The 113,912-nt window shown below is 58.5% G+C and carries 107 protein-coding genes and 1 tRNA gene (2 of these 108 cut by a window edge); 51 read left to right on the top strand and 57 right to left on the bottom strand.

Annotation, left to right across the window (positions count from 1 at the left end; all coding sequences use genetic code 11):
- The 7 genes from QC816_RS07825 to QC816_RS07855 form a co-directional block, all read right to left on the bottom strand.
- On the bottom strand, positions 1–1,444 hold the beginning of the coding sequence (locus tag QC816_RS07825) for an HsdM family class I SAM-dependent methyltransferase (RefSeq protein WP_309781542.1). The gene continues 1,547 nt to the left of window position 1, outside the view; only the first 1,444 of its 2,991 coding nucleotides appear in the window; its start codon is at positions 1,442–1,444; its stop codon lies beyond the left edge, outside the window.
- Between the two features lie 8 nt (positions 1,445–1,452).
- A complete protein-coding gene (locus QC816_RS07830; RefSeq protein WP_309781543.1) occupies positions 1,453–1,908 on the bottom strand; it encodes a hypothetical protein in 456 nt (151 codons plus the stop codon).
- Between the two features lie 92 nt (positions 1,909–2,000).
- Positions 2,001–3,509, bottom strand: coding sequence for a YifB family Mg chelatase-like AAA ATPase (locus QC816_RS07835; protein WP_309781544.1), 1,509 nt, complete (start codon positions 3,507–3,509; stop codon positions 2,001–2,003).
- 99 nt (positions 3,510–3,608) lie between these two features.
- Positions 3,609–4,493 carry an ABC transporter substrate-binding protein gene (locus QC816_RS07840; RefSeq protein ID WP_309781545.1) on the bottom strand — a complete coding sequence of 295 codons (885 nt, stop codon included), beginning with the start codon at positions 4,491–4,493 and terminating at the stop codon, positions 3,609–3,611.
- Between the two features lie 136 nt (positions 4,494–4,629).
- Positions 4,630–6,738 (bottom strand): TonB-dependent siderophore receptor, encoded by a 2,109-nt coding sequence (locus tag QC816_RS07845; RefSeq protein ID WP_309781546.1) that lies wholly within the window; start codon positions 6,736–6,738, stop codon positions 4,630–4,632.
- 99 nt (positions 6,739–6,837) lie between these two features.
- On the bottom strand, positions 6,838–7,797 hold the full coding sequence (locus QC816_RS07850) for a helix-turn-helix domain-containing protein (RefSeq protein ID WP_309781547.1): 960 nt from the start codon (positions 7,795–7,797) through the stop codon (positions 6,838–6,840).
- Between the two features lie 154 nt (positions 7,798–7,951).
- Positions 7,952–8,314 carry an accessory factor UbiK family protein gene (locus tag QC816_RS07855; RefSeq protein WP_309781548.1) on the bottom strand — a complete coding sequence of 121 codons (363 nt, stop codon included), beginning with the start codon at positions 8,312–8,314 and terminating at the stop codon, positions 7,952–7,954.
- 333 nt (positions 8,315–8,647) lie between these two features.
- On the opposite strand from QC816_RS07855, the gene QC816_RS07860 reads away from it, so the two are divergent.
- From QC816_RS07860 to glnK, 3 genes are all read left to right on the top strand, one after another.
- Complete coding sequence (locus tag QC816_RS07860) at positions 8,648–8,986, top strand: P-II family nitrogen regulator (RefSeq protein WP_027337181.1); 339 nt, start codon at positions 8,648–8,650, stop codon at positions 8,984–8,986.
- A 45-nt stretch (positions 8,987–9,031) separates the two neighbouring features.
- Positions 9,032–10,279: an ammonium transporter gene (locus QC816_RS07865; protein WP_085919460.1), complete on the top strand. Its 1,248-nt coding sequence runs from the start codon at positions 9,032–9,034 to the stop codon at positions 10,277–10,279.
- A 190-nt stretch (positions 10,280–10,469) separates the two neighbouring features.
- Positions 10,470–10,808, top strand: a complete 339-nt coding sequence (gene glnK, locus QC816_RS07870; protein ID WP_066320813.1) for a P-II family nitrogen regulator — start codon at positions 10,470–10,472, stop codon at positions 10,806–10,808.
- A 142-nt stretch (positions 10,809–10,950) separates the two neighbouring features.
- Here glnK and QC816_RS07875 read toward each other — a convergent pair whose 3' ends face one another.
- Positions 10,951–11,727: a ferredoxin--NADP reductase gene (locus tag QC816_RS07875; RefSeq protein WP_199284231.1), complete on the bottom strand. Its 777-nt coding sequence runs from the start codon at positions 11,725–11,727 to the stop codon at positions 10,951–10,953.
- 175 nt (positions 11,728–11,902) lie between these two features.
- Here QC816_RS07875 and QC816_RS07880 point away from each other — a divergent pair, with 175 nt between their 5' ends.
- A complete protein-coding gene (locus QC816_RS07880; RefSeq protein WP_085919458.1) occupies positions 11,903–12,829 on the top strand; it encodes a LysR family transcriptional regulator in 927 nt (308 codons plus the stop codon).
- Between the two features lie 14 nt (positions 12,830–12,843).
- On the opposite strand, the gene QC816_RS07885 is transcribed toward QC816_RS07880, so the two are convergent.
- The 7 genes from QC816_RS07885 to phnD all read right to left on the bottom strand — a co-directional run bounded on the left by QC816_RS07885 (position 12,844) and on the right by phnD (position 20,934).
- Positions 12,844–14,946: a methyl-accepting chemotaxis protein gene (locus QC816_RS07885; RefSeq protein ID WP_309781549.1), complete on the bottom strand. Its 2,103-nt coding sequence runs from the start codon at positions 14,944–14,946 to the stop codon at positions 12,844–12,846.
- A 5-nt stretch (positions 14,947–14,951) separates the two neighbouring features.
- Positions 14,952–16,838 carry a methyl-accepting chemotaxis protein gene (locus QC816_RS07890; RefSeq protein WP_309781550.1) on the bottom strand — a complete coding sequence of 629 codons (1,887 nt, stop codon included), beginning with the start codon at positions 16,836–16,838 and terminating at the stop codon, positions 14,952–14,954.
- 123 nt (positions 16,839–16,961) lie between these two features.
- Positions 16,962–17,393 carry a host attachment protein gene (locus tag QC816_RS07895; protein ID WP_309781551.1) on the bottom strand — a complete coding sequence of 144 codons (432 nt, stop codon included), beginning with the start codon at positions 17,391–17,393 and terminating at the stop codon, positions 16,962–16,964.
- 92 nt (positions 17,394–17,485) lie between these two features.
- Positions 17,486–18,295 carry a phosphonate ABC transporter, permease protein PhnE gene (gene phnE, locus QC816_RS07900; RefSeq protein WP_085919454.1) on the bottom strand — a complete coding sequence of 270 codons (810 nt, stop codon included), beginning with the start codon at positions 18,293–18,295 and terminating at the stop codon, positions 17,486–17,488.
- Positions 18,289–19,101, bottom strand: coding sequence for a phosphonate ABC transporter, permease protein PhnE (phnE, locus tag QC816_RS07905; RefSeq protein ID WP_085919453.1), 813 nt, complete (start codon positions 19,099–19,101; stop codon positions 18,289–18,291). Before phnE (QC816_RS07905) ends, phnE (QC816_RS07900) begins: the two co-directional genes overlap by 7 nt.
- Entirely contained in the window at positions 19,088–19,885 is a 798-nt protein-coding gene (gene phnC / locus QC816_RS07910) for a phosphonate ABC transporter ATP-binding protein (RefSeq protein WP_085919452.1), read from the bottom strand. The genes phnE (QC816_RS07905) and phnC overlap by 14 nt, the downstream gene beginning before the upstream one ends.
- 56 nt (positions 19,886–19,941) lie before the next feature.
- Complete coding sequence (phnD, locus tag QC816_RS07915) at positions 19,942–20,934, bottom strand: phosphate/phosphite/phosphonate ABC transporter substrate-binding protein (RefSeq protein WP_199284228.1); 993 nt, start codon at positions 20,932–20,934, stop codon at positions 19,942–19,944.
- A gap of 155 nt (positions 20,935–21,089) precedes the next feature.
- On the opposite strand from phnD, the gene QC816_RS07920 reads away from it, so the two are divergent.
- Positions 21,090–21,683, top strand: a complete 594-nt coding sequence (locus QC816_RS07920) for a histidine phosphatase family protein (protein ID WP_309781552.1) — start codon at positions 21,090–21,092, stop codon at positions 21,681–21,683.
- Here the strand turns inward: QC816_RS07920 and QC816_RS07925 are convergent.
- The 7 genes from QC816_RS07925 to hemE all read right to left on the bottom strand — a co-directional run bounded on the left by QC816_RS07925 (position 21,680) and on the right by hemE (position 28,648).
- Positions 21,680–22,075: a RidA family protein gene (locus tag QC816_RS07925; RefSeq protein ID WP_264824906.1), complete on the bottom strand. Its 396-nt coding sequence runs from the start codon at positions 22,073–22,075 to the stop codon at positions 21,680–21,682. The genes QC816_RS07920 and QC816_RS07925 overlap by 4 nt on opposite strands.
- A 125-nt stretch (positions 22,076–22,200) precedes the next feature.
- A complete protein-coding gene (locus QC816_RS07930; RefSeq protein WP_303393819.1) occupies positions 22,201–22,962 on the bottom strand; it encodes an amino acid ABC transporter ATP-binding protein in 762 nt (253 codons plus the stop codon).
- 54 nt (positions 22,963–23,016) lie between these two features.
- Positions 23,017–24,117, bottom strand: coding sequence for an amino acid ABC transporter permease (locus tag QC816_RS07935; RefSeq protein ID WP_085919448.1), 1,101 nt, complete (start codon positions 24,115–24,117; stop codon positions 23,017–23,019).
- A gap of 16 nt (positions 24,118–24,133) precedes the next feature.
- The gene (locus QC816_RS07940) at positions 24,134–25,324 is read right to left on the bottom strand and encodes an amino acid ABC transporter permease (RefSeq protein WP_085919447.1); all 1,191 of its coding nucleotides are present in this window, start codon (positions 25,322–25,324) and stop codon (positions 24,134–24,136) included.
- 91 nt (positions 25,325–25,415) lie between these two features.
- A complete protein-coding gene (locus tag QC816_RS07945; RefSeq protein WP_085919504.1) occupies positions 25,416–26,441 on the bottom strand; it encodes an amino acid ABC transporter substrate-binding protein in 1,026 nt (341 codons plus the stop codon).
- Positions 26,442–26,669: 228 nt separating this feature from the next.
- Positions 26,670–27,536 (bottom strand): polyamine aminopropyltransferase, encoded by an 867-nt coding sequence (speE, locus tag QC816_RS07950; protein WP_085919446.1) that lies wholly within the window; start codon positions 27,534–27,536, stop codon positions 26,670–26,672.
- The gene (hemE, locus tag QC816_RS07955; RefSeq protein WP_199284227.1) at positions 27,533–28,648 is read right to left on the bottom strand and encodes a uroporphyrinogen decarboxylase; all 1,116 of its coding nucleotides are present in this window, start codon (positions 28,646–28,648) and stop codon (positions 27,533–27,535) included. Before hemE ends, speE begins: the two co-directional genes overlap by 4 nt.
- 227 nt (positions 28,649–28,875) lie before the next feature.
- Here hemE and ribA point away from each other — a divergent pair, with 227 nt between their 5' ends.
- Together ribA and trhA are read left to right on the top strand one after the other, a co-directional pair.
- Entirely contained in the window at positions 28,876–29,511 is a 636-nt protein-coding gene (ribA, locus tag QC816_RS07960) for a GTP cyclohydrolase II (RefSeq protein WP_085919444.1), read from the top strand.
- Positions 29,512–29,534: 23 nt separating this feature from the next.
- On the top strand, positions 29,535–30,233 hold the full coding sequence (trhA, locus tag QC816_RS07965; protein WP_309781553.1) for a PAQR family membrane homeostasis protein TrhA: 699 nt from the start codon (positions 29,535–29,537) through the stop codon (positions 30,231–30,233).
- Between the two features lie 4 nt (positions 30,234–30,237).
- Here the strand turns inward: trhA and QC816_RS07970 are convergent, their stop codons facing one another.
- From QC816_RS07970 to QC816_RS07990, 5 genes are read right to left on the bottom strand one after another with little or no spacing between them, the layout of a single operon-like run.
- Positions 30,238–30,732 carry a metallophosphoesterase family protein gene (locus QC816_RS07970; RefSeq protein ID WP_309781554.1) on the bottom strand — a complete coding sequence of 165 codons (495 nt, stop codon included), beginning with the start codon at positions 30,730–30,732 and terminating at the stop codon, positions 30,238–30,240.
- Positions 30,729–31,487, bottom strand: coding sequence for a co-chaperone DjlA (gene djlA / locus QC816_RS07975; protein WP_309781555.1), 759 nt, complete (start codon positions 31,485–31,487; stop codon positions 30,729–30,731). The genes QC816_RS07970 and djlA overlap by 4 nt, the downstream gene beginning before the upstream one ends.
- Positions 31,488–31,517: 30 nt before the next feature.
- On the bottom strand, positions 31,518–33,443 hold the full coding sequence (dxs, locus tag QC816_RS07980; RefSeq protein WP_085919439.1) for a 1-deoxy-D-xylulose-5-phosphate synthase: 1,926 nt from the start codon (positions 33,441–33,443) through the stop codon (positions 31,518–31,520).
- Positions 33,444–33,446: 3 nt separating this feature from the next.
- The gene (locus QC816_RS07985) at positions 33,447–34,340 is read right to left on the bottom strand and encodes a farnesyl diphosphate synthase (RefSeq protein ID WP_085919438.1); all 894 of its coding nucleotides are present in this window, start codon (positions 34,338–34,340) and stop codon (positions 33,447–33,449) included.
- On the bottom strand, positions 34,334–34,630 hold the full coding sequence (locus QC816_RS07990; RefSeq protein WP_199284224.1) for an exodeoxyribonuclease VII small subunit: 297 nt from the start codon (positions 34,628–34,630) through the stop codon (positions 34,334–34,336). The genes QC816_RS07985 and QC816_RS07990 overlap by 7 nt, the downstream gene beginning before the upstream one ends.
- A 266-nt stretch (positions 34,631–34,896) precedes the next feature.
- On the opposite strand from QC816_RS07990, the gene serA reads away from it, so the two are divergent.
- Positions 34,897–36,141, top strand: a complete 1,245-nt coding sequence (gene serA, locus QC816_RS07995) for a phosphoglycerate dehydrogenase (RefSeq protein WP_066320841.1) — start codon at positions 34,897–34,899, stop codon at positions 36,139–36,141.
- Positions 36,142–36,235: 94 nt separating this feature from the next.
- Here serA and QC816_RS08000 read toward each other — a convergent pair whose 3' ends face one another.
- Entirely contained in the window at positions 36,236–36,925 is a 690-nt protein-coding gene (locus tag QC816_RS08000) for a pirin family protein (RefSeq protein WP_309781556.1), read from the bottom strand.
- A gap of 208 nt (positions 36,926–37,133) precedes the next feature.
- Here QC816_RS08000 and trhO point away from each other — a divergent pair, with 208 nt between their 5' ends.
- The 4 genes from trhO to ybiO all read left to right on the top strand — a co-directional run bounded on the left by trhO (position 37,134) and on the right by ybiO (position 41,994).
- Positions 37,134–38,087 carry an oxygen-dependent tRNA uridine(34) hydroxylase TrhO gene (trhO, locus tag QC816_RS08005; RefSeq protein ID WP_085919503.1) on the top strand — a complete coding sequence of 318 codons (954 nt, stop codon included), beginning with the start codon at positions 37,134–37,136 and terminating at the stop codon, positions 38,085–38,087.
- Positions 38,088–38,226: 139 nt separating this feature from the next.
- Positions 38,227–39,051, top strand: coding sequence for an IclR family transcriptional regulator domain-containing protein (locus QC816_RS08010; RefSeq protein WP_085919435.1), 825 nt, complete (start codon positions 38,227–38,229; stop codon positions 39,049–39,051).
- On the top strand, positions 39,051–39,482 hold the full coding sequence (locus QC816_RS08015; protein ID WP_085919434.1) for a YqaA family protein: 432 nt from the start codon (positions 39,051–39,053) through the stop codon (positions 39,480–39,482). The genes QC816_RS08010 and QC816_RS08015 overlap by 1 nt, the downstream gene beginning before the upstream one ends.
- A 121-nt stretch (positions 39,483–39,603) precedes the next feature.
- Positions 39,604–41,994 (top strand): mechanosensitive channel protein, encoded by a 2,391-nt coding sequence (gene ybiO, locus QC816_RS08020; protein WP_309781557.1) that lies wholly within the window; start codon positions 39,604–39,606, stop codon positions 41,992–41,994.
- A 57-nt stretch (positions 41,995–42,051) separates the two neighbouring features.
- Here the strand turns inward: ybiO and QC816_RS08025 are convergent, their stop codons facing one another.
- Positions 42,052–42,798 (bottom strand): SDR family oxidoreductase, encoded by a 747-nt coding sequence (locus QC816_RS08025; protein WP_199284222.1) that lies wholly within the window; start codon positions 42,796–42,798, stop codon positions 42,052–42,054.
- 157 nt (positions 42,799–42,955) lie between these two features.
- On the opposite strand from QC816_RS08025, the gene folK reads away from it, so the two are divergent.
- Both folK and QC816_RS08035 read left to right on the top strand, forming a co-directional pair.
- Positions 42,956–43,381, top strand: coding sequence for a 2-amino-4-hydroxy-6-hydroxymethyldihydropteridine diphosphokinase (folK, locus tag QC816_RS08030; protein WP_085919431.1), 426 nt, complete (start codon positions 42,956–42,958; stop codon positions 43,379–43,381).
- Between the two features lie 93 nt (positions 43,382–43,474).
- Complete coding sequence (locus QC816_RS08035; RefSeq protein WP_085919430.1) at positions 43,475–44,296, top strand: flagellin N-terminal helical domain-containing protein; 822 nt, start codon at positions 43,475–43,477, stop codon at positions 44,294–44,296.
- A gap of 3 nt (positions 44,297–44,299) precedes the next feature.
- Here QC816_RS08035 and QC816_RS08040 read toward each other — a convergent pair whose 3' ends face one another.
- Positions 44,300–45,859 (bottom strand): BCCT family transporter, encoded by a 1,560-nt coding sequence (locus QC816_RS08040; protein ID WP_176243690.1) that lies wholly within the window; start codon positions 45,857–45,859, stop codon positions 44,300–44,302.
- A 171-nt stretch (positions 45,860–46,030) separates the two neighbouring features.
- Positions 46,031–46,783, bottom strand: a complete 753-nt coding sequence (locus QC816_RS08045; RefSeq protein ID WP_309781558.1) for a DUF481 domain-containing protein — start codon at positions 46,781–46,783, stop codon at positions 46,031–46,033.
- Between the two features lie 122 nt (positions 46,784–46,905).
- On the opposite strand from QC816_RS08045, the gene QC816_RS08050 reads away from it, so the two are divergent.
- From QC816_RS08050 to urtE, 10 genes are all read left to right on the top strand, one after another.
- The gene (locus tag QC816_RS08050) at positions 46,906–48,603 is read left to right on the top strand and encodes an ATP-binding protein (RefSeq protein WP_309781559.1); all 1,698 of its coding nucleotides are present in this window, start codon (positions 46,906–46,908) and stop codon (positions 48,601–48,603) included.
- 58 nt (positions 48,604–48,661) lie between these two features.
- The gene (locus tag QC816_RS08055; protein ID WP_309781560.1) at positions 48,662–49,393 is read left to right on the top strand and encodes a response regulator; all 732 of its coding nucleotides are present in this window, start codon (positions 48,662–48,664) and stop codon (positions 49,391–49,393) included.
- Between the two features lie 200 nt (positions 49,394–49,593).
- On the top strand, positions 49,594–50,595 hold the full coding sequence (locus tag QC816_RS08060) for a Bug family tripartite tricarboxylate transporter substrate binding protein (protein WP_176243689.1): 1,002 nt from the start codon (positions 49,594–49,596) through the stop codon (positions 50,593–50,595).
- A complete protein-coding gene (locus QC816_RS08065; protein ID WP_176243693.1) occupies positions 50,595–51,047 on the top strand; it encodes a tripartite tricarboxylate transporter TctB family protein in 453 nt (150 codons plus the stop codon). Before QC816_RS08060 ends, QC816_RS08065 begins: the two co-directional genes overlap by 1 nt.
- Positions 51,047–52,573, top strand: a complete 1,527-nt coding sequence (locus QC816_RS08070) for a tripartite tricarboxylate transporter permease (protein WP_264824895.1) — start codon at positions 51,047–51,049, stop codon at positions 52,571–52,573. Before QC816_RS08065 ends, QC816_RS08070 begins: the two co-directional genes overlap by 1 nt.
- A 330-nt stretch (positions 52,574–52,903) precedes the next feature.
- A complete protein-coding gene (urtA, locus tag QC816_RS08075) occupies positions 52,904–54,244 on the top strand; it encodes an urea ABC transporter substrate-binding protein (RefSeq protein WP_199284220.1) in 1,341 nt (446 codons plus the stop codon).
- A gap of 156 nt (positions 54,245–54,400) precedes the next feature.
- A complete protein-coding gene (gene urtB / locus QC816_RS08080; protein ID WP_309781561.1) occupies positions 54,401–55,990 on the top strand; it encodes an urea ABC transporter permease subunit UrtB in 1,590 nt (529 codons plus the stop codon).
- Between the two features lie 6 nt (positions 55,991–55,996).
- A complete protein-coding gene (gene urtC / locus QC816_RS08085; protein WP_309781562.1) occupies positions 55,997–57,121 on the top strand; it encodes an urea ABC transporter permease subunit UrtC in 1,125 nt (374 codons plus the stop codon).
- Positions 57,118–57,954, top strand: a complete 837-nt coding sequence (urtD, locus tag QC816_RS08090) for an urea ABC transporter ATP-binding protein UrtD (RefSeq protein ID WP_085919420.1) — start codon at positions 57,118–57,120, stop codon at positions 57,952–57,954. The genes urtC and urtD overlap by 4 nt, the downstream gene beginning before the upstream one ends.
- Positions 57,954–58,664 (top strand): urea ABC transporter ATP-binding subunit UrtE, encoded by a 711-nt coding sequence (urtE, locus tag QC816_RS08095; protein WP_199284217.1) that lies wholly within the window; start codon positions 57,954–57,956, stop codon positions 58,662–58,664. The genes urtD and urtE overlap by 1 nt, the downstream gene beginning before the upstream one ends.
- Before the next feature lie 80 nt (positions 58,665–58,744).
- Here the strand turns inward: urtE and QC816_RS08100 are convergent, their stop codons facing one another.
- The 5 genes from QC816_RS08100 to QC816_RS08120 all read right to left on the bottom strand — a co-directional run bounded on the left by QC816_RS08100 (position 58,745) and on the right by QC816_RS08120 (position 64,120).
- Complete coding sequence (locus QC816_RS08100; protein WP_085919418.1) at positions 58,745–59,665, bottom strand: metal ABC transporter permease; 921 nt, start codon at positions 59,663–59,665, stop codon at positions 58,745–58,747.
- Positions 59,662–60,774, bottom strand: coding sequence for a metal ABC transporter permease (locus tag QC816_RS08105; RefSeq protein ID WP_264824891.1), 1,113 nt, complete (start codon positions 60,772–60,774; stop codon positions 59,662–59,664). The genes QC816_RS08100 and QC816_RS08105 overlap by 4 nt, the downstream gene beginning before the upstream one ends.
- 3 nt (positions 60,775–60,777) lie before the next feature.
- Entirely contained in the window at positions 60,778–61,560 is a 783-nt protein-coding gene (locus QC816_RS08110; protein ID WP_085919416.1) for a metal ABC transporter ATP-binding protein, read from the bottom strand.
- A gap of 12 nt (positions 61,561–61,572) precedes the next feature.
- Positions 61,573–62,550 (bottom strand): metal ABC transporter solute-binding protein, Zn/Mn family, encoded by a 978-nt coding sequence (locus tag QC816_RS08115; protein ID WP_264824890.1) that lies wholly within the window; start codon positions 62,548–62,550, stop codon positions 61,573–61,575.
- A 202-nt stretch (positions 62,551–62,752) separates the two neighbouring features.
- Positions 62,753–64,120, bottom strand: coding sequence for a PepSY-associated TM helix domain-containing protein (locus tag QC816_RS08120; protein ID WP_309781563.1), 1,368 nt, complete (start codon positions 64,118–64,120; stop codon positions 62,753–62,755).
- A 507-nt stretch (positions 64,121–64,627) separates the two neighbouring features.
- Here QC816_RS08120 and QC816_RS08125 point away from each other — a divergent pair.
- The 8 genes from QC816_RS08125 to QC816_RS08160 all read left to right on the top strand — a co-directional run bounded on the left by QC816_RS08125 (position 64,628) and on the right by QC816_RS08160 (position 72,150).
- Positions 64,628–65,512, top strand: coding sequence for an urease accessory protein UreD (locus QC816_RS08125; protein WP_264824888.1), 885 nt, complete (start codon positions 64,628–64,630; stop codon positions 65,510–65,512).
- Between the two features lie 23 nt (positions 65,513–65,535).
- Positions 65,536–65,838, top strand: coding sequence for an urease subunit gamma (locus tag QC816_RS08130; RefSeq protein WP_085919412.1), 303 nt, complete (start codon positions 65,536–65,538; stop codon positions 65,836–65,838).
- A gap of 38 nt (positions 65,839–65,876) precedes the next feature.
- The gene (locus tag QC816_RS08135; RefSeq protein WP_264825014.1) at positions 65,877–66,197 is read left to right on the top strand and encodes an urease subunit beta; all 321 of its coding nucleotides are present in this window, start codon (positions 65,877–65,879) and stop codon (positions 66,195–66,197) included.
- On the top strand, positions 66,194–67,909 hold the full coding sequence (gene ureC, locus QC816_RS08140; RefSeq protein WP_264824887.1) for an urease subunit alpha: 1,716 nt from the start codon (positions 66,194–66,196) through the stop codon (positions 67,907–67,909). Before QC816_RS08135 ends, ureC begins: the two co-directional genes overlap by 4 nt.
- 206 nt (positions 67,910–68,115) lie before the next feature.
- The gene (gene ureE, locus QC816_RS08145) at positions 68,116–68,664 is read left to right on the top strand and encodes an urease accessory protein UreE (protein ID WP_309781564.1); all 549 of its coding nucleotides are present in this window, start codon (positions 68,116–68,118) and stop codon (positions 68,662–68,664) included.
- Entirely contained in the window at positions 68,654–69,367 is a 714-nt protein-coding gene (locus tag QC816_RS08150; protein WP_309781830.1) for an urease accessory protein UreF, read from the top strand. The genes ureE and QC816_RS08150 overlap by 11 nt, the downstream gene beginning before the upstream one ends.
- 69 nt (positions 69,368–69,436) lie before the next feature.
- Positions 69,437–70,066 carry an urease accessory protein UreG gene (ureG, locus tag QC816_RS08155; RefSeq protein WP_264824885.1) on the top strand — a complete coding sequence of 210 codons (630 nt, stop codon included), beginning with the start codon at positions 69,437–69,439 and terminating at the stop codon, positions 70,064–70,066.
- A gap of 299 nt (positions 70,067–70,365) precedes the next feature.
- Positions 70,366–72,150, top strand: coding sequence for a methyl-accepting chemotaxis protein (locus tag QC816_RS08160; RefSeq protein WP_309781565.1), 1,785 nt, complete (start codon positions 70,366–70,368; stop codon positions 72,148–72,150).
- A gap of 100 nt (positions 72,151–72,250) precedes the next feature.
- On the opposite strand, the gene QC816_RS08165 is transcribed toward QC816_RS08160, so the two are convergent.
- The 5 genes from QC816_RS08165 to QC816_RS08185 are packed head-to-tail and all read right to left on the bottom strand — an operon-like array spanning position 72,251 to position 78,267.
- The gene (locus tag QC816_RS08165) at positions 72,251–72,496 is read right to left on the bottom strand and encodes a formate dehydrogenase subunit delta (protein ID WP_309781566.1); all 246 of its coding nucleotides are present in this window, start codon (positions 72,494–72,496) and stop codon (positions 72,251–72,253) included.
- 11 nt (positions 72,497–72,507) lie between these two features.
- Complete coding sequence (gene fdhD / locus QC816_RS08170; RefSeq protein ID WP_309781567.1) at positions 72,508–73,335, bottom strand: formate dehydrogenase accessory sulfurtransferase FdhD; 828 nt, start codon at positions 73,333–73,335, stop codon at positions 72,508–72,510.
- Positions 73,332–76,223 carry a formate dehydrogenase subunit alpha gene (gene fdhF, locus QC816_RS08175; protein WP_309781568.1) on the bottom strand — a complete coding sequence of 964 codons (2,892 nt, stop codon included), beginning with the start codon at positions 76,221–76,223 and terminating at the stop codon, positions 73,332–73,334. The genes fdhD and fdhF overlap by 4 nt, the downstream gene beginning before the upstream one ends.
- Positions 76,220–77,776, bottom strand: a complete 1,557-nt coding sequence (locus tag QC816_RS08180) for a formate dehydrogenase beta subunit (RefSeq protein WP_309781569.1) — start codon at positions 77,774–77,776, stop codon at positions 76,220–76,222. Before QC816_RS08180 ends, fdhF begins: the two co-directional genes overlap by 4 nt.
- Positions 77,773–78,267 (bottom strand): formate dehydrogenase subunit gamma, encoded by a 495-nt coding sequence (locus tag QC816_RS08185; protein WP_085919403.1) that lies wholly within the window; start codon positions 78,265–78,267, stop codon positions 77,773–77,775. The genes QC816_RS08180 and QC816_RS08185 overlap by 4 nt, the downstream gene beginning before the upstream one ends.
- Positions 78,268–78,396: 129 nt before the next feature.
- Here QC816_RS08185 and QC816_RS08190 point away from each other — a divergent pair, with 129 nt between their 5' ends.
- A complete protein-coding gene (locus tag QC816_RS08190; RefSeq protein WP_309781570.1) occupies positions 78,397–79,452 on the top strand; it encodes a substrate-binding domain-containing protein in 1,056 nt (351 codons plus the stop codon).
- A gap of 69 nt (positions 79,453–79,521) precedes the next feature.
- On the opposite strand, the gene QC816_RS08195 is transcribed toward QC816_RS08190, so the two are convergent.
- Genes QC816_RS08195 through QC816_RS08205 form a run of 3 tightly spaced genes read right to left on the bottom strand, consistent with a single transcriptional unit; the run spans position 79,522 to position 83,669 of the window.
- Positions 79,522–81,513: an aconitate hydratase gene (locus QC816_RS08195; protein WP_309781571.1), complete on the bottom strand. Its 1,992-nt coding sequence runs from the start codon at positions 81,511–81,513 to the stop codon at positions 79,522–79,524.
- Between the two features lie 26 nt (positions 81,514–81,539).
- Complete coding sequence (locus QC816_RS08200; protein ID WP_309781572.1) at positions 81,540–82,457, bottom strand: hydroxymethylglutaryl-CoA lyase; 918 nt, start codon at positions 82,455–82,457, stop codon at positions 81,540–81,542.
- A 15-nt stretch (positions 82,458–82,472) separates the two neighbouring features.
- Entirely contained in the window at positions 82,473–83,669 is a 1,197-nt protein-coding gene (locus QC816_RS08205; protein ID WP_085919399.1) for a CaiB/BaiF CoA transferase family protein, read from the bottom strand.
- Between the two features lie 175 nt (positions 83,670–83,844).
- Here QC816_RS08205 and QC816_RS08210 point away from each other — a divergent pair, with 175 nt between their 5' ends.
- From QC816_RS08210 to QC816_RS08235, 6 genes are all read left to right on the top strand, one after another.
- Positions 83,845–84,753 (top strand): LysR family transcriptional regulator, encoded by a 909-nt coding sequence (locus tag QC816_RS08210; protein WP_085919398.1) that lies wholly within the window; start codon positions 83,845–83,847, stop codon positions 84,751–84,753.
- Between the two features lie 73 nt (positions 84,754–84,826).
- A complete protein-coding gene (locus tag QC816_RS08215; RefSeq protein ID WP_309781573.1) occupies positions 84,827–85,549 on the top strand; it encodes a haloacid dehalogenase type II in 723 nt (240 codons plus the stop codon).
- Positions 85,546–86,442 (top strand): LysR family transcriptional regulator, encoded by an 897-nt coding sequence (locus QC816_RS08220; RefSeq protein ID WP_085919396.1) that lies wholly within the window; start codon positions 85,546–85,548, stop codon positions 86,440–86,442. Before QC816_RS08215 ends, QC816_RS08220 begins: the two co-directional genes overlap by 4 nt.
- Before the next feature lie 230 nt (positions 86,443–86,672).
- Positions 86,673–87,650: a TAXI family TRAP transporter solute-binding subunit gene (locus QC816_RS08225; RefSeq protein WP_309781574.1), complete on the top strand. Its 978-nt coding sequence runs from the start codon at positions 86,673–86,675 to the stop codon at positions 87,648–87,650.
- Positions 87,651–87,751: 101 nt separating this feature from the next.
- Complete coding sequence (locus tag QC816_RS08230) at positions 87,752–89,713, top strand: TRAP transporter permease (protein ID WP_309781575.1); 1,962 nt, start codon at positions 87,752–87,754, stop codon at positions 89,711–89,713.
- Positions 89,710–90,663, top strand: a complete 954-nt coding sequence (locus tag QC816_RS08235) for a D-2-hydroxyacid dehydrogenase family protein (protein WP_309781576.1) — start codon at positions 89,710–89,712, stop codon at positions 90,661–90,663. The genes QC816_RS08230 and QC816_RS08235 overlap by 4 nt, the downstream gene beginning before the upstream one ends.
- A gap of 22 nt (positions 90,664–90,685) precedes the next feature.
- Here the strand turns inward: QC816_RS08235 and QC816_RS08240 are convergent, their stop codons facing one another.
- Genes QC816_RS08240 through QC816_RS08250 form a run of 3 tightly spaced genes read right to left on the bottom strand, consistent with a single transcriptional unit; the run spans position 90,686 to position 93,459 of the window.
- Positions 90,686–91,945: a TRAP transporter large permease gene (locus tag QC816_RS08240; RefSeq protein WP_085919392.1), complete on the bottom strand. Its 1,260-nt coding sequence runs from the start codon at positions 91,943–91,945 to the stop codon at positions 90,686–90,688.
- Positions 91,942–92,466: a TRAP transporter small permease gene (locus tag QC816_RS08245; RefSeq protein ID WP_264824870.1), complete on the bottom strand. Its 525-nt coding sequence runs from the start codon at positions 92,464–92,466 to the stop codon at positions 91,942–91,944. The genes QC816_RS08240 and QC816_RS08245 overlap by 4 nt, the downstream gene beginning before the upstream one ends.
- Positions 92,467–93,459 carry a TRAP transporter substrate-binding protein gene (locus QC816_RS08250; RefSeq protein ID WP_085919391.1) on the bottom strand — a complete coding sequence of 331 codons (993 nt, stop codon included), beginning with the start codon at positions 93,457–93,459 and terminating at the stop codon, positions 92,467–92,469.
- Between the two features lie 142 nt (positions 93,460–93,601).
- On the opposite strand from QC816_RS08250, the gene QC816_RS08255 reads away from it, so the two are divergent.
- Positions 93,602–93,678: transfer RNA gene (locus tag QC816_RS08255), tRNA-Arg, on the top strand.
- A gap of 223 nt (positions 93,679–93,901) precedes the next feature.
- On the opposite strand, the gene QC816_RS08260 is transcribed toward QC816_RS08255, so the two are convergent.
- Positions 93,902–94,537, bottom strand: coding sequence for a hypothetical protein (locus QC816_RS08260; protein WP_309781577.1), 636 nt, complete (start codon positions 94,535–94,537; stop codon positions 93,902–93,904).
- A gap of 25 nt (positions 94,538–94,562) precedes the next feature.
- Positions 94,563–95,591, bottom strand: a complete 1,029-nt coding sequence (locus QC816_RS08265) for an ImmA/IrrE family metallo-endopeptidase (RefSeq protein ID WP_309781578.1) — start codon at positions 95,589–95,591, stop codon at positions 94,563–94,565.
- A gap of 218 nt (positions 95,592–95,809) precedes the next feature.
- Between QC816_RS08265 and QC816_RS08270 the strand changes: the two genes are divergently transcribed.
- Positions 95,810–96,364, top strand: coding sequence for a sce7726 family protein (locus QC816_RS08270; RefSeq protein ID WP_309781579.1), 555 nt, complete (start codon positions 95,810–95,812; stop codon positions 96,362–96,364).
- Here QC816_RS08270 and QC816_RS08275 read toward each other — a convergent pair.
- The 3 genes from QC816_RS08275 to QC816_RS08285 all read right to left on the bottom strand — a co-directional run bounded on the left by QC816_RS08275 (position 96,361) and on the right by QC816_RS08285 (position 100,459).
- The gene (locus QC816_RS08275; protein WP_309781580.1) at positions 96,361–97,392 is read right to left on the bottom strand and encodes a beta family protein; all 1,032 of its coding nucleotides are present in this window, start codon (positions 97,390–97,392) and stop codon (positions 96,361–96,363) included. The two genes, QC816_RS08270 and QC816_RS08275, sit on opposite strands and share 4 nt — an antisense overlap.
- Before the next feature lie 533 nt (positions 97,393–97,925).
- Positions 97,926–98,612, bottom strand: coding sequence for a GntR family transcriptional regulator (locus QC816_RS08280; protein WP_309781581.1), 687 nt, complete (start codon positions 98,610–98,612; stop codon positions 97,926–97,928).
- Between the two features lie 59 nt (positions 98,613–98,671).
- Complete coding sequence (locus QC816_RS08285; protein ID WP_309781582.1) at positions 98,672–100,459, bottom strand: IlvD/Edd family dehydratase; 1,788 nt, start codon at positions 100,457–100,459, stop codon at positions 98,672–98,674.
- A gap of 207 nt (positions 100,460–100,666) precedes the next feature.
- On the opposite strand from QC816_RS08285, the gene QC816_RS08290 reads away from it, so the two are divergent.
- The 7 genes from QC816_RS08290 (at position 100,667) to QC816_RS08320 (ending at position 108,070) form a co-directional block, all read left to right on the top strand.
- Entirely contained in the window at positions 100,667–101,638 is a 972-nt protein-coding gene (locus QC816_RS08290) for a Bug family tripartite tricarboxylate transporter substrate binding protein (RefSeq protein WP_309781583.1), read from the top strand.
- 48 nt (positions 101,639–101,686) lie between these two features.
- On the top strand, positions 101,687–102,187 hold the full coding sequence (locus QC816_RS08295) for a tripartite tricarboxylate transporter TctB family protein (protein WP_085919652.1): 501 nt from the start codon (positions 101,687–101,689) through the stop codon (positions 102,185–102,187).
- Positions 102,188–102,288: 101 nt separating this feature from the next.
- Positions 102,289–103,794, top strand: coding sequence for a tripartite tricarboxylate transporter permease (locus QC816_RS08300; protein ID WP_309781584.1), 1,506 nt, complete (start codon positions 102,289–102,291; stop codon positions 103,792–103,794).
- 25 nt (positions 103,795–103,819) lie between these two features.
- Positions 103,820–104,941, top strand: coding sequence for a mandelate racemase/muconate lactonizing enzyme family protein (locus QC816_RS08305; RefSeq protein ID WP_309781585.1), 1,122 nt, complete (start codon positions 103,820–103,822; stop codon positions 104,939–104,941).
- A gap of 24 nt (positions 104,942–104,965) precedes the next feature.
- Entirely contained in the window at positions 104,966–105,895 is a 930-nt protein-coding gene (locus tag QC816_RS08310) for a dihydrodipicolinate synthase family protein (RefSeq protein WP_264824708.1), read from the top strand.
- A complete protein-coding gene (locus QC816_RS08315) occupies positions 105,888–106,904 on the top strand; it encodes a 2-hydroxyacid dehydrogenase (protein ID WP_085919655.1) in 1,017 nt (338 codons plus the stop codon). The genes QC816_RS08310 and QC816_RS08315 overlap by 8 nt, the downstream gene beginning before the upstream one ends.
- On the top strand, positions 106,904–108,070 hold the full coding sequence (locus QC816_RS08320; protein WP_309781586.1) for an alpha-hydroxy acid oxidase: 1,167 nt from the start codon (positions 106,904–106,906) through the stop codon (positions 108,068–108,070). Before QC816_RS08315 ends, QC816_RS08320 begins: the two co-directional genes overlap by 1 nt.
- 85 nt (positions 108,071–108,155) lie before the next feature.
- Here QC816_RS08320 and QC816_RS08325 read toward each other — a convergent pair whose 3' ends face one another.
- Complete coding sequence (locus tag QC816_RS08325; protein ID WP_309781587.1) at positions 108,156–108,293, bottom strand: NYN domain-containing protein; 138 nt, start codon at positions 108,291–108,293, stop codon at positions 108,156–108,158.
- A 346-nt stretch (positions 108,294–108,639) separates the two neighbouring features.
- Between QC816_RS08325 and QC816_RS08330 the strand changes: the two genes are divergently transcribed.
- Both QC816_RS08330 and QC816_RS08335 read left to right on the top strand, forming a co-directional pair.
- A complete protein-coding gene (locus QC816_RS08330) occupies positions 108,640–108,939 on the top strand; it encodes a hypothetical protein (RefSeq protein WP_085919657.1) in 300 nt (99 codons plus the stop codon).
- Positions 108,940–109,023: 84 nt separating this feature from the next.
- The gene (locus QC816_RS08335; RefSeq protein ID WP_309781588.1) at positions 109,024–109,236 is read left to right on the top strand and encodes a hypothetical protein; all 213 of its coding nucleotides are present in this window, start codon (positions 109,024–109,026) and stop codon (positions 109,234–109,236) included.
- Positions 109,237–109,264: 28 nt separating this feature from the next.
- Here QC816_RS08335 and QC816_RS08340 read toward each other — a convergent pair whose 3' ends face one another.
- The 4 genes from QC816_RS08340 to QC816_RS08355 all read right to left on the bottom strand — a co-directional run bounded on the left by QC816_RS08340 (position 109,265) and on the right by QC816_RS08355 (position 113,359).
- Positions 109,265–110,320: an AbrB family transcriptional regulator gene (locus QC816_RS08340; RefSeq protein WP_309781589.1), complete on the bottom strand. Its 1,056-nt coding sequence runs from the start codon at positions 110,318–110,320 to the stop codon at positions 109,265–109,267.
- A 94-nt stretch (positions 110,321–110,414) separates the two neighbouring features.
- A complete protein-coding gene (locus QC816_RS08345; protein ID WP_309781590.1) occupies positions 110,415–111,908 on the bottom strand; it encodes a tripartite tricarboxylate transporter permease in 1,494 nt (497 codons plus the stop codon).
- A gap of 12 nt (positions 111,909–111,920) precedes the next feature.
- Positions 111,921–112,370 carry a tripartite tricarboxylate transporter TctB family protein gene (locus QC816_RS08350; protein WP_264824711.1) on the bottom strand — a complete coding sequence of 150 codons (450 nt, stop codon included), beginning with the start codon at positions 112,368–112,370 and terminating at the stop codon, positions 111,921–111,923.
- Positions 112,367–113,359, bottom strand: coding sequence for a Bug family tripartite tricarboxylate transporter substrate binding protein (locus QC816_RS08355; RefSeq protein ID WP_085919660.1), 993 nt, complete (start codon positions 113,357–113,359; stop codon positions 112,367–112,369). Before QC816_RS08355 ends, QC816_RS08350 begins: the two co-directional genes overlap by 4 nt.
- A gap of 139 nt (positions 113,360–113,498) precedes the next feature.
- Here QC816_RS08355 and QC816_RS08360 point away from each other — a divergent pair, with 139 nt between their 5' ends.
- On the top strand, positions 113,499–113,912 hold the 5' portion of the coding sequence (locus QC816_RS08360) for a response regulator (RefSeq protein ID WP_309781591.1). The gene runs 255 nt beyond the window's last position; the window shows 414 of its 669 coding nt (coding positions 1–414); the start codon lies at positions 113,499–113,501; the stop codon falls past the right edge of the window.

Below are 113,912 nucleotides of genomic sequence, written 5' to 3' on the forward strand. Positions count from 1 at the left end.
GGGCAGCCACTTCACGGCACCGCCGGGTAAAGACGCGATCAATGACGTTATATTGCGCGGTCAGGCTCGTCCAGGGAGGATTGCCAATCACTACATCGAAAGCGTCGCGGTAGTGATCAAACACATGGTCACCCAGGCTTCCCGCCATGGGCACCAGTTCATCGGCTTGGCTGCCGGGGTCGGCGACATCAATCAGGGTGCTGCCTTCCAGTTTCTTGAAGCGCAGCGCTTCCACTGGCGCTGGGTGAGGGTCAAGTTCCAGTGCGGTAAGGTATAAGGCCAATGCTGCCAGGGTACGCGCATGGCCATTGGTATCGAACCCCACCAATTGTTGATGGAGAATCTCCCTGATCTGCTCACGAGACGGACGCTCGCCAGTTTCACGAAAGCGCAGCTCCACTAGCTTGCGCAGCCCCGCTACCAGAAACACGCCAGCTCCGCAGGCAGGGTCCAGCAGCCGCGCTTTTGAGCCCACCGGAAGCTCGTGAAACGCCTCTTCTACCATGTATTCGGCTATATGATAGGGCGTGTAATAAACACTGGTGGCGTGCCGTGCTGACTGATCAAAACGGTGGATCAACTCTTCATAGGTTTCGCTCAACAAACCGATGGGGAGGTGATCGAAATCTAGATCGCCCCACTCCAACTGTCGTTGTGACACCCCAGGTTCAATGGCGGTATCCAACGTCAAAATCGCACTTAGGGGCTGCGTGACAACCTGCCCGTGTTGCTGAACAAGCTGACGAAAATAAGCGATGTAATCCGTAGTTGGGAGAGCGAGAAGATCGCCGTTAAAGATGTTATCCAGCCAGTGATTTGTCTCTGCCAGCACGATGTCTGTGCTCATGCAAGCATCCAGCGATGCAGCGCTGGGCGCGATTTTGGACACATGGTTGGGCAGTACGATCTTACGCCCAATCAGGTAACGTAGGAAAAGCGCCCGCCCGGTCAGCGCGATGGCCTCGTCGGTGGATACGCCAAGGGCACGCAAGGCCTCTCCTGCATCAATCATCAATTTGAGTAACACATCGCGTAGGCGTAACGTGGAGGGCGGTGCTAGGTTTTCCCCCTGCGCCAACCGGGGAAGAATACTGGGTGCGTCGTGGGAGTCCCGCGAAAACCAAACCGGCAAGGTATTGGCTGCAGGCTGTAAATCGGTGGCATAAATATCCAGCCGCCCCGGCTTTAATACACCCAGCCAGGCTGGCTCGCCACGCATGGCCAAAATGCGTTGAAGAGCAGCAATCGGCGTGTCGTCGCGACGAAAACGGGTTTGGTCGACAACATAGAGCAGCGCCTGAGATTGCTGTTCAACCACGGAGTCGACTAATGGTGTGTGTCGATTCCGGATTAAATCAGTGTATCTCAGGCGACGAGCATCTTGATCGTTGTGCAGATCGACGCAACTCTCGCTAGGTGCACCGAATGCTTGTAACAAATCCATAAGCCAGCCTATTGGCGCCCCGACTTAACGTCCGAGATTAAAGAAAGTTCCTGTTGCGGTGGTGTAACGCCCAGATAAAGATCGATACGCTCGCGTTCCTTAGCCATGTCAATCACCCAACCTGAGGTGGCAATTCTCTGCCCCTGTACCGAACGTACAGCGCCTTCATACCTCGGGATGAAGACCCACTCCTCCATAGGCACCTGACGTGGTGTGCTGACATAGTGATGGATAGCGGCTGATATGCGGCCAATGTTCCCGCGCCTCATACCAAAATCATCCTCAAGCGTCTGCAAAATGGCAAACGTCAGTAAATCGGCTTTAGTAAAGCGTCGGGCACTTCTCTCTCGTGTTGGCCTTTCGGAAAAGGGTGGCAATTGCGCCCATAGGTGGAGCCTTGAGCGGTTAATATCTCCTAAGGCAGCACAAACATCCTTAGCAGTGAAAGATTTGGTCGCAAGCATGCTCTACTCTTTGTTTTAAACTTAAAACAAAACTGTTTATATTATAAAACAGTTTTGTTTCGCGCGATACCCATCAGAGCAATTCAAGGCAATTATGCCCCCTTCAACATCCGATCCAACTGCCGGTAGCCGATGGCTTCGATTAAGTGGGGCTGGGTGGGCTTGGGTTCACCCTGCAGGTCGGCGAGGGTAAGTGCGACGCGCAGTACGCGGTGGTAAGCGCGGGCAGAGAGCTTGAGTTTTTCCAGCACCCCCGCCAGCCAGGCGCGCTCTTCATCATTAAGGGCGCAGGCCGTCTCCAGCGCCTTGCCGCTGAGTTGGCTGTTGAGCGCACCCCTTGCCATTTGGCGTTCCCGGGCGGCCATGACGCGCTGACGCACGGCTTCGGATGATTCGCCCTGAGTCTGTGCGGTAAGTTGCTCCGGTGGCAGTGCCGGGACTTCCACCTGCAGGTCGATGCGGTCGAGCAGCGGGCCTGATAGCCTGTTCTGATAGCGCTGGATCTGGCTGGCGGTGCACTGGCAGCGGTTGCGCGGATCGCCGAGGTGCCCGCAGGGGCAGGGGTTCATTGCCGCCACCAACTGAAATTGCGCCGGGTAACGGCGCTCGTGGCTGGCGCGGGCGAGATGAATTTCGCCGGTTTCCAGCGGTTGTCTTAAAACTTCCAGTACGCTGCGGGAAAATTCCGGCAGTTCATCCAGAAACAGCACGCCATGGTGGGCCAGCGAGATTTCGCCGGGTTTGGGTTTTGAACCGCCGCCCACCAATGCCGCGGCGCTGGAACTGTGGTGGGGTTGCCTGAAGGGTCGCTGGCCCCAGTCGGCTTCCAGCGGTAGCCCGCACACCGAACGCACCGCCGCCACGGCCAGCGCATCCTCTTCCGAGAGTGGCGGCAAAATACCGGGCAGGCGACTGGCGAGCATGGTCTTACCGGTGCCTGGCGGGCCCGCAAAAAGCAGATTATGGCCGCCAGCAGCGGCGACTTCCAGGGCGCGGCGGGCCTGCTGCTGGCCACGCACGTCGGCCAGGTCTGCCATTGGCGCCGGGCTTTTGACCGAGGCTGGCAGTTGATGGGGCGGGATTTTCTCCTGGTCGAGCAGGTGGGCGACGACGTCCCATAGGGTGTCGGCGGGTAGCACCGGCAAATCTCCCGCCAGCGCGGCTTCATCGGCGCAGGCGCGGGGGATGATCAGTGCTTTCTTGGCGCGCCGCGTGGCCAGGGCAAAGGGCAGAATGCCGGGTACCGCGCGCAGCTTGCCGTCCAGGGCCAGTTCGCCCGCAAACTCCATGCCTTCCAAGGCGTCGACGGGAATCTGCCCGGAGGCGGCAAGAATGCCCAGCGCGATGGGTAGATCGAAGCGGCCGCCTTCCTTGGGAAGGTCGGCAGGAGCAAGGTTGAGGGTAATGCGTCGGGTGTTGGGGAAGTCGAAACCGGCGTTGACCAGGGCGCTACGCACCCGTTCGCGGCTTTCTTTGACGGCGGTTTCCGGCAGGCCGACTAACGTCAAGCCAGGCAAACCGTTGGCCAGGTGCACCTCCACGTGCACTGCCGGTGCGTCCAGGCCGACCCCGGCCCGTGTCGCCACAATGGCAAGCGTCATGCGCGTTCCCTCGCTGGTTGTTAATTACCGTACGCTGATTAACCTACCGTATTTATCAGAGGGTGAGTAGCCAGATGCGCGGTACGGCATAGGCTGCCATCACTTCGGGCTTAGCGCTTCCTGGGGCGCGTCTTCCAACGCGGCGACCAGCTCCCTGGCGAAGCGCTGCGCCGAGGGCAGTGCGCCAAAGCTCCACACGGGTGGCAGACGCAAAAGGCGGTCGTTCTTGACGCTGGGTAGCTGTTGCCACAGGCCACTTTCCGCGAGTTGCGCCTCGACGCCAGTAGGCAACGGGTCGACGATCACCAGAGCGGCATCCGGGTAGCGAGCGAGCTCTTCAACGCCGACCAGCGAAAAGCCCCAGGCGTTGGTCGCCTGATCCCAGGCGTTGGGCAGAGCAAGCTGCTCCAGTACCGCGTTATAGAGGCTGTTATCACCGAACACGCGCACGTGGCTGGCATCCATAAACTGGATCATCAATAGCGGCGCCGTGTCGGGTCGTTCGTCACGCAGCCGGGCCATCAGTGAATGCGTCTGCTTGATCAGTTGCGACGCTTGAGGTGCGCGGTCCGCCAGTTCGCCTATCTGCTCGGTGATGCTTTGCATTTCTTCCCAGGTGTCGCTGCCAGGTGTGTAAAGCTCGACAGACGTGACGGGGGCGATGCGCTCCAAACGCGGCGTTAACCCGGCAAACATGGGCGATATCAGGGTCCGCTCGGGTTGCATCTTTGCCAGCAGCTCCATGTTGGGCTGGCTGCGCAGGCCCAGGTCGGCGGCTTCGTCGGGCAGCCGTGGCTCACCCACCCATTCATGGTAGGCCTGTTTTTGGGCGCCACCGACAATGGGGGCGTCCAGGGCAATCAAGGTTTCAGCCACCGTCCAGTCGATAGTCGCCAGTTGCGCCTGGACGGGAAAACCGCCGAGTAGGCACACAGTCAGCAAGCCAATACGAGTGATCAAAGAAGACACAGCGGAACAACGCATGATGACGGCATCAATAGAAAATAAGGGCTGTATTTAAACGATAATATTTATTGTTTGCAAACAAAACGCCCAGGCGAGTGCCTGGGCGCGGTGCCGACGCCGCGAATTTAAAGCTGCTGAACTTAAAACGCCGACATTAAAACCGGTAGTGCACGCTGGCGGTAATGCCGCGTTCGGCGCCAAAGTAGCAGTACTCCAGTGAGTTACACGAGGCGACGTACTCTTCATCCAGCAGGTTGCTGACGTTGAGGCGAGTCTCGACCCCTTGCATGCCTACCTCGCCAAGATCGTAGCCGAGCGTGGCGTCCACCAGGGTGTAATCCGGTACCGTTTCGGTATTGGCACGGTCAGCCGCAATGTCGGCGTAGTGGCGTACGCCTGCGCCGATGTCGGCGCCGCTCAGCCAGCCGTCGTTAAACGCATACTGCGCCCACAGCTGAACCTGGTGGCGCGGCGAATAGATGGCGTCATTGCCCTCGTAGCCGTCGTCGCTCTTGGCGTAGGTGATGTCGGTGAAACTGTACCCGGCCTGGAGCGACAGCGCATCGGTGAGTTGGGTACGCGCCTCCAGCTCGATGCCCTGGGACTCGAGCTCACCCACCGCGCGGTAGGGATCCGAGGGTTGCTCTTTGGTGGCCACGTTTTCCTGGCTGATGTGAAACAGGGCGGCACTGTACTGGCTGGCGCTGTCGTTGGGCTGGTATTTCACCCCGGTTTCCCACTGTTCGCCTTCCATGGGGGCCAGCAGGTCACCGTTGGCATCCACAAAGCTGGTGGGGGTGAAGGCCGTCGAGTAACTCAGGTAAGGCGCGACGCCGTTTTCGAACAGATAGACCGCCCCGGCCCGGCCGCTGAACTGGGTGTCGTCGAGGGTGCTCGATTGGCCGGTATCCTGATTGGTGTTGTCGATGTCGACCCAGTCGTAGCGCCCGCCCAGGGTGAAGCGCCAGTTATCCAGCGCGATCAGGTCTTGCAGGTAGACGCCGGTCTGTTCCAGCTCGTGACGCTCGTTGGTGGGCGCATACATCGCCGTGGGGTCGGCGCCGTATTCTGGATCAAAGGCATCGAGGGACGGGAACTCACCTTCGCGGAAATTAATGTCATTATCGCGCTGCTGGTAGTCGACCCCGACCAGCACGGTATGGTCCATAAAGCCATCGTTGAGGTTGGCTTCAAGCTGGTTATCCACCGTCCAGGCGTCGAGCGATTCGTCGCTGCCGGCGTAGTAGCGGGCCAGTTCATTGGAGGTGGGTGACGTCCAGCCAAAGCCATAGACCTGGTTCAGGGTGACATCGGAATTGAGGTAGCGCAGCTGCTGGCGCGCGGTCCAGTCGTCATTGAAACGATGCTCGAAGGCGTAGCCCACCATGCGTTGGGTGCGCTCATAGGCGTCGTAATCTTCCTCGCCGTCGAAGAAGTTATTGCTTATCTTGCGTCCGTTGCGCGGGACCACGGCGCCTTCGTAAGGCACGCCGGAGTGGTAGCCGCCCTCGGGTTCGTCCTGCAGGTAGGCGTCCAGGGTCAGGCTGGTGGCGTCGCTGATATCCCAGGTGAGCGACGGTGCAATGGCGTAGCGTTCCTCCTCTGTCGGACCAAACTGGGTATCGGCGGCGCTGGCAATGCCCACCAGTCGATAGGCTACGCGCTGTTCTTCTCCCAGCGGACCGGTCAGATCAAAGGCGGCGCTGCGCTGGTTGTTATTGCCCACGCGGAAGCGTAGCTCGCCGCCGGACTTGAACTCTGGGCGCTTGCTGTTCAGCGCCACCACGCCGCCGGGCGAGGCCTGGCCGTAGAGCACTGAGGCTGGCCCTTTGACCACTTCAATGCTGTCCAGAAACCACGGGTCGACGCGCAGGGAACTATGCGAGTTGGTATCGCCGATGAGTTTCAGGCCGTCAAGAAAGGTGTTGCTCAAGCTGCCATCGGAGAAGCCGCGCAGCACCAGGTAGTCGAAGCGGTTCGACGCGCCGATCTGGTTGCTATAGACCCCGGGCGTGTAGTCGGTCGCCCGCTGTACGGTACTAACCCCGCGGTTGTCCATATCCTCGCGGGTAATGGTGGACACGCTCTGGGGCGTTTCGATCGACGGCGTTTCCACCTTGGTGGCCGCCTGCTGGGCGGTAACGGTCACCGTGCCCAGGTTGTCGCGCTGGGCTTCCTGAGCGGCTGCAAAAGGCACGCCGCTGGCGATGGCGACGGCAATGACCAGCAGCGATGGGCGGAAGTGGCAAGCTAAAATTGGCATGGCAAGGATCCCTTGATAGTTTTAGTAATGAGAATTGTTACTTTTCAGCGCAAGGGATAGGTATGCGATCTGCCAAATTGGCTATGTGCAATGCCAAATTTATCGGGGAGTGTGCTGTGAGATGACGTCATGGGGTGCGATGCCAAAGCGACGACGAAACGCCGTGGCAAAATTGGTGGCGTGGCGGTAGCCACAGGTGTGCGCGACTTGCTGAACACTCATCCCACGTTGAAGAGCCTGATAGGCTTTGGCCAGTCGGCATTGGCGTAGATGCTCAAAAATTGAGCAGCCATAGCGGGCACGAAATTTCTGGCGAAGGCTGCTTGGGCTCATCGCCACTTCCCTTGCCAGGTCGCTGAGGCAGTACTTGCGCTCGGGATGAGACGCCAACCGGGTATGGAGGGCGGCTAAACGCGCCTCGTCGCGGGCCGGTATAATCGGCTGCGCCTGAGCTGGGTCTTGCCGTGCACACTGGGGTAACCCTTCACCCAGCAGTTGCAGGGCCAGGCCTTGCCAGATCAGTGGCTGGCGCCAGTCGGCCAGTGGTTCGGCGGTCGTATGGCGTAACATTTGCGTAAAGGCGTCCGACAAGCGCCAAGGGTATAAGCCCGGCGCTGGGGGCGTCGATGGCAGGTCCAGGTTGGTGGTGGCGAGCACTGCCAGGTTCACCGTGTGCAGCCTTGCCTGAGCCGGCTGAAAAACGGTCAGCGGCTGCTCGGCAGTGAAATGGACGCACATGCCGTCGCCTGCCTTGAGTTCCAGGCGTTGATCCCCCAGGCGGGCGGTGATGTGCCCCTCGAGTACCACGCTGATAAACCAGGGCACTGTCTGGCGAGAGGCTGAGCTATAGGCGCAGTTCACGCATAGATCGGAAAGCGTCAAGTGCATTGCTTGAGGCAGGGCAACGTCGCGAACGCTGCCGGTGGCGACGCTCGCCCCGGCAGATGCATTGCGAACGCGATAGTCAATACCGAAACGCTGGCCTAGCTGGGCAAGCGTCCCCGGTGTTAGTTCATAAAGCGGTTGACTGACTTGAGGGCCGAAGGTGGCGGTGGTCATGCGTGCATCACGTAACGGTGAAATTCGGCAATGCATCAAAATGGGGCATTGACGCGAGAGTTGTCGCGCGAATCCCCCGGTGTTGCCTGCATCATGGGATGCGAATTACGTTACCATGTGCACAATAATAATCAATGATATCTATTCGCATTCATCATTGCGGTTTGGATTCGTCTTCATCTTCCTTGGTGTCGACGTTATCGGAATCTGCCTGGGGCTCTGCTGGTAGCGGCGGTGCCTCGGCTTCGACGGGCGTCGAGGCATCGGCTGCCTGGGCGTCCACGGCGGCTTCGAGGCTGGCGACCTGGCGTTCCAGCGCTTCTACCCGTGAGCGGGTGCGCTGCAATACGTCCATCAAAATATCGAAGTCCTCCCGGGACACCAGTTCCAGTCGGTCAAAGGCCCCCCGCACCACCTGATGAACCCCTTTCTGGATATCTTCAGGCGCTTGGGAAGCGTTCTGCAAGCGGTCGCCGATTTGCTGGGCGAGTCGGCTAATACGGTCTTGAGGCGCCATGGCTTTCTCCTAACGGTCAATGTCTCGATACAGCTATCTGATCATCAGGATACGCAACCCAGGCGGGATTCGCATGCTTCTTGGGCTAATTTGTGCCGCTGGCTGATGCCCTACGGTGGGGCGTTTGCGTTTTGCCTTTGAGCAATTTTGGTGCAATACCTGGCTTGTTAGCGTGTATGGCGGGCGGTGAGTCGCCAGTATGCCCCACACTATTACCTTTAAATAAATGAAATATAAGTAAAAAAAATCAGATGGCACGGTATGCGCATTAGTGGAGCAGGCACTTTTTTTGGGCGGCTCGGCCGCTCCTTAATCCAGCAGGGGAGATTCGGGATGAAACTCATCACCGCCATTATCAAGCCATTCAAGCTCGACGACGTTCGCGAAGCACTGGCCGACAACGGTGTTCAGGGCATTACCGTCACCGAAGTTAAAGGCTTCGGCCGTCAAAAAGGCCATACCGAGCTATACCGCGGCGCTGAATACGTGGTCGATTTCTTGCCCAAGGTAAAAGTCGAGGTCGCCGTGGACGACGGTCGCCTCGAAAGCGTGCTCGATGCGATCTGCAGCGCGGCCAACAGCGGCAAGATCGGCGACGGCAAGGTATTTGTCACGCCGCTTGAAGACGTTATTCGGATTCGGACGGGTGAGCGCGGTGCGGACGCCGTTTAAACCTGGCTTTACGGGTCATTTCTTTAGTTCAACGGGGAACTTACAATGAATGAGTTGACTGATCTGAGCTACGCGCTCGATACGTTTTACTTTCTGATCTGCGGTGTGCTGGTCATGTGGATGGCCGCTGGCTTCTCCATGCTGGAAGCTGGCCTGGTGCGTTCCAAGAACACCGCTGAAATTCTCACCAAGAATATCGCGCTGTTTGCGATTGCCTGCACCATGTACCTGCTGGTGGGCTACTACATCATGTACTCCGGCAACGCCGGTGGCTTCCTGCCCAATCTGGGCTTCCTGATCGGCGCTGAGAATAGCGTGGATGCGGTTACCGCCGGTGGCGATGACGCACCTTACTACTCCATGCGTTCCGACTTCTTCTTCCAGGTCGTCTTTGTCGCAACCGCAATGTCGATCGTCTCAGGTGCGGTCGCCGAACGCATGAAACTGTGGGCCTTCCTGGCATTTGCCGTGGTGATGACGGCCGTGATCTATCCGGTGTCTGGCTACTGGACCTGGGGCGGCGGCTGGTTGGCCGAAGTCGGCTACTCTGACTATGCCGGTTCGGGCATCGTGCACCTTGCCGGTGCTGCAGCCGCGTTGGCAGGCGTTATCGTACTGGGGCCGCGTAAGGGCAAGTACGGCAAAGATGGCTCCATCCACGCGATTCCGGGTGCCAACATGCCGCTGGCGACGCTGGGTACCTTCATCCTGTGGATGGGCTGGTTCGGCTTTAACGGCGGCTCTGAATTGAAACTGGCCGCGGTTGATTCCGCCAACAACGTCGCCCAGGTGTTCGTGAATACCAACGCCGCGGCTGCCGGTGGTGTGATTGCCGCCCTGATTCTTGCCAAGCTGTGGTTCCGTAAAGCGGACCTCACCATGGCGCTCAACGGCGCGCTGGCTGGCCTGGTGGCAATTACTGCCGACCCGCTGTCGCCTTCGGCACTGGGTGCGACGATTATCGGTGCGATCGGTGGTCTGATCGTGGTGGCTGCCATCGTCACGCTGGATAAGCTGAAACTGGACGATCCAGTCGGTGCCATCTCCGTTCACGGTGTGGTGGGTATCTGGGGCGTGCTGGCTGTGCCGTTGAACAATGATGGCGCCTCTTTCGGCCCGCAGCTTATCGGTATCTTGGGTATCTTCGCCTGGGTCTTCATTGCCAGCCTGATCGTATGGCTGATCCTGAAAGCCATCATGGGTATTCGCGTCAGCGAAGAAGATGAGTACGAAGGCGTCGATATCGCCGAGTGCGGTCTTGAAGCCTACCCTGAGTTCGGTATCAAAAAATAACGGGTCGGTGCCCAAACCTTATTGGGTGCCAACCAGAAGAGCCCGAGTGCTCGTTACTAGCCTCCCTTCACGGGGAGGCTTTTTTTATTCTGCGCCGGTAGCGGTGTATGCTGATAGGTAACGGATAGCGAGCAGGGCGCTAGGCTTGTTATCTTTCATTATCATGGCTACCCAGCTAGAGGATCTCGCAATGAAACTAATCTCTGCCATTATCAAGCCATTCAAGCTTGATGACGTGCGCGAATCGCTCTCCGACATTGGCGTACAGGGCATTACCGTCACCGAAGTCAAAGGTTTTGGTCGTCAGAAGGGCCACACCGAGTTATACCGCGGTGCTGAATATGTGGTTGATTTTCTACCCAAAGTGAAGCTCGAAGTGGCGGTTGACGACGACATGGTCGAGCAGGTCATCGAGGCGATCACCCAGGTAGCGAATACCGGCAAAATCGGCGATGGCAAGATTTTCGTCATGCCGCTTGAGCAAGTGATTCGTATCCGTACCGGCGAGACCGGTAAAGACGCGGTATAACGACCCGCGCGCCAGAACACGAAACCCCCGCCAAGCGATGCTGTTACGCACCGAGTGGCGGGGGTTTTTATTGGGCGAGTTGTCGCTGAGAGAGCTACTTGTTGAGGAAGTGACTCGTTGAAAGAGTGACTCGTTGAGAGCGTTACTTTTCGACAAAAGCCCGTTCGATGACGTAGTCGCCCGGCTCACCCATGCGTGGCGAGATGTTCAGGCCCAGTTCGTCGAGTAGCGCGCTGGTGTCGTCGAGCATGGCCGGGCTGCCACAAATCATTGCACGGTCCTGGCGCGGGTCGATGGGCGGAAGCCCTGTGTCTTCGAACAGTTTGCCGGTGCGGATGTGGTCGGTCAGGCGGCCCATGGTGTGGAACTCTTCACGGGTAACGGTCGGGTAGTAGACCAGCTTCTCGGCGATTTCCTCACCCAGGTACTCGTGGGCGGGCAGCTCCTTGGTGATAAAGTCGGCATAGGCCAGCTCGGAGACTTCGCGGACGCCGTGAACCAACACGACTTTCTCGAACCGCTCGTAGACTTCCGGATCCTGAATCAGGCTCAGGAAGGGCGCGAGGCCAGTGCCGGTGGACAGCATGTAGAGGTTGCGGCCGGGCAGCAGGTCGTCGGTGACCAGCGTGCCGGTCGGCTTGCGGCTGACCATGATCTGATCGCCGACCTGCAGGTGCTGTAAGCGCGACGTAAGCGGGCCGTCGGGGACTTTGATGCTGAAGAACTCGAGGTGGTCTTCGTAGTTGGGGCTGGCAATCGAGTAAGCGCGCATCAACGGTTTGCCGTCGACTTCCAGGCCAATCATGACGAATTGGCCGGTCTTGAAGCGCAGGCTGCGTTCCCGGGTGGTGCGGAAGCTGAATAGGGTGTCGTTCCAGTGGTGAACGCTGAGGACATCTTCCAGGGCGAACTTACTCATGCCATTTCCTCCGTCAGTGACGCCATCAACGCCACGAATATTCAAAAAAAGAATAAAAAATAGATATCAAGTTGCCAGCAAGTCTAAGCAAAGGATGGTATATCTGTTAAGTAAATAATCTTGATAACGCTTATCTTTAAAATAGATATAGCGTCTTGGTGAAAGGTCAGACCCCATGCACTATACCCTGCGTCAGTTGGAAGTCTTTGTTGCGGTTGCCCAACACGAAAGCGTGTCGCATGCGGCCCGCGCGCTTGCCATGTCCCAGTCGGCGACCAGTACGGCACTTGCCGAGCTGGAGCGCCAGTTCGACTGCCAACTGCTCGATCGCGTGGGCAAGCGCCTCAAGCTCAATGCCCTTGGCTTCCAACTGCTGCCCAAGGCAGTGGCGCTTTTGGACCGTGCCGAAGAGGTGGAGGAATTACTGCGTGGTCAGCAAGGGGTGGGATCGCTGGATGTTGGCGCTACCCTGACCATCGGCAATTATCTGGCAACGCTTTTGATCAGCGATTTTATGCAGCGTTATCCCGGTAGCCGCGTGCGTCTGGCAGTGCGCAATACACGGCATATTATCGAGGGCGTCCGTCAGCACTCGCTGGATTTGGGGTTGATCGAAGGGCCGTGTGATGACGATATGATCATCAGCCAGCCGTGGGTCGAGGACGAGCTGTGTGTCTTCTGTTCGCCGCGCCATCCCCTGGCGGGCAAGACCCACCTGGAGCTTGAACAGTTGATGCGGGAGGACTGGATCATGCGCGAGGAGGGGTCAGGGACGCGGGTGACCCTGGAGCACGCCGCTCGCCACCGACGCAGTCGCTTCAACACGCTGCTGGAGCTTGAGCATACCGAGGGCATCAAGCGGGCGGTGGAGTCGGGGATGGGGATCGGTTGTGTCTCCCGCCTGGCGCTGCGCGATGCCTTCCGGCGAGGCAGCCTGGTTCCGCTACCCACACCGGAGTTGGATCTTAAACGCCAGTTCACCTTTATCTGGCACCGCCACAAGTACCTCACCACCGGTGTGCGCGAGTTCCTGCGACTGTGTCGGGAGATGACCGCTAACGCCAAGCGTAGCGATGACATCCCCATGCCACCGATTCCTTAACGGCGCTCTTCTCCTTAACGGCGCTTTTCAGGGGCCGGTAACGCCGACCGGTCCCGGTCTTCCTCCAAGGTGAATCCGCCCACCAGCTCGGCAAGATAGTCGGCCTGGTCTTTCAACTGCTCGGCAGCGGTGGTTGACTCCTGCACCAGCGCGGCGTTCTGCTGGGTCATCTGGTCCAGGTCGGTAACCGCAATGCTGACCTGGCTGATACCGTCATTCTGCTCACCAGCCGCCGTGCTGATATCGCCCAGCATCTGGGTGACTCGTGAGACACTTTCGGCAAGCTCGTGCATTGCGGCCTCGGCGTCGCGCACCATTTGCGTGCCGCTTGCCACCTTTTCGGTAGAGGTATCGATCCGCTGGCGAATATCCTTGGCCGCGTCGCTGGCACGCGATGCCAACTGACGGACTTCATTGGCCACCACGGCAAAGCCACGGCCCTGCTCACCCGCCCGGGCGGCCTCTACCGAGGCGTTCAGCGCCAGTAGATTGGTCTGAAAGGCAATCCCGTCGATGACGCTGACGATATCCTGAATCTCTGCCGATGTGGTGCGGATGTCGTCCATGGTGGTCACGACTTGTCCAAAGGCTTCGTCGGTGCGCTCTGCCAGCTGCGAGGCAGTTTTGGAAAGGCCGCTGGCCTCCTGCGAGGCGCTGGTCGTATGCGCCACGGTGCTGCTGATTTCCTCCATGGCAGACGATGTCTGCTGCAGACTGGAAGCCGCTTGTTCGGTGCGACTTGAAAGATCGCGACCGCCCTGGGTGATTTCATTGGCGGCGTGATTGACGGATTCACTGCTGCGTCGGACATCAAGCAGGATGGCCTGGATCTTGTCGGCAAAGGCATTGAATTGCTCTGCCACCGCCGCGCTCTCGTCACGACCCTGTACCGGCAGGCGTTGGGTCAGGTCGCCGTTGCCGGAAGCGATCGCCTGCATGCGGCTGGCCAAATGCTTGAGGGGACGCGAGATGCTGCTACCTAGCAACCAGCTGGCCACCAGGCCCAGCAAGGCGATGACCAGCCCCATGCCAATCATGCCGAGTGTCGAGGCCTCGCGCTGGCTTTTCATCTGTGTCTGCAGGTCATTGAGACCGGCCAGGACGGCACTTTCAGGCAGCCGGATCATCAGCACCCAGGGGTTACCGCTTTCATCGACTGAGAAAGGCCAATAAAGCTCGGTCATGCCCTGGCCTGTGTTGAGCCTGCGGACATTTTCCCCTTGCTGAGCCTGGGCGATGCCGGCCTGGAGGTCTTCACCCAGCACCTCGTCAGCGTGCTTGCCGAGCAGGTCAGGCTCGCTGGTGTGCGCAGCCAATGCCCCGTGCGAGGCGATCAGGGCGATTTCGCCCGCGCCATCGTAGAGCGACTGATTGGCCTCTTCCAGCAAGCTTTGAATGAACTCCACCGACAGGTCGACACCGGCGCTGCCGCGGAACTCACCGTCGACCAGAATGGGGGCATTGAACGACGTAACCAGCAACGTCTCGCCGTTGTAGTCGTAATAGTGAGGGTCGACCACGCAGGTACGCTTCGTTTCTTTGGGGCACAGATAGTATTCCCCGCGCCGAATGCCATCGGCATCGCGCTGCTGGTTTTCCATGTCGCTGCCCAGCGCCAGCACCTCGATATCGCCGCTTTCGGTGCGGTACCACCACGGCATGAAGCGACCGTCGGGGCCGTAACCTTGATCCTCACGGCCGGTATACAGGTCATCGCTATCAAAGGCGTCGGGCTCCCAGCCGATAAAGGCGTCGAGCAGCTCGGGGTTGTCCACCACGGTCTGACGCACAAGCCGCGAAAGCTCTTCGCGGCTCATGGTCATCAACGGCTGGCCCTCGTCATCTTCCAGGCCCAGCATGGCATTGGTGTTCGCCAGGCTTTTGGCAAGCGTCAGGGCGTGTTCTAGCTCGCCCCTGATTTCTTCGGTCTGGGCTGAGGCGATAGCTGCCAGGCGTGCCTCGATATTGCGTTCGAGCAGCGCCTTCGTCTGTTTTTCAACCAGTGCTTGTGAGCGGGCGTTGGCAATGACTGAGTAGATCACCAATGCCGCAACGACCAGCAGGATGCAGGCACCAACCAGGGTGGCAATAAGGGTGCGGACAGACTTGAATTTCATTGTTGTTAATTCTCTCTATGCGCTAGGACCGCATGCTGCGGCAGTGAATCGGACGCCCTGAAACGGGTGTCCTGGGGAGCTGAGCCGCTCGATAGCTTGAAGCGGCTGATGGTCTCGGTGAGGTGGTCGGCCTGATCCTTGAGCTGCTCGGCGGCGGTGGTCGATTCTTCCACCATGGCCGCGTTTTCCTGGGTCATGCGGTCAAGGTCAGCCACCGCAATGTTCACCTGACCGATACCGTCACTTTGCTCCGTCGTTGCGGAGGTGATTTCGCCGAGCACATCGGTGACACGGGTGATGTTATTGACGATGTCGTCCATGGTTTCACCGGCGTTGTGCACCAGTTTGGAACCGTTTTGGACCTTGCCCTGGGCGTCTTCGATCAGGTTTTTAATATCGTTGGCGGCGTCATTGCTGCGTTGAGCAAGCTTACGCACCTCTTCCGCTACCACAGCAAACCCACGGCCGTGTTCACCGGCCCGTGCGGCTTCTACCGAGGCATTGAGTGCCAGCAGGTTGGTCTGGAAGGCGATGTTGTTCATCAGCGAGACGATATCGCCAATCTTGCCCGAGGACTCGGCGATGTCCTCCATCGTCGTGATGACTTCTGATACCGCCTGGCCGCCACGGCCGGCAACATCGGATGCCGCCTGGGATAGCTGGTTGGCTTCTTTGGCGGACGTCGATGTGTGCTCGACCGTACTGGTGATCTCCTCCATTGAGGCAGACGTCTGTTGCAGGCTGGAGGCGGTGTTTTCAGTACGCCGCGACAGGTCCTGGCCGCCGTTGGCGATTTCCGTGGCGGCGTTGTGGACCGATTCACTGCTGGAGCGCACATCCTGCAGTACCGTGTCCATGGTAGCCACAAAGCGGTTGAAGGCGGCGGCAATCTGGGTGATCTCGTCGTTACCCTCCTCCGGTAGGCGCTGGGTCAGGTCGCCTTCGCCCGAGGCGATGTCATTCATCGCATCGCGGGCCGATAAAAGACGGCGCAGCAACCATTTGAGCAGCAGACTAAGCGCGATGGCGGTTATCACTGCGACAATCAGGAGCGTGATGATCGACGTGGTGGCAATCCCGCGTAGTCCGGCGGTGGCCTCGTGCTCATCCATTGCCACCATGAGGTGCCAATCGCTGTTGCCGCCGACGGCGCCACCTTGCAGCAACATCTCACGGCCCTCCAGTGTCAGGGCCTGGGGCTCGTTGCTGGCCGCAATCTGCTGGAGATAACCGGCATCCAACTGGTCGCTGAGTGCGGTGGAAGGCTCTAGTGCCAACTCGGCGTTGGGGTGAGCGACCAGCGTGCCGTCGCCGGTGGTTAAAAAGCCAAAGCTTGACGGGGTAGGCGCAATGCTCGCAACGATCTCGATGACAGCCTGGATGGTAATGTCGCCACCGACCACCGCCGCCAGTTCACCATTCTGATAGTAAGGGTGCGCAAAGGTGACGATTAAGCCGCCGGTTTGGGCGTCCACGTAAGGAGCGGTGATGATCGTGTCTTTGGCCTCGACAGCATCCTGGTACCAGGGGCGTTGGCGTGGGTCGTAATCGCTCGGTGGCTCCCAGCCATCAGAAAATACAGCGTCAGATGTCTCGGGGTAGGCCATATAGGCCGTCATGAAGTCGCCGGAGTCGGCTAATTGCCGCAGGGCTTCTAGCGGAGCGTCGCTAGTGGCCGCCTCATCCACACTGGCAAGCATGCTGTATCGGGCGTTAAACCATTCGTCAATCGCCAGGGTATTTCCATTGACGACTGCGTTCAGGTTGCGGGTAACCTGCTGGGTATTGTGGTGCTTGACGGTGATGTAGCTGGCTATGCCATTGATGACCAGGGCAAGGATAATCGCCACTAGGGTTGTGAGTAATAGCTTGGCGCGCAGGGATGCAAACATGGTCGCTCTCAAGTCGAGGTGCATATCAGGGCGCGGGTGCCACGCCCTGTCATTGATCACGCACGTCTATCGGCAAGAGCGATCGTTTCTTTAGGCAAGTGAGAGGTGGATGTCGTCGCTGGGTTAGCGCAGGTCGCTCACGGCCGTTTGAATATCCGTCAGCGAGGCTTTGCTCAGATCTTTGGAAAGGGTATGAATCACAAGTTCTTGCGTGGGGCCATCGAGCTTGTCGCGCAGCAGGCCCAAGAATTTGGGTGGAGCGACCATGATGAGCTTCTCTAAGCTGTTACCTACTCGAGCGTTATAAAGGTGGTTGGCGACCTGCTTGGCGAACAGCTCGTTCTCGTGTTTGGAGGCGGCTCCCTCTTCACCGGAACTGCGCGCGCTGGTCGAATTGGATTCGTGAACGTCGGCACCCGGACGGTCGGTGACCAGGTCGCCCTCGTGCAGGCGCCCTTCGGCGTGTACCAAGCTTTCCTGCTCGGTGAGTGTCAGCGCTTCGCGGGTAAAAATGCGCGCACGCGCGGCATCAGCGACAACAATATAGGTGGTCATCGTGACGCATCCTCCTTGTCGTTAGTGGTCACTTAACCATGGCAAGCGTTTAGCGCTAGGTCAAACGCTCACCCTGGATAACAACACTTGGCTTAAAGCACCTTGCTCCGCAGCAGGCTCGTGACGGCCTCGCCAATCAGCACCAGCACGATGATGGCAATCAAGATGGTGGCCACGGTCTGCCAGGCGAAGGTATCAATCGAACCTTGCAGGATAACCCCGATACCACCGGCACCCACCAGTCCCAATACCGTCGATTCACGAATGTTGATATCCCAGCGCAGAATCACAATGGCAAAAAAGGCAGGCATGACCTGTGGGACCACTGCATAGGCAATCACCTTGGCTTTGGAGGCGCCGGTGGCTTCCATGGCCTCAACCGGGCGCCGGTCAATCTCCTCGATCGCCTCACCCATCAGCTTGCCGATGAAGCCGATGGAACGAAACACGATCGCCAGAATGCCGGCGAGTACCCCGGGACCGAAAATTGCCACGAACAGCAGTGCCCAGATAATGGTGTTCACCGAGCGGCTGGAGACGAGAATGAAACGCCCAAACCACAGGCAGGCCCGGTTCGGAGTCGTGTTCTGGGCAGCAATATAGGCCACCGGCAGGGCGAGAAAAATCGTCAGGAAAGTGGCGAGGGTGGCAATATGCACGGTCTCGATCAGGGCGCCAATGATGTTGTTCAAGCCTTCGCCACTGGGCGGCCACATACGGGCGCCAAGCCCGGATATCTGATTGGGCGCGTCCCACACCCAGGGCCAGAAGATATCAATATCGCGCACTGCCCAGAAAACCACCATTACGGTCGCGAGAAGCACAGCGAAGCGGATAAGGCGCTGCCTGGGGTTGTGACGCTGCCAGACGCGGTCGGCAAGTTGTTGAGCGTGATCTACCATATTTTTTTCCTTACCCAGCCGCTGATGCCTTCACTGATCAGAATGACCGCGATGATGACGAGTAGAATCGCAAACGCGAAATCATAATCGTAGCGTCCAAAGGCGTTCATCAGTGTGCTGCCAATGCCGCCCGCGCCGACAATCCCGACCACTGCAGAAGCACGCAGGTTGCTGTCGAGCTGGTACATGGAAAGCCCCACCTGGCGCGGTAGTATCTGCGGAAAGACCGCATAGAACAGAATGGCCCCGTAGCCTGCACCTGCTGCCTTCATGGCTTCGACCTGGCCCCAGTCAATTTCTTCGATCTCTTCGGCGAGGAGCTTGCCCACAAAACCGATCGAATAGAGGATAAGCGTCAAAATCCCTGCGAGAGGACCAAAACCGACGGCGGCGACGAATAGAATCGCCACGATGACCGGATGGAAGCTGCGCGAGATGATGATCACTGCCCGGCCAATGATATATATCGGCATCGGTGCAATGTTGCGCGCGGCCATGACGGCAAACGGAATCGACAGCAAAACGCCCAGCAGCGTCGCCATGATGGCGATTTGAAAGCTTTCCTTGAAGCCTGTGATCAGCAGCTCATAGCGCTCAAGACTGGGTGGGAAACCACCGCCGAAAATACGCCCTGCGCGGGGAAGGCCTTCTGCAATCCGCGCCCAGTTGAACGGCAGTGAGCCAAAGGCCCAGACCAAGTAGACGACGCCGACGAGGATCAAGCCGTAGCGCAGCAAGGGGTTGGCAATAAATGGTGGTTTTTTCCAGGTGCGTGGCGTTGATGCCTGGGCGTCAGGCGGAGTCATGAGCGTGTTCCTCCGCGGGTGTATCGGTGATCGCATCGTCCGGCGCGTCTATGCCGCCGTAGATGGCATCTAGAGCGTCTTTGTTGAAGTCCGCGGGCAAGCCATCAAAGATCATCTTGCCGTGGCGTAAGCCCACGATGCGCTCGGTATAGGTCTTTGCCTGGGCGACGTTGTGAATATTAATCAGCACCGGCAACGACAGCTCGCTTGCCAGGCTTTGCAGCAGAACCATGATCTGCTCTGACGTACGCGGGTCGAGTGAGGCGGTGGGCTCATCGGCGAGCAGCACGTCAGGCTCTTGCATCAGTGCGCGCACCACCCCGACCCGCTGGCGCTCACCGCCGGAAAGCTCGTCGGCGCGCTTGTTGGCATAGTGGGCAATGCCCACGCGCTCCATCAGTACAAAGGCACGCTCGATATCGGACTGAGGGTAGCGGCGTGAAATCGCCTGGTAGAGGTTCACATAGCCCAAGCGTCCGGCCAGCACGTTTTCCATCACGGTCAACCGGTCCAGCAGGTTAAAACCCTGAAATACCATGCCAATCTTGCGTCGCGCGCGACGTAGCTCCGCCCCTCTCAGGTGCACAAGCTCGTTGCCGTTGAGCTTGATGGAGCCGGATGTCGGCTCGACCAGGCGGTTGATGCACCTCAGCATGGTGCTTTTACCCGCCCCCGAAGCGCCTACGATAGAAACGACGCTGTTTCCCTCTACCTTGAGATCAAGCCCTTTCAGCACGGCTTCATCGTGGCCATAACGTTTGACCAGATTGGTAATTTCCAGCATGTGTTCGCGTCCATCGTCGAGAAATAACCGCACCGCCAATGGCGGTGCGTAACGTTTTACTCTTCCAGGTTTTCCGGCGTATAGCTCACGCCATTAGCGGACTGGATGGTACGAATCACCTGCCAGTTATCTTTGTAATTGATAGGGATGAATTTCTCGACGCCTTCAAACTCTTCGCCTAGTTCGGTGCCCGCAAAATCAAAGCTGAAGAAGGCCTCCTCGATTTTGTCGACCAGATCCGGGTGCAGGTTGTGTGCGTAGTTATACGAGGTAGTGGGGAAGCTGTCGGACTCGTAGATCAGGCGAACATCTTCTTCATCATAAAGACCCCGTGCGGCCATGCGCTCGACGACTTCCGATGCCACCGGGGCGGCGTCATAGTCTTGAGCGACAACGCCGAGCATGGACTGGTCGTGGCTGCCGGAGTAGATCACTTCATAATCTTCACCAGGGGTGATGCCAAATTCGGGTAGCAACGCGCGGGGGGCCTGGTTACCCGAGTTGGAGGTCGGCGAGGTATGGGCGACGCGCTTGCCCTTGAGGTCTTCCACTTCATGGATATCGGAGTCGACATGGGTGAACAGCTGCAGGGTATAGCCGAATCGGCCGTCGTCGGAGCCCATCAAGGCAAACGGTACTGCACCGGCGAGATTCACGGCAAAGGGCGTGGGGCCGGTGGAGAAACCGGCAATATGCAGCCGACCGCTGCGCATGGCTTCGACCTGAGCGGCGTTTGACTGCACGGCGAAGAAGCGCACATCGCGTTCGGTAACCTCCTCAAGGTGGTCGATAAAGGGCTGCCAGATATCCGAATAAATGGCCGGATCTTCGACCGGGGTGTAGGCGAAGATCAGCGTATCGGGGTTGGCCCATTCCGATTCATCGCTTGGCCGGTCAGCCACCATATCCCCATCGGCGTCACAGTAGATATCCGCCAGGTCGCCACGCTCACATTCAGCGTAGGCTTGGGTGGATAGCAGTGCGAGCGGCAATAGCGATACAGCGGTGAGCATTGCAAGCGGGCGCTTGCGAAAGAGCGGCGTTGTCATAATAAGCCTCGTTGTGTGTTGTTTTTGTGTTATCGCTTCCCTTCGCTGGGATTTTCTACTCAGAAAGCGGGAAATGTTTCATAAGTGGACATTTGATGCGAAGGATGATTATTTTCGAAAGTAGACACTTTCAATCTAGGGTTTGTGACAAACTTATGTCAAATACTTTACAGGCGCCTTACGACCATTGGCGCAATCGCTATTTGCTAATACGCCACGGCCATAGCCAGGCGAATCAACAGGGGGTGATTGTCAGCTCGCCCGAACACGGCGTGACGAACTTCGGGCTTTCCGAGCAGGGTGAGCAGCAACTTGCCCAACGGGTGGCTGACTGGCAGTGGCCGATACCCACTCGCGTGGTGCACTCGGACTTTTTGCGCACGTCGCAAACGGCTGCCCATATTGCCGACGCGTTTGGACTCACACCAAGCGTGGAGACGCGCTTAAGGGAGCGCTATTTTGGCGATTTGGAGGGGCAGAGCGATGAACGCTATCCCAGTATATGGGTATTGGATGCCCAGGACGCCGAGCATCAGCACCTCCAGGTGGAGGCGGTGAGCGCGGTGGCAAAGCGCATGCGGTCGGTGATAGACGACTGGGAGCAAGCGGCCAGCGGGGAAACCATCGCCCTGGTCAGCCACGGCGATCCGCTGCAGATCCTGCTCACGGCGCTTGCTGGAAAACCGCTTGGCCAGCACCGTGAACAGGCAGCGCTATTGCCTGCCAGTATTACGTTGATAGGGCCCTAAGGGTTGCCTTCAGACGGTGGGATCCAGGCAATCATGTCGACTTCCACGTCGGCACCACCGGCGAGTCCCGTGACGCCAATGCAGGTACGCGTGGGTAACGGCTGCGGGAAGTAGCTCGCGTAGACCCTGTTGACCTCGTCGAAGTGGCCCATGTTGGTAATAAACACCCGCGACTGCACCACGTGCTCGAAACTGCTTCCCACTTCCTCCAGCACAATCGCCAGGTTCTGCATGACACGATGGGTCTGTTCGGTGAAAGTGCCGAGCAGCATTTCGTTGGTTTCCGGCACGGTGGGCATTTGTCCGGTAATAAATACCAGATCGCCCACGCGGCAGGCGTGGGAAAAGGGCGCGATAGGCTGGGGCGCCCGGTCGATAAATAGCTTTTCCATGGTGTCGCGATCCTTTGTACATTGTTTTTTAATGCGTGTTTAAACGTCTTATAAGCATTATGGGCCTCAAGCGAGGCCCATAATGACGTACTTATCAACAGCCGCCTTGCTGAAGAGGGTGTGGATTAATGCCCCAGAATCTGGCTCAAGAACAGCTGAGTACGTTCGGACTGCGGGTTGTTGAAGAATGGCTCAGGCGCGTTCTCTTCAATTATCTGTCCCTGGTCCATGAAAATCACCCGGTCAGCGACGGTTTTGGCGAAGCCCATTTCGTGGGTCACACAGATCATGGTCATGCCTTCTTCGGCCAGCTCCACCATGACGTCCAGCACTTCCTTGATCATCTCAGGGTCGAGGGCCGAGGTGGGCTCGTCAAACAGCATGACGTCAGGGTGCATGCACAGTGAACGGGCAATTGCCACGCGCTGCTGCTGGCCGCCAGAGAGCTGCCCGGGGTATTTGGTGGCTTGTTCGGCAATGCGCACCCGTTCCAGGTATTCCATTGCCAGCGCTTCGGCCTCTTTGCGGGGTTTCTTCTGTACCCACATCGGGGCAATACAGCAGTTTTCCAGCACCGATAAATGGGGGAACAGGTTGAAGTGCTGGAACACCATGCCGACGCTGCGGCGAATCTGTTCAATACGCTTAACGTCTTGAGTCAGTGCGACACCGCCGACGGTGATATCCCCTTTCTGGTGCTCTTCAAGGTGGTTGATACAGCGAATGAGCGTCGATTTACCCGAGCCCGAGGGGCCGCACACTACGATACGCTCGCCCCGTTTAACTTCCAGGTAAATGTCCCGCAGCACGTGAAAATCGCCGAACCATTTATTGACATTATGCATCTCGACCATCAGGTCGGAATCGTTGGTGGCTGCTTGTGTCATGTTGATATCCTACTCAAAATCATAAAGAAAGCGGCATGAAGCGTTGTCGACGACCTACTGCTTATGACCGGTATTTAGCCTGCGTTCCAGGTACTGGCTGTAGCGCGACATGCTGAAACAGAAAATCCAGAACACGAACGCGGCAAACACATAGCCTTCTAGCGAGAAACCCAGCCAACGCGAGTCGGAAAGCGCCGCTTGCACAATACCCAACAGATCAAACAGCCCAATGATCATCACCAGGGTGGTGTCCTTGAACAGCGAGATAAAGGTGTTGACGATACCGGGAATCATCATCTTCAGCGCCTGGGGCATGATGATCAGCCCCATGCGTTTCCAGTAAGTCATCCCCAGCGCTGCCGCTGCTTCATCCTGGCCTTTGGGGATCGCCTGCAGCCCCCCGCGAATCACCTCCGCCATATAGGCGCTCTGGAACAAGGTCAAGCCGATCAGCGCGCGGATAAGGCGGTCAACACTCAGCTCTGTGGGCAAAAACAAGGGCAGCATGACTGATGCCATGAACAGGATGGTGATGAGCGGAACGCCGCGCCAGAACTCGATGAAAATGACACAGAACGTTCTGACAATCGGCATTTGGGAACGCCGCCCAAGGGCGAGCACAATGCCGATAGGCAGCGCGCCAATCATCCCCACACTGGCCAGTAGCAGTGTCAGCATCAAGCCACCCCAGCGGTGGGTGGAAACGCGCGGCATATCGAAATAGCCGCCGTGCAGCAGCACATAGGCGATGACCGGGAAGGCCAGCAAGGCAAACACGGCCACCCAGCGCTTGAGCGGCAGGCGGGGGATCACCAGCCAGGCGATAATGCCGGCGAACATGGCAAACACGATATTGGCGCGCCAGTACTCCTCGCTGGGATAGAGCCCATAAATAAACTGGGAAAAGCGTGCGTTGACGAATACCCAGCAAGCGCCGGCCCGTGTGCAGTCTTCGCGGCTATCGCCCACCCAGTTGGCATCGATAAACGCCCACTGGATCGTGGGCACCACGAGCAGGTACAGGACATACAGGCCCAACAGCGTGAACAGGCTATTAATGGGGCCGTTGAACAGGTTGCCGCGTAGCCAGGCAATGGGGCCGATGGTGCCTTTCGGAGCAGGCTGCTCGGGTATCATGTCTTTGTTGTGAATCATAAAGGTCGTCTCCGGCCTAGCGTTCGACCAGCGCAACGCGAGCGTTGAACCAGTTCATGAACATGGACACCAGCAAGCTGATGATCAGATAAACCGCCATGGTCATGGCAATCACCTCGATGGCCTGACCGGTCTGGTTGAGCGTGGTGCCAGCAAACACCGAGACCAGATCGGGATAACCGATGGCGGTGGCCAGGGAAGAGTTCTTTATCAGGTTGAGGTATTGACTGGTGAGCGGCGGAATAATGACCCGCATGGCTTGTGGAATGATCACCAGACGCAGGACGAGTTTGCGCGGCAAGCTGAGTGCCTGGGCGGCTTCCGTTTGCCCATGAGGGATCGCCTGAATACCCGAACGCACAATTTCGGCAATGAACGACGCGGTGTAGATGGACAGCGCCAGCCACAGGGCTAGAAACTCGGGAATGATGGTGATGCCACCGCCAAAGTTGAAGCCGCGCAGTACCGGCATTTCCCAGGTCACCGGTACACCCGTGACGACGAGCACCAGTAGTGGAAGACCAAAAATAATCACCAGGGACATCCAGAAAACCGGCAGGCGTTTGCCGGTGGCTTCATGGCGACGTTTATTCCAGACAATCAGCGCGATACTGGCAACGATCGCCACCACAAAGGTGGCAGGAATCAGTCCGAAGCCTGACTCGAACAGCGGTTGGGGCAGATATAGCCCACGCACATTGAGAAAGATGGCTTCGCCAAACGCCATGCTCTCCCGGGCGCTGGGTAGAGCCCGCAGTACCGCGAAGTACCAGAAGAAAATCTGCAACAGCAGCGGAATATTACGGAAGGTTTCGATGTAGGCGTTGGCTAACCTAGCGATCAGCCAATTGGGCGAAAGCCGCGCAATACCGACAATAAAACCGATAATCGAGGCGGCCAACACACCCAATCCACCGACCAGCAGCGTGTTAAGCAGGCCGATCACGAAAGTACGGCCGTAGCTACTCTGGGAGGAGTACTCGATCAAGGTCTGGCCAATACCGAAGCCGGCGGTGTTGCTTAAAAAGCCAAAGCCAGTGGTGATGCCTCGAGCCTCAAGGTTGGCTTGGGTGTTGCCGATTATATAGATAAGAAAAGCCACCACAGCGGTGACTAAGAGGATTTGGAAAATAAGCGCGCGCTTCGCGCGGTCTCGCCAGAACGGCGGCTTTTGGCCGACGGGGCGAGCATTGGGTCGTACAGACATGGGTGGCGTCTCCGCGATACGGAAAGTCAATCAGATGGCCCGCCTATACCCTGGCAACAGGGCATGGCGGGCCAGGGGTCAAGCGAGACGCTTAGCGAATCGGCGGAGCATACTGGAAGCCACCGTCAGTCCACAGGGCGTTGACACCGCGTTCAATTTCAAGCGGTGAGCCCATGCCCACGTTGCGGTCGAAGCTTTCAGCGTAGTTGCCGACTTGGCTGATGATGTTGTAGGCCCAGTCAGCCTCCAGTCCCATGCCTTCGCCGTAGTTGCCATCCTGGCCGAGCAGTCGTGCAACATTGGGGTCTTCAGACGATGTCATCTCGTCGACATTTTCGCTGGTAACACCGTATTCTTCAGCGTTGATCATGGCGAACAGCGACCATTTCACGATGTTGAACCAGGTATCATCGCCCTGGCGTACCACGGGGCCCAGCGGTTCTTTGGAGATCACGTCCGAAAGAATCATTGAGCCTTCAGGGTTATCTAGCTGGATACGCAGGGCGGCCAACTGAGAAGTGTCGGATGTCAGTACGTCACAGCGTCCTGCCTGGTAGCCGCCCACGGTTTGTTCGGAGGTATCAAATACGATGGGGTTGAATTCCATGTCATTAGCACGGAAGTAGTCGGCGAGGTTTAGCTCGGTGGTGGTACCTGACTGAATGCAGATGGACGCACCGTTTAACTCATCTGCGCCCGTAATCCCCAGATCCCGTGACACCATGAAGCCTTGGCCGTCATAGAACGTTACGCCGGTGAAATTGAGACCCAACGTGGTGTCGCGCGTCGTGGTCCAGGTGGTGTTGCGTGACAGTACATCCACTTCGCCAGACTGCAGGGCCGTGAAGCGCTCTACGGCATTGAGGGAAATGTAGTCAACCGCGTCGGCATCACCGAGTACGGCGGCGGCGACGGCGCGGCAGACGTCAACGTCAAGCCCTTGCCAATTGCCATCGTCATCCGGTGCCGAGAAGCCGGGTAAGCCATCGCTGACGCCGCAACGAACGGCGCCGTTATCCCGGGTATCTTCCAGCGTGTCGGCCTGAGCGGTGGTCATACCCGCAAGGGTAATCGAACCAGCAGATACCAGCAGCGCCAAGTGTTTTTTATTCAACATGTAGGTTCCCTCGAATTGTTTGAAATCGTTATCCATGCCGTAGCATGTGACTAAACCTAGCAAGGAAGATGCCAAAAGGGGTACAGGCGCTGATTCAGCGCTTTTCAACGATAAATCGAACGTTTGATACGAACGTCTAGGTGCAAAAAATAAAAATGCCCACCCTCCATGCACCTTTGTGGGGCGGGGAGGCAGTGGGCAATAATGAAAAGCGGTCTTCTGGCGGGATTATTTGGCGGCGATGGCCCTGCGCATGAACGGTGGTAACGCCAGTGCGCCGCGATGGGCTTCCAGCGTGTAGTACTCAAGCGGCAGGTCGTGGTTGGCAACTGCCTGCTCGCGAAAGGTGTTCACGTCGGTGTTTTTGCCTGCCAGTGTCACGCTCCACCAGCCGGACGGATACACTGGCTGCGGGAAGGGCAACGTGGCGACGCTGTCAAACCCGGCTTCCTGCATGTCGTTGCGCAGTTCACGAATGATGGTGCCGCTATGGTAAAGCGGCGATTCGCTCTGCTGTACCATGACGCCGCCGTCTTTAAGGATGCGATGGCAGCGCCTTAAGAAATCGGTTTTAAACAGGCCCTCGGCTGGGCCAACCGGGTCGGTGGAGTCGATAATCAGTACATCGATGCTCTCGTCGGGGGTATCGTCCACCCACTTGACGCCATCGGCGAACAGCAGCTCGGCGCGGGGATCATTATTCGATTCCACCAGCGCTGGAAAGAAGCGCTCGGAGGCTTTGGTGACTTCCTCGTCGATATCTATCTGGGTGACGTGTTCAACGCCAGGGTGACGCAATACTTCTTTGAGTGTCCCGCAGTCGCCGCCGCCAATGATCACCACCCGCTTGGGGGCCTGATGGGTGAACAACGCCGGATGGGCAATCATCTCGTGGTAGAGAAAGTTATCGCGGTCGGTGAGCATCACGCAGCCGTCCAGCACCAGCAGGTTGCCATAGGTCTCGGTGGCATAGACTTCCAGGTGCTGATAGGCGCTTTGCACATCCAGCAGTTTATCAGTGACTTTCAGCGAGAAAGCACTGCCGTGGCTATCGAAGACTTCGGTAAACCACTGGTCGTCACGTAATTTGCTCATGGCTGGGCTCCCGGATGTGCATCGTTTGATTGGGTCGCGATGCTCTGATGATATTGCGGGCTAAGGTCGTGCAGCGCTTCCATGAAGGCGGTGACATGATCCGGGTTGGTGAACTGGCTGATGCCGTGGCCCAGGTTAAAGATATGCCCGGGACCATGACCGTAGCTTTCCAGCACGCGGGCAACTTCGGCGCGGATCGCGGAAGGCCGCGCGAACAGCACGTTGGGGTCCAGGTTGCCCTGTAGCGCGACCTTGTGGCCGACCCGGGCGCGGGCATCGGAAAGCTCTGTGGACCAGTCGATGCCCACGGCATCGGACCCGGCACAAGCGATGTGTTCCAGCCACTGGCCGCCATTCTTGGTGAACAGAATCACTGGCACCCGGCGCCCGTCATGCTCGCGGATCAGCCCGGCGACAATCTGCTCCATATAGCGCAGCGAAAACTCGAGGTACGCCGGGGTGGTCAGCGCGCCGCCCCAGGTATCGAAAATCTGTACCGCCTGGGCGCCCGCACGAATCTGCGCGTTGAGGTAGTCGGTCACCGCGTGGGCCAGGGTGTCCAGCAACTGGTGCATGGTATCCGGCGTGTCATAGAGCATGGTTTTCAGGTGGCGAAAATCTTTGCTCGAGCTGCCCTCGACCATATAGGTAGCCAGTGTCCAGGGGCTGCCGGAGAAGCCAATCAACGGCATGCGGCCGTTCAGCTCACGGCGAATCGTGGACACCGCACGCATCACGTAATCCAGGTCGCGCTCGGCATCGGGAACGCGGAGCGCGGCGACCTCATCAGCGGTACGCACGGTCTTTTTGAACTTGGGGCCCTCACCGGTTTCGAAATACAGCCCCAGGCCCATGGCGTCGGGAATCGTCAGGATATCCGAAAACAGGATGGCGGCATCCAGCGGGAAACGCTCAAGAGGCTGCAGCGTTACCTCGCAAGCCAGGTCATGGTTTTGGCAAAGGTCCATGAAACTACCTGCATCGGCGCGTTTAGCGCGGTATTCCGGAAGATAGCGCCCTGCCTGGCGCATCATCCACACGGGCGTGCGGTCAACGGGCTCGCGCGCCAAGGCGCGAAGAAAACGATCGTTTTGCAAAGGTGTGGGGTTCATAGACACTTGCTCTTGAGAAGTTTGCCCGCATTGTAGGGAGCTATTGTACTGGAAGATAGACCGCAAGGCGGCGCGACCCATGGCAAAAATTGTCGCACCACGCCGATTTTTCTCGACGTTTTTCCGTCACGCTAATCGTGAGCCGACCGCCGCTTCCTGCTAAACTACACGACCATTTTGCCAACACTGGTGTGGTTAACTGGTTTGGTTAATCAGCGAGGTAACCTGTGACCATTCGCTTCATCGCCGCTTCACACCTGCCCACGCCCTGGGCCACGTTTACCATGCATGGTTTCGAAGACGAAGCCACAGGCAAGGATCATATCGCCTTGACGCTGGGTGATGTGACCGGCGATGAACCGGTGTTGGGGCGTGTCCACTCGGAGTGCCTAACCGGTGACGCCCTGTTTTCGATGCGCTGTGACTGCGGCTATCAGCTACAGGAAGCGCTCAAGCGGATTGCCGAGGAAGGCCGTGGCGTGCTGCTATACTTGCGTCAGGAAGGCCGTGGTATCGGCCTTTTGAACAAAATTCGTGCCTATCACCTGCAAGACCAGGGGGCCGATACCGTCGAGGCGAACGAGCAATTGGGCTTTGGCGCCGATATGCGCCGTTATGACCTGTGCGTGCCGATGCTCGACCACCTGGATATTACGTCGTTGCGGTTAATGACCAACAACCCGCGTAAGGTCGATGCCCTGACCCGTGATGGTGTTAATGTGGTCGAGCGCTTATCCATTACCACGGGATTGAACCCGCACAACGAACAGTACCTCACTACCAAGGCGGGCAAGCTTGGGCACATGATGGCGCTGGATGATTTTACCCAGGCAAGCGACGTGGATATTGAGCGCAAGGGGTGATGGGTCGCTCAGGAGCATCCAGAATGGCAACCTTTGGTAACGAACAGCATGAAAAACCGTTGGCTGGTCAGGATAAATTCAGCGTCATCGAAGAGCGCCTGAATAGCATCTCCCACGGGCTGGGAGCGGTACTCAGTCTGGTCGGTATGGTCGTGTTGTTGGTGTTGGCGAGCTTGGCGGCCCATGTTGACCCTTGGAAGATCGTCAGCCTGAGTCTATATGGTACGACGCTGATTCTGCTGTATACCGCCTCTACCCTTTACCACGGCATCCCCCATCGGCGGTGGAAGCAGCGCTTTCAGCTGCTTGATCACTGTGCGATTTACCTGCTGATTGCCGGTACGTATACGCCCTTTCTGCTGGTTAACATGCGCGGCCCTACGGGCTGGGGACTGTTTACCGCCGTATGGTCGCTGGCACTGGTGGGAATTGTCTGCAAACTTCTTTGGCCCAATCGCCTGGCGGTGCTTCGCGTGGTGATTTACCTGCTCATGGGGTGGATGATCGTACTGGCTTCAGAGGAAATGGCGGCGAACCTGTCGTCGACTGGCATTGTGCTGCTGGCCAGTGGAGGCGTCGTTTACACCCTGGGCGTTATCTTCTACGCCGTGAACACCATCCCCTTCAATCACGCGATCTGGCACCTGTTCGTGATTGGCGGCAGCGCCTGCCACTACGCGGCGGTCTACCAGGCCGTGCTGCCGCATTCGACGGCTACCTAGCGCCTTATAGCGGCAGATGAATAATCGCACCGCGCACGCTATCCGGCTCGATCCATAACTTGCCGAGGGTGATCGGCAGCTTGAAACGCCGCTTGCCGGCGGCACCGGGGTTGAACAGCAGCCTGTCATCCAGACGCTCGTTGCGCGGCTGGTGGGAATGTCCGTGCAGCGTCACATCGCAAGGCGTCGCCGGATCAGCATCCTCCAGGCGATGCACCAGGTGCAGGCGCTGGCCGTTAACCAGAATAGTCTGGTGCATCGGTAGATGGGACGCCCAGGCGGCCGTGTCGATATTGCCGCGCACGCAGTGAACCGAGGCGATGGTTTCCAGGCGCTCCAGAATGATGCTGTCTTCCTCTTTGCTGCCCACATCGCCCAGGTGCAAGATCAGTTCGCAGTCGTTGAGCAGTGCAAGCGCTTCGTCGCGCAGCAGCCCGTGAGTGTCGGCAATGACGCCGACCGGGGAAGCAAGGCGATAGTGCACTGTGGAAGGGGTCATTCCCGCGACTTTTGGATACGCTCGTAGGCGTTGCTGATCTCGCTGGTGCGCGCCTGGGCGACTTCGCGCATGCTCTCGGGCAGCCCCTTGCCGGCCAGCTTGTCCGGATGATTCTGGCTCATCAGGCGGCGATAGGCCTTCTTGACCTCGGCGTCGCTGGCGTCTTCCGAAACGCCCAGCACCCGGTAAGCGTCTTTGAGGGCTTCTTCGCTGGCGCCCTGAGAATTGGCAGCGGCGCCGTGCAACATGGCTTCGATCTGCTGGACTTCGGTCTCGCTGCAGCCCACGCCGCGGGCGACGCGCAGAATCATCTCGTGTTCGGCGTCATGCAGAACGCCGTCGGCAGCGATGGCCGACAGCTGAACCTGGAGAAACACCTGACGCATGACGGGCTGATGACGGGTGAGACGGTTGACGCTGGCAAGCTCGGCGTCCAGATCGAAGTCGTCGCTGCGGCCGCGCTCAAAGGCGGCGCGTGCCCGGGTGCGTTGTTCACCCTGCAGGCGCATCTGGTCGAAGAGTTTCTCGGCGACGTCCAGTTCGCCGTCGGTGACCTTACCGTCGGCTTGGCACAGGCAACCCATGACCGAAAAGATCGAGTCCAGAAAGCCTTCCTGGATGCGCATCCGCGCCTCATTCAGACGCCGCTTGATACGTCGCCCCAGCCACCAGCCCAGGCCGCCACCCACCAGCAGACCAACGGGGCCGCCGAAAGCGAGGCCGATAAGCGCAAAAATAACAATCAGAAATAACATGGCAGTCTCTAACGTTGATAAATAAAAAGATTACGGCAGTCGGGCACGAATCGCGCGTTCGATGCCGTCGGCATCCAGGCCGCAGTCATGCAGCAGCTCGGCAGGCGTGCCGTGTTCCACAAAGGCGTCCGGCAAGCCGAGGTTGAGCACTTCGACTTGAACGCCTTCGGCATGCAGGAGCTCATTGACGGCGCTTCCGGCACCACCGGCGATGACGTTTTCTTCCAGCGTGACCAGCAATTCATGTTCGTCGGCCGCGTGGAGCACGGCTTCGCGGTCCAACGGTTTGATAGAGCGCATATTGATGAGCGTGGCATCGAGGCTTTCAGCCACCTCGGCGGCGGCAGTGTTAACGCTGCCAAAGGCGAGTAACGCAATGCTGGCGCCACTGCCTGAAGACTTGCGGCGCACCTCGGCTCGGCCAATGGGTAGCGCTTCCAGATGCTCGGGAATCGCTACGCCCGGGCCGGTGCCGCGCGGATAGCGCACGGCGGCAGGGCCCGGATGATGGTAGGCCGCACTAAGCATGGCGCGACACTCGGCTTCATCCGCGGGCGCTAGAATCACCATGCCGGGCACACAGCGCAGAAAGGACAAGTCCATGCTGCCATGGTGGGTGGGCCCGTCTTCGCCGACCAGACCCGCGCGATCAATGGCAAAGGTGACGTCGAGGGATTGCACTGCCACGTCATGAATCAGTTGGTCGTAGCCGCGCTGCAGAAACGTAGAGTAAATGGCCACCACAGGTTTCATGCCTTCGCAGGCCATGCCCGCCGCGAGCGTGACGGCGTGTTGTTCAGCAATCGCCACATCAAAGTAGCGCTCGGGGTATTCCTTGGAGAAACGAATCAGGTCCGAGCCTTCGCGCATTGCCGGGGTAATCCCCATCAGGCGATCATCCGCGGCGGCCATGTCGCACAGCCAGTCGCCGAACACGTTGCAGTATTTTTTCTTGGCAGGTTTTTTGGGCGCCACAGGCGCGGCGGTTGGCGTTTGATGAGCGGGCTCGCTGGGCTTTTCCAGTTTGGTAATCGCATGGTAGCCAATCTGGTCGGCTTCGGCGGGTAAGAAGCCTTTACCCTTGACGGTCTTGATATGCAAAAACTGCGGGCCGTCCAGGTCGCGCAGAGTGTCCAGCGTCTCGGTGAGTGTTTCGAGGTCATGACCGTCGATGGGGCCGACATAGTTGAAGCCCATTTCTTCAAACAGCGTGGCGGGGCTGACCATGCCTTTCATGTGCTCTTCGGTGCGGCGGGCAAGCTCCAACGCGCCGGGAAGGTGGGAAAGCACCTTTTTACCTTCTTCACGCATCTTAAGATACGGCTTGCTGGAAAGCACGCGGGCCAGGTAAGTCGCCATGCCGCCGACGTTTTCGGAGATCGACATCTCATTATCATTGAGAATAACCAACATGTTGGCATCCACGTGCCCCGCATGGGTGAGGGCTTCAAACGCCATGCCGGCACTCAGCGCGCCGTCGCCGATAATCGCGCAGACGCGGCGTGGCTTGTTCTGGGCCTGGGTGGCCAATGCCATGCCAAGCGCGGCAGAAATTGAGGTGCTGGAGTGGCCGACGCCAAAGGTATCGTAGCCGGACTCGGCGCGGCGCGGAAACGCCGCGAGGCCACCGTGCTGGCGAATGCTGAGCATGGCGTCACGCCGCCCGGTGAGTATCTTGTGCGGGTAGGCCTGATGACCCACGTCCCATACCAGTCGGTCGTCGGGTGTGTTGAACGCGTGGTGTAGCGCTACGCTCAGCTCCACCACCCCGAGACCCGCGCCAAAGTGGCCGCCGGACACGCCAACGCTGTAAAGCAGATAGGCACGCAGTTCGTCTGCCAACTGGGCAAGCTGCCTGGCGTTCATGGCCCGCAGGGCGGCGGGGTGGTCAAAGGAGTCGAGCAACGGCGTTGCCGGGCGCTCGCGGGGTATTTCGTCGAACAGCTTCATGGGCATTGTCTAGTGGTCGCGCTCGATCATGTAGTGGGCAAGGTCGGCCAATGGCTGTGCGTTCTTGCCCAGTGGGGCAAGCGCGGCAATGGCCTCGTCAATGAGTGTCTGGGCTTTGTGCTGTGCGCCTTCAAGCCCCAGTAAACCGGGGTACGTCGGCTTGGCGCGGGCAGCATCGGCGCCGGATGTTTTACCCAGTGTGGCGGTGTCACCCGTCACGTCCAGCACATCGTCGTGAATCTGGAAGGCTAGTCCAATGGCACGCGCGTAGCGAATCAGCGCCTGTAGACGGGAGTCGTGTTCGTCAACGGCGATCAGCCCGCCCAGACGAACCGCGGCGACGATCAGTGCGCCGGTCTTGTGGGCGTGCATATGCTCCAAAGCCTCGACATTGGGGTGGCCACCAACGGCAGCGAGGTCCAGTGCCTGGCCAGCGACCATACCATCACGGCCAGCGGCGCTGGCAAGGGTGGTCACCAGGCTGCCAAGCCGTGGGTGCCCTGTGCGGGCCAGCACTTCAAAAGCCAGTGCCTGAAGGGCATCGCCTGCCAGGATAGCGGTGGCTTCATCAAAGGCCTTGTGGACCGTTGGCTGTCCGCGGCGCAGGTCGTCGTCGTCCATGGCGGGCAGGTCGTCGTGGATCAGCGAATAAGCATGGATCAGTTCGATGGCGGCGGCAGCTGCGTCAAGCTCGTCGTCGCGGGCCCCCAGCGCCCGGCCGGCCAGATACACCAGTAACGGGCGTAGCCGCTTGCCACCCACCAGCAAGCCATGGCGCATGGCGGCTTCCAGGCGCGGCTCGGTGGCCCGTTGCGTATCAAATAGCGCGGCCAGGGTGGCGTCAACGCGATTATTGCTTGTGTCACGCAACATAGTCAGCCCAGCGGCGGCGGGCGCTACCATGGTGGCGTCTCCTTGTTGCTGTCATCCGTGCCATCAGAATCTTCCGTGGGCGCGTCGGGGCCATCAAAGGGTGTAACGTTCAAGCGGCCTTCACTGTCTTCACTGAGCGCGCGCACCTTTAATTCCGCGCTATCCAGGCGTTGCTGTGCGTCACGGGTGAGGCGAACGCCTTGCTCAAAGGCGGTCAGCGCATCCTCCAATGAGAGTTCGCCAGACTCCAGGCGTTCCACGAGCGTCTCTAGTTGCTCAACCGTGGCGGCAAAATCTTGTGGGGGTGTGGTGTCACTCATTGGGCCATGCCTACCGTTTTCCTGACGCCCTGACGTGGGCGGCGCGTGTGTCTGCAGAGAACAAGGCCAACAGTATACACCGAGGGCGGGGGGTGGCGTCTGCCCTCAAGGCCCTGCCGAAGGTGCGACTTGTGTCGCGTTCATCTTGACAACGCACACTTTTCATCACGCGAGCCCAGCGAGAGCGTGGGCGAATGTGCTACCATACGGGCCTTCCGCGAACCGTTAAGCGGCGCATGCCGCCGATCATAGAGGTTGATTCAGCCATGGCCAAAACGTCCCTGGACAAGAGCAAGATCAAGATCCTGCTGCTCGAGGGCGTCCACCAAAGCGCGGTGGACAATTTTCAAAACGCAGGTTACGAAAATATCGAGCATCTGCCTACATCGCTGGATGAAGAGGCGCTGATCGAGAAGATTCGTGACGTTCACTTCATCGGTATTCGTTCCCGTACTCAACTGAATGAGCGCGTGTTCGCGGCGGCGGAAAAGCTGGTGGGCGTTGGCTGTTTCTGCATCGGCACCAATCAGGTCGACCTTGACGCAGCGCTCAAGCGCGGGATTGCGGTATTCAACGCACCGTATTCCAACACCCGCTCAGTCGCTGAGTTGGTACTCGCCGAAGCCATCATGCTGCTGCGCGGTATTCCGGAGAAAAATGCCCGGGCTCATCAGGGCGGCTGGCTGAAATCGGCGAAAAACTCCCACGAAGCCCGCGGAAAAACGCTGGGTATCGTGGGTTATGGCAGCATTGGCGCGCAGCTTTCCGTGCTCGCCGAGTCGCTGGGCTTTAACGTCATTTATTACGATGTGATCACCAAGCTGGGCATGGGTAACGCCAACCAGGTGGCGAGCCTTGAAGAGTTGTTGGGGCGCGCCGATGTGGTCAGCCTGCATGTGCCTGACCTGGCGTCCACCCGCTGGATGGTAGGCGAAAAAGAAATTGCTGCCATGAAGCCCGGTGCCATCTTGATCAACGCCTCGCGGGGCAGCGTGGTGGAAATTGAACCGCTGGCTCAGGCGATCAAGGCGGGCAGGCTGAACGGGGCGGCGATTGATGTCTTCCCCGTCGAGCCGAAGGGCAATGCCGAGGAGTTTGAAAGCCCGCTACGCGGCCTGGAAAACGTTATCCTCACGCCGCATATCGGCGGCTCGACCCTGGAAGCCCAGGAAAATATCGGCATCGAGGTGTCGGAAAAACTGATCACCTATTCCGATAACGGCACCACGGTGACCTCGGTCAACTTCCCCGAAGTGGCGCTGCCCGCGCACCCGGACAAGCATCGCTTGCTACATATTCACGACAACGTGCCCGGTGTGCTGTCGCAGATCAACCGTGTGCTATCTGAGAACGGCATCAATATCTCGGGCCAGTACCTGCAAACCAACGACAAGGTTGGCTACGTGGTCATCGATGTGGACAAAGCCTACGGCCCCCAGGCGCTGGAAGCGTTGAAGCAGGTCGACCATACGCTGAAGATTCGCGTGCTCTACTCGGCGCAGAATAGTTAAGCAACCTTACCGTTGTACTAAACGGTTGTACTAAACGGTTGCACTAACGCCAAAACGGCCCCGATCGGGGCCGTTTTGAGTTCAAACCTCTGGCTCAAGCCAAATCAAACAGCAACACTTCCCCCGCCTTCTTGCCGGTCAGCGTAAATGTTTCGTCCGGTTGAAACGACGCGGCGTCGCCCGCGCTTAGCGTTTCGCCGTTGACCTCCATTTCGCCGTTCACCACGTGCAGCCACGCATAACGGGTACTCGGTGTATCTGCCTGTTCGCCTTCATTAAACAAGGCGCTATACAGATTAACGTCCTGATTAACGCTCACCGAGCCATCCTGGCCGTCAGGTGATACCACCAGCCGCCACTGGCCCTGCCGCTCAGCGTGCGGAAAGGCTTTCTGTTCGTAGCTGGGCGCAATACCGGGTTTGGCGGTCTCGATCCAGATTTGCAGGAAGTGCAGGCCGTTTTCCTTGGAATGGTTGAACTCGCTGTGCAGCACGCCGGTGCCTGCTGACATACGCTGCACGTCCCCCGGGCGCATCACTTCACCATTGCCCATGTTGTCTTGATGGGCCATTTCGCCATCGAGCACATAGGAGATGATCTCCATATCCCGGTGGGGGTGAGCGCCGAAGCCGTGTCCAGGGGACACGCGATCTTCATTGATCACCCGCAGCGCACGGAAGCCCATGTGGTCAGGATCCATGTAATTGGCAAACGAGAACGTATGGTAGGAACGCAGCCAGCCGTGGTCGGCGTAGCCTCGCTCGTTTGAACGGCGGATCTTCATCATCAACTCCAGAGTGTTGGGAGAATGACAATTAATATACGCCTGCTGACTGAGGGCGTGGGGTGAAGGTTTCTCAATGATCAGATCGAATAAATCGACGTATCGGGTTGGGCGCTTTACGTCAGACTTTTTGCTAAAATGCGCTCGTTAATTCACCTGGTCCGCCTTTTACGGGGGCGACTACCTGGAGTTCGTCATGTCAGTACCTATGTCATCAACTACGTCATCACCGCGTATTGTGGTCGCGGCGTTATATAAGTTTGTCACCCTGAACGACTTTGAAGCGCTGCGTGAACCGCTGCGCCAGACCATGCTGGATAACGGCGTGAAGGGCACGCTGCTGCTCGCCAAAGAGGGCATCAACGGCACGGTTGCCGGTACCCGCGAGGGCATCGACGCGCTGCTCGCCTGGTTGACCGCCGACCCGCGGCTAGGCGACATCGACCATAAAGAATCGTTTTGTGACGAGCCGCCGTTCTATCGTACCAAGGTGAAACTGAAAAAAGAGATCGTCACCCTGGGTGTTCCGGACGTCGACCCTAACGACACCGTAGGCACTTACGTCGAGCCTGAGCAATGGAACGACATTATTGCCGATCCGGAAGTGCTGGTTATCGATACCCGCAACGACTATGAAGTGGAGATCGGCAGCTTTGAAGGCGCCGTCGATCCCAAGACCACGACCTTCCGTGAATTCCCTGAATACGTGCGCGAGCACTATGATCCCGAGAAGCATAAAAAAGTCGCCATGTTCTGTACCGGCGGTATCCGCTGCGAAAAAGCTTCCAGCTTCATGCTCAAGGAAGGTTTTGACGAGGTCTATCACCTCAAGGGTGGCGTGCTGAATTACCTGGAAAAAGTCCCCGAAGAGCAGTCTCTGTGGCGCGGTGAGTGCTTCGTTTTTGATAACCGGGTGACCGTTCGCCATGACTTGAGCGAAGGCGAGTTTGAACAGTGCCATGCCTGTCGTCGGCCGATCTCCGCAGAAGATATGCAGTCGTCCGCTTATGAGCCTGGTATCAGCTGCCCCCACTGCATCGACTCGCTACCCGAGAAGACCCGTGCGGCGGCACGCGAGCGTCAGCGCCAGATTGACCTCGCCAAAGCCCGTGGTGAGCCGCATCCATTGGGCCGTGATATGCGTAAAGCGTCGTCTATTTAGTTGCTTACCGGCAGTCAGGTGGTGGTGGAATTCGTTTCCGTAAGCGCGACAGCGGCCGCACAGGCACGTTATCCTTACGCTCTTTGCGCCTACCTATAAGTAGAGGTGCCTTCAGGAGAGCTTTTCAGGAGAGAGCCAGGTGAGTGACGTAAAGCGCAGGACCGTTGGCCGCCCGGCCAATTCGGCCAAAGCAGGCGGTGGGCACAGCCAGTCGTTGGTGCGTGGGTTAAATCTGTTGGAGTACCTGGCCAGCAGTCCCGAGGGTTTGGCGCTTTCCGCCTTGGCGGAAATGGCCGATCTCGCGCCTTCGACAACCCACCGATTGCTTCAGGCGCTGCAGAGTCAGGGCTTCGTCACTCAGGAGAATGAACAGGGCCTGTGGCGTATTGATGTCAAGACGTTCCGCATCGGTAACAGCTTTCTCGAAGCGCGGGACGTGGTCGCCACCAGTCGTCCGTTTTTACGTCGCCTGACAGCCGAGACCGGCGAAACCGCCAACCTGGGCATCCGCGATGCTGATACGGCGGTGTTTCTTGCCCAGCACGAGTCGCCGCAGATGATGCGCATGATTACCCGGCTAGGCTCGCGGGCGCCCTTGCACGCCTCCGGTGTCGGCAAGGCCTTGCTGGCCTGGATGCCCGACGACGAACGCGCCCAACTGCTCGCTAAAGGTGAACTGCCCCGGGTGACCGAAAACACCCTTTACCAGCCCGACACCCTGCTCGACGAGATGCATTGCATTCGTGACCAGGGTTTTGCCTGTGACCGTGAAGAGCATGCGATTGGCTTGCACTGTGTAGCAGCATGCGTCAATGACGAGCACGGCATGCCGTTGGCGGCCATTTCGGTGTCAGGCCCCGTGGCGCGTATCCCTGAGGCTCGGCTACTGGAGCTGGGCGCGCTGGTGCGCCGCGTGGCGGATGAGATTACGCTGCAGTTGGGTGGTCAACTTCCCGCGTCCTGATGCTGAGCCTTTTTTGGATAGCGCTGCTCAGCGCTACGTTATTGCCTGGCGGGTCGGAAGTCTGGCTCGCGCGACAATGGTGTCAGGGCCAGCCGGTCCTGGCATTATGGTGCGTCGCCACCGCTGGCAATACGCTGGGCAGCCTGGTCAATGTAGCCTTGGGCCGTTACGCACGGCGCTTTCAGGACCGTCGTTGGTTTCCGGCCTCCCCCGCGCAGCTGGCCCGTGCCGAACGTTGGTACCAGCGTGTTGGTGAAGCGAGCCTGCTGTTGTCCTGGCTGCCGATCATTGGTGATCCGTTGACCGTCGTGGCCGGCATATTACGCTTGCCCTGGTGGCGCGCGCTGGCATGGATACTGGTCGCAAAAGGTGCCCGCTATGCACTGATACTCGGTTTGGCAGCGTCCTGGCTCGAGCCTTTGTGCAGGTAATCATGTTAAGCTCAATATCCTATACAATGCTTATATGTTCCTTGGCATGTATGATTAGTCGAAACAATTAGCTCAGCCGTCAGGTTGATGCAACGACTCACCATCAAAGGGAGGTTACGGTGTGACGCCACTACGTTTATTAACCTGTCTCAGCGTCTGGCTGCTAGCGCTGATGACGCTGTTTGCTGCGCCCGTGTTTGCGCAAAGCAGTACACCAAGTGAAGGTGGCAGCGACGGGACAGAGACCACTGAACCACAGTCCTATGAATCCCTGGCGAACTTACTCGAAGACGAGCAGGCTCGCCAGGAACTCATCGACTTGCTACGTAGCCAGGCGTCCGAGGTGGCCGAGTCATCGGAGCTACCCGGGGGCGCTGCCCAGGGCAGTGATATCGCCCCCGAGGATGTGTCGCTGCCGCGCCAACTGGCTCAACTGACCAGCAATGTTGTCGGCGAAGTCGGCGGCCAGTTCGAACAACTAGTGCTGCTGGTGCGTGGCCTCTTTGTCGGTGGTGGCGAGAGCGTCTTCGACATGGCGGTATTCATGTCCGCGGCGATCAATCTTGGTATCGTGATTGCCGCCACCTTCGCCATGTTTATGGTGTTTCGACGCGTGGCGAAGCCGTTGTTCACTAAAATCAGTGGCTGGTCCCAGCAGGGCGCCGGGCTGACGCCCGTGCTGCGTTTGATTGTTTGCGTGGCGATTGCCGCCGTGATTGATGTGCTGCTGGTGGCGCTTGCCTATGTCGGCGGTAATCTTGTTGCCACCTTTGCGGTCGGTGAAGTTGGCGACCTCTCCACTCGGGCATCCCTGTTTCTCAACGCCTTTTTAATCATTGAGCTCTTGAAAGCCGCGGTGCGGATGCTGTTTTCCTCGCGCTACGAAGGGCTGCGACTGTTGCCGATTTCAGCGCAGGAAGCCTCCTACTGGAACCGTTGGTTAGCCCGCCTGATTGGCATGGTGGGATACGGCCTGATGGTCGTGGTCCCGCTGGTCAATTTCTATGTGTCGGCAGCCATTGGTCAGGCGGTCGGTACCTTGATCATGCTGCTGGCGTTCATTTATGCCGTGGCGGTGGTGCTGAAAAACCGCGTGCGCCTGCGCGACAACCTGAATACCGTCGGTGCACGCTCGACACTAGCCGCCAGCCGTGTGTCTCTTCAGCTGTTCGCCCGCACCTGGCACCTGTTCGCGCTGCTCTACTTCCTGATGGTGTTGGTGCTGACGCTGGTTCGTCCAGGCGATGCCTTGCCGTTTGTGCTGTTTGCGACACTGAAAACGCTGGCAGCGGTCGTCGCGGGCCTCTTGGTGTCGTCGTTCCTGACGCAAACCATTGGCCGCCGCATTCAGCTCTCGCCTGACATGCGCCGCAAGCTGCCGCTGTTGGAAAAGCGTCTTAATCGCTACGTGCCCAATGCGCTGCGTATTCTGCGCACGGTGATTGTGGTAACGGTCATCATGGTGGTGCTGGATGCCTGGGGCGCGTTCGATCTGGCCGCCTGGTATGCCTCTGAAGCCGGAGCTGGCCTGGTTAGCAAGTTAATCAGCGTGGCCATTATACTTATCGTTGCGATCGGCGCGTGGCTGGGGCTTGCCAGTCTGATCGAACACAAGCTCAATCCGGATACCGGAGTAGGCGAGCCCACGGCACGGGCAAAAACGCTGCTCAGCCTGTTCCGCAACGCACTGGCCATTGCCATGGTGACCATAACCGGCATGATCGTGCTGTCGGAGATCGGCATCAATATCGGCCCGCTGATTGCGGGTGCCGGTGTGCTTGGCCTGGCAATTGGTTTCGGTGCGCAAAAACTGGTTCAGGATGTCATCACCGGCGTCTTCATCCAGGTGGAAAACGCCATGAATACCGGCGATGTGGTCACCGTTGGCGGCATTACCGGCACGGCGGAAAAACTCAGTATCCGCTCGGTGGGTATCCGTGATCTTAGCGGCACCTTCCATATCGTGCCGTTCTCCAGCGTCGATACGGTCTCCAACTACATGCGCGAGTTCGGTAACCACGTCGGCGAGTACGGCATTGCCTATCGCGAAAGTATTGACGATGCGATCGAGCAATTAAAAGTCGCGTTCGAGGACCTCAAGGCCAGCGAAGAGCATGGCCACAAGCTTCTCGAAGACATGACCGTTGCCGGGGTCATCGCGCTGGCGGATAGCTCGGTCAATATCCGTGTGGTGATCAAGACCACGCCGGGCGACCAGTGGGCGGTTGGGCGTGCGTATAACCGTTTCGTCAAGCTGCGCTTTGATGAAGCCGGTATCGAAATACCCTTCCCGCATACCACGCTGTACTTCGGCGAAAACAAGGACGGTAGCGCACCGCCCGCGAACGTCCGGGTTATCGACTCCACCGCCGAGGAAACAGACGGCAAGCAGGCTCCCCGTCAGGACGCTGGAGAACAACAACCGGCCTCTCATCAGGATGTGCAGCAAGCGTCGGACTCGGATCACATCAAGCCCGACCACGACGACGTTGATACGCCTGACGGGCGCTAAACGCCGCATCGTAATACGCAAAGGGGCTGCCATCGGGCAGCCCCTTTGCTTTGCGGGTTACCCCGGATAGTTTTCCGAGTGACGCCCTTCCACATTGATGGATTCGCCGCCGTCGACAAATAGAATCTGCCCGGCGACAAAGTCGTTGTTGAGCAGGTAATGCAACGCCTGCACGAGATGGTCGGGTTCGCCTTGTTGCTTGACGGGGATCCCGTCGATGCGCCAGTCGATGTAGTCGCTTGTACGCTGGGAGGCGGGTAGCACGACACCTGGCGCGATGCCGTTCACCCGGATGCGGGGGGCAAACTCCAGCGCCGCCATGCGGGTCATCTCCGCCAGACTCTTTTTGGACAGCAAATAGGCGGCGTAGGGGTACTGGTGGTAGGCCACCTTGTTGTCGATGATATTGATCACCTGGCCTGTGTCGACAGCGCTGGCAAAGTGCCGGGTTAACAATAGTGGGGTAAACAGATTCACCCGGAACTGGGTTTCCAGCATCTCAAGGTCGGTCTCGGCAAGGGGCGCGGGCGTGTAGGCGGAAGCGCTGTTGAGCAGGACGCTCAGCTTTGGGAATCGCTGTGTTACCTGCTCGATCAGTCGGCCCACATCGTCGTGCAAGAAATCGCAGCTGAATAGCTCGCAATCCCGACCTTTTGCGCGGATGCCTTCGGCGACTTCCTCTGCCTCATCGCGGGAGCGGTTTACGTGCAGCGCGATGTCATAGCCCGCGTCAGCCAGTGATTCGGCAAAATGACGTCCCAGGCGCGTTGCCCCGCCGGTAACCAATGCGGCCGGTGTACTCATTGAACAATCCTCGTCGTGATAGGGTGCTTGATCGGTGTAGGATGACATGACTGTCTGCGTGAGGGCAGCGTTTGTCAATAAATTGTACAGTACTTGCACAAACGGTGCAGAACGTTAGGCTTGGGTTTTATCGGCGCTTCGCTCAAGGATGGATAACATGTCTCAATCACGTTTATATGCCCAACCCGATACCTCGCTTCACGAATGCGTCATTTCGCTGGGCTCCAATATAGAGCCCGAGCGGCACGCGGCCGAGGCACTGGATATCCTTTGCCAAGAGTGTGAAATGGTCGGCCGCTCCCGTGAAATCGTTACCACGCCGGTCGGCTACCAGCAGCAGCCCAACTTTCTCAACGCGGCCTTACTGGTGCGCACGCGCTTATCGATGAGTGACTTTCGTGCCTACCTGAAAGGTGTGGAAGATCGCCTCGGCCGGGTTCGTGGCCCGATCAAGTCGGGGCCGAGGACCATGGATCTGGACATTGTTGCCTGGGATGGCGAGCTGGTGGATGAGGGCTATCTTGAGCACGATTATGTGCGGGTCCCCGTTGATGAGTTGCTGTCGGCAGTGGAGCGCAAATAAATCCTTCCTTGGGGCTAACGCCGGGTACTAAACGGCCGATAAGTAGTATTCCTGGCTGTTTCCTTTAAGCGCTGTGCCGCTTGGGAGAAATCGGTGGTAAGCCTCAAAACCAATATCAGTTCCTTGCTTACTCTTCAGCACCTGCGGAGTAGCCAGCAGTCGATGCAAACCGCCATGCAGCGGCTTTCGTCCGGCCTGCGCATCAATAGTGCCAAGGATGATCCTGCTGGCCAGGCGATTGCCAACCGCATGACAGCACAAATCAAGGGCATGACCCAGGCGATTCGCAACACCAACGATGGCATATCAATGGTGCAGACAGCGGAAGGCTCGCTAAATCAGGTTAACGACAACCTGCAACGCATCCGTGAGCTGAGCGTGCAAGCAGCGAACGGCACCAACTCTTCCGACGACCTGGTTTCTATCCAAGACGAAATCGATCAGCGTTTAGAAGAGATTGATCGCATTGCCGGGCAGAGTAATTTCAACGGCATAGGGCTGATTGACGAGCCAAAGTCGTTAAACATCCAGGTGGGTGCTAACGATGGCAGTAGCATCGCAGTACGTTTTGAAGGGATGGGGTTGCAGGCCCTGGGCCTGGAAGGCTTTAGTATTCTTGATGACGGTAGTGCCACCGAAGAGCCGCTAGCGACTCTGGATGACGCTATCAAGCGCGTAGACCGTCAGCGCAGCTATATGGGGGCCGTGCAGAATCGCTTTGAAAGCGTGATCGACGGGCTTAATACCAATATTATCAACACGTCCGCCGCCCGGTCGCGCATTCAGGATGCTGATTACGCCAAGGAAGTTTCAAATCTGGTGCGCGCTCAGATCCTTCAGCAGGTAGGCATCGCTATTTTGGCCCAGGCCAACCAGCAGCCGCAGATGATTCTGCGACTGCTGGAAGGGCTCTAGTGGCTACTTAATAATGCCCTGCTCACGCGCCATGGCATACGCAGCCTTGGGGCCGTGCCATAAAGTGGGCAGCAGGATCAGCGACACGGGAATGGCGGTGATCACGATAAACTGCTGTAGCGCACTGATTTGCCCGGCGCCCATGTTCAGCAATATCGCCGCCATCAGGGCCATGGCGATCCCCCAGAAGGCGCGGATGTAAGGGTTGGGGTCATCGTGACCAGCGCCCACGACGGCGATGGCGTAGCTCATCGAGTCACCGGTGGTCGCCACGAAAATGGTCGTTAACAGCAAGATCGCCAACGCCATCCAGGTACCGCCGGGCAGTGCTTGAGCGACGGTCAGCGTGGCCACGTCAAACTGGAAGTTGTTCAGCGCTTCGGTCAGTTCGATGGCACCGCTGAGCTGATAGTAGATGCCCGAGCCGCCAAGCAGGGTAAACCACACGCTGGTGGCAATCGGCGCGATAACAGCGACGGCGACAATCATCTGGCGAATGGTGCGGCCACGGGAAATGCGAGCCACGAAAATGGCCATCAGCGGCGCATAGCCGATGAACCAGGCAAAGAAGAACACCGTCCACCACTGCATCCACCAGTCGGGCGCGGTGTCCGCCGTCGTGGTTGCCATGGTGAAGAACTCGCTCACATAGGTGCCCAGCCCTGCCACATAGCTGTTGGTCAGGAACAGGGTCGGACCGAAGATAAAGATGACCGCACCAATCGTGAGCGCCAGCAGCACGTTGAACCGACTGAGTAGCTGAATGCCTTTATGGACACCGCTCATTGAGGACAGCACGTAAATGCTGCCCAGCGCCGCAAGAATGATCAACTGGCCGGTATAGCCTTCCGGCAGACCAAATAGCTCGTGCAAACCAAAACTGACCTGGGTCGCCAGAAAACCGATCGGCCCCACGGTGCCTGCCACCAGGGCAATCACACAGCACGCATCGATAATGCCGCCCAGCGGCCCACGTAGCAGACGCTCACCAAATACCGGGTACAGCAGAGTGCGGGGCTGAAGCGGCTGGCCTTTCACATAGTGGGCATGCGCCAGTACCACCGCCGAAAGCGACCCGAGTACCGCCCAGGCCAAAAACCCCCAATGGTTGAACGATTGGGCGAGTGCGTTTGCCACGGCTTCTGGCGTGCCGGCTTCGCTGTCGAACGCGGGAGGGGTGACCACAAAGTGATAAACCGGCTCGCCTGCTGCGAAAAACACCCCGCCACCGGCCAGCAAGGTGCACAGAATGATTGATAGCCACTTGAAGGTACTCATTTCCGGCGCATCGAGGTTGCCGATTTTGGCGTTGGCGGCGGGGGTAAAGGCCAGGCCAATGGCAATCAAGAAGGTGGCGATCAGCAGCAGTTGAAAGTAGGTTCCAAATACCCGCGCTGTCCAGGCGAAGCCGGTACTGATGCTGTTGGCAACGAGGTCGACATCGTAAAGTGATAGACCAATAAAGGCCACGATAAAGCCGATGCTGAGCAGCAGCACCAGAGGATCACCGAGGGCGCGTAGACCACTTCGTGGCATCGCGTCTTGAGTTGATTGTGTCGTCATGAGAGTCCGTTTGGGAATTGGGCAAGATGGTCGTCAAACTTAACAGCTTGCCGCGTTGAAAAGTGGGAAAAAAAAAGCGCCATTCATGGAATGGCGCTAGGACAGGAAACTGAGCACATTGTAACGTCTTTATAGACCAACGTCTAACACGGCTTGCTGCATTATGGTGCGCTACCAATGGAAAAGCAGCGACGCGCTGGTGGTGGTGTCGCTGCGTTTGTCGGCATCGTCAGGGGGCTCTGAATTGTGTTTGATCTCGTAGGAGAGGCGGAGCGAAAGCTTTGAGTTCAGTCGTGTCGTCAGGGCGGTGAGCGAGCGCGAGGTGACATTCTGGCGCGTGTATTCCAGCGACGCTTCCTGACGGATATCGGCGTAGTCGGCAAATTCCCAGCGATAATCGATGGCCGAATAGGCAACGCCCAGGCGCTCATTACCGTGCTCGCGGAGCCGGTCGTGGCGGTAGCCCGGGCCGGCTTCCAGCGACAGCGTATGACGCTCGTTGTCGAGGATCTGCCGCCCGTAGCCGCCAATCGCGCTGAGCTGCTGATCGTAACCGGCAAAGCGGTCTTTTTCCCAACGGGCAAAGCCAAACAGGTAATGGGGCCCGCTGAAGTCGTAGCGTTCGCGGGCCGACAGCAGGTACTGTTCGGCGGCAGTGTCGTCTTCCTTGCTGACGTGGCGCACTTCGCCGCGCAGCGAGTGGGTCAAATCGCCCGTCAACCATTGCAAGCGGGTTTTGCCGATGAGCGTTTCACTGTTGGTATTGCCCGTGAGGCGGTTGTAGCCCAATTCAGAGTCGCCGCTGAAAACGGGGGTATCGTCGGACGGAGGGTCAGGGGCGTAAAAGGGGCTGGCAACGGCTGACGCGCTCCAGAGAACACCCAGTAAAATGGCCACTCCCTTTCCCCAATCCTTCGCTAGCATACCGCTCTCCCTGATCTGGCAGTGCAAGGCCTGTTACCTGTCCAGTTGACCAAAGCAGCGAAGTTTAACGCCCTCTGCATGCGCATGCCATAATGAGGCCGTTACCGCTTGTGAGTGCCGTCATGCCATCCTCCCGCCCGAACAAAACATTAGCTGAGTTGCAACGCTGGCGTCGAACGCGCTCCAGGCGGCGCTGGTACAAACGCAGCTTTCGCCTTCAGGTCATGCTGCTTGTCGGTCTTTTGCTGGCGGGCATGCTGTTGGCACAAGGCACCTATCTGAATCACCGTAAAGCCGAGATCATCAGCACGCAAATGGGGGAGCGGGCCTTGGCGGTAGCCAAGACGGTGGCCTCAATGCCCGCACTTATCGATGCCTTTGACGATGACAATCCCGCAAGCGTGATACAGCCGCTGGCCGAACGCGTGCGTCGTGAAACCGGCGCGCGGTACGTGGTGGTCGGTAATAACCAAAGCGTGCGCTATTCGCATCCGGTGCCCGAGCGTATCGGCTTGACCATGGTAGGCGGCGATAACGCGCGGGCGCTTGAAGGAGGCGAGTCCTATGTATCGGAAGCGACCGGTACATTGGGGTCCGCCATGCGCGGTAAAACGCCGGTGCGCGATGAAGCGGGGAATATCATCGGCATTGTCTCGGTCGGCTTCATGCTTGATCGCGTCGCAATGGATATCGCTCGCTATAACAGCCTGGGCTGGTCATTGGTGGCGCTGATGATCGTGCTGGGGTTTGCCGGTGCCTATTGGCTCTCCCAGCATCTAAAGCGTGTCATTCTGGGGTTGGAGCCCTACGAAATTGCCCGTCTGGCGATGGAGAAAGAGGCCATCCTGCAATCGATACACGAGGGTATCCTGGCGGTGAACCGCGAAGGCCAGATTACGCTTGTGAACCAACAGGCTCGGTGGTTCCTGGGGTTGGCCGACGAGCATATTCTCCTCGGCCAGCCGATCCGCGAGGTGGTTCCCAATTCGCGGCTCCAGGAAGTGCTTAAGTACGGTCAGCAGGAGTTCGACCAGCAAATGTGGCTGGGGGATCATCCGGTGGTGGTTAACCGCGTGCCGATTGTCCACGAGGGCGAGATCGAGGGAGCGGTGGCGACATTTCGCAGCCGTCGGGAGATTGTCGATCTATCCCAGGCGCTGACCCAGGCTAGCCGCGATGTCGACATGCTGCGCGCCCAGGCGCACGAGTTTTCCAATAAGCTCTACACCATTTCCGGCTTGCTGCAGCTCGAGCGCATTGATGAGGCGCTGACGTTGATCCACCAGGAAACCAAGCGCGCTCAGGCGCAGATGAGCTTCTTGATGCGTAACGTCGTCGATACCGTTTTGAGCGGTACCCTGATGGGCAAACTGACCCGTGCCAGGGAACTGGGCGTAACGCTGGATATTGATGAACAAAGCTCGCTTAGCCGCCCGCTAACGCCGACCGGGCAGGAAGTGATGATGAGTGTGGTGGGTAACCTGCTGGATAACGCCTGCTACGCAGCCCTGCATGGGCCGAATGACCTACCACGGGTACGCTTGTTTTTCACCGACCTGGGCGAGCAATTGCTCATTGAAGTGGAGGATAACGGGCCTGGTGTTGTCCCTGAGCATGTCGAGTCGATTTTTAGCGAAGGCTTCTCGACCAAAACCGGTCAGCATCAGGGACTAGGCCTGGCGCTGGTGGCGCGACTGTGTCGCCAGCATGGTGGCACGGTCACCCTGGAAGACAGCGAACTCGGCGGTGCCTGCTTTATCGCGGTGCTGGACCGCTCACTATGTGCTGACGTTGACGCGCCATCGTCCGTGATAAGCTAACCGGTGCAGATTCTTACAATGACAACTAATGGCCTGTAATTCGGTTAAAGGAAGCCTTATGTCGGCGCACGAGTACGGTATTTTGGTGGTAGAAGATGACTTTCGCATTGCCGATATCCACCGCGCTTTTATCGAGCAAAGCGAGGGTTTTCATGTTGTCGGCATGGCCCGCAACGCCGCTGAAACCAATGCCCTGATGGCCGAGCAAGGCCAGCACGTGCAGTTGATCTTGCTGGATGCTTATCTGCCCGATGTGGAAGGGCTGGAGCTGCTATGGGCGCTGCGTCGTGATTACGTACAGGTGGATATTGTCATGGTCACCGCCGCCCGTGAGGTGGATACCATCAGCGAGGCGCTGCGCGGCGGTGTTTTTGATTACCTTATCAAACCCATTGAAGCCGGTCGTATGCAGCAGATGCTGGCGCGCTTTCGCCGAGAGCGCGAGGCATTGGCCACCCGCGCCGAGATGAATCAAGCCGAGCTTGACCAGGTGCTGGCCCGCGCAACGCCTGTTGAACCCAACGTCCCCAGTGGGCGAAGCCTGCCAAAAGGTATCGACCGCCTGACGTTACGTTCGGTGGTTGAGGCGCTCAAGCAAGCGCATCAGCCGTTGGCTGCCACCCAGGTGGCACGGGGGATGGGAGCAAGCCGTTCCACGGCACGCCGCTACTTAGAGTTTTTGGTCTCAGTGCAAGTGGTAGACGCCGAATTGGGCTATGGTGATGTAGGTAGACCCGAACGCCGTTACCGTTTGCGGGCCGGTGCCAATGGTTGGCTTGAGGGCCTTTAATCAGGAACAAAAACGAAGCGGTTTAAACGTCCTGACAGCACCGTGAGCAAAATGAACACAATGCGCAGAATGCTTTTTTTGTGCTTAATGTTCACAAGCTTGTCGCCCGGGTCTGCTTTCTTCTAACGTTCACAGCGTGAAGTGCTATGCATCACGACAACACGCTCACTACAACAACAGTTTGAAACGTGGAGAACGCTATGACTCTCAAGTCTTCCTTGAAGTACGTAACGCTGCTGGCTCTGCCGCTGGCCGCAATGACGACTTTTTCCAGCACTGCCGCTGCCTTCGAACCGGAAGGTAAAGTCGAGTGTATCGCCCCCTCTGACCCGGGCGGCGGTTGGGACTTTACCTGCCGTAGTGTCGGCAACGTGCTCCAGGAGCTCGACCTGGTGTCGGGTAACGTTCAGACCATCAATATGGCCGGTGCCGGTGGCGGTGTGGCTTACGGTCATACCATCAGCAAGCGCGCTGGCGATGAGGAGCTTCTCGTCGCGGCGTCTACGGCCACTACGACTCGCCTTGCCCAGGGTCAGTTCCCTGACATGACCGCGGACATGGTCAACTGGATTGGGGCGCTGGGCGCTGACTACGGCATCATCGCCGTCTCCGCCGATTCCGAATACGATGATCTCAATGAGCTGATGGATGCCCTTAAAGAGGATCCACGCAGCGTGAAGTTTGCTGGCGGGAGCGCCAAGGGCGGCTGGGATCACCTCAAGGTATTGATCGCGGCTCAGGCGGCCGAGGTCGAGAACCTGCCACGCATCGCTTACCTGTCTTACAACAATGGCGGCGAAGCACTGACCCAGGTGATCGGCGGCCACGTTGAAGCGTTCACCGGCGATATCACCGAGGCTCAAGGCTTCATGGAATCGGGTGATCTCAAGGTGTTAGCGGTACTGTCTGAAGAGCGCCTACCCGGTGACCTGTCTGATATTCCCACCGCACGCGAACAGGGCATTGATGCGCTGGGCCCCAACTGGCGCGGCTTCTATATGCCAGCGGATATCTCTGACGAAGCCAAGCAGTACTGGGTCGATGCCATGGATACCATCTATGCGAGCGATGAATGGAAGAACGTCATGCAGCAAAATGGCCTGATGCCTTTCCACATGAGCGCCGGTGAGTTCGAGACCTTCGTTAAAGACCAGATCAAAGATATCGAACAGCTGTCCACGGATATCGGGCTGATTCAGTGATGGTTTTCAATGATCGTATCTTTGGAATACTGATGATCGTCCTGGCCGTCGCGTACGGCTGGGGCGCCACTCAGTTTCCCGAACCGTTTGGCGGGTCCGAGGCGGTCGGCCCCGAGACATTTCCTCTGTTATTAGCCGTCGTACTGGGGCTGTCCAGCCTGTACATGGTCGTACGGCCGGATCCGGATAATGCCTGGCCATGGAGCCGTACCGGTATCGAACTGATCGTTGCGGTCGTGGTGCTGGTTCTGTATGCCATGCTGCTGCAACCGCTAGGCTTCATCATCAGCACCGCACTGGCTGTGGGGACTCTCTGCTGGCGCATGGGTTCACGCCCGGTCAAGGCTTATATCACTGGAGCGGTTTCCGGTGTGGTGGTGTACCTGGTATTCAGTTTTGCCCTCGATCTGGCGCTACCGCTAGGCATATTGTCGTTCTTGGAGGTGGGCTAATGGAAACGCTTGGCTTCTTGATGGACGGGTTTGGCGTCGCGCTGCAGCCCCATAACCTGATGTTTGCGCTGATCGGTGCCTTTTTGGGCACTTTGATCGGTGCCTTGCCAGGCCTGGGCCCGGCCAACGGGGTGGCGATCCTGATCCCGCTGGCCTTTACCCTCGGTCTGGCGCCGGAAACAGCCCTCATCATGCTGACGTCGGTGTATGCCGGGGCGATGTATGGCGGGCGCATTTCCTCGATACTGCTCAATATTCCCGGTGACGAACCGGCGATGATGACCTGTCTTGATGGCTACCCGATGGCACAACAGGGCAAGGCGTCCGAGGCGTTGGCGATCTCTGCCGTTGCGTCCTTTATCGGTAGCCTGGTGGCCACCATAGGGCTGATTATATTGGCACCTCTGTTGGCAAAGTTCGCCTTGACCTTCGGGCCTGCCGAGTATTTCGCGCTCTTCCTGCTGGCGTTCGCAACCTTGGGCGGTATCACTGGCAAGAATCCAATGAAGACCGTTGTAGCAGCCGCCATCGGTTTGATGATCGCCACGGTGGGTATCGATTCCACCGGGGTGCAGCGCTTTACGTTTGGAACGCTGGAACTCTACGAGGGCGTGGATTTCATCATTGCGATTGTGGGGCTGTTCGCCATTTCCGAGCTGTTGTTCTTCATCGAAGAGAAGGCCGGTGGTGGCAAGGAAAAAATGGCAGTCAACAAGCTCTCGCTCAAGTGGAAGGATATCCGAGAGATCCTGCCTTCCAGCTTTCGTGGTGGGGTGCTGGGCTTCATCGCTGGCGTGCTGCCAGGTGCCGGTGCGTCGCTGGGTAGCTTTATTGGTTATACCCTGGAAAAAAAGGTCGTGGGCAAGAAAGGCTACTTCGGCAAGGGGGATCCACGCGGTGTCGCAGGTCCCGAGGCCGGTAACAACGGTGCTTCAAGCGGCGCGCTGGTGCCCATGCTGACATTGGGTGTGCCGGGTAGCGGCACGACGGCGGTGCTGCTGGCGCTGCTGATTTCGCTGAACATCACGCCGGGCCCGCTGATGTTTACCCAGAATGCCGACATTGTCTGGGGCGTGATTGCCGCTCTCCTGGTGGGTAACTTCCTGCTGCTGATCCTGAACATTCCGATGGTGGGGATCTTCGTCAAGCTGCTGTCGGTACCGCCCATGTACCTGCTGCCGATCGTTACCATGATTGCCTTTGTCGGCATCTACTCGATCAGCAATACCGTCTTCGATCTCTACTTCATGGTGATCTTTGGCGTTGCCGGTTATCTGCTGCGTAAGCTTGAGATTCCCCTGGTGCCGATCATTCTCGGCCTGTTACTGGGGCCGGAGATGGAAAAGAACCTGCGCCATGCCATGGATATATCCGACGGTGACTGGACCATACTATGGAACAGCGGCCTGGCCATTGGCCTTTGGGTATTTGCCGGTCTGGGCTTGATCCTGCCCTATATTATTGGGCCCATCCTGCGCCGCCGGATGCGCAATCCCATCGAAGAGGGAACGTCTGGTAGCGATTAATCCTGGGAACGGATTCATCAACCCTGAAAAACGGGGCGTCGACGAGAGTCGGCGCCCCGTTTTTGCACGGTCACAGTGCATTGAGCGTTACTGGTGCATGATCAGCGTGCGCTCGCCGACAGCTGTTGCGCTATCTTGGTGCTTTTAGTCGTAATCTGGTTTTTTAGACTTATCTTAAGTTGCTGATTGTGCGTTTATAAGTTGCTTATGTGCCAATCTGGCGCAGCCCTTGCAAATTGTTTGTTGCTAGTGGACGTATACCAAGCTTTGTTGCTTGGCATACGACGCCAATAAACGAGCCCCCAGCATAAGGGGTGCAAGGAGATTCAAGTGACCACTTTCCTACGCAAGACACACCCGAAGACGTCTAGAGTGTTCTCAACTGCCCTGCTGACCGCTGCTGTGATGGGGGCCAGTACCCAGGCCGTCGCACAAGACGACGACCCGATCAAAGTCGGGATCCTGCACTCGCTGTCCGGCACCATGGCCATCAGCGAAACCGTCCTTAAAGACACCGTCGAGATGCTGGTTGAGCAGCAGAATGAAGCCGGCGGCCTGCTCGGCCGTGAAATTGAACCCGTGGTGGTCGACCCTGCTTCCGACTGGCCCCTGTTTGCCGAGCGCGCCCGGGAGCTTCTTGAGCAGGAAGAAGTGGACGTCATTTTTGGTAACTGGACCTCCGTATCGCGTAAATCGGTACTGCCCGTGGTGGAAGAGTTGAACGGGCTACTGTTCTATCCGGTGCAATATGAAGGTGAAGAGTCGTCCGAAAACGTCTTCTACACCGGCGCGGCACCCAACCAGCAGGCGATCCCGGCCGTTAACTACCTGCATGATCAGGTCGGCGTGGAGCGCTGGGTCCTGGCGGGTACCGACTACGTCTATCCGCGCACCACTAACCGTATCCTGGAAGCCTACCTGAAAGAAGAATTTGGCGTGGCCGACGAAGATATCATGGTCAACTACACGCCCTTTGGTCACTCCGATTGGCAGAATATCGTGTCGGAAATTGGCCGCTTCGGCAGCGAAGGCAAGAAAACCGCCGTGGTATCCACCGTTAACGGTGATGCCAATGTGCCGTTCTACCGTGAGCTGGGCAACCAGGGTATCGACGCGGCCGATATTCCCGTCGTCGCCTTCTCGGTGGGCGAGCAGGAACTCACCGGGATCGATACCGGGCCGCTGGTGGGCCACCTGGCAGCCTGGAACTACTTCATGAGCGTGGATGCCGATGCCAACTACGACTTCATCGACGCCTGGCTTGAGCATACCGGCGAAGACGACGCCGTGACCAACGACCCGATGGAAGCCCACTACATCGGCTTCAACATGTGGGTAGAGGCTGTTCAGAAAGCCGGTACCACCGATGTGGATGCGGTTAAAGATGCCATCATCGGCGTGACCGTGCCCAACCTGTCGGGTGGTTCGGCCGCGATGATGCCCAACCACCACATCACCAAGCCGGTCATGATCGGGGAAATTCAGGACAACGGCCAGTTCGCCGTGGTTTGGGAAACGCCGTCTACCGTGGCGGGCGATGCCTGGTCGGACTACCTACCCGGTTCGCGTGATCTGATCAGCGACTGGCGCAAGCCAATGGAATGCGGCAACTACAACGTGGCGGAAAACCGCTGCATGGGTAGCGATGCTGAAGAAGCGCAGGCCGAGTAAGCCTATGTCAGGGGCGGTGTAAGCCGCCCCGTTGTTGGATCCGTTTTCCCCTTATTCATCTACCCAGGCGATGCCTTGCTTATGGCACCGCCTGGGGCACGCCACTCGAAGGACTCACCCATGAGGATCCCTTGCTATTCGTGGACAGCACGTATCATGTCAAGGATCGTCACCTGTTTGCTTATCAGCCTGCTGGCCTGGTTTCCCATGGCGGTTCAGGCACAGGACGACGATGGTCAAGCGCTCCTTGAAGCGCTGGATACGCGCTCATTCGACGACAAAGCCATGGCCATCAACGCCATTATCGAAAGCGAGCAAGAGCGCGCCGACGTCTGGTTGCAGGCGCTGCTGGATAGCGACTTACAGCGACTGAAAGACGACGGCCGCTTTGTGATCGCGCTACAAACCGCGGGGCTTGACGTCACCGTTGAAGATGCCCTGACCGGGGAGGCCCTGGGCGAGGTCAGCCGCCGCGACCTGGATCGGTTAACCATCAACAACGCGCTACGCACCCAGCTGCGCTCGGCGATTTCGCTGGTCGAGCTATATAACGGCGATCAAGACGCCCGTTTGGACGCGGCGAAACGGCTGATTGGCGAGGTAGAGGAAGAACAGGTCGAGCCGCTCACCAACCGGCTGGAAAACGAACCGTCGGCAGCGGTACGCGATCGGTTGAATCAAGCGCTGGCGGTCTATCGCCTCAACCAGGGCGACATCGAGGCCGTCGAGGTGCTATCGGGTAGCTTGAACAGTAACGTCCGGGTGGCGTTGGGTCGTGCTACCCAATCGGATGACCCGCAGATGGTCGACGCCGCCACCGCCGCCCTGGCCGATATCGAGCAAAACCTTAAAATCAACCGCGCCGCCGAGACGCTCTACTTCGGCCTTTCCATGGGCTCGGTGCTGGTGCTCGCGGCCATTGGCCTGGCGATCACCTTCGGCGTGATGGGCGTGATCAACATGGCCCACGGCGAGCTGATCATGCTGGGGGCCTATACCACCTGGGCCATGCAGCAACTGCTGCCCGGCCAGCCGGGGCTGGCCCTGATACTGGCGATCCCTGCCGGGTTCATGGTGTCCGCTCTGGCAGGAGTGGCGATTGAGCGTGGCGTGATTCAGTTTCTGAAAGGCCGACCGCTGGAGACATTGCTGGCCACGTTCGGTGTCAGCCTGATTCTTCAGCAGTTGGTACGCACGGTGATCTCGCCGCAAAACCGCACGGTGATTACCCCGGAATGGATGAGCGGTTCGCTGGTGGTTAACGATGCGCTGTCGCTAACCCTTAACCGCATGTATGTGCTGGGGTTTGCGCTGGTGGTGTTTGCGGGCCTGATACTGATCATGCGCCACACACGGCTGGGGCTTGAGGTCCGTGCGGTCACCCAGAACCGCAACATGGCCCGCTCAATGGGCATTCGCGCCACACGCGTGGATATCATGACCTTTGCGCTTGGTTCCGGCGTGGCGGGGCTTGCCGGTGTGGCACTCTCCCAGCTCACCAATGTTGGCCCCAACCTCGGCCAGAACTACATCATCGACTCCTTCATGGTGGTGGTGTTCGGTGGTGTCGGCAATCTATGGGGCACGCTGGTGGCCGGCATGTCGCTGGGCATTATCAACCAGGTGCTGGAACCCTGGGCAGGGGCGGTACTGGCCAAGATTATCGTGCTGGTATTCATCATCCTGTTTATTCAAAAGCGCCCCCGCGGACTCTTTCCGCAGAAGGGCCGGGCGGCGGAGGGCTAATCGATTATGTGGCTAACACGACCCTTCAACGAACGCTCGACGCAGATTTTTCTGCTCATACTGGTACTTGCGGTCACCGTGGTGACGGTGCTGCACCTGGCGGTACCCGCCGGGCATCCGCTGTACGTATCGGGCTATACCGTAGGACTATTGGGCAAGTATCTCACTTATGCGCTGTTGGCGGTCGCGGTGGACCTGGTGTGGGGCTATCTGGGGATTTTGAGCCTGGGGCATGGCGCCTTTTTCGCCATTGGCGGCTATGCCATGGGCATGTACCTGATGCGCCAGATCGGTGATCGCGGCACCTACGGCGACCCTATCCTGCCCGACTTCATGGTCTTCCTGAACTGGGACAGCCTGCCGTGGTACTGGTACGGGTTTGATATGGCCTGGTTTGCCTTTGCCATGGTGCTGATAGCGCCGGGGCTGCTGGCGCTGGTATTTGGCTGGTTGGCCTTTCGCTCGCGGGTTACCGGGGTGTATCTGTCGATCATCACCCAGGCGATGACTTTCGCGTTGATGCTGGCGTTTTTCCGCAACGAGATGGGCTTTGGCGGCAACAACGGCCTGACCGATTTCCGCGAGCTATTGGGTTTTGACTTGCGCAGTGAAGCCACCCGCCTCGGTTTGTTCATTGCCTCCGGGGTGGCACTGGCGTTGGGCTATTTGGTATGTCGGTCGATTGTCGGTAGCAAACTCGGTCGGGTGTGCGTCGCCACCCGCGATGCGGAAGCGCGCACGCGCTTTCTCGGCTATCGGGTGGAGCGCTTCCAGCTGTTCGTGTTTGTCGTCTCGGCCATGCTGGCGGGGGTGGCCGGGGCGCTCTACGTCCCCCAGGTGGGGATTATCAACCCCAGCGAATTTGATCCGATTTTCTCCATCGAGATAGTCCTGTGGGTGGCGCTGGGTGGCCGCGCTTCGCTTTACGGTGCGGTGATAGGCGCGGTGCTGGTGAACTACGCCAAGACCGTGTTTACCGGGGTCATGCCCGATGCCTGGCTGTTCGCGCTGGGGGGGCTGTTCGTGTTTGTCACGGTGTTCCTGCCCAAGGGCGTCGCCGGGCTCTTGGAGCGTCGTGCGCGACGTCGAGACGATACTGACGTAACGCCGGAAAAGGAGGCCACGGCATGAGTTTTTTCCAATCGTTGACCGAACGCGACCGGGTGTTCGACTTCATGACGCCCCAGTTATCGAAGGTGGACGTACGCCACGGGCCGATTCTCTACATGGAGGATGTCACCGTCAGCTTTGATGGCTTCAAGGCCATCAACAACCTGAACCTGACCATCGACGATGGCGAATTGCGCTGCATTATCGGCCCCAACGGGGCGGGTAAAACCACCATGATGGACATCATTACCGGCAAGACACGCCCTGATGAAGGCAGCGTTTGGTTCGGCAGCCGTCATAATCTGCTGCACATGAACGAGCCAGAGATTGCCAGCCTGGGCATCGGGCGCAAGTTCCAGAAGCCTACGGTGTTCGAGGCGTTGACGGTATTTGAAAACCTGGAACTGGCGATGGCGGCGGATAAGCGGATCATACCGACCCTCACCGCCCGCCTGACCGGCGAGATCAAGGACCGCATTGACGAAGTACTGGAGACCATCGGCCTGACGACGCTGCGTTATCAACCCGCGGGTATTCTTTCCCACGGCCAGAAGCAGTGGCTGGAAATCGGCATGCTATTGATGCAGCGCCCGCGCCTGCTGTTGGTGGATGAACCGGTTGCCGGTATGACCGAGCAGGAAATGGAGCGCACTGCCGAGTTGCTCACCGGCTTGGCGGGGCAGCAGTCGGTAGTGGTGGTCGAACACGACATGGGCTTTGTGCGTTCGATTGCCCGCCAGGTGACGGTCTTGCACCAGGGCAGCGTGCTGGCGGAAGGTACCATGGACCAAGTCTCCAGCGACCCCAGTGTGGTTGAGGTTTACCTGGGTGCCGATGACGAGGAGGCCGCCTGATGCTAGCCATTGAAAAGCTCAATCAGTTCTACGGCGAAAGTCACACACTGTGGGACCTGGACCTTGAGGTGCCCGTCGGGCAGTGCACCTGCGTGATGGGCCGTAACGGCGTGGGCAAAACCACGCTGCTGAAGGCGGTCATGGGTGAAGTCGCGGTGAAAAGCGGTGCACTACGCTACTCGAACGGCGATACAGGCGAGGTTGAGCTGACCCAAAAAGCCGTTGAAGAACGTTCACGCCTGGGCATCGGCTATGTGCCCCAGGGGCGCCAGATTTTTCCGCTACTCACCGTGGAAGATAATCTGCGAACGGGGCTGGGGGCACGCCGAGACGGGGTGAAAAAAATACCCGAGCGGGTGTATGAGCTGTTCCCGGTGCTCAAGGAAATGAAAAACCGTCGCGGCGGCGATCTCTCCGGCGGCCAGCAGCAACAGCTGGCTATCGGTCGCGCTCTGGTCATCGAGCCAAAATTGTTGATCCTGGATGAGCCCGGCGAGGGCATCCAGCCCAATATCGTCTCGCAAATCGGCCAGGTGATTCGCCAGTTGATCAACGAGGACGGCTTGACGGTACTGCTGGTAGAGCAAAAACTACCCTTTGCACGTAAATACGCCGACCGCTTCGTGATCATGGACCGCGGCCGGCCGGTGGCAAATGGCGATATCGGCGAGCTTTCCGATGAACTGATCCAGCAGCATTTGACGGTTTAGGTTATCCACAGCGGGTTGCGCTGTCTAAAACGCTCTCACTCAATGGCAGACGTTTTGTCTCCCGGGAGTGTGATCGGCGCCTAAGATAATGAAGGTGGTTCCATCGGCGTCTGGCGTGCCCGGCGCCGCTTGATCTGCTGCGTGATAACGCCGTAGCGCGGACCGGCCAGGAAGGCAAGCATCAGGAAGATGCCGGTCATTACCGCCATCATGCCTCCGATGGAGACGTTGAGGTGTACGGCGAGGTAGTAGCCACAAACGCTTGAGCCGATCGAGACCAGCGCGCCGATGACAAACATCATCCACAGTCGGTCGGTCATCAGGTACGCTGCCGAGGCCGGCACGATGGCGAAGGCGATAAACAGCACTGCCCCCACGGCGTCAAAGGCGGCCACGGCGGTTGAGCTTGTGAGCATCAGGAGCACGTAGAAGAGAACCGACGGCATGAAACCAAAGGTCTTGGCCAGTGCCGGGTCAAAGGTGGCCAGCTTCAACTCCTTATAGAACAGGAAGATAAAGCCATAATTCAGTACGGTCATCACGCTCATGGAGACCAGCGCCTGGGGGATCGGCAGGCCAAACAGATTGACCGTGTCCAGCCAGACGAAACCGATCTCACCGAGCAGGACGGTGTGGGTGTCGATATGCACGTCATGGGCATAGATGTTGAGCAGCAACACCCCGATGGAGAACAGTGCCGGAAAGACCAGGCCGATGGCGGCGTCCTGCTTGACGCGCTTGGTGCTGGCCAGTGCCTCAGTGAGCAGGACCGTCAACAGGCCGGTCAAGGCCGCTCCCACCAGTTGTACAGTTCCGCTCTGCTGCTTGGTAAGCAGCCAGACTATGACAATGCCAAAGACGATCGAGTGGCTGATGGCGTCAGACAGCATGCTGTTGCCGCGCAGTACCAGAAAGGTGCCCACCGCCGAGGAGGCAATGCCCACCATGGCGCCGACCAGCATGATCTGTAGATCCGTGCTACTGAGCAACGCCGCCATCATGATGGTGTTGCCTCAAACGTTGCGACCACTTTCTTAGCCTCCTCGTAGCCACGGGCTGTGAGCTTCCAGCGAGTGATCCGCTGCGATCCCGTCTCGTGATTGGATTGCTGTGTTAGATAGCCCTGGCGCCGTAGTCGATACAGTATCAGGCGGACACCTAAGGTGTTGTAGTAGCGGGGTGTCGCGGAGGGGTGCTTGTAAAAGGCATACAGCAACTGCTGCCTACGCAACGCTCTTTTTCGCTGATAATGCTGCGCCAGGCCCCACAGCAGGCCACGTCCAGGCGCCAATGCCAGCGAGATCAAAACAATAGTGGTGGCGGTAAGGACGATCAGTGGGCCGGTGGCCAGGCCGCGTGAGAGGGTGCTAACGGTGGCGCCGGAGACACCGCTGACAATACCGATAGCGGCAGCAATCACCAGCATGCCGCCCAGGTGGCGGCTCCACTGACGGGCGGCCGCTGCAGGCGCCACGATCATGGCAGCCATCAGAATCACACCGACCATCTGTAGGCCGACGACCACAGCCAGTGCCACCATGGCGGTGAGCGTTGCCTCAATGGCGGTGGTGGGCATACCAAGGGTGCGTGCGTACTCCGCATCGAACGTGACCAGCTTGGCCTGTTTCCAGAAAACAGCTAACAGCAGCAGGGTAATCAGCGTGATACCGCCCATCACCCATAGATCCGAGCGAAGAGTGGCAGCGGCCTGGCCGAAAAGGAAGGCTTCCAGCCCACCTTGGGAGGCATTATGGGTGTTCTGAATGTAGGTCAGTAGCACGATGCCCACGGCAAAGAAGATACTCAAGCAGATACCCAGCCCGGCATCGGTTTTCAGGCGACTCATTCGGGTCAGCATCAACATGGTCAGTGCGGCGAGCGAGCCGGTCGCCAACGAACCGACGATGATTCCACCAATATCGCGGCTGCCGGTGATGATAAAGCTTAAACAGATGCCAGGAAGTGCGGCGTGGGAAATGGCGTCGCCCAGCAGACTCTGACGGCGCAGCACCGCAAAACAGCCCAGCGGGCCGCTGATCAAGCCGAGCAGTGAGGCACCCATTACCACGTTCTGGAAGGTGTAGTCAGACAATAGATCGAACAACGGCATGCGTTATGTCACCTTCGATGCGGCAAACATGAGCGCATCACTATCGTTCAGCAGGGCGATCTGACCACCATAAGCTTGGCGCAGATGCTCGACCTTGAAGACGTCATCAGCTTGGCCACTGGCCACCACCCGGACGTTGAGCAGTAGCAGCCAGTCGAAGTAATGCCGGACCGTCTGCAGGTCGTGGTGAACCACGATCAACGTCTTGCCCGCATCGCGCAGGCGGCGCAGGATGTCGATGATGGCTCGCTCGGTGGTTGCGTCAACTCCCGCCATCGGCTCGTCCAGAAAGTAGACATCGGCCTGTTGAACCAGCGCCCGAGCAAGAAAAACCCGCTGCTGCTGGCCGCCGGAAAGCTGGCTAATCTGACGATCGGCGAAGGCTTGCATGCCGACCATTTCCAGCGCTTCCAATGCCTCGTGGCGTTCTTTGCGGCCCGGACGCCTGAACCAACCCAGGCGCCCGTAAAGTCCCATGATGACCACATCCAGCGCCGTAGTGGGAAAGTCCCAGTCAACGCTGGAGCGTTGCGGCACGTAACCGACGCGCTTGCGTTGCGCGGCGTAAGGGCGTCCATGCACCATGACATCGCCGGACAGCGATGGGACAAGTCCGAGCAAGCTCTTGATCAGCGTGCTCTTGCCTGCGCCATTGGGACCGACAATGCCAGCCATCACGCCGGCGGGAATGTCGAGATCAATGTCCCAGAGCACGGGCTGGCTATGGTAGCTGACCGTCAGGTTGCGGATGCTTAGGGCCGGGTCGGTATTGCTAAGTGTGGCCATCAATAGGCTGCCTTATCGGATATGTTGAGCGATTTCCCACTTGCTCGCCCAGTCGTTCAACTCAGCAGGCAAGGGCGCTAGCGACCCCCCCAGCGCTTCGACAATGTGCTGGGTATTGCGATAGATCATACCCATGTAAGTGCCATCCAAGGTGCCCGCATCGCCCATGGCATCGGAGTAGAGTTCACCGCCGATCTCGACATCATGGCCGCGTTGCTCGGCCGCATCCATCACGGCCTGAACCGTACGTGGGTTGATGGTGCTTTCGATGAAGACAGCGGGTACGGACCGCTCCACGACAATATCCGCCATGCTGCGAATATCGGCAATGCCGGTTTCGGTCTCGGTGCTGATGCCTTGCACACCTTCCACTTCGATATCGTAGGCGCGGCCAAAGTAGCTGAATGCGTCGTGAGCGGTGACCAGAATGCGCTGTTCTTCAGGGATGCTGGCGATACTCTCTTTGACCCATTCATGCAGGGCAAGCAATTGAGCCTGATAGCGCTCGGTATTGGCTTCAATGGCGTCGGCGCAGTCAGGGCGCGCTTCACTGAACGTGGTGCGCAGCGTGGGCAGCGTTTGCGCCCAGAGGGAAACGTCCATCCAGAGGTGTGGGTCGATGCCGTAGATATCCTGTGCGGTAATCAAGTCGCCTGGATCGATCGAGGCGGGAGCCACCGCCAGGGTCGGTGTGCGCTCAGAGAAGTTTTCCAGCACCTCACCCAACTGCCCCTCCAGCGAGTAGCCCGAGTAGAGAATCTGTTCGGCGTCACGCAGCGTCGTCACATCATTGGCGCTCGCCTGGTAGAGATGGGGGTCAACGCCTGGACCCATCATGGCGTTCACACTGACGCACTCGCCCCCGACCTCTTGAGCAACATCGGCAATCATGCCGATGGTCGCCACCACATTGAGCGGCTCGTTGTTAGCAGAGGCCGTTGCTGCGAACGAAAGCGCTCCCAATAGCGCCACTGGGTATCTTGTTGCCATGCTGAAACTCCCACCGGTGAGTTATACTCGTCTACGTTGCTGCGCGCAACACTGTGTTGCCTCAAGTAATAAGTATAGCCTTGGCTAAGTTTCTTGCGTCAGGGATTTAATGTCAAGTGGGCAGCCGTTTGATATTGGTGGCTTTCAATCATGGAGCTGTGAAGGGCAAATCGCCCGACGCTTATACACGCCGGGCGCTTGGTTAGGCCGTTCGGCTATTCAAACGCCGCTCCTGGAGCGGACGAATAAGCAGCCAGTCAATGGCCAGCATGACGATGAGTGACGCGCCCACCAGCGGAAACAGTAGGCCGCCAACGGCCAGTATGGCGATCAGGCCGCGGAACACCCGTTTGTCCGAGGGCAGGGGTGGAACGCCCATCTTGCCCTCGGGACGGCGCTTCCACCACATCACTCCGGCTGAGACAGCTAGCAGAATAATGGCGATGCATACGGCTAGAAATAGCAGTTGATTGGCAAGCCCGAACTGCTGGCCCATATGCACGTTGATGCCAAACTCCAGCCAGCGTCCCAGCGCGCCGTAATCGGCGTAGCTCATGTCAAGCAGGCGTTCGCCGCTGTATTGGTCAAGGTGCACCACACGCTGCTGACTGAGGTCATTGGGGTAGGAGGAGCCGGTATACACGCCGGTATCGGTGTTGGGAAGGTTCACAGCGTAGCCGCGATGCAGCCCCAGCTCATCGAAGGTGGCAACGGCCTGGTCTATCCCCATTGGTGTCATGGAGGTAGACGATGTGGAGGACTCGGGCAGTTGCGCCTGCTCTAGCGACCAGGTGGTCGAGCTCTGGTCACTCAGACGGGTGTCTGACATGGGGACTTCCACGCGCACGCCCGACGGGTAGCCAAAGTTATTGCCGTTGGCCCACTGGTTGACCTGCGCACCCCAGACGCCCGACCACGGCATGCCAGTGATGGCGAGAAACACAATAAAGGCACCGACAAAAAGGCCGGTAACAGCATGGGTATCGCGCCAGAACGTCCGGCTTTTGGGTTTGCCGCGCACGCTGACGACACCCCCAGCGCCTTTACGGCGTGGCCACCATAGGTAAAGGCCGGTAAGCACCAGCAAGATTGACCAGCCGCCGGCGATTTCAATCAGTTTGCGTGCAGTGGGTCCAAAGTATTTCAAACTGTGCAGGTAACGAACGGTCCACATCACCGTGCCACGGTCATCCAGCGCTCCCAGCACATTCGTGGTATACGGGTTGACGTAAACCGCCAAACGCTCGCCTCCCGCCGTTTTGACAGTGATCTCCGCCGAGCTTTCCGGGGTAGCGGGGTCAGTGAATTTGACGGCTGTACCGGGGTGAGCCGTCAGGGCCGCGCTGATCAGCGAAGAGGGCGGTTGCGTCGCCTCTTGAACGGCCACGCGCTTCATATCGGCGTGTATCAGCGCGTCCAACTCGTCTTTGAAAAGGTACAGCCCACCCGTCATCGCCAGGGTGATCATAAACGGCAGTACCAACAGGCCTGCATAGAAGTGCCAACGCCAAACGGCGCGATAGAGGTCAGAGGCATGACGCTTGCCTGCCTGCTGAGAGGTTGTCGGCATACTCAAACTCCTCGCCACCGAGCCATGGGTGCTTGGCGGATAGTTTTGAAAAACGGCCGCTGAACAAGGCGATCGTGAGGAGAACCGTGTTGGCGGTAACTGAGTAATGGGTTATGTGAGGAGCGATACCAGGCGGTATTTGCTGAACGACGTAGCTGCACGGAGGGTTACCTGAAAAGCACAGTGTAAAAGCTGTGGGTAGGGCAAAGGTTAGATGGTAGCGGAAAGTGGTTGCATGCACAGCCCTGAAAACGCGGTCATTTGTCACATTGTTATCGCAGGCAAGCGGCTTGGGTCGCGTCGCGGCAAGAGATAAGGCGCATTTTGCACCTTATTTGTGCGCGAAGGGATCCGGTGTTTCTTTTGGGTGCATTTTTATGACGGGATTTCGACCACCACGTTGCGATGGTAGCCACTCGCTGGGCTAGTCAGTCGGTTTTCACCATTTTGGCGCATTCTTTGCATTGGAAAGTCAGTCATGCGCCAACAAGGAAGCGAAAACGCCTCATGCTGCTGAGTGAACCTGCAAGATTGGATGACACCTCCGGACACCGCTTTGATGCACAACGCCACTGGGCGGCATCGCTGGCGCTGCGCTTTGCCCATCGCCAAGGAGTCACCCGTATGGTGCAGTCGCGCCACTCGGGGCCATTACGGGTACAGCGGCCTTTTTACCCGGAAGGCCGGGGTGAGGCCTGTCACGTTTATCTGCTGCACCCGCCGGGTGGGTTGGTGAGCGGTGATGCGTTGACCATCCAGGCACATGTGGAAAACGGCACTCACGCGCTGCTGACGACACCCGCCGCCAACAAGCTCTATAAAGCTGACAGCCAAGGCGTCGCCTGGACCCAGCACACCTGTCTAAGCGTTGACGACGGCGCGACCCTTGAATGGCTGCCCCAGGAAACCATTGCCTTTGACGGCTCCAGAGGCGAGCAGTATACGCAGATTGACCTTCACGGCAGTGCCCGCTGCCTGGGCTGGGAAATGATGGCGCTGGGCCGCCCGGCGAGCGAGCTGCCCTATGTGTCGGGACGCATTGAGCAGCACTTTCGTTTGACCTTGGACGGCAAGCCGCTGTGGCTGGAGCGCCAGCCCCTCGACCCTTTGCACCCGCGCTTTACCGGGCGCTGGGGGCAAGGGGGCGCGACGGTACAGGCGACGCTCTGGGCAGTGGGCATAGCCGATGTGGCGGGGGCTATCGAGGCCCTGCGCGAAGCGCTGCCTGACAACCCCCGCTGGGCCGTTACCGTGCGCCACGGCGTATTGTTGCTGCGCTATCTGGGCAACGCCCGCAATGAAGCCTGGGCGCTGTGCGAGCAGGCCTGGCATCTACTGCGCCCCCTTTGGATCGAGCGTGAAGCGCACACACCGAGAATTTGGCTAACCTAATAACTCGCTAACGGAGACGCCCTATGGAATTAACCCCGAGAGACAAAGACAAGCTATTACTGTTTTCAGCCGCCCAGCTTGCCGAGCGCCGTCGCGCACGCGGCCTGAAACTCAACTACCCCGAAGCGGTCGCGCTGATCAGCTTTGAAATCATGGAAGGCGCCCGTGACGGTCGCAGCGTGGCCGACCTGATGAGCTACGGCCGCGAGATATTAAGCCGCGACGACGTGATGGAAGGGGTGGCCGAGATGGTCGACGAGGTGCAGGTGGAAGCCACTTTCCCCGACGGCACCAAACTCGTGACCGTCCACACCCCGATCAACTAGCTATCAGCACTCAGGAGGCTGCCATGATTCCCGGCCCAATGATTCCAGGACAGTATCAGTTAAAAGACGGCGATATCGAGCTGTGCGCGGGCCGCGAGCGTATCAGCGTCGAGGTGGCCAATACCGGTGACCGGCCGATTCAGGTGGGGTCGCACTATCATTTTGCCGAGGCCAACCCGGCGCTGGTGTTTGACCGTGACAAGTCACGTGGCTATCGCCTGGACGTCGCGGCGGGCACGGCAATTCGCTTCGAGCCCGGCCAGACCCGCGAAGTTACCTTGATCCCGTATGTCGGTAAGCGGGAAATTTATGGCTTCCGCGGCGATGTGATGGGTGCGCTTGATGGAGGTAAGCAATGAAACCGGACAACAAGATCAGTCGGCAGGCCTACGCCGATATGTACGGCCCCACGGTGGGTGACCGTGTGCGGCTGGGCGACACCGAACTGTGGATTGAAGTCGAAAAGGACGCTACCCACTACGGCGACGAAGTGAAATTCGGCGGCGGCAAGGTTATCCGCGACGGCATGGGCCAAAGCCAGCGGGCCGACGACACGGTGATGGATACGGTCATCACCAATGCGCTGATCTTGGACTGGTGGGGCATCGTCAAAGCCGACGTGGGCATTCAAAGCGGCCGTATTGCCGCGATTGGCAAAGCCGGTAACCCGGATACCCAGCCGGATGTCGAGATCGTGATTGGCCCCGGCACCGAAATCATCTCCGGGGAAGGCAAGATTCTCACCGCCGGGGCGCTGGATGCCCACATTCATTTCATTTGTCCGCAGCTGGTGGAAGAAGCGCTGATGAGCGGCATTACCACCATGCTCGGCGGCGGCACGGGGCCGGCCACCGGCACGAATGCCACCACCTGCACCCCTGGCGCCTGGCATATCGGCAAAATGCTCCAGGCGGTGGACGATATGCCCATGAACATTGGCTTACTGGGCAAGGGTAACGCCAGCCTTCCCGAGTCGCTGGAAGCCCAGCTAAACGCAGGCGCCATGGGCCTCAAACTGCACGAGGACTGGGGCACGACACCCGCCTCAATCAATAACTGCCTTAACGTGGCGGATGTTTATGATGTGCAGGTGGCCATCCACACCGACACCCTGAACGAGTCGGGCTTTGTGGAAGACACCCTGGGGGCCTTTAAAGAGCGCTGCATTCATACCTACCACACCGAGGGGGCCGGGGGTGGTCACGCGCCGGATATCCTGACCGCCTGCGCCAAGCCCTATGTGCTGCCGTCGTCGACCAACCCAACGCGCCCCTATACGGTCAACACCATCGACGAACACCTCGATATGCTGATGGTGTGCCACCACCTTGACCCCAATATTCCCGAAGACGTGGCTTTCGCCGACTCACGTATTCGCCGTGAAACCATCGCCGCCGAGGATATCCTCCACGACCTGGGCGTGATCTCGATGATCGCCTCGGACTCCCAGGCCATGGGGCGGGTCGGTGAAGTGGTCTGCCGCACCTGGCAAACGGCCCACAAGATGAAAGTGCAGCGCGGCTTGCTGCCGGAAGACGAGGTCCTGGGCGCCGATAACTTCCGCGCCAAGCGCTATATCGCCAAATACACTATTAACCCGGCCATCACCCACGGTATTGCCCACGAAGTCGGCTCCATCGAAGTCGGAAAAATGGCGGATCTGGTGCTTTGGAAACCGGCGTTTTTCGGTACCAAACCGGCGATGATCATCAAGGGCGGTATGATCGCGGCGGCGCCCATGGGCGACCCCAATGCGTCGATTCCCACGCCACAGCCGGTGCATTACCGTTACATGTTTGGTGCCCTGGGGCGCGCGGCCAGCCAGACCCGGCTCAGCTTTGTCAGCCAGGCGGCGCTGGATGCGGGGATTAAACAAACGCTGGGGCTGAATAGCCAACTGGCCGCGTGCAAAAACGTACGCCAGGTACGCAAGCAGGACATGAAGCTCAACGACGCCTGCCCAGAGCTGACCGTCGACCCACAGACCTACGAAGTGCGCTGTGATGGCGAAATTTTAACCTGCGAGCCCGCCACCGAGCTGCCGCTGGCCCAGCGATATCACTTGTTTTGAGCGAGGCTATTTCATTTAGGTAGAGGTGACGGGGGTAGGTCGTAGAGAGGGTCTTTTGCCATGGCCGGAAAATGTTCCATACATTTCCGGCATTTCCGCCATCCATGGCGGTCAGATGGCAAAAGTAGCGTAAGGGAGGTATTCACAGCGCCCTCTCGTAGACCTACCCCCGGCACAGCCCCATAGATAGCGAAAGGACGGTAGCAATGCTGAAACTGATAGAGCGTTTAGGGCCGATAGACGAGAGCGCCGCCAGCGATACACTCACGTTGCCTTTTGAGCTACGCATCCGCGGACGCTTGAAAGCCCAAAGCGACAGCGGTCGTGAGCTGGGGCTGTTTCTGGATCGCGGCCCGGTGTTGCGTAGCGGCGAAGGCCTGAAAGCCGAAAGTGGCGAAGTCGTGCGTGTCTGCGCCGCCGTAGAACCGGTGGTGACCGCGCGAGTAAGTGCTGGCTTACCACTGGCGCGCCTTGCTTACCACCTGGGCAATCGCCACGTACAGCTGGCGCTGGGGGAAGATGAAAAAGGCGGCTGGGTGCGCTTCCCGCCGGATCATGTACTGGAAGAGCTCGCCGAGTTGTTAGGTGCAGAATTAGAGCACCACAACGCCACCTTCGACCCCGAGCCGGGCGCCTATAATCAGATAGGCGGCGGTGGTCACTCACATGGTCATTCCCACGGGCACGGCCATTCTCATGACCACGACCACCCTCATGACCATTCGCACGACCATGAGCATCACCATGCCCACTGATGTCACCGCGCAAAACAGCCAAAACGATGAGCTGGCACTGCTGGGGCTGATGCAACTGGTCAGCCCGTCGCTGCCCATCGGCGCCTTTGCCTTCTCGCAAGGCCTGGAAAGTGCCTTCGAACTTGGCTGGGTAAGTGACGAAGCAAGTCTGGCCGAGTGGCTAAGCGGCGTATTGGAAGACGGCTTAACCCGTTGCGAGTTACCCGTGCTGGCGCGGCTGCATCAGGCTATTGGCCAAGGCGATAGCAATACGATTGCCCAGTGGGATACGTGGCTGGCGGCAACGCGCGAAACTGCCGAGCTGGCCGCTGAAGACAGTCGCCTGGGTGCCTCACTCAAGCGTCTGCTGGGTAGCCTGAATTTGATGCCAAGTGAAGACTCACTACCGCCCTTGTTACCGGTTCAATCAGGTTATGTAACCCTGTTTGCGTACACTGCTCATACCCGTGGCGTCTCCGTTCGACAAACGCTGCTCGGCTTTGCCTGGGCGTGGCTGGAAAACCAGTTGGCTGTTGCCTGCAAAGCCCTGCCCCTGGGCCACACTGCTGCCCAGCGGGTGATCGAGCAGTTGCGCCCGGCACTTGTCGGTGCCGTTGATCAGGCGCTTTCGCTTGATGACGAAGAGCTCGGCCCCGTGCTACCTGGTTTGGCGCTGGCCAGCGCCTTGCATGAAACCCAGTATTCACGACTGTTTAGAAGCTAGAAGAGGGAAGAGGGGTTAGAAACAAGACAACCCGCTACCTCGGGATAATCATTGATGGAGGATTGCAATATGACGCACTGTTTACGCGTTGGCGTGGGTGGCCCGGTTGGCTCGGGCAAAACCGCACTGTTAAAGCAGCTCTGCCTGGCGCTGCGCGACCACTACGATATCGCCGTGGTGACCAACGATATCTACACCCGCGAAGATGCTGACTTTCTGCTCAAGCACGATGCGCTGCCGGCCGACCGCATTTTAGGTGTGGAAACCGGCGGCTGCCCGCACACCGCCATTCGAGAAGATGCCTCCATGAACCTGGCGGCCATCGATGAGCTGCAGGAACGCCATCCCAAGCTGGAACTGGTGATGGTGGAGTCCGGCGGCGATAACCTGTCGGCGACCTTTAGCCCCGAGCTTTCGGATCTCACGCTTTACGTGATCGACGTGTCCGCTGGCGACAAGATTCCGCGCAAGGGTGGGCCGGGCATCACCAAATCCGACCTGCTGATTATCAACAAGATCGATATCGCCGAGCAGGTGCATGCCTCGCTGGATGTGATGGAGCGCGACTCGAAAAAGATGCGTGGCGAACGGCCCTTTGTGTTCACCAATCTTTATGACGGGGTAGGGCTTGAGGAGATTATCCGCTTTATTCTTGATAAAGGGATGTTGGACGAGCGCCGAACGGCCATCGCGGGCTAACCTGGGGTGGGCACAATAAAAAAGTCGCCCCGACCAGGCGGTTGAAGGGTCGAGGCGACTGAACAAAGGTGGGTGGCATCAAGCCTTAAAACGGGCCGTCCCTGGCCACCACACCCCTACATTGGACCGGCGCGCTTTCCATCACCTTAACTTATGTTATGAACATTCCAATTTCGCTCTGAATAGGCCAAAAACCATCGAATGGTCCTGAATAATTAAAGTTTAAACAACGTTTGTCGATAAGAAACGAATAATAATTTTAATACTTCATAACCCACAAACGTTGGAATTCGCTCACAATGACTACCTCTGAATCTCCCTCTCGCTGGGCCTTGGGCCTGCAAACCAAGGTGCTGATACTGGTCTTGCTACCCTTGTTCCTGGTCACGGTTGCCCTCGTGGGGTTTAAAGCCTACACCATGACCCAGTACGCCCGTGACACGCTCGCGGAACAGCGTGACCAATTAATTGAAGAACGCCGCAGAGCGGTCCGCGATATTGTGCAAATGGCGAGGACTGCCATCGAACCGATTTACGAAGATGCCGGTGTTAACGATGAGGAAGCCAAGCAGCGGGTCGCCGAGATTGTGCGTTCCATGCGCTTCGAAGATAACAATTACATCTTTATCTACGACTATGACGGTAACAATATCGTGACGGCCCCCGCGCCTGAGCGCGAAGGGACCAACATGATTGATGCGCAAACGCCAGATGGCACCTACCTGATCCGCGAGATTATCGACGTTGCCCAGAGTGGCGGTGGGTTCTATAGCTATGTATGGGAATATCCAGGTACCGACGAGTTTCAACCCAAGCACTCTTATGTTGACCGCCTTGAAAAATGGGATTGGTTAATCGGTGCGGGTGTCTACGTGACCGATGTTGATGAAGCGATGACCGAACTGGAAGCCACCAAAGCGGCCGAGTTGCGCCAAGGCATCATCTTTGCCGCGCTGCTGGGGCTGGTCGTGTTTCTCGTGGTTGCCCTGGTGGCGTATATTTTTGTGCGGCGCACCGTCGGTCCGATCAAGCGCACGGCTGCCGCCATGAGTGATATTGCTCAGGGCCGCGGTGACCTGACCCGGCGCCTCGCGGTGGAAAGCAACGACGAGATCGGCGAGCTGGCCGTGCAGTTCAATGCCTTTGTCGAGCGCATGCAGGACACGCTGCGCGACGTTCGCCACAGTACCTCCAGCGTCTACGATTCCGCCGGGGAGATATCCCGCAGCAGCGAGGAACTGTCGACCCGGACCGAGCAGGCGGCTGCCAACCTACAGGAAACCTCCGCCTCCATGGAGGAAATTACCTCGACGGTCAATCACAGTGCCGACAACGCCCAGCAGGCCAATAAGCTGGTGCAGTCCACAGCAGAAGTCGCTCATCAGGGCGAACAGTCCATGGAGCAGGTCGAACGCACCATGCAGGATATCAATGAGTCGGCCAGCCGTATCAGCGATATCATTACCATGATCGATTCCATCGCCTTCCAGACAAACATCCTGGCGCTCAACGCTTCGGTGGAAGCGGCTCGAGCGGGCGAACACGGCCGTGGGTTTGCCGTGGTGGCGGAGGAAGTTCGAACCCTGGCGAGCCGTTCCAGCGACGCGTCCAAGGAAATCCGCACGCTGATTGATGCCTCGGTACAGCACACAGATTCCGGCGCCAAGCTGGTGCGCGATGCGGGCGCCACCATGCGAGAGATTGTCGAGAGCGTGGCCAAGGTGACCGATGTCATTGGCGAGATCAGCGCCGGAGCGAAAGAACAGAGCAGCGGTATTGGCCAGATCAACACCGCCGTGGCGGAAATGGATACCATGACCCAGCAAAATGCGGCCATGGTGCAACAGTCGACCACTGCTGCCGCCGATATGCGCCGCCACGCGGAGCACCTGAATCAGCTAATCAACTCTTTTGTCCTTGGCGAAGGCGAGCCACAGCATCAGGCGCTCGCCTCTCCGGCGCATCAGCAGCGTGACAGCGATAGCGCCATGAAACGTCCCGCGCTGTCATCCCACGCTTCATCACAGCCATCTTCAAAGCCCTCGCCGGCGAAGCATGCCGCAGACGACTGGGAAGAGTTCTAACGCTGACGAACAGTGCGGGCGATATCAGCACTGATGAAAGATGGGGATAAAAACGGGGCTTGCCATCTGGCAAGCCCCATTGCGTTTACGTCAGTGGTGATTATCCGTTATGGCGCTTGGCCAATCTTTCCGCCAGCAAGGTGACGGCGCGCATAGCCGGCGGTGAAAGCGCAGTATCCTCGCGTTCCAGTGTGGCCACCAGGCGATGCTTCATGGAGCGCGCCCAGAAGGTTTCCAGGTGGCGGCAGGTGGCCGCGGCAGCCGTTTCTTCATCGCGACCGCCGCCCAGGTTGGCGGCAATCTGGTTAGTCATGTGAATCAGCTGCGTATCTTGTTGCGACGACATTGCGTTTCTCCTCAGCCGTGGGCCATCGCCGCCGACGTGGGGCGATGGTAAATCAGGTGGCGGCCGGGCCGCGCAAAGCCAGCCAGTAGCAGGCCCGCGGCCTGGGCCTGCTCCACCGCGAGCGCCGTGGCCGCCGAGACCGCCAACAGGGCACCAATACCGGCACTGGCACATTTGTGCACCATCTCGTAGCTGGCGCGACTGGTGACCAGCGCGAACCCTTCGTCGAGGGGAAGGGCCTCGCGGGCAAGGGCACCAATCAGTTTGTCCAGCGCGTTATGGCGACCCACATCCTCGCGCAGCCGTTGGATGCGCCCCTGGGCATCGCACCAGGCGGCACCGTGGCTGGCGCCAGTGGCCCCCTGCAGTGGCTGGTGGGCGGCCAGTTCCTGCAGGGCGCGCTGAATGGCGCCATCGCTCACAGGCGGCGCCACCACATGGGGAATCGGGCGGATGGCCTGCTCCAGGGCTTCGGTGCCGCAAAGGCCGCAGCCGGTGCGCCCTGTCAGGCTGCGCCGGCGCTGTTTGAGTTCGGCCATCCGCTGGCTGGCAATGGTGAGGTGAACGGTGAAACCTTGGGGCGCTTCATGGATATCGAGGTCATAGCACTCGGTGACATCGGCCAGGATACCCTCGGAAAGACTAAAGCCCAGGGCAAACTCTTCTAGATCCGTCGGGCTGGCCATCATCACTGCGTGGGATATGCCGTTGTAGACCAGTGCCACCGGCCTTTCCAAGGCCAGAAGATCCCCCTGGGCATCGGCGTACCAGCCGTTAGCGCCGCGGTGCACCTCCACCGGCTGGCGCGCTACCGCGTCGCGAGTGTGGTGGGCACTCATGGCGCCTCCTGCTGAGCCTTGGCCAAGTAATCACGCTGGGCCAGGTCAAAGGCACTAAAGCGCTGCTGCCAGGCCGACGGTTGGCTGACTTTTTCCACCTGCACCGCCGTGACCTTGTATTCCGGGCAGTTGGTGGCCCAGTCCGAGTTGTCCGTGGTGATGACGTTGGCGCCGCTGCCGGGGTGGTGGAAGGTGGTATACACCACGCCGGGTTGCATACGCTCGCTGAGTCGCGCGCGCAGGACTGTCTGGCCTGAGCGGCTGGTGATGCCCAGCCAGTCGCCGTCGCGCACGCCGCGCAGCTCGGCGTCAGACGGGTGCAGTTCCAGCACGTCCTCATCGTGCCAGCGCTGGTTGTCGGTGCGTCGGGTCTGGGCCCCCACGTTGTACTGGCTAAGGATCCGCCCGGTCGTCAGCAGCAGCGGGAAGCGGCGGTTGGCCCGCTCCTCGGTAGCCACGTACTCGGTAATCGCAAAGCGCCCCAGGCCGATGGGGAACTCAACCTCGTGCATGGTCGGCATGCCCAGCGGGTACTCGGCGTTGCAGGGCCACTGCAGGCTGCCGTGCTCTTCGAGCTTGGCGTAGCTGACGCCCGCGAAGCTTGGCGTCAACTGGGCGATTTCGTCCATGATTTCGGACGGATGGGTGTAGTGCATCGGGTAGCCCAGCGCATTGGCCAGATCCTGGGTGACTTCCCAATCTTCCTTGCCGGCCACCGGGGCCGTCACCTTGCGTACTCGGTTGATGCGTCGCTCGGCGTTGGTGAAGGTGCCGTTCTTCTCCAGGAAGCTGGAACCCGGCAGCAGCACGTGGGCGAACTTGGCCGTTTCGTTGAGGAAAATATCCTGCACGATCAGGCAGTCCAGCGACGTGAGCGCCGCCTCGACGTGCTGGGTGTTGGGATCGGACTGGGCGATATCTTCGCCCTGTACGTAGAGCGCCTTGAAGGTGCCTTCGATGGCGGCGTCGAACATGTTGGGAATGCGCAGCCCCGGCTCGTCGTCGAGCGTCACGCCCCACACCGACTCAAAGCGGCCCCGGGCGGTGGGGTCGGCCACGTGCTGGTAGCCCGGTAGCTCGTGGGGGAAGGAGCCCATGTCACAGGAACCCTGGACATTGTTCTGGCCGCGCAGCGGGTTCACGCCCACGCCCTCGCGGCCAATGTTGCCGGTGGCCAGGGCCAGGTTGGCAATGCCCATCACCATGGTGGAGCCCTGGCTGTGTTCGGTGACGCCCAGCCCGTAGTAGATGGCGCCGTTGCCCGCCGTGGCGTAGGTGCGCGCGGCCTGGCGCACCGCCTCGGCGGGTACGCCGGTAACCGCTTCGCTGGCCTCCGGGGAGTGGCGCGGCTCGGCAATAAACGCACGCCAGCGGTTATACGCATCGGTGTCGCAGCGCTTGGACACGAAGGCCGAGTCTTCCAGCCCTTCGGTGACCACCACGTGGCCTAGGGCGTTGACCAGCGCCACGTTGGTGCCCGGGCGCAGCGGCAGGTGCTGGGCCTCGCTCATGTGCGGGGTCTTTAAAAGGTCGATGCGGCGCGGGTCGGCGACGATCAGCTTCGCCCCCTGGCGCAGGCGCTTGCGCATCATCGAGCCGAACACCGGGTGGGCGTCGGTGGGGTTGGCGCCGATCACGATGATCGCGTCCGACTTCATCACCGAGTCGAAGGTCTGGGTGCCCGCCGACTCGCCCAGCGTGGTCTTCAAGCCGTAGCCGGTGGGCGAGTGGCAGACCCGCGCGCAGGTGTCGGTGTTGTTGTTGCCAAACGCCGCGCGGATCAGCTTCTGCACCAGATAGGTTTCTTCGTTGGTACAGCGCGAGGAGGTAATCCCGCCGATGCTTTCGCGGCCGTGCTCGGCCTGAATGGCTTTCAGGCGGCTGGCGGCAAAGCCGATCGCCTCTTCCCAGCTGACTTCCCGCCAGGGCTGGTCGATGCTGTCGCGGATCATCGGCGTGGTCAGGCGATCCGGGTGGGTGGTGTAGCCGAAGGCAAAGCGCCCCTTCACGCAGGAGTGGCCGTGGTTGGCGTCGCCGCCCTTGTAGGGCACCATGCGCACCAGTTGGTCGCCCTTCATCTGGGCTTCAAACGAGCAGCCCACGCCGCAGTAGGCGCAGGTCGTCACCACGCTATGGTCCGGCACGCCGTGGTCGATCACGCTCTTCTCCATCAGCGTGGCCGTGGGGCAGGCCTGCACGCAGGCCCCGCAGGAGACGCAGTCCGAGTCCATGAAGGCGTCGTTCTGGCCTGCTGATACTTTGGATTCGAACCCGCGGCCATCGATGGTTAGCGCGAAGGTGCCCTGGACTTCGTCGCAGGCGCGCACGCAGCGCGAACAGAGGATGCACTTGCTGGGATCGAAGGTGAAGTAGGGGTTGGACTCGTCCTTGACCGCCTCCAGATGATTCTCGCCCGTAAAGCCGTAGCGCACTTCACGTAGGCCGACGCTACCCGCCATGTCCTGCAGCTCGCAGTCGCCGTTGGCCGGGCAGGTCAAACAGTCCAGCGGGTGGTCGGAGATGTACAGCTCCATTACGTTGCGGCGCAGCTTGGCGAGCCGCTCGTTCTGGGTGGTTACCTTCATGCCCTCCACCACCGGCGTGGTGCAGGAGGCGGGAAAGCCCCGGCGCCCCTCCACCTGCACCGCGCACAGCCGACAGGAACCGAAGGGCTCCAGGCTGTCGGTGGCGCACAGTTTGGGAATGTTGATATCCGCCAGCGCCGCCGCACGCAGCACCGACGTGCCTTCCGGCACGCTGATCGTCACGCCGTCGATAGCAAGGCTCACCGAGGCAGCGCCGACGGCCTGGGTAGGGAAGGGGGTACCGAGGTCTTTGCCGTGCTCGATCTGTTTGGCATGCTGCTTGGGGTCAAAATGTTCGATCATGATCTGTCTCCGTTCGCCGCCCGCTGGAAGTCGCCGGGGAAGTGTTTCAGGGCGCTCTGCACCGGGAAGGGGGTCATGCCGCCCATGGCGCAGAGCGAACCGTCGACCATCGTTTCGCAAAGGTCGTGGAGTAGAGTGAGGTTGGCGTCGCGATTGTCGTTGGCGCGAATGCGGTCGATCACCTCCACCCCCCGGGTCGAGCCGATACGACACGGTGTGCACTTACCGCAGGATTCCACCTTGCAGAACTCCATCGAAAAGCGCGCCTGCTCGGCCATATCGACGCTGTCATCGAACATCACCACGCCGCCGTGCCCCACGCCTGCGCCCACCTCGGCGAAGGTTTCGTAATCCAGCGGCATGTCCCATTGGCTTTCGGGCAGGTAGGCGCATAGTGGCCCGCCCACCTGCACGGCACGTAGCGGGCGGCCGCTGGCTGTGCCGCCGCCGAAGTCTTCCATCAGCGTGCGCAGCGTAGTGCCAAAGGCGAGCTCTACCAGACCGCCACGCTTGACGTTGCCCGCCAGTTGAAGCGCCAGCGTGCCCCGCGAGCGGCCCATACCGTGATTGGCGTAGGCCTCGGCACCTTCGGCCAGAATGAACGGCACTGCGGCCAGTGAGAGTACGTTGTTGACCACCGTAGGGCGGCCGAACAGCCCCTCGATGGCGGGCAGCGGCGGCTTGAAACGCACCAGGCCGCGCTTGCCTTCGAGGCTTTCCAGTAGCGAGGTCTCTTCGCCACAGATATAGGCACCGGCGCCCAGACGCACTTCCAGGTGGAAGGCGTGGCCACTGCCAAGGAGGTCGCCGCCGAGATACCCGGCGCTCTCGGCGCGGCGAATGGCCTCGTCGAGGATCTCTTTCGCCAGCGGATACTCGGAGCGCAGGTAGATATAGCCTTGCGTCGCGCCCACCGCGAGCCCGGCGATGGTCATGCCCTCGATCAGCATGTAAGGGTCGCACTCCATCGCCAGCCGGTCGGCAAAGGTGCCGGAGTCGCCCTCATCGGCATTGCAGACGATGTACTTCTGATCGGCGGGCGTATCAAGCACGGTCTGCCACTTGATGCCGGTGGGGAAGGCCGCCCCGCCGCGCCCGCGCAGGCCGGAGGCTTTGACTTCCTCGACGATGTCCTGAGGCTCGCGTTGCAGGGCTGCGTTCAGGCCGCTAAAACCACTGTGGGCGCGATAGTCGTCAATCGACAGCGGGTCGGTGATGCCAATGCGCGCGAAGGTCAAGCGCTGCTGGCGGGCGAGGTAGTCAATTTCTTCCGTGGGGCCCAGTGCCAGGGGATGGCTGACGCTACCTTCGAGCAAGCCGTTGTCGAGCAGCGCCGCTACATCCCCCGGCGTTACGGGGCCGTAGGCGAAGCGCCCAATGGGGGTTTCAACTTCCACCAGCGGCTCAAGCCAGGCAAGACCGCGGGAGCCATTGCGCACCAGCGTGATGGGTTGGCCGCGTGCGGCGGCCTCCTTCTCCAGTCGGCTGGCGACCGTATCGGCCCCCAGTGAAAGCGCGGTGGTATCTCGGGGGACAAAAACGCGAATGCTCATCCCATCACCTCCAGCGGCCGGGTTTGTAGCTCATCTATCAATTCATCGAAGGCGTCCGGCGTGACGCGGCCGCGTATGCTGTCGTCCACGCGGATCGACGGGCCGCAGGCGCAGTTGCCCAGGCAGTAAACGGCTTCGAGGGTGATTTCGCGATCCGCCGTGGTCTGGTGGTAGTCGACCCCCAAACGCGCCTTGGCGTGGGCTTCGAGCTGGCGCGCCCCAACCGACTGACATGCCTCTGCGCGGCAGATCTGCACGACGTGGCGCCCCGGCGGCGTGGTGCGAAAGTGGTGGTAGAAGCTGATGACGCCGTGCACTTCGGCACGTGTCTGATGGAGGGCATCGGCGATGATGGGCACCGCTGCCTCGGGAATAAAGCCGATGCGATCCTGAAGGGCGTGGAGGATCGGCAGTAGGGCGCCGGGCTTGTGCTTCAGGGCGTCGACCTCGGCCTGAATTGCCTGCGGCGCCCACGCCTGGGAATGGTTCATGATGCCCACCTCACAACTGCTTATTATGCTTTAAATATGCACAGCTTTTCATATTTAAAAAGACGTGCATCACGTTTAAGACAAAGCTAGCATCAAGTTATCGACTGAAAAATATGAAATAGTGTGCCTATGAAACGGATCAAGGTAACGCCGACCTGGTGCTTTAGCGATGAAGAGGGGCACCGGCTCGATCCCCACCTTTTGCGCCTGCTGGGGGCGGTTCATCGCCACGGCAAGTTGACCCATGCCGCCGAGGAAGCGGGGATCTCCTATCGTCACGCGTGGAATCTACTGCGCCAGGGCGGGGATTTTTTTGGTGTCACCTTGGTAGAAATGGCGCGGGGGCGAGGGGCGCGGTTATCGCCGCTGGGTGAGAAGCTGCTATGGGCCGAGCAGCGCGCCACCGCTCGGTTAAGCCCGCAGCTTGATAGCCTGAGCTCCGAGCTGAACCTTGCCATTCAGCAGCACCAGGAAGGCGTGCACCCCGTCCTGCGCCTACACGCCAGCCACGGGTTTGCGATAGAGCTGCTGCCGCAGCATCTGGGTGAGCTGCAGCTTTATCTGCAGTACTGCAGCTCGATGGAAGCGCTTGCAGCCCTGAACCAAGACCGCTGTGATCTGGCGGGCTGCCACCTGCCCAGGGGGGCTGTGGGGGAAAAGGCTCGGCGTAAATACCGCCGCCTGCTCAAACCCCGCTATCATCGGCTGATAGGATTTATCGCCCGCCAGCAGGGACTAATGGTGGCGCCGGGTAACCCGTTGGGCATTGATGGCGTTGCCGCACTGGCCGACAGGCCGGTGACCTTTATCAACCGGCAGGCGTCGTCGGGAACCCGTGAGCTGTTGGATGGCCTGCTGGCCGAGGCGGGTATTTCAGCCGCCAACGTCAATGGTTACGGGGTTGAGGAGTACACCCACTCGGCGGTAGCGGCCTATGTGGCGGCGGGCATGGCGGATGTTGGCTTTGGTGTCGAGGCCGCCGCGCAGCGGTTCGGGCTAGATTTTGTGCCGTTGGCCACTGAAGACTACTTGCTGGCGTGCCATCATCGTTCCCTGAAAGAGTCGCAATTTACCGACTTTTTGCAGGTGTTGCGCAGCGCTTCCTTCCAGGAAGCGGTGCAGTGTCTGCCAGGCTATAGCCCCAGCCAGTGTGGCGGCGTGATCGAGATCGGCAGCTTTTTATAAGGGTTTACTGGTTGATCATGGGCCTGTCACTGGACAAACCCTTTTCGATGGTTATCTGCCGGGCGTTGGTTAGCCGCTGGTCGACGTCGCTTGTTGAGCATTACGCTCACGCAAATGATTTATGACGCCGCCTTGCGCAATCAACGTTTTCTGGCGCTCCGTCAGCCCGTGGTGCAAGGTCATTGTCCCCTTGCCGGGGACCTCGGCGATCAAGTAATCGCCTTTGGCAAGTTGGTTGTAAAGATCCCTGATCACAATCATGTCTCCCTGACCCAAGCGCTCGCTATCTTCGGGGTGGCAAAAGGTGAGCGGTAAGGCGCCAAAACAAATCAGGTTCTGCCAATGAATGCGGGCAAAACTCTTGGCGATCACCACCTGCAAGCCCAGGTAGCGGGGCACCAGCGCGGCATTCTCGCGACTTGACCCTTGGCCGTAGTTAACACCGCCGACAATCACATGACCGCCCTGGGTGCGGGTGGTGTCAGCACGGGTCGCGTAGGTATCATCGACGGCTTCAAACGTGAAAGGGGCCGACGCATAGATGCTGCTCCAGTAAGGCAGCACCCGCTGACCGGCAGGCATGATGTCATCGGTTGAAATGTTGTCGCCGACGACCAGTAATACGGGTACTTCCAGCGTATCGGGGAGGGGGCTCAACGCCGGTAATGCCGGTGTGTTGTCCGTTTTTTGCAGGGGCTTGAGGCGGGCTTCTTCAACAGGCAGCGGCGCGTTAAACAGCGCACGGTTAATGACTATCTTGTCTGGCTCGGTAATGCGCGGATACGCCATGGAAAGCGTTCGTGGGTCGGTAATGACCCCGGCCAGCGCCGAGGCAGCCGCCGTTTCCGGGCTGCATAGAAAAACGCTGTCTTCTCGTGTGCCCGAGCGCCCCGGAAAATTACGCGGTACCGTACGCAGGCTGTTGAGCCCCACGGCAGGGGCTTGGCCCATGCCGATACAGCCGTTACAACCTGCTTGATGGAGTCGCGCGCCACTGGCAACAAGATCAGCCAGATAACCCTGTTGAATCAGCGTGGTGAGTACCTGACGAGAAGACGGGTTGATGTCCAGCGAGACACCGTCGGCCACCTGTCGGTCGCGGACGATTTCCGCCACGACCGCAAAATCACGATATCCCGGATTACCTGAAGAGCCGATATAGGCCTGATGGAGTGGCTGGCCTGCCGCTTCGCGAACGGTGACGACATTATCCGGGCTGGAAGGCAGTGCGATCATGGGTTCCAAGGTCGCGAGGTCAAGATGATCGTTGAGTTCGTAGCGACAGCCGGGTTCCGCGGCCAGTGGCTGCCAGTCACTCTCCCGTCCGCGAGCCGCCAGAAAGCGACGGGTTTCTTCGTCGCTGGGGAAGACCGTGGCCGTCGCGCCCATTTCAGTGCCCATGTTCGCCAATACATGGCGGTCCATGGCGGAAAGGTGGGCAAGCCCGGGGCCGTAATATTCGATCATCGTGTTTTTGCCACCGGCAACGCCGTGCCGACGTAACAGCTCGAGAACGATGTCCTTGGCGGACACCCAGTCGGGCAACTGGCCTTCCAGCTTAATGCCCCAGATCTTGGGCATGGTGATATACAGTGGTTCGCCCGCCATGGCCATGGCGACTTCAATACCGCCTGCGCCAATGGCCAGCATCCCCAGCGCCCCTGCCGCCGTGGTGTGGCTGTCGCAGCCGACGATCGACTGACCGGGGACGCCGAAGTTTTCCATATGCACCGGGTGGCTGATGCCATTGCCAGGGCCTGAGTACCACACGCCGAAACGCTCGCAGGCACTTTTCAGAAACAGGTAGGTTTCTGCATTCAGGTTGTCCGCTTGTACCAGACCGTGGTCGATATACTGCACGCTGGGCTGGGTATGGACACGGTCCAGGCCCATGGCTTCGAGTTCCAGCATGACCAGTGTGCCCAGCACGTCCTGAAGCAACGCCTGGTTGATCTCCAGAGCGATTTCGCTACCCGGGATCATCTCGCCGCTGACGAGATGGCGCTGGATTAACTGCTGGGAAAGGTTCAAAGGTTGGGCGGATGTCACGGACTGAGTCATTGTTATTCACCGTCGGTGGAGTTGCGTTACACCTGGGCAGGCAGGGGATAGCGACGATCGGCGCTGCCTGCTTTGCCTACCTGTCCTGGGGTGTCGTGGCCGATCAAATCGGGGAGAGTGGCATAGGCCTCAAGCAGCGCGGGCAGATTGACACCCGTGTTCACTCCCATCTGCTCAAACATGTGTACCAGGTCTTCCGTGCACACATTGCCCGTTGCGCCGGGGGCAAAGGGACAGCCGCCCAGCCCTCCCAGCGAGGCATCGAAGCGGGCAATGCCGACCTGCCAGGCGGCCAGCGCGTTGGCAAGGCCCATGCCCCGGGTATTATGAAAATGTAGCGTAAACGGTACGCCAGGGAAGCGTTTCAGTACCTGAGCACACAGCGCGCTCACCTGAGCCGGATTGGCAACACCGGTGGTATCGCAGAGCGTGACACCCTCTACGCCCAGCGCCAGCTGTTGTTCGATGAGGTCGAGTACCCGCGCTTCAGGCACATTGCCTTCAAACGGGCAACCAAAGGCCGTCGACAGCGAGGCGTTGATAAACACGCCGCTGCCCCTGACGGTATTAATGATGTTGGCAAACTGCTGGAGTGACACTTCGGGCGTCATGCGCAGGTTGGCCCGACCGTGGGCATCGCTTGCCGACATCACCAGGTTGATCTCGTCGACACCGCAGGCAAGTGCACGCTCAGCACCTTTCAGGTTAGGTACCAGCACGGTTATGTCGACGCCTTGACGACGTTGAATGGCGCTGACGACCTCGGCGGCATCACGCAGGTTGGGAATCGCCTTGGGCGACACGAAGGAGGTGGCCTCGATGCGCGCAATGCCGGTGGCGGTCAGGGCATCAATCAACGCCACCTTCTGGTCGGTGGGTATAAAACGCGATTCGCTCTGAAAGCCATCCCGAGGAGCGACTTCGTTGATTTGTAGCGTCTCCATCCTGCCCTCTCAAGGTTAGATAATGCCTGCATGGCGCAGTTTTTCACGGGTTTCGGTATCGATGCCCAACTCGTCAAGCACTTCATCGGTATGGGCACCCAGCGGCGGGCCACCTTGCCCAAGCCTGCCGGGCGTGGCGCTCAATTTGGGCAGGACGCCCGGCACCTTGAGCGAACGACCGTCGGCACGCGTCACGGTCTGAATCATTTCGCGGGCCAGGTAGTGCGGGTCGTTGGCAATATCCGCAGCGGTGTAGGGGTAGCCTGCCGGCACGCGCGCCTCCTCCAGGAGGCGCAGTATCTCGTCGCGCTCCCGGGTCTGGGTCCAGGCCTCGATAGCGGCATCGATTGCCTGGGCATGCTGGGAACGGCCATCGTTATGCGCCATGGCAGGGTTCTGCGCGAGGTCGTCGCGGCCAATGACCTGCATCAGGCGCTTGAAAATGCTGTCGCCGTTGCCTGCGATAAGCACATAGTCACCCTGCTGCGTACGGTATGCATTCGAGGGCGTGATGCCCGGCAGTGCGCTACCACTGGGTTCGCGGACATGACCGGTCGCATCGTATTCGGGCAGCAGGCTTTCCATCATGGCAAAGACGGACTCGTAGAGCGCGACGTCAATTTCCTGCCCCAGGCCGCTGCGCTGTCGTTCCTGAAGAGCAAGTAACGTGCCTATCACGGCGTATAGCGCGGATAGCGAATCACCGATGCTGACGCCGACCCTTACCGAGGGTTCATCCGGCTGGCCGGTCAGGTAACGCAGCCCGCCCATCGCCTCACCGATGACCCCGAACCCTGGCTTGTTACGGTAAGGGCCGGTCTGGCCGAAGCCGGAAACGCGCACCATGATCAACCCGGGGTTATGCGCGGCCAGTGCTTCATAGCCAAGCCCCCAGCCCTCTAGCGTGCCGGGGCGAAAGTTTTCAACGATGACATCCGCCTCTGCCGCCAGGCGGCGCACCATTTCCTGGCCTTCTTCAGTACGCAGGTCGAGCGTTACCGAGCGCTTGGTACGACTTTGCACATGCCACCAGAGCGAGGTGCCTTCTTCGAGAATCCGCCATTTACGAAGAGGGTCGCCGGTGCCGGGGGGCTCGATCTTGATCACGTCAGCGCCAAATTCGCCGAGAAGTTTGGTGGCAAACGGGCCTGCAATCAGTTGGCCAAGCTCTACGACTTTCAGTCCATCGAGGGGAAGCTGGCGCGTGGTCATAATAAGAGCTCCTGATAACCCTGTTGATGCCGTTTTTGTCAGTTTGTTTTCCACCTAGCATCGGCGAGCTGGCGTGTGAGAACAATTAAGCAATCAGGAACTAGGTGTTCGTCATGGACGAAGCCTAAGATGGCGAGGTACGTTCTTTTACCCCAATAGCAGGGCGGTCAGCGCGATGCTGCGATTTGATTTTGTCACCTTGAAACTGTTTGTTGCCATTGCCGATGAGGGGCGGCTCACCGCCGCCGCTGAGCGTGAACACCTTGCCGTGGCAGCGGTCAGCAAGCGCGTCAGCGACCTGGAGGCGCTGGTGGGCACCGAACTCTTGTATCGCCGCCCCCGGGGAGTTGAACTTACCCCGGCAGGCCGGGCGTTTTTACACCATGCCCGACGCATTCTCGAAGACGTGGCGCGAATGCAGGCCGAGCTGAGCGAATACGGCGAAGGGGTGCGCGGTCATGTGCGCATCCATTCCAACACCTCGGCGATCATCGCCTTTCTTCCCCAGGATTTAAGCGCCTTTGCCCTGACCTACCCGCAGATCAAGATCGACCTGCAGGAACGTACCAGCAGTGAAGCGATTACCGCCGTGCGCGATGGCGTGGCCGATATCGGCATTTTTGCCAGCCATGTGGCGGCGGATGAGCTGGAGGTAAAGCCCTACCGGCGCGATCAGCTGGTCCTGGTGACGCCACAGGATCATCCTCTGGCTGTTCATCAGCAGCTGCATTTGCATCAGGCCGCTGAATACGACTTTGTAGGCTTGCAACAGGACACGTCGCTACAATCGCTCCTGCATGAGCAGGCCAGCCAGGCGGGAAGAACCCTGCGCATGCGAATTCAGGTACGCAGCTTTGATGCGATTTGCCGCATGATTCATTACGGCATGGGCGTTGGTGTATTGCCCCAGCAGACGCTGTATCGCGATTTGAAAGATTTAAAGTTATGCATGATCCCCTTGGCCGACGAGTGGGCCAAGCGCGAGCTGGTGGTGGGAATGCGTCATTACGCTACTCTGCCGCTGGTGGCCCGCCACCTGGTCGATCACCTGTTAGCGCCTCATACCCCCGAACAGCCTCTGTAGCTTTAAAAACTACCATGTTAAACGCATCGGCAAAGCGATAACGTGCATGAACATCACAACCCAGGAGAAGGGCATGACCGAGAGCATTGCAAGCGAGGTGAGAGCCCTCACCTTTGATGTCTTTGGCACGGTGGTGGACTGGCGCAGTAGTGTCATTCGGGAAGGCCAGCAGTTGGGTGACGCCAAGGGCCTCAACATCGACTGGGCACGCTTTGCTGACGAGTGGCGCGGAGGCTATGCACCGGCGATGGATCGCGTGCGCCAGGGTGAACTGCCATGGACTCGGCTGGACGAGTTGCATCGGATGACGCTGGACCGGTTGCTCGATGACCATGGCCTGGCCGACTGTCTGGATGAAACCGAAAAAGACCATTTGAACCGGGTCTGGCACCGCTTGACGCCCTGGCCTGACAGCGCTGAGGGGCTTTCAAAGCTAAAACAGCGCTATGTGTTGGCCACGCTATCCAACGGCAATGTCTCACTGCTGGTGAACATGGCGCGCCATGCTGGCCTGCCCTGGGACTGCGTGCTGTCATCGGAGCTCGCCGGGCACTACAAGCGTGACCCGGAGGTGTATCAGATGGCAATGCGACTGCTCGACCTCAAACCATCGCAGGTGATGATGGTGGCGGCGCATCAGGATGACCTCCAGGCCGCCTATCGGCAGGGCATGCGCACCGCCTTTATCAAGCGTCCCCTGGAGCACGGACCCGACGCCACACCTGATTTATCCATTGATCCCCGCTTCGATTTCGTCGCCGAGGACATCATCGACCTGGCGCGACAGCTGCTATGAAACTCGACCCGACCTCACTCAGACTGTTCGTGCGCGTGGCTGAAACGGGCACCATCAGCGGCGCGGCCGATGCGTCGTTCATGGCGACTTCGGCCGTCAGCAAGCGGCTTAGCGAGCTGGAAGCCTACTTCAACACGCCACTGCTCAAGCGCAACAATCGAGGCATCGTGCTGACGCCCGCCGGGAGTGCTCTGCTGAATCTATCCCGTGGCGTACTGCATAATCTGGAAGACCTCGATCTGCAGATGCGCGACTATTCCAGTGGTCAACGCGGCATGGTGCGGGTGTTCGCCAATATGTCAGCGATCACGCAATACCTGCCCAACGAAATGCGCGTTTTTTTCGAGCAGCACCCGGATATTGGCGTGCAGTTGGAAGAGAAAGTAAGCCCCATCATTACCCGCGAGGTCATGAACAACAACGCGGATATCGGGGTTTGCGCCCAACTGCTGCATGGCTACGACCTCATCGAGTTTCCCTACCACGTTGATGACCTTGTGCTGGTGGTCCCCAAGCAGCATCCGCTTGCCGAGCGGGAGCAGATCGATTTTCGCGAGTGCCTGGACTATCCCCATGTGGGACTGCATACCGCGAGTGCCATCAATCTGGAGATTATGCGCGCCGCCAGCATGGTCAATAAGACACTGCGTATCCGTATTCAGGTGACCAGCTACGACGCGCTATGCCTGATGGTCCAGGAAGGCCTGGGGATCGGCGTGTTGCCCCGCGGTGCCATTCGTCAGTACGTCGATGGCCTCAACGTCAAGGTGCTGGCGATCCGGGACAGCTGGGCACGGCGTCGGCTGAGTATCTATGTGAAAGATTTGGACAAGCTCTCCATGGCCGCCCGGGTGTTGGTCGACCATTTGGTGAATGCCGCGGCGGTGCGTTGATTGGCGGGCTCTCCAAGTCAGCTGTTGTGCACTTTCCTCGTCCAGCTTTCGCGTTTGGAGAAGGCAGGTTCATCAATCACCAATATACAGCTACCCACCTTTAGCGCTATCACTCTAGCAACCATCAAGCGATGTTCCCCTGCTTGGTGAGTTTTCGGGAGGGGCGCGACCTTGGCCTCCCACAGCAAACAACAGCACAACATGCTTCCCGACGCTGAGAGGAAATAACAATGACTGCAATAAAACTACGCCACCTACTGCCTGCTTCCCTGCTGGTCGCTGGTGCGCTTACGACCGGCACTGTTCAGGCACAGACCGCGCTTAACATGGGCGCCGTGCCCACCGGTACCGGCTGGTTCTTTGGTATCTCGGAAGGCGCGCGCGTGATAAGCGCCAATTCAGATTACGAAATTACCGTACGTGAAACGGGCGGCACCCGCGAAAACGCCATTCGACTGAATAACGGCGAGCTTGACCTGGCGTTCACCGAAGCCCTGGTGGGGTATGAGCTCTATAACGGCGTCGGCCGTTTCGAGGACACGCCCAATCCGGATGTGCGGCTCGTTTACTGGATTGCGCCGTCCACCATGCACTGGGCGGTTCGCCAGGATAGCGATATCGAAACCTTTGAAGACCTGAACGGTGAACGCTTCAACCCCAGCAGCATTGGCGGGGGCGGTGAGTACATTACCGAGCAGGTGTTTGGCATCCTGAATATCGAGCCGGACTTCCAGCGCATGCGGGTGAACGATGCGGCGGAAGGCGTTACCGATGGTCGCCTGGTGGGCTTTAGCTACAACGGTGTGCCGCCGATCCCGCTGTTTACCGAGGTGCATTCCTCACGCCCGCTACAGTTGCTGTCGCTGACGGACGAACAGGTAAAGACCGTGATTGAAGAGTTGCCCTTCCTGTCGCCTGCCATTGTACCGGCGGATACCTATACCGGGATGAGCGAAGCCCAGTCGCTGGGGATCTACATGGGCGTGGCGGCAAGCACCGAGCTTGACGCCGATACGGTGTATGAACTGACCAAGGCGTACTGGGAAAACCACGACGAAGTGGCTGCTTCTTTCAAGCCAGCGGCAAGCGTTGAGCCACAGACCGTGGTGGATACCGCCACCTTCCCGCTGCATGCCGGGGCGCTGCGGTATTACCAGGAGTTGGGTCTGGACATTCCGGAAGACATCATTCCGCCTGAAGCTCAGTAAGCACACTCTTGAGCCCCCGCCGGTATCCCGGTGGGGGCGTTAGCTATCAGCCTGACGCGTTGCTCGACCGTCTTTGGTCGGGCGGCGCGGGAGTTCCCCCCATGGATACCGCTAAGAATCCCAATGTTGTTGAAAAGTATCAGGAGGATTCGGGCAAGCGACAGCTCTCGGGCTTCTGGTTTGTGGTGGTGCGCACAGCCGCCGTTGCGATGGCGATTTTCCACCTCTATACGGCCGTTACCGGGCCGGTGAATACGCAAAACGCCGTTCACCTGCTGTTTGCAATGCCGCTGATTTTTCTGGCTTACCATTGCCGGGTACGGGATGCCCAGAAGATCCCCTGGTTTGATCTTGTCCCGATTGTCATGAGCGTCGTGATCAGCGGTTACTACGTTTATCACTTCGACCGCATCATCTATCAGCTGGGCTATCTAACGCCTACCGCGCTGGATTTGGTGCTGGGCGTGAGTGCGATCTTGCTGCTTCTGGAAGCCTGTCGCCGCGCTATCGGTCTGGCCTTCCCGATCCTGGTGCTGATCGCCCTGGCGTATGCAGCCTTTGGGCAGCACTTGCCCGGCGTGTGGGGCCACGGCGGCTTTCGCTGGGACGATCTGGTGGCGACTTTCTACCTCGGCCCCACTGGCATCTTTGGCAGTCTGATGCGCACCTCCTCCACGGTGATCGTCATCTTCATCATGTTTGGAGCGCTGCTGGTCACGACCGGCGGCGGCGATACCTTCATGCGGCTTTCCACCGCCGCGACCGGCGGAATGGCAGGCGGGCCCGCCAAAGCGGCTACCTTGTGTAGTGCCATGTTTGGCAGCATCAGCGGTAGCACGGCGGCCAACGTGGCCACCACCGGGGTGTTTACCATTCCGTTGATGAAGAAAAGCGGCTATAGCCCGCGTTTTGCCGCGGCGACTGAAGCGTCGGCATCGACCGGCGGACAGATTCTGCCGCCCATCATGGGCGCGGCTGCGTTCGTCATGGCCGATGTAATATCGACCAGCTACCTGGACATTATCAGTGCTGCCCTGATACCGGCGCTGCTTTTTTACCTGGCTATCTGGATGAGCGTGCATTTTGAAGCCAAGCGCCTAGGGCTGGACCCGATTCCCAAAGACCAGCGGCCAAGCTTGCGCGAAGGGTTTTTCAACGTAGAAACCTTACTGCTGCCGCTGATCGTGCTGATTACCATGCTGATACTGCGCTATACACCGACAACCGCCGCGGTGGCAGCGTACTTCACGGCGATGGTGCTATATCTGGTATCGCCACGCAGTCAGGGAACGCTATGGGAGCGGGTAAAATCCCTGCCGGCGGCCCTCGAAGCCGGTGCCATGACGGCGGCCATGATTGCCGTCATTATCGGCAGTGTCGCGTTGATTGCCGCGGTGATCAGCCTGACGGGGCTGGGGCTCAAGGTGTCCTCGCTGATCGTCATGGTGAGCGGTGGTGATGTGCTGATCACGCTTTTGCTGGCGATGGTGGTGGCCATTATTCTGGGGATGGGCCTGCCCACGGTCGCCGCTTATATGCTGGCGGCATCGGTGGTCGCGGCGGCCTTTATCGAAGCGGGGCTGCCAAGTCTTTCGGCACACCTGTTTATCCTTTATTTCGCGATTCTGTCAGGCGTCACGCCGCCTGTCGCGCTGGCGGCTTATATCGGTGGCGCGATTGCCGGTTCCCACTGGTTCCGTACGGCACTGACGGCCACCAAGATTTCGCTGGGCGGCTTCCTGATTCCCTTCATGTTCATTTACCACCCGCCGCTTCTGGGCCAAGGCACGAAGCTGGAAATTGGCATGGCAGTGGCATCCGGGGTGCTGGGTATTATTGCCCTGGCGGCATCGACCATCGGCTATTTTGCGCGCCCATGTTCCTGGTTAGAACGTGGACTGCTGCTGTTCGCCGCCCTGATGCTGATCAATGGGCAAGCCATCACCGATGTCGCCGGGATTGCCGTTATAGCAGGTATCTTCGCGTGGCAGCGTTTTGCGACCCCTACGCCTAAAGGCGCTACCCCGCTTGCTTCTGAACCTCCCAAGGAAACGCGCTCATGAAGGTAGTGATTCCCGATGATTATCAGGATTGTGTCCGCACGCTGGATGCCTTTGCCAAGCTGGCAGGTCATCAGGTCACCGTCTATAACGACACGGTGACCGATGAAGACCAGTTGGTGGCACGCTTTCAAGACGCCGAGGCGCTGGTGCTGATTCGCGAGCGCACACCGATAACCGCGTCGTTGCTGGCGCGGCTACCCAAGCTCAAATTGATCAGCCAGACCGGCGGTGGGGCGGCTCATGTAGATATGGCGGCCTGCCGCCAGCACGGCGTGACCGTGCTGGCGGGTACCGGCTCGCCCTATGCGGCCGCCGAGCTGACCTGGGGGCTGGTGCTGGCGGCGATGCGGCATATCCCTGACGAGGTGAATAATCTCAAGGCCGGGCGCTGGCAGCGCACGCTGGGTACCGGCTTGAAAGGCCGCACGCTGGGTATTTTTGGCTACGGCAAGATCGGCCAGCTGGTGGCGCGTTACGGTCAGGCGTTTGAAATGGAGGTGCTGGTGTGGGGTCGGGAGACGACCCGTGAACGAGCCGCGGCCGCAGGGCTTGAGGTGGCGGATTCCCAGGCGGACTTCTTCGCGCGCAGCGATGTGCTCAGCCTGCACCTGCGGCTAAACCCGGAAACCCGCGGCATCGTCACCGCCGAAAACCTCGCCGCCATGAAGCCCACGGCGCTGCTGGTGAACACCAGTCGCGCCCCGCTGGTGGAAGACGGCGCGCTTGAAGCTGCCCTCAACGCCGGGCGGCCGGGCATGGCCGCCGTGGATGTGTTCGATGACGAACCGGTGCGGGCGCACCCGTTACTGGAACTGGCGAACGTTGTGGCAACGCCGCACCTGGGCTATGTCGAGAAAGACAGCTACGAGCTCTATTTTGGCGATGCCTTCGACAACGTCGTGGCTTTTGACACAGGCCAGCCGGTGCGTGATCTGGCCGCAGGGGAATAACGATTCCCCTGCATTTATCAACTCAGCCCGACCAGCCAAGCCACATCGGCACGTAAACCACCAATAGAAGTACGCCGATCAACCCCAGCAGGTACGGCACGATAGCCTGGGTGATGCGCTCCAGCGGCAGTTGCGTCACCGAGGAAGCCACATAGAGGTTGATGGCCACCGGCGGGGTAATCATGCCGATAGACAGCCCCACCACGATAATCAGGCCAAAGTGGATCGGGTCGATGCCCAACTGCAGCGCAAGCGGCAGCAGCACAGGGGTCAGAATGATCAACGCGCTGGCGGTTTCGATAAACACCCCGGTGAGCAGAATGACCGCGACGATCAGCAGCATGATCACGTACGGGTCGGTGGACAGCGACAGCACCGACTGGGCAATAGCCCCAGGTACCTGCCAACTGGACAGCGTCCAGCTGAGCACCGCCGACATGGCAATCACCAGCATGATCACCGACGTGGTCATCGCCGAGCGAATCAGCAGTTGGTACACATTGCGGATCGTTAAATCGCGATACACAAACAACGACACCATAATGGCGTAGTTGACCGCGACCACCGCCGCCTCAGACGGCGTGAAAATGCCCGAGAAGATGCCGCCAAGGATAATCACCGGCGTCATCAGGCCCCAACTGGCGTCTTTGAAAGTACGCAGAATCACAGGCAAAGACAGAGGCGTGCCCTTGGGATACTGCCGCCGATAAGCCTGGGTAATGGCGATTGCCATCAGCCCCAGGCCCATCGCCAGGCCCGGCAGAAAGCCGTTCAAGAACAGCTTGGATACCGACTGCTGGGCGATCACCGCGTAGATGATCATCGGCACCGACGGCGGAATCACCACGCCAATGGTGCCGCTGGCGGCGATCAAGCTGGCGGCGGAGGCGGGGTCGTAACCCTTGCGCTTGAGTTCCGGCACCAGGCTTGAACCGACGGCGGCGGTGGTGGCCGCCCCCGAGCCGGAAATGGCGGCAAAGAACATCCCCGCCATGATCGAAACGAGCGACAGCCCGCCGCGCATGAAGCCCACCAATGAATCGGCAAAGCTCACCAGCTTTTCGCTGACCTTACCCTGGGCCATTAAATCCCCGGCCAGAATAAACATCGGGATTGCCACCAGGGCGAAGGAGTTAATCCCCTGGAACATCTGCTGGGGCACCACCATCAGCGGCACGCCCGCCTGATAAAGCGCAAACAGCGTGCTGGCGCCAATCGCAAAGGCGATGGGCACGTTGAGCAGCATCAAGGCAAAAAACAGCCCGAACAGGAGCATCGTCATGACGGTGTCTCCCTTGGCTCATGGGTATCGCCGGTGACGACCAGTTCAACGGCATCGACCAGGGCGTACCAGGCCATCACGGCGGCGCAGAAGGGCACCACGGCGTAGACATAAGACATCGACACGCGCAGCGCCGCCGACTTCTGGAAGCTCTGTACCTGCATGTATTCCACGCTAATCACCGCCAGGGCAATCAAGAACGCCACGACCACCAATGAGGCCAGCAGCCGCGCCAATAGGCGAAGCCGAGCGGGCAGGGCATCGACGGCAAAGGTGACCGCGATATGTCGGCCGCGCTGGAACGCCAGGGTGCCGGCAAGAAACGTCAGCCAGACCAGCAGAAAACGGGCGACTTCTTCGGTCCACTCCACGGCGGTGAACAGTACGCGGGAAATGATTTGTAGTGTGATAACGCCAATCAGGGCCGCCATGGCCATAAACACCACGGGCTGGATGATGGCATCCAGCCCGTGCTCAACACGGCGCAGCCCCGCGATCAGCGCGCGGGTGCGTTGGGTCACTTATTCCAATGCCTCCCGAATGCGCGGTAGATAGTCACCAAACTGCTCGGCGTATTCGTCGTAAACCGGCTGCACGGCTTTCTGGAAGGCCTCGATATCCGGCGAGTCATTGATTTCCATGCCCGCCTCGCGCAGCTCGGCCAGCTGCTCGGCTTCCATCTCGGCGTTGACCTGGCGTTCATGCTCGGCCGCTTCCTGAGCGGCTTCCTCCAGAATTACCTGCGCGTCTTCGGGGAGCTGGTTCCACACGGAAGACCCCATGACAAAAATCGCCGGCGCGTAGGTGTGCCGGGATAGGGTCATGTAGTTCTGGGTTTCGTCCAGGTTGAACGAGTGGATCACGTTGACCGGATTTTCCTGACCGTCGATGGTGCCCTGCTGCATGGCCGTCAGGGCTTCGGTCCAGGCCATGGGAATGGCGTTGGCGCCCAGGGCGCGGAACGTATCGGTGTATACCGGGTTTTCCATCACGCGAATGCGCAGACCATCGATATCTTCCGGCGCGTTGACCGGGCGTTCGCTGTTGGTCAGGTTGCGGAAACCACGCTCGGCGTAGGCCAGGCCTTTCAGGTTGACCTCGGAGAGCTTGTCCAGCAGCTCCTGACCGATGGGACCATCGAGGACTTCGTAGGCGGCTTCCGGTGAGGGAAACAGGAACGGCAGCTCAAACACCGCCATTTCCTCGACAAAGTTGGCCACCGGCCCGTTGGTGATCACGCCCATATCGACGGTGCCGATCTGCATGCCTTCGAGCAGCGTACGCTCATCGCCCAGCGAGGCGTTGGGGTAGATCTCGATATCCACCTTGCCGTCGGTGCGTTCTTCAACAAGCTCTTCAAACTTGGTGGCGGCGATATGGAAGCCATCCTGCTCGTTAACCACATGCGCCAGGCGCAGGGTAACGGGGTCCATATCGTCAACGGAGGCATTAGCGGCACCTACCAGCGCCAGTGAGATGCCCAGTGCCAGCGTGCTACGTACAAATGTTTTCATTTTATTGTGTTCCCGGTTCTTGAGGTTCAGAGATGCCCGTTAAGGATGCACCAAGGAACTGAAAAGGGTCAATTGACTTAAGCCGCTAAGCGCTCCCGCGGCTGGACACAGCCCGCCCGCGCGGGTAGGATACGCCCCCTAAGCGCCCGTAGCTCAGTTGGATAGAGTATCGGCCTCCGAAGCCGAGGGTCGCAGGTTCGAATCCTGCCGGGCGCGCCAAATTGTGAAAAAAGGGCCTGCGAGGAATCGTGGGCCCTTTTTTGTTGGTTTGGCTTCTATCGGCCAATACCGGACGTTGAGACCATGCTGAAGTAACTCCCTTCATTTATCAGTGCCCAATGAGGGGGTAAGGTACTCAGAGAAGACATCTTTCTTGGCAACTGCCTAAGGTGCCAGGTTCACGGATCCATAATTTTAAGAATAGATGTACAGAAAGGATCTGTTACGCAGATGGAAGAAGATGTTCTTTAAGCTGGTATTTCCCTGCTGTATTGTTTACTAGGCTTCCAATGTAGCTATTAAGAGCGGACAAAGTCTCTTCTCTATGACTGGGTGCGGAACGACCAAAAGCGATGCTCATTGCAGTGTCTACATCAGGCCTAGATCTTACTTTGCCAGAAATATGATCAAAACAGCACTTGTTTACCAATAACAACATTGCTTCATCAAAGCAGATAAATTGAAGCCATAAAGCATCAATTAAGTCATGACCATTAATTTTAGAAATGGCAATAAATGCTCTTTTGTCACCGCTTAAAAAATCGCCACCTGTTTCATATGTAGCAGCAAATAAAGTTGCTTCACCACTATCTATATCGGGCTGATTTAGTTCTAAAAGAAGGTTCGCTGCACCCTGCGAAACCTCGACTTCTGAGGAATGTCCGATGAGTTTTGATGCTTCATGTAATGCACTCTCGCTGCCAAGTTTTTCAAGAGATTTTTCTCGGTTATTTATTTTTAACTGGTAGCGAAGTTGTGGTAACACTGAAAAGTCATCTAATGAACAAGCTAAAGAGCTCGCTAGCTCATCAAGCAAGCAATATTGACAGATCTTTTTTGCAGCATCACTGTCTAGCAAGTACAATCCCAGCCCCCCCCCTTATTTATTTCAGGCCTTGTGCTTCAAGAAGATATTCCATGTTTTCTTGACTTAGCGATTCGCTTTTGAAGTTCTTTTCAAAGCTATTCTTGATCTTTTTCAGTGCTCCACGGCTATCTGGATGGAAGTTGAGAGCCAGATTTGCTTTAGCCCAATCTTGATGTTCTCTAGCATATGACATTAAAATATGGCCAGGATCAACATGTAGCTGAGACCCAATTTCTGAAGCTGCAACAGCAAGCGCTGCAGCAGATTTTTGACGCTTAATATTTCTTAAAAGGTTATCGACTGAACCCCGTAACAAGCTTAGAGCAAAGTTATCAGCTTCATTTTCTTCAGCGTCTTGAAAGGACTCTTCAGCTAAAGTCTCTTTGATTTCTTGAAGGTCTTCATCAAGCAAAATACTGTTGTTGTGAAGGTGGCCACATGCGATGTGGCCTAACTCATGGGCCAACACAAAAAGCTGCCTGGCACATTGATCATCTTTATGACCAAGTATGATTGCAGGGCGGCCATTAGATAAAACTGCCATGCCAGTCATCTTCTTTTTTGATCTTGGTACGTTGTTTAAATAGATGACAGGTATTCCGTGGAACCAGCATAAATCCAATAAAGAATCTAAGTTTATTATTTTGTTGCTCGTGCGTTTCAGTAAAGCATTCCTAACCTCTAATGGGTTTGAAGGTAGAGGTGTGTATTCTTTTTCGATGCCAAATGTAGCCAGTTTGGCAAGCGCCCATCCAAGATTCGCTGAAACACCCAGTTCATCTTCGCTGGTATCTGATCGATGTTTGAATCGCCCTTCAGCTGACATTCTACCAACAGAAAGAGAGCCTGATTCGTCAAACCTCAACTCAAGCCCCAACCGTTGCTGGAGTATTAAAGCAAACTGTACAGCACCAGCACTGGTTTTTAATAACTCATTGTCCCACCATTCTGGAAGCAGCCTCTCAATGTAGGCACGGGGGAAGCCAGCTTTACTCAAGACTCTAAAAGTGGCGGTAGACGAAGTGGGAGTTGTCTGAATAGTCATATTTTACTCCCGTTTTTAGCTTTACTGATCCCATTTATTATCGCACTTCCTGACTTTTTTTTCAAGATTCTATTTTTTCTCCAAATAGAGTCTTGTTCTCATGTTATCTTAAGCATTGATTTATCTAAAGTTATATTAAAATAGTGGTGTATGGAGGAAAGGATGTCTATGTGTTATACTCCCTGAAATCTAAGTAAAATACACGTAGAGTGTGTGCAATGCGTGAAGCAGAGATAAAGACAGCTTTGTCAGATTACATTTCAAATCCTTCTAGCAGTATGACTAGGCTTATTCTAGAAGAAGTTGCTTTAGAGGGAGGCGAAGTTAGGGCAGATTTGGTTAATGCAACAGACATGCATTGCTATGAGATAAAAAGCGAAGCGGACTCGCTGAAGAGGCTTGTTACGCAAGGTGCCCGATATGGAGAAGTTTTTGAAAAAATCACTCTCGTAACTGCAGACAGGCATCTTGAAAAAGCCCTTTCTGTGCTTCCGTCGTGGTGGGGTGTTATGTTAGTAAAAGAAAGTGGTAGAAAAAAATTTAGGCATATGAGAAAGGCAAAGAAGAATAATGGACAACTGTCTAATGCAATGGTTACATTATTAAAAAAAGAAGAAGCCATAAGTATGTTGGAAGAACTGGGTATGGCTAAGGGATGGAAAAGTAAAAGTCTTTATCAGATTCAAGAGCATATCGCGGAGAGTATACCCTTGAATGATTTGAAATTTTTTATTAAGAAAGCTTTGATGGATAGAGCTACAAAAAATAATTAATATTGCTCTTTAATAACATGTGCCATATGATGACTCCATCCCTCCGCTATATGATAATGCCCACAAAGTTTATCTTTTTTGGGGACTGTGCTATCGGCTCTATGAGATATGATATCATCTCCAAATGAATAACCAGCTCCTCGAAAATCTGATCCAAAGGTGGTTACCAGTATTTGGCTTATGGCTATAGAGTCTTCCTTTGTTTTTCCATCTGCTCTCAGTATCAACCAATCATTATTCCTTGTATAACGGATAGATATACGAGATGACATTCGCATCAACGCCTCTTCAGTCCATTGAGGAGATAGTATTCCATAATCAGAATATCCAACTTCTAGCTCAGGAGCGCTACGGTTAACTGCTTTCCAGAATGCCCAGTCGTGCCTAGGGATTTCAGCATAGCCTGTTCTTACAAAGGATAAGTCATCTGGGTAAGCCCCTGATGCAAGATGAACCTTATTAAATCCTAATGCTTTTGCATTCTTGAATGCGCTTGTCACTCCTATAATACTTGCTTCATTCCAATTCTCAGGTGCTTTTCCCAAGTCAAGAATAAAACTAGCGTCTGTATTTCGAGAGATAGTAGCCTTAGCATCCCGCAATTCATTTATTCGATCGTAAGAAAGCGGAAGATCGCTTAAGGATACTCTCAGCCTTATTGCAATTTTAGAAAAAGAGGTGGCTATTTTTTGTAAAGAATGTGGTGCGCGCCTTATTTCGCTTGGCCCGAACACTGGGGTGATATCAAATCCTGCTGATTTTGAATGAAGCAAAAATTCTTCAAGCTCATTCTGTCTAGTATCTGTCAACAACCCACTTGGGTTAGCATAGTCAACGAGAGCAGGTGCACCCCATACATCTTGAAAGTTTTTAAGTAAGTTAGTGTGTTGAGAAGCATCTCTTATTTCTATACAAGGAGTGAGCTCCTCTTTAATTTCAGAGAATGTTTTTGACAATGCTTTCTGTTCCCATTTTTGCCACTTTATTATTGGCATGTAATTAGGGTTGCTTGAGTGCTTTCTAGCCATTAATATTTTCCCTCCCTTCTTATTTGGTTACCATAAATACTATCTATCTACTGGTTCAGTGTTTTTTACTGGGCTAAGACTTTCGAAAAATATCAAAATTTTATACAGTGCTTTGGCATTAAATAAACATGAATGGGTGTGCAAAAAAAATTATCTTTTTCATCATCCGGGACCCCACACCTACTTAAAAGATAAATAATTATTACAATGCCTCAGCATAACACCAATAACTGTGCGGGCTGCATAATACTGATCAACGCGCTTTCTGTCTTTATCAACATGTCTTCTTTGGATCGTTTTCAGCCACTGTATCTCCAGCTCGCTGTGCCGGATGACTTTCGCCAAGCGTCTGCTACTTCAACTGACTTGAATCCAGCCTAGCACAGGCTGGTTAAGTTGGCTGAGAGTCGAGGGGAGAGCTATCAACGTTTATACCGCTGGGTAGGGAAGCCGTCTTGGGTGAGAAAGTCTTCAACTAGCGCGCTATCTACACAGACAATACATGCAGCCGTTGCTGCACCTATTGCATAGGCTTAGGTATAAAGCGCCAAGTAGCGGTTTTTAGAAGGTAGCAGATGCTGGCGACACAGGTCAGCCAGGCGTTCGCGGTCTTCGTCCCGAATAGCTTCAATCATCAATTCGTGCTCGCGGCGGGCTTGAGCGAGGGCGTCGCGGTCGGTGATCGCAATGAAACGGATGCCGTGGGCTTTCTGGGCGAACTCGTTGATGGTGGCGTAGAGGTAAGTGTTGCCGCAGGCCCGGAAAAGCGTGCGATGGAAAGCGATGTTCATATGAAACACCTCACGCAGGTCGTGGGCATACACGGCCTCGCTATGCTGCTGATGAACCGCTTCCAGTTCGGCAAGCCATTCCGGCGGAGCTGGCAAGGGCAGCTTGTTGACGGCGGCCAGCTCGAGAATCTCGCGCATGGCGTAGATCTCTTCGACCTCATCCGGTGGATAGCTCCTGACGAAGGCGCCCCGGTTTTTGATGCGCTCCGTCAGGCCGATGCTATCGAGTTGGAAGAGCGCCTGACGGACGACGTGCCGCTTGCAATTGAAGCGTTCCATCATGGTTTCTTCGACCAGCCGCTCGCGGGGGTGCAGGCGGCCGAGCACAATGTCCTCTTCTACCGCGGCCACGATGTCACTGACACCATGGGCAGGTTGCGAGGCTTGGGTTTCGGCACCGCGTGTTGACGGCTGGGCGGTTCGGCTCATGATCGGTTTCTCAGCCTCCATGGCAGGGCATTTGGTTAAGAAGTGTACCAAACTCGCCTTCACGCTTCATGCTGCCTCGGAATCCGGCAGGTGGGCGCCGGCCGACAGGCGCGGAAGTCGCAGCCTTCCTCGGCTTGCAGGATCTGCTCCATAAACAGGCGACGATAGCCCAACAGCGGCGCTTCGCTCGTCTCGGTTTTGAACGCCTGCCGACGTGCATCAAGCTCCGTGTCATCCACTTCCAGACTTAGCCGATTGTTGCTGACATCCAGCGATATGACATCGCCATCGCGCACCAGTCCTAGTGGGCCGCCCTCGGCAGATTCCGGGGAAACGTGAAGCACGACGGTACCTGCCGCCGTGCCGCTCATGCGCCCATCGGATATACGCACCATATCTTTGACGCCCTGGGCGGCCAGTTTCTTGGGGATCGGGATGTAGCCAGCTTCGGGCATGCCCGGTGCGCCCTTGGGCCCGATATTCTGCAGTATCAGCACGTCGTCGGCGTTTACATCCAGGTCGGGATCGTCAATGCGGTTGGCCAGGTCTTCAAGGCCGGTGAACACCACGGCGCGGCCGCGATGGGTCATCAACTCGGCGGAGGCAGCCGACTGCTTGATGATGGCGCCGGCGGGGGCCAGGTTGCCACGCAACACCGCGATGCCTCCCTGGGCATAGATAGGGTTTTGCTTGGGGCGCACGATCTTCTGGTCGATAAGGTGCACGGCGGCATCGATGTTTTCACCCAGGGTGTGGCCGTTGATGGTCATGGCATTCAGGTGCAATAGCGGTTTTAGCTCGCGCAACAGGGTGGGCAGGCCGCCGGCGCGGTGCAGGTCCTCCATGTAGCCTTCGCCTGAGGGCTTGAGGTCCACCAGTACCGGGGTTTCCTGGCTCATGCGGTCGAAGGCTTCAAGGTCGATGTCGATGCCTAGCCGTCCGGCGATGGCAGTCAGGTGAATCAAGGCGTTGGTCGAGCCGCCTAATGCGAGCAGAACCCGCAGGGCGTTCTCGAATGCCTCAGGGGTCAGAATTTGATCGGGGGTAACACCAGCCCGAGCGAGCGCTACGGCCTGGGCACCGGATTGCTCGGCGATGCGTTGCCGGTCGGCATAGACCGCCGGTGCAGTAGCGCTGTTGGGCAGCATGATACCCAGTGTCTCAGCCAGGCAAGCCATGGTGCTGGCGGTACCCATTACCGAGCAGGTGCCTACGGTGGGGACCAGCTTGTCGTTGACCTCGTTGATCTCCGCCTCGTCGATGTCCTTGCCGCGATAGGCCGCCCAGTAACGGCGGCAGTCGGTGCAGGCGCCAACGCGCGTCCCGCGATGTGAGCCGGAGAGCATGGGACCCGTGACGACCTGGACCGTTGGAACACCAGCGCTTGAAGCAGCCATCAACTGAGCGGGAACGGTCTTGTCGCAGCCGCCGATCAGTACCACGGCATCCATCGGCTGAGCGCGAATCATCTCTTCAGTATCCAACGCCATGAGGTTGCGCAGGTACATGCTGGTGGGGTTGGCGAAGGACTCATGGAGGGTGATGGTAGGAAAATCGACCGGCAAGCCGCCCGCGAGCATCACTCCGCGTTTTACGCTCTCGACTAACCCCGGCACGTTGCCGTGACAGGCGTTGTAGCCGCTATAGGTATTGGCAATGCCAATGACCGGGCGTGAAAGCGCGTCATCCGTGTAGCCCATTCCCTTGATAAAGGCCTTGCGCAGGAACAGCGAAAAGTCGGCATCGCCGTAGTTGGTTAGGCGATTGGACATGCCCAGAGTAGGGCCGTCGGCGTCAGATTGCTGATGGTCACTGCCTTGGTGGTTGTTTCGGAAGTCCTGGCTCATCGCGGTTTCCTCTATGTTGTTCGCGGCTTGTCGGAGGTCCGTTGATTACGGTTCTTGAACGCAAGGCTAGGCGGTAAAAATCGGCTTGGCAAGATTATTAATAATATTATTGACAATATTGTTGATAGGCAACTACGTTTGATCTTGCAAGCACGCCTTGCACGACAATGTGCGATACAACGACAAACAGCACGTGAGGTAACAACGATGCAAATCCGTAGCGCTTACGCCGCAACCCTACTGTCCGCCCTGATGTTTTCAGGGGCCGCCCAAGCCGATTATTCAGCCGCTGATGAGATCAAGGTGCTGCAAGGTTTCAAGGCCGGTGGGGGCAGTGATGCCTTGGCTCAGTTGACCCAACCGTTCTTGCGGGAGTCGCTGGGTGTGGAATTTATTAACGAGTACTTGCCTGGGGCCACAGGCGCGATTGCCTGGACCCGTCTAGCCCACCAGTCGCCGAATGATGGCAGCGTCATCAGCATCACCAATACGCCGATGTTGATGACCAACTACATCATGAATGACGCCATCAATTATTCGATCGAGGAACTGACGCCAATCGCCAACGTGGTCACCGACCCAGGCATCATCGTGGTGCCAGAGAATAGCCCCTATGAAACCGTGGAAGAGTTCCTCGCTGCCGCTGAGGAAAGACCCGGTGAGATCACGGTGGGCAACTCGGGCGTTGGGGGGGATGACTTCTTCTCGACCATCATGATCGAGAAGGCGACCGGCCTGTCCTTCCAGAAGGTGCCTTTCCAGGGCGATGGTCCATCGGCCACGGCGGCGCTGGGCGGCAAGATCGATGCCAGCTTCAACAACCTGGGTAACGTCTATGGCCACATCGAGTCGGGCAGCCTGCGGCCGCTAGCGATATTTGCCGAAGAGCGTCTGGATATCCTGCCTGATGTGCCCACCATGGTAGAGATGGATATCGACGTCGTGGCGGGTTCCTCACGCGGTTACAGCGCGCCAGCGGGCATTCCGGACGAGGCTCGCGATGAGCTGATCGCTGCCTTTGAGGCGCTGGGAGAGAACGAGGAGTTCCAGAAGACTGCCCAGGAGCGTGCCATGAACCTCGACATCCAGACCGGTGACGATTACGGCCAGATGATGCAGGACATGGAAGGCCAGTTCGTAGAAATCTGGGCAGATGTCAAAGATGAGGTCAACCAGTAAGGCAACGGCGCCAAAGGCGCAATACGGCGATCGACAAGGGGGTGTGAGATGAACATAAGTCGTCTGGTGTTGGGGGTGTTTGCCATTGGCTTAGCAGCGACGTTCTATGTCACTGCGCTTGGCTACCCCGATAAGGCGGCGAACATGCCTCTTATCTACTCGGTCGTCGTGGCCTTGTTAGGCGCGGCGATGGTGGGCCAAGAGATCATCAGTACCCTGCGTCGCCGCAAGGTGTCGGTCGAGGGAGCGGCTACCGCTTCCGATGCTGACCCAGAGGAGACAGCCGTTAGCGAGCAAGAGCACCAACGCAAGCCATGGAAGGCCATGCTGATCTTCCTGCTGGCCGCCGTCTACCTCTATAGCATTTCGATACTGGGGTACCTGGGCGCCACGGTCGGCTTCATGGTCGTGGCCCTGTCGATCATCGGACATCTCTCATGGCGTTTCGCCGCAATCGGTATCGTGTTGCTGGTCACGCTGGTGTGTACGGTTTTCATCGGCTTTTTGGGTCTGCCTGTGCCGCTGCTGCCGCCATTGCTGTCCTCATAACGACATTGTGCGCACTTCTTATCCTCAGCTCGCCTTTATCGGCCCAGCCTGTCAGCGAGTTGGGGGTGGGTGCCTGACGCAGGCTTCTGGAGTCTAGTCATATGGATAACCTTGTTCTGGTGGGCCTGACCAACGTCATCTCGTTCACCAATATTGCCCTGATTCTGGGCGGCACACTACTGGGGCTATTTGTGGGGGCCATGCCAGGGCTCTCTGCCACGATGGCGCTGGCTTTGTTGCTGCCGCTCACCTTCGGTATGGACCCGGCCTCGGGGCTCAGTATGCTGGCGTCGCTCTACGTGGGGGCCTCATACGGTGGTTCGATCGCCGCCATTTTGTTGCGGACACCCGGTACGCCGTCGGCTGCTGCCACCGTGCTTGATGGCTATCCGTTATCGCAACAGGGTCAGGCTGGCAAGGCGTTGGGGGTCTCGATCTTCGCGTCTTTCATCGGGGGGCTGATGAGCGGTATTGCACTGCTCACAGCAGCGCCTCTACTCGGTGTGCTAGTACTCAAGTTCGGCCCGATCGAGCTTTTCGCCATTGCCGTACTGGGCATTACCATCATCGGCTCGCTGGCCCAGGGCTCGGTCATCAGCGGTCTGCTTTCCGGGGCCCTGGGGCTGCTGGTGAGTACTGTCGGCATGGACCTGATCACCGGTACGCCACGCATGACCTACGGCATCATTAATCTTTTCTCGGGCATTGAGTTCACGGTGGCGCTGATCGGACTGTTCTCGATCCCCCAGGCGCTGATCCTGATCGAGAATGCGCATGGTAAACAAAAGGTGGCGAGCAAGATCACCGACCGGTTGATTCCGCCACTGGCCGAGCTTCGCCGTTTGCTCCCCAATATTTTCCGCTCCGGCGGCATTGGCATCATTACCGGTCTGATTCCGGGAACCGGCGGTGATACGGCGAGCTGGTTCGCCTATAACGAGGCGAAACGTTTTGCCAAGGACAAGAGCCGCTTCGGCAAGGGTGACATCGCCGGGGTGGCCGCTCCTGAAGCCGCCAACAATGCGGTGGTCGGCGGTGCCCTGATTCCCACGATTGCCCTGGGCATTCCTGGCAGTTCCTCCACTGCGATTCTATTGGGGGCCCTCATGGTGCAGGGCATCCTGCCCGGCCCCAATCTGCTCACAGATTATGGCGATGTTACCTACACCCTGATCTGGGCGGTCATTTTCGCCAACATTGGCTTACTGCTGGTGGGTCTTTTGTTTACCCGCCTATGCGTGAGTGTGACGCGGATCCCTGACAGCTTTGTGGCCTGCTCGATTATAACGCTGTGTGTGATCGGTGCCTTTGCGATTAACAACAGCCTGTTCGAGGTAGGGATGATGCTCGGTTTTGGGCTGTTCGGTTACTGGATGAACAAGGCGGGCGTGTCGCCAGCGCCGATGGTGATCGGGCTGATTCTTGGGCCGGTCATGGAAACCAGTTTCCAGCAGTCAATGCTGATCGGTCAGGGCAATCTGGGCATCTTTTTGAGCAGCCCTATCGCCGTTGTGTTGCTGTGCATTGCCGCTTTCTCAGTACTGCAGGCGACCCCGTTTTTCCGCTGGCTGCGGGGAACGCTGAGAAGCCGTACTCAGCCGGAATGACTCACTCTCAATGTAAGGATTTACCATGACAACGATAACTGACGTACGAGCTCGGACGGTCAATGTACCGCTGGATAATCCCACCAGCTTTTCCAATCGCCAGGTACTCAAGCGCGATTACGTGCTGGTTGAGGTGGTGGGCGATGATGGCCATGTGGGCATTGGTTTTTGCTATGGCGGCAACAATGCGGGTTCGCTGGTGGCCAATGCCGTCAGGGAACTGCTCAAGCCGGTGCTGATCGGAGCGGACGCCCATTCGACCGAGGCACTGTGGCAGGCAATGTATCAGGAATCGTTGCTGCATGGTCGCTGCGGTTCGGTAATGCGTGCGATCAGTATTCTGGATACCGCGCTTTGGGACCGTAATGCCCGGGCCGCGCAACTGCCGCTTTATAAATACCTGGGCGCAAGCGACACGCAAAGCGTGCCAGCGTATGCCAGCGGGGGTTACTACCTGGACGGCAAGACCCCCGCGATGCTGGGTGAAGAAATGGCCGGCTACGTGGCGAAGGGGTTCAAGGCGGTCAAGGTGAAGGTCGGCCGCGAAGACTTGGCTGGCGAGGAAGCGCGACTGGCGGCGGTGCGCGAGGCAGTAGGCCCCAATGTGCAGGTAATGATGGATGCCAACAATGCCTGGCGGGATCTGCCGTCGGCGCTGGCCTTTATGCGCATGGCCGAACCGTACGACCCTTTCTGGATCGAGGAGCCGTTCAGCCCCGATGATATCGACAACCATCGTCGCCTGGCGGAGCGTACGCCGGTGCCGGTCGCCACGGGCGAAATAGAGGCCGGCCGCTGGCGCTTCAAGGAGTTGCTGGATAAGGAAGCGGCAATGATTCTGCAGACCGATGCCGCCGTATGTGGCGGTATTACCGAGTTTCGGCGCATCGCCGCCACAGCGGCCAGTTACGGTGTCGACATTTACCCGCACTGGTTCCACGACCTGCATATCCACCTGGTGGCGTCGGCACCCAACGTGTCCATGGTCGAGTTCTTCGCTGACGATCAGGTGCTTAACTTCAGGCGTCTGGTGGATACACAGTTGCAGTTTGCCGACGGCCAACTGCTGCTGCCCACCGCTCCGGGACTTGGCTTCGGCTTTGATCAGGCGGCGCTTGAGCGCTATGCCATCGAACCCTGGCACTAACCGTCTTACAACAAGGAGAATGTCATGTCTCAAGTGAGTGGAGACGTCTGGTCACCGGTCATTACCCCCTTCGGCGCCGACCTGGCGCCGGACGAGCAGCGTTTTGTGGCGCATTGCCAATGGCTGGCCTCGAATGGCGTCGGCTTGGCGGTGTTCGGCACCAATTCCGAGGCCAATTCAATGACGGTGGCTGAAAAGCAGGCGTTGTTGCAGGCGCTGGTGGATGGCGGTATCGATCCTGCCCGAGTGATGCCCGGCACCGGCAACTGCGCGATTGACGACTGCGTCTCATTGACCCGTGCGGCGGTGGAGGCGGGCTGTGCCGGTGTGCTGATGCTGCCGCCTTTCTATTACAAGGGGGTCAGCGATGAGGGCTTGTTCCGCTACTACAGTGAAGTGATCAACCGCGTTGCCGATTCACGCCTGCGGATCTACCTCTACCATATTCCGCCGGTCACTCAGGTGCCGCTTTCGCTCGAACTGATCGAACGGTTACGCGATGCTTTCCCTGGCATCATTGCCGGCATCAAGGACAGTGGCGGTGATTGGGCCCACACCCAAGCGTTGACCGAGCGCTTTGCCGGGCAGGATTTCGCCGTGTACGCGGGTAGCGAACGGTTTCTGCTGGATACCTTGCGGGCCGGTGGCGCTGGCTGCATCAGTGCCACGGCCAACGTCAATCCGGCGGCCATCGTTGAGTTGGCACGGCATTGGCAGGAGGGTGATGCCGACGAGCGTCAGCAGCGCCTTAACGTGGTACGCGACCTGTTTGAAACTTATCCGCTGATCCCTGCCATGAAAGCGGCGACGGCATATTTTTCGGGAATCGACGATTGGCGGCGCTTGCGCCCACCCTTGGTGGAGCTGGACGACCAACGTACCGCTGAACTTATGTCTGCGCTCAAAGCGACGGGTTTCCAAATGCAAGGAGTGGGTGAGGCGCGCCATGGCTGAGCAAATAAAACCGTGGCGGATTGTCGCCGTACGCCGACTCAGCGAAGCCCAGCTTGAGGCGCTTTCCGGCATGGCGGAGGTTGACTACTTCGAGGATGTGGACGCCTCCAATCACGCTGACTTTATGGCAGCACTTTCCAAGGCCCATGGCCTGATCGGCGGTAAGCTGGAGCTCAGCGAGGCGATGTTGGCCAAAGCACCAGCGCTACAGGTGGTCGCCACTATTTCGGTAGGCTATGACCATTTGCCCCTTGAAGCGCTGAGCCGGCGCGGCATTCTGCTCTGCAATACACCGGATGTGCTGACCGAGACCACCGCCGATACGGCGTTTGCGCTGATCATGGCGACTCAGCGGCGCCTGGTCGAGCTTTCCAATCTTGTCCGTGACGGTGGCTGGCAGGCCCATATCGGCCCCGAGCATTTCGGCGTGGATGTGCACGGTAAAACCCTGGGCATCGTAGGCGCAGGGCGGATTGGCGCTGCGATTGCCCGGCGCGGGGCACTGGGCTTCGGCATGCCGATCCTGTACACGGCGGCATCGCCCAAACCGGCGCTCGAGCAGGAGCTCGGCGCACAGCGGCGTGATCTTGAGGCATTGTTAGCCCAAGCGGATATCGTCTGTTTGAGCGTGCCCTACAACGCTGACACCCATCACCTGATTGACGCCGATGCCCTGTCCCTTATGAAGCCGACGGCGGCACTGGTCAATGTGGCAAGGGGAAAAGTGGTGGATGAACCGGCGTTGATCGAGGCACTACGCCGCGGTCGTATTCGTGCCGCAGGGCTCGATGTGTTCGCCGAAGAACCATTGCCTGCCGACTCACCGTTGTCCGCCATGGACAATGTGGTGGTTGCCCCGCATATTGGCTCGGCGACCCATGAAACGCGTGACGCCATGGCGCAACTGGCCGTCGATAACCTGGTGGGTGCGCTGGTTGGCAGTGGACCGCTTACCCCCGTTAATGAGGATGTCTGGCGACGGACCTTCTCTGAAGCCCAGGAGACATAATGCCCCGACGATTGGACCATATTCTGAGCCTGGATGACTTCGAGCGGGCCGCCAAGCGGCATTTACCGCGACCGCTGTTTGGCTATGTCGCGAGCGTCGCCGAAGACGGCATGACCGCACGCGCCAGTCGTGATGCTTTCGATCACTACGTGTTTCTACCGCGGGCGCTGGTCAATGTGGCCGATGTATCGACGGAAACCGAGCTCTTTGGTTGCCGCTATGCCTATCCGTTTGGCATTGCCCCAATGGGGATAAGTGCCCTGACGGCCTATCGGGGCGACCGGGTGCTGGCGCGGGCGGCGTCAAACGCTGGCATTCCCATGATCGTTAGCGGTACCTCGTTGATTCCTATGGAAACCTTGGCAGGTCCGAATGGCTCGGATTGGTTCCAGGCCTATCTGCCCGGAACGCCAGAGGAGATTGATGCCCTACTGGCGCGTGTCGAGAAGGCCGGATTTAGCAATCTGGTGATCACCGTGGACTACGCCGTGCCGCCCAATCCTGAAAACCACCGGCGAGCGGGTTTCTCTTCGCCGCTGCGCCCCAGCCTCCGGCTCGCCTTGGATGGCCTGGTACGGCCACGTTGGCTATTCGGGACCTTTTTAAAGACATTGTGGTACCACGGCGTTCCGCACTTCGAGAATAACGCGGCAACGCGTGGCGTGCCGGTGCTGGCAAAAAACGTTAACCGGGATTTCTCGGGCCGTCGGCACCTGGATTGGTCAACGCTTGATCGGGTTCGGGCGTGCTGGAAGGGTAACCTGATAGTGAAAGGTATTCTCCACCCAGACGATGCACGACGGGCCGTCAGTGCCGGTGCCGATGGGGTGATTGTTTCCAACCATGGTGGCCGTCAGCTCGATGCCACCGTGGCACCGCTGACCATGCTGCCCGAGGTGGTGGAGGCAGTTGGTGAAGCGGTGCCGGTGATGATCGATGGCAGCTTCCGGCGTGGCAGCCAGGTGCTCAAGGCGTTGTCCTTGGGCGCCAGCTTCGTGTTTCTGGGCCGTCCCTTTAATTATGCGGCCAGCATCGCGGGCGACGCCGGTGTGGAGAAAGCGGTCACGCTCTTGGGTGACGAAATAGAACGCGATATGGCGCTGCTCGGCGTAACAAGCGTCAAGGCGTTATCCGTGGATTTACTAAAGCGAAATGGGTTCTATTAGTTCTATTTAAACTGATGTGGATTCAGTGAAAGTGTTCCATCCATCGCGATGAACCTGCTGGCCTGGCCCATCAGAAACGCGGCGCTCAACGGCGGGGCGCCATGAACTTCAACTGTTTTCCGTATTGCCCCCTGATTTTGTTGACGAGCAGATCAAAGTCTCCAGCGCCTGAGGTCAGCACGATGACCTCGGCTGTCTCCGCGCGCTCCATGACATCGAGCACGATGCCAACATCCCAATCCCCTTTTGCAGAACCGTCTGAACGCTGACTAAAAGGCGTTCACGACGCCTCTGTTGGTGGTGGATATCGCCCAAAACTTATTGTCATCAAAGTGGCGGCCATAGGTTTCGAGCACGTCGGCGTCAACTTTTGCGTAAAGCGTCTGTGTTTTATCCCGTCCCGGGCGGGCAAGGAAGGTGGCGAGGTTTTTAGTGTCAATACAACTTTTAGGTAAATTTTTTTTAATATGAAAAGCGAGAAAAGTACCTTTTTATGGAATGATCATTACATTAGCATGCTAATCACCTAGTGGAGAGCATTTCTCCGTACCAACCCAAGGAGACGTATCATGAAACTCAGGACAACGCTTTCAGCTCTTGTCATTGTCGCCATTCCCATGGTCGCCCAGGCCGACCCGGCCACTGAGCGTGCCATTCAACTGAACGAGCCTCTGAAGACTGGCCAGGTAACGCAACAGGACGCTGATACGTCGGTATCGGTCATGGATTTATCCCAGGATATCGTGAGCGAAGGCGACAGCGCTGCCATGAAAAAAGCACGCGCTAGCCTTAGAACGGAAAATCAGCACGAGACAGATATCCAGTTGAGCGCTGATCAACTGGAACTGGCGCGCGAAGCGACCACCTAAACGCGATCGAATACCGACGTGCTATTTGGCTTATGAGCCTCGGGGCCCCGACACACTGTCGGGGCCTTTTTAGTTTACGAACTCATGAATCAAAGAACCATGGCGTTCATGGTTTGCTACTCTGCCCGCCACTTGCTCGACGAGCCCCATCTGGTCACCGCCGCCTCGGCTGGCTCGCGATGGTGGCCCTGCCATGTTCCAGCCGCTGCATTCAGCGGCGCTCAGTGCCCCCATCAAGCACGCGAAGAGAGTTGGTTCGAGCGAGCAGGGGGCCAACGCTCAGGGCGGTTGCGGTAATGCAGGCCTGGGCACTCACAGCGAATCGCTAGTCTTTGACTACCATCCGCCTGAGCAGCAGAGGCAGCAGCAACATCAGTAGCGTGATACGTAGCAGGTGGTGAGTGGTAACAAAGGCAGGGTCGATACCCAAGCTCAGTGCAACCAGGCTTAACTCCGGGGCACCGCCGGGCATGTAGGCGAGCAGCGCTGCCGCGGCGGAATACCCGGTGAGCAGGTGGCCTGCCCAGGCCGCGATAATGGCGAGAAACAACAGTACCAGGGCCTGAATGACGGCCATCAGTAGCGCCATGCCCACCGCGCCAAGCTTGGCGCCAGCAAAGCGCACGCCCACGGAGATACCGATGATCACCTGGGCGAACGCAATGATCGCCGGGGGCACCGCGGCGTGGGTGAGGCCGGAGAAGTGCAGTACCCCTGAAACCAGCGCCGGGCCGAACAGCAGCGGGCTGGGCAGCCGAAGGATCTTGCCCAGCGATACGCCGCTGATGCCCGCCGCCAACAGCCAGCCGATATCTATCGGGGTTGGCATCCATAGCCACTGTGACAATGCGGGCGTGGCACCGCCAATATCGACATGGCCGATAAACTGCAGCGCAGGCGGAATGGCCACCAGCAGCACCAGGATACGCACGGCGTGGGTAATGCCGATAATGCGTAGATCGGCACCGGAGGAGAGCGCCATCCCCGTCACCGTGGAGACCCCGCCAGGCACGCCAGAGTAGAGCGACGTCTCCCAGGAATGCCCGGCCACGCGGCAGGAGAACCAAACCGAGAAGGTCATCATTACCGCCGTGGCGATCAGCATGACGGCAAGGCTGATACCCCAAAGGCTGGCGTCGCCGGTCATCTCCGGTGTGAACGCTGAACCGAGCATGACCCCAATGACCACCAGTACCCCCTTGCGCCCCTTGCGCGGTGACTCAAGAGGGACGCCCGCCAGAGAGGCCAAGGTGGTGGCGATCATGGCGCCCAGTAACCAGGGGAGGGGAAGTTGTAGCCAGTAAGCCAGCCCACCCCCGACAATCCCGAGCGCCAACGTCGGCAGAAAACGACCCAGCGAGCCTATCCGTGCTGCCAGCATGGCTTTCAATCTCCTTTTAGCGTTAAAACCCCGGCAGTTGAGAACATCTGCCGGGGCGGTCGTGTCGAGCGATCGGCGTTTGGCTTTTCGTCAATCAGCGTCTGGCCGCAAGCATCTTCGGCACTGCCCAGGGCAGCACCAGCAGCAAGGCAGCGGCTATCCACAGCCCCAGTGAAATACCCGACTGCCATAGGATGCCGACATCACCACCGCTAATGGACAGCGCGCGGCGCAGGTTCTGCTCCATCAAGCCACCCAGCACGTAGCCAAGAATCACGGGGGCCAGGGAGAACCCCAGCTTGCGCAGCAGGTAGCCAAACACGCCGATGATCAGCATCAGGTAGATGGCAAACAGGTCGGAGTGCAACTGGTAGACGCCGACGAACGCCAGGATAGCAATGGCGGGTACCAATACCCAGCGCGGGATGGTCAGCACGCGGGCAAATACGCCAGCCAGCGGCAGGTTCAGCATCAGCAGCACAACGTTACCGATGTAAAGCGAGGCGATCAGGCCACCGGCCACTTCCGGGCGCTCGGTGAACATCATCGGTCCTGGGGTGATGTTGTAAAGCATCAGCGCGCCCAGCAATACGGCCGTGGTGCCCGAGCCGGGAATGCCTAACGTCAGCATGGGCACGAAGGAGCCCACCGCGGCCGCGTTGTTGGCTGACTCTGGCGCTGCCAGGCCGCGCATGTCGCCCTTGCCAAAGGTATTGTCCTTGTCGGAAAGGCGCTTTTCGGTAGTGTAGGAGACGGCGCCCGCCACCGACGCCCCGGTCCCGGGGAGAACGCCGATGATAAAGCCGAGCAATCCCGACCGGCCGATAGCACCTTTACAGGCGATAACTTCCTTGAGGGTGACAAAGACACGACCCAGCGGCGGGAGCTTGCCGTCGTACTCCGAGCGGTGAGCATGCTCAAGCATCAGCAGAATTTCGCTGATGGCAAACAGCCCGATGATCATCACCACAAAGTCGATGCCGTCGTAGAGCTCGGGCAAACCGAAGGTATAGCGCAACACGCCGCTGCCGGAGTCGATACCCACGGTGGCAATCAGCACGCCGAGCACCGCGCCAATGGCGGTCTTGATAGGATCCTTGCCCATCATCACCGACATCGAGGAGAAAGCGAAGATCATGAGCGCAAAAAATTCGGCCGGGCCGAACATCACCGCGACTTCCGCCAGCAGCGGTGCGAAAAGTGTCAGGCCGATAATGGCAATGGTGGCGCCAATGAAGGAGCTAACGGCCGAAAGGCCTAGCGCGGGGCCGGCAAGCCCTTTCTGTGCCAGCGGGTAGCCGTCCAGGGTGGTCATGACCGCTCCGGCATCACCGGGCACATTGAGCAGGATGCTCGACATGCGTCCGCCGTATTCGGCGCCGGTGTAGACGGCGGCCAGCAGGATCAGCGATGACTCCGCCGGCAAGCCGAGGGTGTAGGCCAACGGCATCAGAATGGCGATGCCGTTGATCGGGCCAATACCCGGCAAGGCCCCGAACAGGGTGCCCAGCAGGGCGCCAAGGAAGGCCAGGCCCAGGTTGAGAGGGGTTAGCGCAACCCCGAAGCCGTCGATCAGGAAATCGAACATCTCAGCGATCCTTTAGATGAAGCTGGCGAACAAGTAGCCAGAAGGCAGACTGATGCCGAGGGCGGCGGTGAACAGAAAATAGCCGACAATCGACATGATAATGCCGGTGATCAGTGCCTTACCCCAGGTGGCATCAAACAGCCGCGCCAGGGCGGTGACGACCAGCATCGATGAGACGATGAACCCCAGCTGTCTGAACAAGACGGCGTAGACCAGCAGTAAAACCAGCACCAGTAACAACCGGAGCGCCAGTGTCTTGTGCGGCCAGCTACCGTTGTCGCCGGGCCTTAAGATCATGACCAGCGATAGTAAGGTCAGCAGAATCGACAGCCCCAACGGGAATGCCTTGGGGCCGACGGGCTCATAGCTGAAAGGTATCTCCAACTGAACGGCCTGGACGGCGATAAACGCCGCCAGACCAATCAGGGCAATACCCAGTACTCGGTCGGCGGCGATGCTCATTGCGTCAGACCCACTTCTTCGGCCAGCCCTTTGAACTCGGTAACCTGTTCCTTGACGTAGCTGTCGAAGTCGTCACCGAAGCGTGACATCGGGAAGAGACCACGCGCTTCACGCAGTTCTGCAAAGACAGGGTCTTCTGCCAGTGCCTGCATGCGCTCGATCCAGGCCTGGTAGGCTTCATCGCTGACCTCCGGCCCCATGTAATAGCCACGCCAGATCGGCCATTCCACGTCGTAGCCCTGCTCGGCCGCGGTAGGGATGTCGGCGTAGGGGCCACCCATCCGCTCTTCGGAAAGTGACGCCAGTACGCGGATCTTGCCGCTCTCAAGCTGAGACTTGAGTTCCGAGAGGTCGCCGGTGAACACTTGAATGTGGTCACCGAGCAATGCCGCCAGGGCCTCGCCGCCACCCTCGAAGGCCACGTAACGTAGATCTCTCGGTGACATGTCCCCGGACTTGGCAATCAAGGCCGCCTTCATCCAGTCCTGGCTGCCCACGGTTCCGCCAGCGCCGAAGGCAATCTCGTTGGGATTTTCTTTGAGATCGGCCATCAGCTCTTCGAGATTTTCCCAAGGGGCATCGGCACTGACGACGATCGCGCCATAGTCGACGCCGAGCGCGCCCAGCCAGCGCACTTCATCGGCGTCGTACTGGCCAAACTTGCCAAGCGCCAAATTGACGGCGGCACCTGTGCTGGCGGCAACGATCAGGCCAGGGTCATCGGTACGTACACCGTTGACATGGTTATAAGCCACCGCGCCAATGCCACCGGGCATGTAGCTGACCATCATCGGCTTGTTGATCATGCCGGTATCCTGCAGGCCGTTGGCGGCCAGGCGGCAGGTCAGGTCGTAGCCACCGCCGGGCTTGGCTGGCGCGATGCACTCGGTGGATTCCGGGATCGTCTGAGCGTGGGCCTGGCCCATCAACATTGCACTGCCTAGGACGGCAAGGCCAGAGGCGCGGCGAAGGATTGGGTTGATCTTCATGACGAACTCCTGTTCTCTTGTTGTCGTCGGGCGCGGGGAATGTCCGAGCCCGGTCATACCAGATGACAGTCGCCATGTTAGGCAGGCAACCTTTCACCAACCTGTCATCTTTCCAATACTGTTCTGAGACTTTAGTCACATGCGCCTAATCATCGTGGAAGACGATCCGATGATCGCCCGCTCGCTGGACAATGCGCTTGCTCGTCTGAGCAATACCGTTGATGCCTTCACGCGCGCCAGCGAGGCGCGTACGGCGTTGCAAAATGACGCTTTCGATCTTGTTGTGCTCGACCTGGGGTTGCCTGATGGCGATGGTCTTGAATTGCTGAGGGAATTACGCGAGCGAGGTGACAGGACACCGGTGCTGATCCTGACGGCTCGGGACGGTATCGACGATCGCGTCCATGGTCTCGATCTGGGTGCGGATGACTACCTTGCCAAGCCGTTCTCGGTGGCAGAGCTTGAAGCCCGTGTGCGTGCCTTGCTACGGCGCAGCCAGCAGCGCAGCGATAATCGACTGAAATACGGCCCTTTATGCCTGGATCCCACGGCG

It is taken from the genome of Vreelandella janggokensis (assembly GCF_031451615.1).
Taxonomy (GTDB): Bacteria; Pseudomonadota; Gammaproteobacteria; order Pseudomonadales; family Halomonadaceae; genus Vreelandella; species Vreelandella janggokensis.

What these genes read in the sequence shown, in the direction of transcription:
- QC816_RS07830 (WP_309781543.1), bottom strand. Translation starts at nt 1,908, where the DNA reads ATGCTTGCGACCAAATCTTTCACTGCTAAGGATGTTTGTGCTGCCTTA.
- QC816_RS07835 (WP_309781544.1), bottom strand. Translation starts at nt 3,509, where the DNA reads ATGACGCTTGCCATTGTGGCGACACGGGCCGGGGTCGGCCTGGACGCA.
- QC816_RS07840 (WP_309781545.1), bottom strand. Translation starts at nt 4,493, where the DNA reads ATGCGTTGTTCCGCTGTGTCTTCTTTGATCACTCGTATTGGCTTGCTG.
- QC816_RS07845 (WP_309781546.1), bottom strand. Translation starts at nt 6,738, where the DNA reads ATGCCAATTTTAGCTTGCCACTTCCGCCCATCGCTGCTGGTCATTGCC.
- QC816_RS07850 (WP_309781547.1), bottom strand. Translation starts at nt 7,797, where the DNA reads ATGACCACCGCCACCTTCGGCCCTCAAGTCAGTCAACCGCTTTATGAA.
- QC816_RS07855 (WP_309781548.1), bottom strand. Translation starts at nt 8,314, where the DNA reads ATGGCGCCTCAAGACCGTATTAGCCGACTCGCCCAGCAAATCGGCGAC.
- QC816_RS07860 (WP_027337181.1), top strand. Translation starts at nt 8,648, where the DNA reads ATGAAACTCATCACCGCCATTATCAAGCCATTCAAGCTCGACGACGTT.
- QC816_RS07865 (WP_085919460.1), top strand. Translation starts at nt 9,032, where the DNA reads ATGAATGAGTTGACTGATCTGAGCTACGCGCTCGATACGTTTTACTTT.
- glnK (WP_066320813.1), top strand. Translation starts at nt 10,470, where the DNA reads ATGAAACTAATCTCTGCCATTATCAAGCCATTCAAGCTTGATGACGTG.
- QC816_RS07875 (WP_199284231.1), bottom strand. Translation starts at nt 11,727, where the DNA reads ATGAGTAAGTTCGCCCTGGAAGATGTCCTCAGCGTTCACCACTGGAAC.
- QC816_RS07880 (WP_085919458.1), top strand. Translation starts at nt 11,903, where the DNA reads ATGCACTATACCCTGCGTCAGTTGGAAGTCTTTGTTGCGGTTGCCCAA.
- QC816_RS07885 (WP_309781549.1), bottom strand. Translation starts at nt 14,946, where the DNA reads ATGAAATTCAAGTCTGTCCGCACCCTTATTGCCACCCTGGTTGGTGCC.
- QC816_RS07890 (WP_309781550.1), bottom strand. Translation starts at nt 16,838, where the DNA reads ATGTTTGCATCCCTGCGCGCCAAGCTATTACTCACAACCCTAGTGGCG.
- QC816_RS07895 (WP_309781551.1), bottom strand. Translation starts at nt 17,393, where the DNA reads ATGACCACCTATATTGTTGTCGCTGATGCCGCGCGTGCGCGCATTTTT.
- phnE (WP_085919454.1), bottom strand. Translation starts at nt 18,295, where the DNA reads ATGGTAGATCACGCTCAACAACTTGCCGACCGCGTCTGGCAGCGTCAC.
- phnE (WP_085919453.1), bottom strand. Translation starts at nt 19,101, where the DNA reads ATGACTCCGCCTGACGCCCAGGCATCAACGCCACGCACCTGGAAAAAA.
- phnC (WP_085919452.1), bottom strand. Translation starts at nt 19,885, where the DNA reads ATGCTGGAAATTACCAATCTGGTCAAACGTTATGGCCACGATGAAGCC.
- phnD (WP_199284228.1), bottom strand. Translation starts at nt 20,934, where the DNA reads ATGACAACGCCGCTCTTTCGCAAGCGCCCGCTTGCAATGCTCACCGCT.
- QC816_RS07920 (WP_309781552.1), top strand. Translation starts at nt 21,090, where the DNA reads ATGTCAAATACTTTACAGGCGCCTTACGACCATTGGCGCAATCGCTAT.
- QC816_RS07925 (WP_264824906.1), bottom strand. Translation starts at nt 22,075, where the DNA reads ATGGAAAAGCTATTTATCGACCGGGCGCCCCAGCCTATCGCGCCCTTT.
- QC816_RS07930 (WP_303393819.1), bottom strand. Translation starts at nt 22,962, where the DNA reads ATGACACAAGCAGCCACCAACGATTCCGACCTGATGGTCGAGATGCAT.
- QC816_RS07935 (WP_085919448.1), bottom strand. Translation starts at nt 24,117, where the DNA reads ATGATTCACAACAAAGACATGATACCCGAGCAGCCTGCTCCGAAAGGC.
- QC816_RS07940 (WP_085919447.1), bottom strand. Translation starts at nt 25,324, where the DNA reads ATGTCTGTACGACCCAATGCTCGCCCCGTCGGCCAAAAGCCGCCGTTC.
- QC816_RS07945 (WP_085919504.1), bottom strand. Translation starts at nt 26,441, where the DNA reads ATGTTGAATAAAAAACACTTGGCGCTGCTGGTATCTGCTGGTTCGATT.
- speE (WP_085919446.1), bottom strand. Translation starts at nt 27,536, where the DNA reads ATGAGCAAATTACGTGACGACCAGTGGTTTACCGAAGTCTTCGATAGC.
- hemE (WP_199284227.1), bottom strand. Translation starts at nt 28,648, where the DNA reads ATGAACCCCACACCTTTGCAAAACGATCGTTTTCTTCGCGCCTTGGCG.
- trhA (WP_309781553.1), top strand. Translation starts at nt 29,535, where the DNA reads ATGGCAACCTTTGGTAACGAACAGCATGAAAAACCGTTGGCTGGTCAG.
- QC816_RS07970 (WP_309781554.1), bottom strand. Translation starts at nt 30,732, where the DNA reads ATGACCCCTTCCACAGTGCACTATCGCCTTGCTTCCCCGGTCGGCGTC.
- djlA (WP_309781555.1), bottom strand. Translation starts at nt 31,487, where the DNA reads ATGTTATTTCTGATTGTTATTTTTGCGCTTATCGGCCTCGCTTTCGGC.
- dxs (WP_085919439.1), bottom strand. Translation starts at nt 33,443, where the DNA reads ATGCCCATGAAGCTGTTCGACGAAATACCCCGCGAGCGCCCGGCAACG.
- QC816_RS07985 (WP_085919438.1), bottom strand. Translation starts at nt 34,340, where the DNA reads ATGGTAGCGCCCGCCGCCGCTGGGCTGACTATGTTGCGTGACACAAGC.
- QC816_RS07990 (WP_199284224.1), bottom strand. Translation starts at nt 34,630, where the DNA reads ATGAGTGACACCACACCCCCACAAGATTTTGCCGCCACGGTTGAGCAA.
- serA (WP_066320841.1), top strand. Translation starts at nt 34,897, where the DNA reads ATGGCCAAAACGTCCCTGGACAAGAGCAAGATCAAGATCCTGCTGCTC.
- QC816_RS08000 (WP_309781556.1), bottom strand. Translation starts at nt 36,925, where the DNA reads ATGAAGATCCGCCGTTCAAACGAGCGAGGCTACGCCGACCACGGCTGG.
- trhO (WP_085919503.1), top strand. Translation starts at nt 37,134, where the DNA reads ATGTCATCAACTACGTCATCACCGCGTATTGTGGTCGCGGCGTTATAT.
- QC816_RS08015 (WP_085919434.1), top strand. Translation starts at nt 39,051, where the DNA reads ATGCTGAGCCTTTTTTGGATAGCGCTGCTCAGCGCTACGTTATTGCCT.
- QC816_RS08025 (WP_199284222.1), bottom strand. Translation starts at nt 42,798, where the DNA reads ATGAGTACACCGGCCGCATTGGTTACCGGCGGGGCAACGCGCCTGGGA.
- folK (WP_085919431.1), top strand. Translation starts at nt 42,956, where the DNA reads ATGTCTCAATCACGTTTATATGCCCAACCCGATACCTCGCTTCACGAA.
- QC816_RS08040 (WP_176243690.1), bottom strand. Translation starts at nt 45,859, where the DNA reads ATGACGACACAATCAACTCAAGACGCGATGCCACGAAGTGGTCTACGC.
- QC816_RS08045 (WP_309781558.1), bottom strand. Translation starts at nt 46,783, where the DNA reads ATGCTAGCGAAGGATTGGGGAAAGGGAGTGGCCATTTTACTGGGTGTT.
- QC816_RS08050 (WP_309781559.1), top strand. Translation starts at nt 46,906, where the DNA reads ATGCCATCCTCCCGCCCGAACAAAACATTAGCTGAGTTGCAACGCTGG.
- QC816_RS08055 (WP_309781560.1), top strand. Translation starts at nt 48,662, where the DNA reads ATGTCGGCGCACGAGTACGGTATTTTGGTGGTAGAAGATGACTTTCGC.
- QC816_RS08060 (WP_176243689.1), top strand. Translation starts at nt 49,594, where the DNA reads ATGACTCTCAAGTCTTCCTTGAAGTACGTAACGCTGCTGGCTCTGCCG.
- QC816_RS08065 (WP_176243693.1), top strand. Translation starts at nt 50,595, where the DNA reads ATGGTTTTCAATGATCGTATCTTTGGAATACTGATGATCGTCCTGGCC.
- QC816_RS08070 (WP_264824895.1), top strand. Translation starts at nt 51,047, where the DNA reads ATGGAAACGCTTGGCTTCTTGATGGACGGGTTTGGCGTCGCGCTGCAG.
- urtB (WP_309781561.1), top strand. Translation starts at nt 54,401, where the DNA reads ATGTCAAGGATCGTCACCTGTTTGCTTATCAGCCTGCTGGCCTGGTTT.
- urtC (WP_309781562.1), top strand. Translation starts at nt 55,997, where the DNA reads ATGTGGCTAACACGACCCTTCAACGAACGCTCGACGCAGATTTTTCTG.
- urtD (WP_085919420.1), top strand. Translation starts at nt 57,118, where the DNA reads ATGAGTTTTTTCCAATCGTTGACCGAACGCGACCGGGTGTTCGACTTC.
- urtE (WP_199284217.1), top strand. Translation starts at nt 57,954, where the DNA reads ATGCTAGCCATTGAAAAGCTCAATCAGTTCTACGGCGAAAGTCACACA.
- QC816_RS08100 (WP_085919418.1), bottom strand. Translation starts at nt 59,665, where the DNA reads ATGATGGCGGCGTTGCTCAGTAGCACGGATCTACAGATCATGCTGGTC.
- QC816_RS08105 (WP_264824891.1), bottom strand. Translation starts at nt 60,774, where the DNA reads ATGCCGTTGTTCGATCTATTGTCTGACTACACCTTCCAGAACGTGGTA.
- QC816_RS08110 (WP_085919416.1), bottom strand. Translation starts at nt 61,560, where the DNA reads ATGGCCACACTTAGCAATACCGACCCGGCCCTAAGCATCCGCAACCTG.
- QC816_RS08115 (WP_264824890.1), bottom strand. Translation starts at nt 62,550, where the DNA reads ATGGCAACAAGATACCCAGTGGCGCTATTGGGAGCGCTTTCGTTCGCA.
- QC816_RS08120 (WP_309781563.1), bottom strand. Translation starts at nt 64,120, where the DNA reads ATGCCGACAACCTCTCAGCAGGCAGGCAAGCGTCATGCCTCTGACCTC.
- QC816_RS08125 (WP_264824888.1), top strand. Translation starts at nt 64,628, where the DNA reads ATGCTGCTGAGTGAACCTGCAAGATTGGATGACACCTCCGGACACCGC.
- QC816_RS08130 (WP_085919412.1), top strand. Translation starts at nt 65,536, where the DNA reads ATGGAATTAACCCCGAGAGACAAAGACAAGCTATTACTGTTTTCAGCC.
- QC816_RS08135 (WP_264825014.1), top strand. Translation starts at nt 65,877, where the DNA reads ATGATTCCAGGACAGTATCAGTTAAAAGACGGCGATATCGAGCTGTGC.
- ureC (WP_264824887.1), top strand. Translation starts at nt 66,194, where the DNA reads ATGAAACCGGACAACAAGATCAGTCGGCAGGCCTACGCCGATATGTAC.
- ureE (WP_309781564.1), top strand. Translation starts at nt 68,116, where the DNA reads ATGCTGAAACTGATAGAGCGTTTAGGGCCGATAGACGAGAGCGCCGCC.
- QC816_RS08150 (WP_309781830.1), top strand. Translation starts at nt 68,654, where the DNA reads ATGCCCACTGATGTCACCGCGCAAAACAGCCAAAACGATGAGCTGGCA.
- ureG (WP_264824885.1), top strand. Translation starts at nt 69,437, where the DNA reads ATGACGCACTGTTTACGCGTTGGCGTGGGTGGCCCGGTTGGCTCGGGC.
- QC816_RS08160 (WP_309781565.1), top strand. Translation starts at nt 70,366, where the DNA reads ATGACTACCTCTGAATCTCCCTCTCGCTGGGCCTTGGGCCTGCAAACC.
- QC816_RS08165 (WP_309781566.1), bottom strand. Translation starts at nt 72,496, where the DNA reads ATGTCGTCGCAACAAGATACGCAGCTGATTCACATGACTAACCAGATT.
- fdhD (WP_309781567.1), bottom strand. Translation starts at nt 73,335, where the DNA reads ATGAGTGCCCACCACACTCGCGACGCGGTAGCGCGCCAGCCGGTGGAG.
- fdhF (WP_309781568.1), bottom strand. Translation starts at nt 76,223, where the DNA reads ATGATCGAACATTTTGACCCCAAGCAGCATGCCAAACAGATCGAGCAC.
- QC816_RS08180 (WP_309781569.1), bottom strand. Translation starts at nt 77,776, where the DNA reads ATGAGCATTCGCGTTTTTGTCCCCCGAGATACCACCGCGCTTTCACTG.
- QC816_RS08185 (WP_085919403.1), bottom strand. Translation starts at nt 78,267, where the DNA reads ATGAACCATTCCCAGGCGTGGGCGCCGCAGGCAATTCAGGCCGAGGTC.
- QC816_RS08190 (WP_309781570.1), top strand. Translation starts at nt 78,397, where the DNA reads ATGAAACGGATCAAGGTAACGCCGACCTGGTGCTTTAGCGATGAAGAG.
- QC816_RS08195 (WP_309781571.1), bottom strand. Translation starts at nt 81,513, where the DNA reads ATGACTCAGTCCGTGACATCCGCCCAACCTTTGAACCTTTCCCAGCAG.
- QC816_RS08200 (WP_309781572.1), bottom strand. Translation starts at nt 82,457, where the DNA reads ATGGAGACGCTACAAATCAACGAAGTCGCTCCTCGGGATGGCTTTCAG.
- QC816_RS08205 (WP_085919399.1), bottom strand. Translation starts at nt 83,669, where the DNA reads ATGACCACGCGCCAGCTTCCCCTCGATGGACTGAAAGTCGTAGAGCTT.
- QC816_RS08210 (WP_085919398.1), top strand. Translation starts at nt 83,845, where the DNA reads ATGCTGCGATTTGATTTTGTCACCTTGAAACTGTTTGTTGCCATTGCC.
- QC816_RS08215 (WP_309781573.1), top strand. Translation starts at nt 84,827, where the DNA reads ATGACCGAGAGCATTGCAAGCGAGGTGAGAGCCCTCACCTTTGATGTC.
- QC816_RS08220 (WP_085919396.1), top strand. Translation starts at nt 85,546, where the DNA reads ATGAAACTCGACCCGACCTCACTCAGACTGTTCGTGCGCGTGGCTGAA.
- QC816_RS08225 (WP_309781574.1), top strand. Translation starts at nt 86,673, where the DNA reads ATGACTGCAATAAAACTACGCCACCTACTGCCTGCTTCCCTGCTGGTC.
- QC816_RS08230 (WP_309781575.1), top strand. Translation starts at nt 87,752, where the DNA reads ATGGATACCGCTAAGAATCCCAATGTTGTTGAAAAGTATCAGGAGGAT.
- QC816_RS08235 (WP_309781576.1), top strand. Translation starts at nt 89,710, where the DNA reads ATGAAGGTAGTGATTCCCGATGATTATCAGGATTGTGTCCGCACGCTG.
- QC816_RS08240 (WP_085919392.1), bottom strand. Translation starts at nt 91,945, where the DNA reads ATGACGATGCTCCTGTTCGGGCTGTTTTTTGCCTTGATGCTGCTCAAC.
- QC816_RS08250 (WP_085919391.1), bottom strand. Translation starts at nt 93,459, where the DNA reads ATGAAAACATTTGTACGTAGCACGCTGGCACTGGGCATCTCACTGGCG.
- QC816_RS08265 (WP_309781578.1), bottom strand. Translation starts at nt 95,591, where the DNA reads ATGACTATTCAGACAACTCCCACTTCGTCTACCGCCACTTTTAGAGTC.
- QC816_RS08270 (WP_309781579.1), top strand. Translation starts at nt 95,810, where the DNA reads ATGCGTGAAGCAGAGATAAAGACAGCTTTGTCAGATTACATTTCAAAT.
- QC816_RS08275 (WP_309781580.1), bottom strand. Translation starts at nt 97,392, where the DNA reads ATGGCTAGAAAGCACTCAAGCAACCCTAATTACATGCCAATAATAAAG.
- QC816_RS08280 (WP_309781581.1), bottom strand. Translation starts at nt 98,612, where the DNA reads ATGAGCCGAACCGCCCAGCCGTCAACACGCGGTGCCGAAACCCAAGCC.
- QC816_RS08285 (WP_309781582.1), bottom strand. Translation starts at nt 100,459, where the DNA reads ATGAGCCAGGACTTCCGAAACAACCACCAAGGCAGTGACCATCAGCAA.
- QC816_RS08290 (WP_309781583.1), top strand. Translation starts at nt 100,667, where the DNA reads ATGCAAATCCGTAGCGCTTACGCCGCAACCCTACTGTCCGCCCTGATG.
- QC816_RS08295 (WP_085919652.1), top strand. Translation starts at nt 101,687, where the DNA reads ATGAACATAAGTCGTCTGGTGTTGGGGGTGTTTGCCATTGGCTTAGCA.
- QC816_RS08300 (WP_309781584.1), top strand. Translation starts at nt 102,289, where the DNA reads ATGGATAACCTTGTTCTGGTGGGCCTGACCAACGTCATCTCGTTCACC.
- QC816_RS08305 (WP_309781585.1), top strand. Translation starts at nt 103,820, where the DNA reads ATGACAACGATAACTGACGTACGAGCTCGGACGGTCAATGTACCGCTG.
- QC816_RS08310 (WP_264824708.1), top strand. Translation starts at nt 104,966, where the DNA reads ATGTCTCAAGTGAGTGGAGACGTCTGGTCACCGGTCATTACCCCCTTC.
- QC816_RS08315 (WP_085919655.1), top strand. Translation starts at nt 105,888, where the DNA reads ATGGCTGAGCAAATAAAACCGTGGCGGATTGTCGCCGTACGCCGACTC.
- QC816_RS08320 (WP_309781586.1), top strand. Translation starts at nt 106,904, where the DNA reads ATGCCCCGACGATTGGACCATATTCTGAGCCTGGATGACTTCGAGCGG.
- QC816_RS08330 (WP_085919657.1), top strand. Translation starts at nt 108,640, where the DNA reads ATGAAACTCAGGACAACGCTTTCAGCTCTTGTCATTGTCGCCATTCCC.
- QC816_RS08335 (WP_309781588.1), top strand. Translation starts at nt 109,024, where the DNA reads ATGAATCAAAGAACCATGGCGTTCATGGTTTGCTACTCTGCCCGCCAC.
- QC816_RS08340 (WP_309781589.1), bottom strand. Translation starts at nt 110,320, where the DNA reads ATGCTGGCAGCACGGATAGGCTCGCTGGGTCGTTTTCTGCCGACGTTG.
- QC816_RS08345 (WP_309781590.1), bottom strand. Translation starts at nt 111,908, where the DNA reads ATGTTCGATTTCCTGATCGACGGCTTCGGGGTTGCGCTAACCCCTCTC.
- QC816_RS08350 (WP_264824711.1), bottom strand. Translation starts at nt 112,370, where the DNA reads ATGAGCATCGCCGCCGACCGAGTACTGGGTATTGCCCTGATTGGTCTG.
- QC816_RS08355 (WP_085919660.1), bottom strand. Translation starts at nt 113,359, where the DNA reads ATGAAGATCAACCCAATCCTTCGCCGCGCCTCTGGCCTTGCCGTCCTA.